Source organism: Rhodococcus sp. Leaf225, from assembly GCF_001426145.1.
In the GTDB taxonomy this organism is placed as follows: domain Bacteria; phylum Actinomycetota; class Actinomycetes; order Mycobacteriales; family Mycobacteriaceae; genus Rhodococcoides.
In genome coordinates, this window is the sequence record NZ_LMRN01000025.1 from 57,672 (window position 1) to 170,262 (window position 112,591).

Here is a 112,591-nt window from a genome sequence, read left to right on the forward strand (position 1 = left end):
GGGAACTCATCGCGGCGAACACTCGGCTCGTCGCGCTGACCGCGGCGTCGACGGTGGTGGGGTCGGCCCCCGACGTCCGTGTCGCCGCCGACCTCGTGCACGACGCCGGCGGGCTGCTGGTCGTCGACGCGGTGGGTGCGGCCCCTTACGCGGTGCTCGACATCGAGGAACTCCGGGCGGACGTCGTCGCCGTCAACGCCGCGGCCTGGGGTGGGCCTCGCGTCGGAGCGCTGGTGTTCCGGGACCCCGAGCTGCTCGACCGGTTGCCGTCGCAGGCGCTCGACACCGATGCGAAGGGTCCGGCGCGGCTCGAGGTCGCCGGTCTGCACTACTCACTGCTCGCGGGCATGACCGCGTCCATCGACTGTCTCGCCGCCCTCGACGAGAACGCGAGCGGGACACGTCGACAGCGTCTCGAGATGTCCATCGGCTCGCTGCAGGACTATCAGGATCGGCTCTTCGCGTACCTGCAGGAACGTGTGGCGGCACTGCCGCACGTCATGGCCATCGGTCAGGCGTCCAGCCGCATCCCGTGCCTGAGCATCAGCGTGGACGGCGTCGACTCCGACAAGGTGGCGGCGCGACTGGCGGACAACAGGATCGACGTGGTCGGTGGCCTGCACGGCGGCAGCCGCCTGCTCGAGTCGCTGGGTGTCGCCGATGCCGGTGGCGCGATCACAGTGGGGCTGGCCCCGTACACGACGCGGCACGAGATCGACCAGCTCGTCACGGTTCTCGAGACGCTGACCTGATCCGCGCCCGTCAGCGGACGCGCAGGATCACCTTGCCCACCGTGGCGTGGTCGTCCAGCATGCGATGAGCCTGCGGTGCGTCCGACACCGGCACCTCCGCGTGCACGACGGGCACGACCGCACCGTCGGCGATCATCGGCCACACGTGCTCGCGCACCTGGCGCACGATGTCGGCCTTGCCGCCCGGGCCGGTGAGGGGGCGCGCCCGCAACCCGGCGCAGTGCACACTGCCGCGCTTGGCCATCAGCGCGCCGAAGTCGAACTCGGCCACCCGGCCGCCCTGCATGCCGATCGTGACCAGGCGGCCGTCCATCGCGAGCGCGGAGATGTTGGGAGAGAGGTACTTCGCGCCCATGTTGTCGAGAATGACGTCGGCTCCGTGCCCGTCCGTCGCGGACCGTAACTCCTCGGTGAAGTCCGAGGTCTTGTAGTCGATGAGGATGTCCGCGCCGAACGATCGGCAGATCTCGAGCTTCTCCGCCGAGCCGGCGGTCACCGCGACGCGCGCGCCGAGGGCCTTCGCCACCTGGATGGCGTGCGTGCCGATGCCGCTGCCGCCGCCGTGGATCAACAACGTGTCCCCGGCGGACAAGCCGGCGTACATGACGACGTTGGACCACACCGTGCACGCGACCTCGGGCAGCGAGGCGGCCACGTGCAGGTCGAGCCCGTCGGGAACGCGCAGCACCTGGCCGGCCGGCACCACCACCTGCTCGGCGTAGCCGCCACCCGCGAGCAGCGCGCAGACCCGGTCGCCGACCTTCCACGAGGTGACGTCCGCACCGACGTCGGCGATCACACCGGAGCACTCGAGCCCGAGGATGTCGGTGGCGCCGGATGGCGGCGGATAGTTGCCCTGCCGTTGCTGCAGATCGGCGCGGTTGACGGCGGACGCGGACACCGAGATCAGGACCTCGCCCGGGCCGGGCACCGGATCGGGTACCTCGGTCCAGACCATGACCTCCGGGTCGCCGTACTCGGTCAGCGTGATGGCGTGCACGTCTCGATCGTATGCCGCCCTCAGATACGGGAGGGTTCCTCCCACAGGTTGATCCCGGCCTCGGTGGCGTGTTCGTCGATGCGGCTCAGTTCGTCGTCGTCGAAGCGGAGTCGCGCGAGTGCCCCCACGTTGTCGTCGAGCTGCTCGACGGACGAGGCGCCGATCAGCACCGTCGTGACCCGCGGGTCCCGCAGCGCCCACGCCAACGACATCTGGGCGAGCGACTGCCCCCGCGCCGCGGCGATGTCGTTCAGCGCGTTCAGATGCCCGCGCATGTCCTCGGTCAGCCACTCGGGATCGAACGACTTCCCCTGTGCCGCGCGCGACTCGTCGGGGATTCCGCCGAGGTACTTGTCGGTCAGCATGCCCTGCGCGAGAGGGGAGAACGCGATCACGCCGACTCCCAGCTCGTCGACGGCCGGCAGTAGATCGGACTCGATCCAGCGATTGAGCATCGAATAACTAGGCTGGTGGATCAGCAGTGGCACTCCCGCATCGGACAGCAGTGCCGCCATCTGGCGGGTGCGCGCCGCCGAGTACGAGCTGATGCCCACGTAACGCGCCTTGCCCTGCTCGACGGCACTGACCAGCGCGCCCGCGGTCTCCTCGACGGGTGTGTCCTTGTCGGGGCGGTGGCTGTAGAAGATGTCGACGCTGTCGAGCCCCATGCGCTCGAGTGAGCGGTCCAGTGAGCTCTGCAGGTACTTGCGCGACCCGCCGAAGCCGTACGGGCCCGGCCACATGTCCCACCCGGCCTTCGTCGAGATGACGAGCTCGTCGCGGTACGGCCCGAAGTCCTCCCGCAGGATGCGGCCGAAGTTGATCTCCGCGCTGCCGTACGGCGGCCCGTAGTTGTTGGCGAGATCGAAGTGGGTGATGCCGAGGTCGAACGCGCGACGGAGCACGGCCCGCTGCGTGGCGAGCGGTACGTCGTCACCGAAGTTGTGCCACAGCCCCAGCGAGATGGCGGGCAGCTTCAGTCCGCTCTCGCCGGTGCGGCGGTAGGGCATCGCTGTCGGGCGGTCTGTGTCGTAGCGGTCGGGGGAGGCGACATAGGGATCCGGCATGGCGTCATCCTGCCGGACATGTGACGCTCGCCAGCGTGAAATCGTGTTGCCGGGCGTGCGCGTTCGCTAGCGTTTGCGTGTGAGCACTTTCGGCAACTTCCAGAACGAGATCTACCTGACCGGGCTCGGCGGCACGACCCCCGACCTGCCGATGACGGCCGACGGTCTCGAGGAGCGGGCGCGCGAGACGCTGTCCGCGGCCGCGTTCGCGTACATCGCCGGGAGTGCGTCCACGGAACGCACGGCGCGTGGGAACGTCGACGCGTTCGGCTCCCGCAGGATCGTTCCCCGGATGTGGCGCGGGGCCAGCGCACCGGACGCCCGCGACCTGTCGGTGACCGTGCTGGGGACCACCCTCGCCGCACCGGTGCTCACCGCGCCCATCGGCGTCCTCGGCATGGTGCACCCCGCGGCGGAACCCGCCGTCGGGTCGGCCGCCGCCGAGCTGGGGATCGGCTCGGTGCTGTCCACCGCGTCGTCCACCCCACTCGAGGACGTCGCGGCGGAGTCCGGCGAGAACTGGTGGTACCAGCTGTACTGGCCGTCGGACGACGGCGTCGCGGAGTCACTGGTGCGTCGTGCCACCGCGGCGGGAGCGAAGGTCATCGTCGTCACGGCGGACACCCCCGGCATCGGGTGGCGTCCGCGCGATCTCACGCTCGGTCATCTGCCCTTCCTCCGCGCCGAGGGCATCGCGAACTACCTGTCCGATCCGGTCTTTCGCTCACGCCTGGCGTCGCCTCCCGAGGAGAGTGCCGAGGCGCTGCAGATCGCGGTGCTCACCTGGGTCGGCATGTTCGGCAACCACACGCTCCGCCCGTCCGACGTCGCGCGGGTGCGTGAGTGGACGCATCTGCCCGTCGTGGTCAAGGGGATACTGCACCCCGACGACGCCCGTGCCGTCGTCGACGCGGGTGCCGACGGCGTCGTCGTCTCCAATCACGGTGGGCGACAGGTGGACAACTCGATCGCCGCGCTCGACGCGCTCGAACCGGTCGCCGCGGCCGTCGGGGATCACGCGACCGTGCTGCTCGATTCCGGTGTCCGCTCCGGCGCCGACGTGGTGGTCGCGCTGGCCCTCGGCGCCGACGCGGTGTTCTACGGGCGGCCCTGGGTGTACGGCCTGGGACTCGCGGGCCGGGAGGGTGTCGTCCATGCGCTGCGGTGCCTGCTGGGCGACCTCGACATCACCATGGGACTGGCCGGGCTGTCGTCGGTCACCGAGGTGGACGGGTCGATTCTGTACCGGTCCTGAAGATGCGCAGGTCGGCACGCGCGGGGGTCACCTCGGTCTAGCCTTCCGTCATGGTCGTTCACAGTGCGCGTCCCGAGGAGTCACAGACCGCGGCCCCGCCGGTGGCCTGGTTGAACGAGGCGGAGGCCCGCGCGTGGCGCGCGTTCATCGATGCCGACTACCGCCTCATGGACACCCTGAACCGCGACCTGCACACGCGAGAAGGTCTGACCCTGGCCGAGTACCGCATCCTGGTGCGACTGAGCGAGGCTCCCGACGGTTCGCTGCGGATGAGTCTGCTCGCCGACGGCGTGCTCTCGTCGAGGAGCCGGCTCACGCACCAGATCCGCCGAATGCAGGAGCAGGGCTTGGTCGTTCGAGACACCTGCGACGAGGACGGGCGTGGTGTCCTGGCCGTCATCACGGACGACGGACGCGCCCGCCTGGCGGCAGCGGCACCGTCGCACGTCGCTGCGGTACGGCGATGCCTGATCGATCTGCTCACGGCCGACGAACTCGCGACGATGGCCGAGGTGTTCGAGAAGGTCGATCGACGACTGCTCGCGGGAGACCACTAGTATCGATCGCGGAAGCGTGGCAGAGCGGCCCAATGCACTCGCCTTGAAAGCGAGAGACGTGTGAAAGCGTCCGGGGGTTCAAATCCCTCCGCTTCCGCCAGTGCGATGTGATCGACGACGAACGCCCCCTCCGTCCGGAGGGGGCGTTCGTGTCGGTCGGTGCCGCGTTACTTCTGCTTCACGGCGGCGAGTCCGCGGGCCACGATGGCGGCCTGCAGGTAGCGCAGTCCCGAGGGCACGCTGGGATCGATGCCGGTGAGCTGGCCGATGCGCTTGAGGCGGTAGTCGACGGTGTTGGCGTGCACGAACAGGTGCCGCGCGGTGCGCTGGCGGTTGAGTTCGTGACCGATGTACGACGTCAGCGTGTCGAGCAGTTCGGGCGCGTCGTCGAGGGGCTTGAGAGCACGGAGCAGCTGCTCCCGGCCGCGGCCCGGACGGGTGAGCTGGTACTCGAGCACCAGGTCCTCGGTGCGGTACATCCCGGCCGGTCGGCCGAGTTGCCGTGTGAGCGAGAGCAGTTCGTAGACGTGCTCGGCAGCGCCAGGGATGTCCTCGCGCTCGGCCGACGTCATCGTGGCGGTGATCGGGATCTCGCCGGCGCGGGAGAGTCGCTCGACGAGGGTGTCCACCCACTCGCGTTCGCGCGGTGCGGGCAGGAGCACGGTGCCGCCGTCGGTGCTGAGCAGGGCCAGCGGCGACTTGCCGCACATGGTCGCGAGTTCCGCCTGGATGCGGCGCAGCTTGCGCCGTGCGGACACGGTGCGATCGACGACGGGGTTCGCCTCGTCGGGATGCTGCGGGAAGTGCAGCGCGATGACGAGGTACTCGTCGGCGAGGTCGATACCGCACTGCTGCGCGGTGGACAGGGCGTTCTGACCGCCGCTGAGCAACGTGGTCACCAGTGTGTGCGTGGCGGTGTGGTGCTCGGACGCGACGGAGCGGTACTCCTCCACGTACGCCATGGACACCTCGGTGGTGACGGCCTCGAGGAGGCTCACCAGGACGAGCGAGTTGTCGGTGACGTTCTCGATGTTCTGCGCCTTGGCGTCACGGCTGACGAGAGTGAGACCGAAGCGGAATCCGTCGTGATAGGCGCGCAGGATCGAGCGCAGCGGCACCCCCTCGCGAGCCCAGCGAGCGGCCGCGTCGTGGACGTTGGCGAGGTCCTTGTCCGACGGCGTCTTGCCCGATTCGAGCATGCGGACGGCGAGACCCAGGCACTTGACGGTGACCTCGGTGACGTCGCCGTGCAGGAGCTCGCCCGGGAGCGTTCCGCAGGGGGTGTTGGCCTGGAAGTGATCGACCAGATGACGCGCCACCCCTCGCAGATCGCTCATCGCCAGAGAGTTCGTGCGGGTGCCGGCGATCAGGCCCGCTTCCATGTGTCCGGGAAGCGGCTTCGGAGCTGTCTTCGGTGTGGTCATCGATCCCCCCATGACTGTGTAGTTCATGTCAGTCGTGCATGTTCTCGGGGTACCGTAACAATCATTAACGGGTCCCGAGATTGTTTCGAGATACCTATTCGAGAGCCACGGTATGCGCTCAGGCCCACTGCGGTGTCTGTTCCCGTTGTCAGGCCAACCGCTGTGACCTGCGATGACACCCCTGCATGACGCCTGTTGAGGCAAAACAAATCGCGTTTTCACCTAGTTCCATCTTGCTTTCACACAATTGACGGTGACCCACTTCATGAAATGTCACACACGTGGGTGATGCCTCGAAGTCCGGTTCGCGTGTCGTACACCGTCTCGCGGTACGCTTTCGGCACGGTTCCCGGTCTCGGTGTCCTCGTCGCCGGTTCTTGTGACCGCAGACAGGACGTCGGGCAGTCCTTTGGACCTGAAGGTGGCGTACCTACCGGCAAGTAAGTTGGTACGCGTTCCCCCGGGCGCGCGGGACGTTCCGCGCGTCGTGTCTCTCTGTTCACCGGTGGCTCCACGCGAGCCACATCGGACGAAAGGTCTGTCGATGCGACGTCCCGCTCTGCTCGCCGCGGGGTGCCTCACCGCGCTGACGCTTCTCGGCTCCGCGCCGGTGGCGGGTGCGCAGCCCGGCGTTCCGACGCCGGCCGTGGACGCGTCGTCACCCACTCGCGTCGTCTCGGTGACCATGGCGACCGATCGCCGGGCCGTCATGTCGGTGTTCTCCTCGTCGATGAACCGCGAGATCCAGGTGCAGGTGTTGCTGCCCGCCGATCGATCGGTACCGCGTCCGTCGCTGTACATGCTGGACGGGGTCAGTGCGGGCGAGGAGTCCGGCTACACGGAGAGCACGTGGACGCAGAAGACGGACGCGGTCTCGTTCTTCTCGGACAAGGCCGCCAACATCGTCCTTCCCGTCGGGGGGCGCGGTGCCTACTACGCCGACTGGGCCCAGCCCGATCCCGTGCTCGGAGTCAACAAGTGGGAGACGTTCCTGACGTCGGAACTGCCCCCGTTGATCGATGCCCGCTTCGACGGCAACGGCGTCAATGCGCTGATGGGTCTGTCGATGGGCGCACAGGGCGCGATGAACCTGCTGACCAAGCATCCCGATCTGTACACGGGCATCGCCGGATTCAGCGGTTGCTACGACAACCGCTCCAACGAGACGAAGAACGCGGTGCGTGCCACCGTCGGGTCCACCGGTGGCGACGCCACCAACATGTGGGGTACGAACGCGGATCCGCTGTGGGCCGAGAACGATCCGAGTACCCGCGTCGAGACGCTCCGCGGCAAGCAGGTTTACCTGTCGACGGGCAACGGATTCCCCGGACCGTACGAGGCGGGTGGCGGTTTCGGTGAGGAGATCATCGACGCGCTGACCGTCGGCGGCCCCCTCGAGGCCGCCGCGAACATCTGCACCACCGGCTTCGCCGACACGCTGCGCGCGGCGGGTGTCCCGGCGACCATCGTGTTCAAGCCGTACGGCACGCACTCCTGGCGCTACTGGCAGGACGAGATGCACAACTCGTGGCCCGTCGTGGCCAGGGCGCTCGGCCTGTAGCTGTCGGGGGCGTACGCAGTCTCCGGCGACCGCACACCCTCTCCCGCCGGCTGCTGAGGGTGTTCACTCACCGCCAGGGGTGTGCACACACTCCCTGGTGCGCCGCCGCGAACGTCTCGCGGCGCGGGCCCGAGTGGTGCGCGTCGACCCACCCGGCCGCCGGGGGTGTGCACACCCTCTGCGTCGACCGCACACCCTTTCCTGCCGGCTGCTGAGGGTGTTCACTCACCGCCAGGGGTGTGCACACACTCCTCAGTGCGCCGCCGCGAACGTCTCGGCGGCCGACGCGGCGAACGCGAGGAACGCGTCGTTCTCGTGCGGGTCGCCCACCGTCACGCGCACTCCGTCGTCTCCGTAGGCGCGGACGATGACACCGGCCTCGGTGGACGCTGCGGAGAAGTCGCCCGACTCCGCGCCCAGCGGGATCCAGACGAAGTTCGCCGACGACTCGGGTACGTGGAATCCCATGCTGCGCAACGAGTCCCGTAACCGCGACCGCTCGGCCGTCACGGTGGCCGTGCGTGCCAGCAGTTCGTCCGAGGCCGCGAGAGATGCGACGGCGCCACTCTGCGCGACACTGCTCACGCTGAACGCGGTGTGCACCTTCTTCATCGACGTGATGATCGACGGTGCTCCGACGGCGTACCCCACCCGTAGTCCGGCGAGGCCGTAGGCCTTCGAGAACGTCCGCAGCACCACGACGTTGGGTCGGGTTCGTCCGATCTCCACGCCGTCGATCGCGCGGTCGGTGTACTCGAAGTAGGCCTCGTCCAGCACCACGACGATGTGGTCGGGGATCGCGTCGAGGAACCGTTCGAGGTCGGCGGGGTCCACCACGGTGCCCGTCGGGTTGTTCGGGTTGCACACGAACATGAGACGGGTCTTGTCCGTCACTGCTGCGGCCATCGCGTCGAGGTCGTGCACGTCGTCGTGAGTGAGCGGCACACGCACGGCGGTGGCGCCGGCGACGAGCGTGACGATGGGGTAGGCCTCGAACGAGCGCCAGCCGAAGACGACCTCGTCCCCGGCGTTGCAGGTGACCTGGACCAACTCCTGGCACAGCGCGACCGATCCGCAGCCGACGGCGACGGTGGTGGCCGGGACGTCGAGGAAGTCCGCGAGCGCCTCGACCAGGACTGTCGACTGGTTGTCGGGATAGCGGTTCACTCCGGCCGCCGCCTCGGCGATGGCCTCGCGAACGCTGGGCAGCGGGCCGGCCGTGGTCTCGTTGCTGGCGAGTTTGATCGCGCCCGGGAACGAGCGGCCGGGCAGGTAACCGGGGATGGCATCGAGGTCGGGGCGCGTGCGTGGGGTCACGATCACCGATTATGCGCGGCGGTCGGACACAGTGTGGTCGCGGCTCTCGCTCGACCCTCGCTTTCGCCATTGTGTGCCATTACCGTGGAGCCATGTCGGGTCTCATCGAGGACACTGCGCCCATCCGCCCCCGCGACGAGGGTGCGGACACAGCCACGCTCGATCGCGTGCCGCTCACCGCGTTCGAGCCGGACAGCAGGGCTCGCGGCGGCATCGTGGTGTTGCACGAGGCGCGCGAGCTCCCGCAGGCCCTGCTCGAGTTCATGCGGTCCCTCGCCGCCGACGGCTGGTTGGTCGCGGCGCCGCACCTGTTCCACCGGGCGGCGGGCGACGACGAGGTGTTCGGCACGCCGTTGTTCGAGGACTTCGACGCCACCGTCGACTGGCTGCAGAGCCGAGGCGTCCCGACCGACTGCATCGGCGTCATCGGATTCGACGACGCCGGAACCGCAGCCGCCCTGGTGGCCACCGATCGAGCCATCGGTGCGGCGGTGAGTGTCGCGGCTCCCGGCATCGTCGAGGCGCTGACCACGGATGCGCTCGCTCTCGTCGACGCGGCGGCATCCCTCAAGGCGCCCTGGCTCGGTCTCTACGGACGCGACGACGTCCGCACTCCCGTGGAGCATGTGGAGCAGTTGCAGGAGGCCGTGTCGAAGGCGTCCGTCGCCACGCTCGTCGTCAGTTACGCCGGCGTCGAGCATCGTGCGGACGAGGAATCCGCCGTGTCGGAGGAGTCGGCCGGCGAGGAGGCGATCGTCGACGCCCAGCGTCGCATCTTCGACTGGTTCGACAGTCATCTCCGATAAGACCGCCCCACCAGCCGTTTTGCGTCTACTCCGGGGCGTGTGTAATCTTCCTTCTCGGCGGTTCGCAAGGACCGGTGCCCTCGAAAGAGGTCCAGGAGGCGTGCCAGAGCGGCCGAATGGGAGTCACTGCTAATGACTTGACCCTTCACCGGGTCCGGAGGTTCAAATCCTCTCGCCTCCGCCACTTTCGACTTCGGTCGGAGGACAACTGAACAGCACCACAGCATGCGCCCGTAGCTCAACGGATAGAGCACCTGACTACGGATCAGGAGGTTAGGGGTTCGAATCCCTTCGGGCGCACCACAGAGAGCCGGTACCAGGATCATCCTGGTGCCGGCTTTCTGCATGTACGGGTCCGGCACCTCTGTGTACTATGTGATGGAACATATAACCGGGTTCCGGCCCGCCACAGGGGGAGTGTGTCGTGACCGAGTTCCAGACGATCACCGTCGAACCGCGTGGGCACGTCCTGCACATCGGGCTGAACAGGCCGTCGAAGCGGAACTCCTTCACCACCGACATGATCCGCGAGCTGTCCACGGCGTACGGAATGTTGGAGGCGGACGACGACCTCCGTGCCGGACTCCTCTTCGCTCACGGTGAGCACTTCACCGCCGGTCTCGATCTCGTGGACGTCGCCCGGCATCTGACGGGCGATCGTCTGCCGTTCGCTGAGGGTGGGCGGGATCCGTGGCGCCTCGACGGAACGTGGACCACTCCGGTGGTGGCGGCGGTGCACGGATGGTGCATGACGCTCGGCATCGAACTGCTGCTGGCGTCCGACATCCGGGTCGCCGCAGCCGGAACGCGTTTCTCTCAGATGGAAGTTCAGCGCGGTATCTACCCGTTCGGCGGGGCGACCCTGCGGTTTCCTCGCGAGACCGGCTGGGGGAACGCCATGCGGTGGATGCTCACCGGAGACGAGTTCGATGCCGAGGAGGCTCGTCGCATCGGGCTCGTGCAGGAGGTCTGTGCGAATCCCGCCGCGGCGATCGAGCGCGCGATCGAGCTCGCACACCGCATCGCGGAGTCCGCTGCGCCGCTCGGTGTGCGGGCCACGCTGGAGTCCGCTCATCGCAGCCTGATCGAGGGGGACGCCGCCGCGGCGGCGCAGCTGCTCCCCGGCATCCGGGCACTGTTCTCGACGGCCGACGCGGCCGAGGGGATGCTGTCGTTCGTCGAGAGACGGCAGGCCACCTTCACCGGCAGGTGATACTCATCAGATTCACACCACGAACGGAGCATCGGTGACGACGTCGGACGAACGAAGACTCATGGCACTCGCGGCAGTGGCGGGTGTCGCGCAGAACGCGATCGCCCTGCCCTACGTCCGGAAGCACGGGACACGATCCGCCGCCGACTTCTTCGTCGGGAAGATCTGGTCCACCGTGCCCGGACGGTTCGCGATGGTGGATCTCATCCTCGTGGTGATCGCCTTCCACGTCTGGGCGTTGCCCGAGGCGCGGCGACTCGGCATCGTCCGGTGGTGGCTGGTCACGGTGCTCCTCACGTTCGGTGTGGGTATCGGCTCGGCGATCCCGTTCTTCCTCGCCGTGCGAGCTCGGACCGTCCGACTCGCGGGCTGAGAATCACCGGCGGCCCCGCTCCGGGGCGCTCATGTCCCCGGTGCCGGGTGTGCCGTCCGCCAGCGCGTACTGCAGGAACACGGTGCCGCCCGGGCTCGCCTGCGGTGGGGCAACGAGGGCGAGGCTCGTCGGCAGGGCGCCGGTGTCGAACACCGTCTTACCGACACCCAGCACGATGGGGTGCAGCCACAGGTCGAGGCGGTCGAACAACCGCTCCCGCACCAGTGTCTGCACCAGATCGAGACTCCCCACGACCTTGATGTCCTGATGCCGCTCTCGGATCTCGCGCACAGCGGTCGGTAGATCCGGGCCCAGTACCGAGGATCCGGCCCAGTCGAGCGTGCGCGGATCGCGCGAGGCGACGTACTTGGGAATCCCGTTGAAGAGACTCGCGATGCCGTCGTCCGGTCCGCCCTGCTGATGCGGCCAGTACGACGCGAAGATGTCGTACGTCCGTCGCCCGAGCAGGAGCGCATCGGTGCCGCGGTAGGCCGCATCGATCTGCGCGCCGGTGACGTCGTCGATCAGCGGCGCCTGCCAGCCGCCGAACGGGAACCCGTCCGGGTCCTCGTCAGGTCCGCCGGGAGCTTGCCCGACGAGGTCGAGCGTCGCGAACATCTCGATGGTGATCGTTCCCATGGCGTCACTCCTCGGTTGCGTGTGACGAGATGGACCACCGAGCGGTGCGGAAGTCATCGCGGAGGGCTGTCGAGGTTCACACGCTCCTCGCCGCCAGGCCACCGTCGACGGGGAGGCAGACCCCGTTGATGTAGGCCGCGTCGTCCGAGGCGAGAAAGACAGCCGCATTGGCCACGTCCTGTGGCGTGCCCATCCGTCCGGTCGGACTCGCGGCATGGCGGGCGGCCAGTGCGGTCTCGCGAGACGCGTCGTCCACCAGGGTGTGCGAGACCAGGGGTGTGTCGATCAGCCCCGGCAGGATCGCGTTGACCCGGACACCGAACGCGGCGTACTCCAGCGCCAATGCCACGGTCAGCTGATTCACTCCGGCCTTCCCGGCAGCGTAGGCGGGATAGGAGTACCCGGTGTACCGGATGCTCGCCAGCGAGGAGACGTTCACAATCGCGCCGCCCCCCTCCGAGAGCATCCACGGAATCGTGTACTTGCAGGTGAGGAACACCCCCGTGAGATTCAGCGACAGCGCGGCGTTCCACCGGTCGATGCTCAGGTCGGTGACCTGCCCGGTGGTCACCGACCCGACGTTGTTGTGCAGGATCGTGGGCGGCCCGACGGCGTGTGCGGCGGCGTCGACAGCGTCGCGAACGCCGTCCTCGTCCGTGATGTCCGCCGCGATCGCCATCGCTCGTCCTCCGTCGCTCACGATCTCCTTCGTCGTCAGCTCGGCCTCGGCGCGGTCCCGGTCGATCGCCACCACCGTCGCCCCGGCCCTGGCATAGGCGAGTGCGGCGGCGCGGCCGTTGCTCATGGCTGTTCCGCTCGACCCTGCGCCGAACACGAGCACGACACGGCCGGACAGTGACGGTGGCATGGCGGGCTCCGGATTCCGAGGGCGAATGTGACCTCTCGATGGTCGTCGACGGGTGGGGCCCAGAACCAGCGCGCCGCGTCGAGCGACAGCGCGAAACTTCCACCATCTGTAGGAAGAACTGGGATGGTGACATTCATGACGGGCACCCCGAGCGTCGATGCTCGCCTCTTGGAGCTGATCGATGCTCTGGCCGAACATCTCGGCCGGTCGGTCGTGGTCGACGACCCGGCAATCCGGTTGATCTGTGCGAGCAGGCATTTCGGTGACGAGGATGCCGTGCGCGTCCGCGCGGTGTTGCAACGCGACGCCGGTGCCGACGTCGGCCGGTACGTTCTGTCCCGAGGCGCCGGACGGTGGCACGGAGCGCACGTCCTCGAGGCGAGCCAGGACCTGGGGCTGACCGCGCGGCTGTGTGTGCCGCTGCACGGGCCGGGATGGTTACTCGGTTTCCTCATGGTCATCGATGCCGACGGTTCTCTCACTCCGGACGAGATCCGGCACATCGAGAAGGTGAGCCGGGACGTCGCATCCGTGATGCATGCAGGCGTCATCGCATCCGGCGGGGACTCCGTCGAACGGACGGCAGCGTTGCGCGATCTCCTCGGCGACGACGAGGCCGCCCGGCGCGCCGCCGAGGCGTGGTTCGTGAGGAACGGGGGGCCGACGGGGTCGGCGTACGTGACCGTGGTGTCGTTCGTCGTCACCACGCTGGGCACGCCGGACGCCTCGGTCGCGACGGCGCTGCAGGTGGCCGTCGACATGGCGGCGCGGACGCGCGGTGTCGCGGCGCAGCACCTCGTCGACCAGGACCGCGCGATCCTGTTACTCGCGTCGGAAGCGGTTCCGACGCGCGCGGGAACGCTCGAGCACGTTCGCCGGGTGACGGAGGGCCTCGATCGGGTGCTCGGCGCCGGCTCCTATCGCTGCGCCGTCGGCGTCGGCATCTCGACCGAGGGACGCGCAGGCGCGTGGCGTGCTCGCCACCGCGCGGACGTCGCGTCACGAGCACCGTCCGCCGGCGCCGTCTTCTGGGACGACCTCGGGGTGGACGCGGTGCTGCTCGAGCTTCCCGCGGAGGTGATGGTTCCGGAATCCGTCCCCGCACCGCTGCGCCGCCTCATGGAGAAGGACCCGTCGGGACGGCTGACGTCGACGCTGCGGTCGTTTCTCGACCACGGTGGTTCCGTCGCGAGGACGGCCGCCGAACTCCACATGCATCGGACGTCGCTCTACTACCGGTTGGACCGGATACGGGAGATCACGTCGCTCGATCTCGACTCGGGACGGGATCGGCTGCAGCTGCATCTGGGGCTGCACCTACATGACCTGACCTCGCAGTTCCGACATAACGAGGATCGTGGCACCGCGCATCCCGACGGACAGAGGTGGTGACACAGGTCACCATGGCGCGACACTCGTTCAGTCGGTGTCTCCGCCGGCACCGACCCGAGGAGCCGCAACCATGATGGTCATCACCAGCGACGGGTGTGCGCTCGACGTCAGAGACAGCGGTCCCGGATCAACCGGTGACACCCTGGTGTTGATGCACGGATGGTCGCAGTCACGGGCGATGTTCGACCGCGTGATCCCTCTGCTCGCACCCACGCATCGGGTGGTGTCTTTCGACCTCCGTGGTCACGGACTGTCGGGCAAGCCGGCGACGGGCGCGCGCGTCGCGCGGCTGGCAGCCGATCTGCACGAGGTTCTCGACGCCCTCGCGGTGGATCGAGCGTGCCTGGTCGGACACTCGTTGGGGGCCTCGGTCGCCTGGAGCTACCTGGACACTCACGGATCGTCCCGCGTCGACTCCCTCGTCGTCGTGGACCAGCCGAGCGCCTGCGCCGTCCTGCCGTGGATGACGGCCGAGGACGGCAGGGATGCGGGTGCGATCCTGGACGTCGCCGGTGCCGACGCTTTCGTGGCATCGCTGACGTCTCCCGAGAGCGACGCGATCCGCCACGCGTTCCTGGTGTCGATGCTCTCCCCGGACATCGGAGCCGACGACGTGGAGTGGCTCTACCGGGAGAACCTTCGGATGCCGGCCGCGTGGGGTGCGCGGCTCCTGTTCGATCACATCATGCAGGACTGGCGAGACGTGTTGCCCGGCATCGACGTTCCCACCCTCGTGATCGGCGGCGCGGTCAGCCACGTGTCGACCGCGTCTCAGGCCTGGACTGCCGACCGCATCCCCGGCGCCGAACTTCGCGTTTTCACCAGAGCCGAAGGGGGCAGCCACTTTCCGTTCTTCGAGAATGCCGCATGCTTCGCCCCCGTGCTCCTCGACTTCCTCGCCGCACACAGTGTTCCGTCGGGTGCTCAGCGCACCGCCGCAGCCGTCTGACCGAGCACCTCGATCAACCCCTCGAGATCGGGCTCGTCGTCGGTGGGGTGGGCGACGACCGTCGTGATGCCGAGGTGCCCCAGGCGGGCGACCTCGTCCGCCACCTCCGCCGCGCCGCCGGTGACCGCGAGCCCGCTCGTATCGGACTTGCCCCAGCGCGCGACCTCGTCGCGAATGCGGTCGTCCGCGCCGGCGCCCACCGCCACCAGTCGAGGCGCGATGACGCGGTGGTCGGCGGAGCGCCGCGCTGCGCTCACCTCGGCACACGAGGCGGCCAGCTCGTCGTCCGACATCGCGGCCGCGAACAAGGTGCCGTCCGAGTGGGATGCCGCGTAGCGCAGCGTCTTCGGACCGGTACCGCCGAGAAAGAACGGTTCGTCGGGCGCCGGCCACTGCAGCTGCACGGCATCGAGGGTGACGTACCGGCCGTCGACGGTGACCTCCTCCCCGCGCAGCAGCGCCTGCAGAGCGGTCGAGTACTCGTCCAGCAGCGTCATCGGAGACACGACGCGGGCGCCGACCTGCCCCATCCAGTGCTGCACGCCGTGTCCGGCACCGGCGAGGAACCGGCCGGGGAACAGTCGATGCAGCGACGCGACCTCCATGGCGCACAGGGCGACGTTGCGCAGCGGCGCGGGCATGAGTCCCAGGCCGACCTGGATGCGCTCGGTGCTCGCCAGCACTGTGGCCGCGGTCGTCAGCCCACCGTGGCTGAAACAGTCCTCCCACAGCCAGAACTCGTGGAGTCCCGCCTTCTCCGCGGCGCGTGCGGCCGTGATCAGCCGGGCAGGGTCGTGGGCGGGGGTGAACACGATGCCGAGTCTCGTCACGAGTCAGTCGTAGCAGATCGAGCGCCCGCCGGGGGCGCGTCGGTTCGTTCGGGGCCGAGACGTGCCGCGACCGTGGCCATCGCCGTCACGAGATCGGGCGGGGAGACGTCCTCGAGGTTCGCGTCGAACCGTGCGAGGGACGCGGCCACGGCGACCCACGACCACGAGCCGACCGTCACGCGGCACCGCTCTGCGTCGACGTGTTCCACGGACTCGTCCGACTCGGTGAGGAACGGCCGCAGCGCCTCGGCCGGCAGACGGACGACCGCCTCGCCGACGCAGGGCCAGGTACCCGTCTCCGATCCGCGGAGTCGCGCCTGGAGCAGGCGACCGGCGGATCCGCCCGGGACGGGCCGTGGTGTGAAGCGTCGGCCGGTCGGTGGGCGCAGCTCCATGCGATCGAGTCGGAAGATGCGCCAGTCGTCGCGCGCCAGATCCCATGCCACCAGGTACCACCGCGCCCGCGCGGTCACGACGCCGTAGGGCTCGACGTGTCGCGACGAGGGTTCGGACGAGGGGGACGTGTACGCGAACCGCAGTGCCTCGGTGCCGACCGCACCGGCGACCGCCAGCAGTGTTCGGCTGTCGACCAGGGGCGTGGACTCGGGCGGAGGCGTCGTCGCCACGCGGTCGAGTCTGTGGCGCAACCTGCTCGGGAGCACCTGACGCACGGTGGCGAGAGCTCGGGCGGCAGGCTCGGCCACGTCCACGCCGAGTGACGTGGCACCGCCGAGGGCGACGGCGAGTGCCACCGCCTGGTCGTCGTCGAAGAGCAGAGGCGGAAGGTCGGCGCCCGCGTCCAGGCGATAGCCCCCGTCGGGCCCCTTCACGGACGACACCGCGTACCCCAGCTCGCGGAGCCGGTCGACGTCCCTCCGGACGGTGCGCGGACTCACCTCGAGTCGCCGAGCCAGTTCCTCGCCCGGCCAGCCCCGTCGGTGCTGCAGCAACGACAGCAGCGTGAGCATGCGTGACGAGGGTGCGGGCATGCCGCCGATACTGCCCGAAGTAGCGGACAGAGACTGGCCGCTTCGACCGACACAGTGGGTCTGCAGGCGGTGATCGCCGCCCGCGAGAGACCACCCACGAGGAGAACCCCACGACCGTGACCAGCACCCTGCATCTGAACTTCGACGGCCACGCGCGCGCCGCGCTCGAGTACTACCACTCGGTGTTCGGCGGCGATCTCGTCGTGGTCCCGTACGGCGACACGAGCCCAGATCAGGCCGACCAGGTGGTGTGGGGCCAGGTCTCCTCGCCGGACGGCTTCCACGTGATGGCCTACGACGTGCAGCACGACCTCGTGCGGGACGCGGGCCGCAACGCCTTCTACTTCTCGTTGCGCAGCACCGACACCGACGCGATCACCGGCTACTGGACGGCGCTCGCCGCGGGGTCGACCGTCGAGGTGGAACTCGGTCCGTCGGTGTTCTCCCCGCTGTACGGCAAACTCACCGACCGCTTCGGTGTCGTCTGGATCATCGACGTCATGGTGCCGTACGGCGGCTGAACCGTGCCCAGTTGTCGTGCAGCACAGCGCGGGACCAGTCGTCACCGAGTCCGAGGCCGACCACGCTCTCGACCGCGTGCGCGTACGAGTAGGGGATGTTGGGGAAGTCGCTGCCGAACACGATCTTGTCCTGCAGGTCGCGCAGGCGCGGCAACGCCGATCGCGGGTAGGGCGAGAGCTGTTCGGTGAAATCGGTGAACACCATCGTGGTGTCGAGCCCGACGTTGTCGAACGTCTCGGCCAGGGTGAGGAAGTCCTCGTACTCGGGCATGCCCATGTGCGCGATCAGCAGGGTGAGTGTCGGAAAGCGGCGCAGTAGTGCGCGGATCGGGTCCGGTCCGGTGTGGCGACCGGGTTCGGGTCCCGATCCGCAGTGGATGACGACGGGTACGGCGGCGTCGTCGAGAACCGCCCACACGTCGTCCAGGTACGGATCGTGGACGTCGATGTCGCCCACCTGCACATGGCATTTCAGCACCCCGACCCCGTCCTCGACGGCGGTACGGACGTACCGAGCAGCGTCCGGTTCGGGGTGAAAGGTGGCGGTGCGTACACAGTCGGGTGTCCGGTCCGCGAACTCCGCGGCCCACCCGTTCAACCACTCCGCCATGCCGGGCTTGTGCGGGTACAGCAGGGACGTGAACGTCCCTACCCGGTACCTGCGCAGCAGGTCGGTGCGTTCGTCCTCGTCCACGCGGTACTCGATCGGCCACGCGGTACCGAGGCGGTCGTCCACGGAGTCGAAGTAGTTCCACACCTTGGCCAGAACGCTGTGCGGCATGAAATGCGTGTGCACGTCCACCAGTGACTCGAGGCGGAGGTCGTCGAGCACTCGGTGGACCCGGCGGATGTCGTCGTCACGGTTCTGCACGGGATCGATCCTCGCATCGCCGGGGCGGCCGCGACGGCACTCCGGACCCTTGACTTTGCGGACACTGCGTGTCTGTAATAAGACGATGACGGGATCACTGCACGGACGAGTCATCGCCATCACCGGTGGCGCACGGGGAATCGGCCTCGCGACGGCGCGCGCGCTCGTCGCCGCCGGCGCCAGGGTGGCGATCGGGGACGTGGACGCGGACGCCCTCGCCGCCGGGGCCGAGTCCGCGCGGGTGCACCTGCACGGAGCACTGGACGTCACGGACCCGGCGTCCTTCGACGCCTTCCTCGACCGCGTCGAGCGTGAGCTGGGCCCGGTCGACGTCCTGGTCAACAACGCCGGAATCATGCCGGTCGGGGCGCTGACGGACGAGCCGGACGCGGTGGCACGCCGGATCATGGACGTGAACGTGCACGGCGTCATCATCGGCACTAAGTCGGCGCTGCACCGCATGGTGCCGAGACGGCGCGGACACGTCGTCTCCATCGCCTCGATGGCGGGTGAGACGGTGGCGCCAGGCCTGGCCACCTACTGCGCCAGCAAGTCTGCGGTCATCGCGTTCACCGAGGCGGCGAGGGTGGAGTACCGATCCTCGGGCGTCGAGTTCTCCCTGGTCCTGCCGTGGTTCGTCAACACCGAACTCACGGCGGGAACGAGAGACGTGCCCTTCATGAAGAAGGCCGAACCCGAGGACATCGCGCAGGCGGTGGTCCGGCTCGTCGAGAAGCCGCGACCCAAGGTGCGCATCCCGGCCTCGGCCGGCGCGATCGTCGTCAGCCAGCGCTTCATGCCGCGCCGACTCGGTGAGTTCGTCAGTCGCCGTTTCGGATCCGAGCAGATCTTCCTCGGCGACGTGGACGCGGAACGGCGTCGCGCGTACGAGGACAGGGCGCGCGGGCAGTCGTCCGCTCCCGAGTCGACGCGCTAGCGGCGCACGCTCGCCAGCACCGCGTCGACCAGTCCGTCGATGTACGCGTCGTCCGCGGTGGCGGCGGACGGCGCCTCGGTCGCATCGTGTGCGAACAACACTCGGCTCAGAACGGCGCCCGTGAGCATCTCGAGCAGCAGTGTGGTCCGCACGTGTTCCGGTAACTCGCCGCGGGACACGGCGCGGCGGACGATGTCTCGGGTCGCGACGAATCTGCTCGTGCTGATGGTGGCGGTCAGCGCCTCGAGCAGATCGGGATACACGCGGGCGTCGAGGGCCACGCGCACGGCGATGAGCCCCGAGGAGTCTCGGTAGCCCCGCAGGAGTTGACGAGCCAGTTCCGTGAGATCGCCTGTCAGGGTGCCGGTGTCGATGGGGTCGACGAGGGGGAGCACGGTCTCCAGAGCCCCGGTGAGGAGTGCCTCCTTGGTGGGCCACCGACGGTAGATCGCCGCGCGGCCCACGCCACCGCTCTTGGCGACGGCATCGATGGTGAATCCCGCCCACCCGGTGCGCCAGTACACGTCCACGACGGCGTCGTACACCCGCGATTCCATGGCGGGGTCGCGTGGCCGCCCCCGTCGCGCCGTGCCGTCGGTCGACTCCATGCCATCAGATTACAGACAACTGGTGTCTGTAATAAGGTGATCCCATGTCACAGGAAGCAGACCGCATCCCGGTCGTCGTGGGCGTGGGCGATGTCGTGTCCGGCAGCGCCGGCGCTGCGGCCGACCCCGTGGAGCCGATGGAGCTCGTGCTGCGCGCGGTCCGTGCTGCGCTCGACGACAGCGGAACGTCGGCGCTCGGCGCCGCGGTGGACGCGATCCACGCCGTGCGCACGACGAGCTGGAACTACGACGATCTCCCGGCTCTGATCGCAGCACGGCTGGGGGCATCCGCGCCGACGCGGTCCACCAGCACCATCGGCGGTCACCACCCCGCGCGCCTGATGGACCGAGTGGGGCACGACATCGCCGCCGGTCGCAGCTCCGTGGCACTCGTCGTCGGCGGCGAGACGCAGGCATCCGTGCGAGCACTGACGAAAGCCGGAACGGATCCCGTCGAGCTCGGCTGGGCCGTCGCACCGGGCGGCCCGCCGACCTTCGCACCGGACGACCTCGGCAGCGCCGAGATGCAGCGAGCGGGCATCCTCGCCCCCGTCCAGATCTATCCGCTGTTCGACCGCGCTCGGGCCGACCGTCTCGGTCTGCGACCCAGCGAGTCATTGACGGCGTCGGCAGAGCTGTACTCGCGGTTCTCCGCTGTCGCGGCGCGACATCCGGTCGCGTGGAGTCCGGTCGAGCGGTCGCCCGACGACATCGCCGGCGTGGACGCGTCGAACCGCGCGGTGTCCGACTGCTATCCCCTCGCCATGAACGCCATGCCGTTCGTCGACCAGGCCGCTGCGGTGCTGGTGTGTTCGCTGGCGGCAGCGCGCGCGGCCGGGGTGGACGAGGACCGCATCGTGTACCTGTGGGGCGGCGCCGGTGCGTCCGATGCCCCGGACATCATGGCGCGCAGCACCTTCGATCATTCACCGGCGCTCCGAGCGGCGGTGCGCACCACCCTCGCCGCGGCGGGTGTCGCGGGTGCCGATCTCACCTTCGTCGATGCCTACAGCTGCTTTCCCGTCGTCCCTCTCCTGTTGATGGACGAGCTGGGACTGTCGTCGGATGCCACTCCCACGGTCCTGGGCGGCCACTCGTTCTTCGGTGGGCCGCTCAGCAGCTACTCGTTGCACGCGGTCGCGGAATCGACCCGGCTGCTGCGACAGTCCCGCGGCGGACGCGCTCCGGCGATCGCGATGGTGCATGCGAACGGCGGCTACCTCACCCACCAGCACACCATCCTGTTGTCGACCGATCCGCACGAGGCCGGATACGTCGGGAACCCCGATGCGGTGAGCGTGTCGGCGACAGCGGTACCCGTGACGCACGGCCACAGCGGTCGCGCGATCGTCGAGACGGCGACTGTCATGTTCGGGCGCGGCGGGGAACCGGAACAGGCGCTCGTCATCGCCCGCACACCCGAGGGTGACCGCATCGCCGGTCGTACCGGGGCGGACGCCGCGGCGGCGCTTCATCGAGTGGTCACCGACCGCGACGTCTCACCGGTCGGCCTCACGATCGACGTGGTGGACGAGGGCGGGAACCTGGACATCACCCTCGACTCGATCACGGCGAACGGCAGGGGAGTACGGGCATGAGCGATCAGGACGTGGTTCTCACGGAACGCCGCGGACACGTGCTGCTGGTGACGTTGAACCGCCCCGCCGCGGCCAACAGCGTGAACGCAGAGGTGCACACCCTGCTGGGCGAGGCGTGGGAACTGGCGGACGGCGACGAGTCGATCCGTGCCGTCGTCCTCACGGCGGCGGGCTCCGGCACCTTCTGCGGCGGAGCCGATCTGAAGGCACTCGGCACGCGGGGTCCCGACGGTGTGACCCCTCCGGAGACGGCGCACTGGGGCTTCGCCGGCGTCACCAGGCACCCGATCTCCACGCCGATCGTCGTCGCGGTCACCGGGAACGCACTCGGCGGTGGGACCGAGATCGCACTGTCCGGTGATGTCGTGATCGCCTCCACCACTGCACGATTCGGGCTTCCCGAGGTGCATCGCGGGCTGATCGCGGGAGCGGGCGGACTCTTCCGGCTGGTCGACGCGATCCCGCGAGCGATCGCGATGGAACTGATCCTCACCGGTGAGCCCATGAGTGCGGACGACGCGGCGCGGTGGGGACTCGTCAATCGTGTGGTGGAACCGGACGCCGTTCTCGACACGGCGCTTCGGTTGGCGGAGACCATCGCGGCGGGAGCGCCTCTCGCGATTCGCGCCAGCAAGGTCATCGCCCGGGGCATCGTCGACGGGCGCATCCCGTCCGAAGCGGCCGCATGGGAGGAGACCGACCGCGCGCTCACGCAGTTGTCCACGTCCTCCGACACGGTCGAGGGGATCATGGCGTTCATGGAGAAGCGCGAACCCCGGTGGACGGGGCGCTGATCGGCGCACGACGTCTCGTCGCGGCGGCCGCGCTCGGGTCCGCTGCGGGTGTGGCCCTCGTGGTTCTGTTCACCATCGTGCCGCCGCCGTGGGATGCGCTCGTGAACACGAGTGCGCTGTGGGGCTTGGTGCCGTTCGCGGTGGCGGCCCGGTCGCCGCACGGACGCGGTGTGGCAGTCGGAGTCGCGTCGATGCTCGCGCTCGTCCTGGTGTGGATCCTGCTGTCGCCGAACGTGATCACCGTGCGGGAAGTGCTGGTCTTCGTCCTCGTCCTCGTCCTCGTCGGACTCGGTGCGGGGGCGGTGTGCGGCGCAGCCGGTGCTGCTGTCGGGCGTGACCGCCGTGTGAGCGGGACGGTGGTCGTGGCGGGGATCGTGCTCGGTGAGGCCGTGTACGGGACCGTCGTGGTCGGCGGTCCGCACTGGTTCGTGGAAGCCGCGCTGGCGGGCATCCTCGTGCCGGCGTGTTGCCGCACCGCGGCGACACGAGTCCGTGCGGGACTCGGTGCCGCCGCGGTGGCGGGTGCGCTGTTCGGCGCCTACTGGGCCTACGACGCGGTGCTCACCACCTGAGGGGTGTCAGGCCTTCCACTCCGCGGTGCGTTCCGGGGTTGCCTGCGCCAGCGCATCGACCGTCGCGTCGACTCCGAAGTCCTTGCCGTACACGGGTGTACCCGGCTGCTGGCGCCAGGAGTCGGCCAACGATCCGGCGTCGACGACGTCGAAGCCGATCTCGTCGATGACGGCGGACACGATCTTCTTGGCGTCGGCATCGTCGCCGGCGATCGGCAGCGCGATGCGGCCCTCGGTGCCGGCCGGGACGCCCTTGTTCAGGAGGTGCTTCCACCAGATTCCGTTGAATGCCTTCACGACCGGCTCGCCCAGCAGTTCCGAGACCCACACGCTCTCCGGTGTGCCGTCCTCGATCGCGTCGATCTTGCCGTCCCGCTGCTGCGGGTAGTAGTTGTTCGTCTCGATCACCGGAGCACCGGGCTTGCGGGCCGAGAGGATGCCGGACGCGAGGTCCGGCGTGTTCTTCTGCGGGATGCTGACGATGACGAGATCCGCGTCGGTCGCGGCGTCCTTCGCCCAGACCGCGGTGGCGCCGGTCTCGGACGCCAGATCCGCGAGGGTCTCCGGATCCCGAGAGTTGGCGACGGCAACCTCGTGGCCCACGGCGCGCAGCCGTCGGGTCAGGGTTCCGCCGATGTCGCCTGCTCCGATGATGCCGATCTTCACGTGCTTCTCCTTCGGTCGTGCAACGAACGTCTCGTTCGGCCAACCCCGTCCGCGCGGGAAAGATTCCCCCGTGGCGGCGGATCCTCGGCGCACCGGCGGTCTCTCAGGGCGCGCCGAACCCGGCGTCGGCCAGCACCTTCCGTCCGTCGGGACCGGAGACGAAGTCGACGAAGGCGCTCGCGATGTCCGGTGCGCCGGAGTCGGCCAGTGCGGCGATGGGATAGGAGTTCACCGCGCCCGACGCCTCCGGGAACGGCACGGTGACGACGGCGTCACCGGCGCCGGCCGCGTCGGTGACGTAGACCAGGCCGGCATCGGCCTGACCGGACGTGACCTTGCCCAGAACGTCCGTCACGGACGATTCCTCGCTGGCAGGGGTGAGGCTCACCCCGGCGGTCGTCTCGATCTTCTCGGTGGCGGCACCGCACGGAACCTGCGGCGCGCACACGACGACCGTGGCCCCGGACGTCGCCAGGTCCGAGAACGAGCCGATCCCGGCGGGGTTGCCCGGCGGAGTGACGATCGTCAGAGTGTTGGTCGCGAACGTGACCGGGTCACCGTCGATCAACTCGGCGTCCCGTGCCTTGTCCATGGTGATCGTGTCCGCCGAGGCCAGAACGTCCCCGGGCGCACCCTGCGACAACTGGGACACCAGATCGGACGACCCCGCGAACGTGAACGTCACGGCGGTACCCGGGCGGGTCTGCTCGAACTGCTCACCCAGCTCGGTGAACGACGCCTTCAGCGACGCGGCAGCGAACACGGTGATGCCGTCTTCGGCCGGTCCGGGCGAGGAGCACCCCGTGAGCGACAGTGCCACCACCGCCGCGCACCCCAGCACTGCGATCCTCGTCGTCACCATGTCGGCTCCTTTCGCCGCAGATGCGGTTCGAAGGAGACCATATAGGAGCATGCGCGCCCGGAAGGGTCAGACGTCCTCGAATGCGGCGACCACGAGATGCTGAGTGCGTCTGCCGAGCGGAATCTCTGCGTCCGGGCGGCGAAGTGGGGCTGCATCGCCGTCGAACAGGGCGACGATGTCGTCGGTCGGTACCGAGGATCCGCTGTCGTCGAGAAACCTGAGGGCGACGATCGCGGTCGCGTGGACACGTCCGTCGACGTCGAAGATCTGTTCGAGATAGGCGTTCTTCGCGTCGACACCGAGGAAGCGGGTGGACACCGAGAACTTCGTCCACAGGGTGAGGGAGCGGACGTACGTGATGGTCTGTGACGCGACGACGGGATGCCACCCGCGTCCACGCAGGGCTCGCCACAGGCCACCGCGCACGAACATGTCGACTCGACCCGCGTCGAGGACGGACAGGTATCGACCGTTGTTCATGTGCATCAGCACGTCCAGATCGGACGGTGCGACGCGGAACCACGTACGGGTCGGGTCGACCCGTACCGGCCCGCGTCCCGTGCGCCACGGCGCCATCTGTCGGAGCAGGCGGAGCGACATCAGCATGGCGTCACTATGACGGTTCGGTCGCCCCGCGGAGTCGTCAGGGTTCGGTCGGCATGGACGTGAGGTGCGCGAGGAGCGGCGCGGCACGGGTGAGCAGAGCCGCATCCTCCGCTGACATGGCCGCGAGTCGGCGTCCGACGGCGTCGATCCACACGTCGTCGATCATCTCACCGTGTCGACGTGCCGTGGCGGTGGAATGCAGCCGACTCGACCGTCTGTCACCGGGATCGGTGTCCCGCGCGAGCAGCCCCTTGTCGATCAGACGTCGCACCGTCGTGCTGACGTTGCTGCTGTGCAGGCCCAGCATGCGGGCGACGTCCGAGACGGTGGTCCCTTCGTGGCTGACCACCACACGCAGAACCTCGAGTTCGGAATGGGGGAGGGCGGGCAGTCCGGACTGTCGTTCGCCGAATCGGCGCAGCGACCACACGAGAGCCCGCACCTCGCGGGCGATGTCGATCACATCGGACTCGCTCACTGGACTTCCAGACGCCATGGCTGACATTCTACTCATGTGAGTATGTATAAAGTTATATCCAATACGGAGGCCACCCGATGAGCGTCGACACTCGGTCCGGCGACACCGTCGACTCGACCGCCGCGCGGCCGGTGGCGTCCGGCGTGATCGCGATGCTGGCGCTCCTTGCCGCCGTCGCGCCCCTGTCCATCGACATGTATCTGCCGGCATTCCCCCGCATGGCCGAGGAGTTCGGTGTCAGCGCCACGGCGATCCAGCTGACCCTCACGACGTTTCTCGTCGGTCTCGCGATCGGCAACCTGGTGATCGGGCCGCTGTCCGACCGCTTCGGTCGACGCCCCTTGCTCCTCGTGGGCACTTTCGTGTCCATCATCGCGACCATCCTGTGCGCGTGGTCTCCGACCGTCGAGTGGCTCACCGTGTTCCGGTTCTTCCAGGGCTTCACCGGCGCCGCCGGCGTCGTTCTCTCCCGCGCCGTCATCAGTGACCGTGCACGCGGCGCGGCGGCCGCGAAACTGTTCAGCCTCCTCGTGCTGGTCAACGGAGTCGCTCCCGTCATCGCCCCGCTGCTCGGCGGTGCGGTCATCGGTCTGACAGGGTGGCGCGGCGTCTTCTGGGTGCTCGCCGGTGTGTCCGTCCTGATGTTCGTGGGTGTGCTCGCACTCCTGCCGGAGAGTCATCCCGCCGAGCTCCGCAGCACGGGCGGACTCTCCACTATGATCGCGGACGCACGGGAGGTGCTGTCCAACAAGCGATTCCTGGGCTATGCGGGCGCGTTCGCCTTCGGCTTCGGCGTCATGTTCGCCTACATCTCTGCATCGCCCTTCGTGCTGCAGGAGGTGCACGGGCTCTCGACCACGTGGTACTCCATCGCCTTCACGGCCAACGCACTCGGCATCGTCGTCACCAGTGGTGCCAACGCCAAGCTCGTCGACCGCGTCCGTCCGGAAGCGCTGTTGCGCATCGGTCTCGTCTCGATGGTCGCGTTCTCGGCACTGCTCGTCGTCGACGCGGTGGTCGGGCCCTACCTGTGGGCGACCCTGGTACTGCTGTGGTTCGCCGTCGCCAGCCTGGGTCTGGTGATCGCCAACGCGACGACTCTCGCACTGGGAGAGGCGCGCCGGGCCGCGGGCACGGGATCGGCCGTCATGGGCGCGGCCCAGTTCGGCCTCGCCGCGGTCATCTCGCCGCTGGTGGGACTCGGCGGCGAAGGCACCGCGGTGCCGATGGCCGTCACCATGCTCGTCAGCGCGATCATCGGCCTCGGCGGGGTGGTGCTCGGAACCCGTTCCCCCACAGAGCAGTCGGTCACCGAGGCACACTGAGGACGAAGGCGGTGCCGTCGTACACGACGTCGCCGCCGTGGGCCCGCGCGTAGGTTCGGGCGATGGTGAGGCCGAGTCCCGATCCCTCCGAGGTGCGAGCGCTGTCCAGCCGCACCATCCGGTCGAAGATCCGCTCACGATCCTGAGCGCCGATGCCCGGTCCTTCGTCGGACACCCGGATCGTCGCGGTGGTACCGGCGTCGCGCACGTCGACGGTGACGACGCCGTCCGGCGGTCCGTGGCGCAACGCGTTGTCGGTGAGGTTGGCCAGGATTCGAGCGAGTCGTGCGGCGTCGACCGGCGCAACCACGCTCTCGCCGGTCACCACGACGGTCGAGTCCGGTGCGAGCAGCCGCGCCCGGTCGGCGTCGGCACGGGCCAGAGCGAGAAGGTCGTGGTCATGCCGATCCAACTCCACGTCGTCGTCGGTGCGCGCCGACATCAGCAGATCGTCGATCAGCCGGGATGCGCGGCGTGATTCACGAATCATCGACGCCAGCAGTCGTTCCCGCACGTCGCGCTCGGTGTCGACGCCGCCCCGCAGCAGTGTCTCGGCGGCGGCGGAGATCCCGGCGACCGGCGTTCTCAGATCGTGAGCAGCATCGTCGACGAACTGCCGTGTGCGATCGGCGGTGGCACGCTCGCGCGCCTCGGCTCCTTCGAGCTCGTCGAGCATCTCGTCGAATGCCGTTGCGGTCTCACCCAGCTCGGTGTCCGACCGGGTGGGAGCGAGTCGATCACCGCGATTACCCCGGGTGATCGAGCGGGCCAGTGCCGTCATGCTGCGCAACGGTCGGAGCGATGCGCCGACGACCACCGCCATGAGCAGTGCCGCCACCGCCGACGCGACGAGCACCAACGGAATCAGCACCACGAGCAGCTGCCGCTGCACCGCGTCGATCGAGGACGTGTCGACGGCGACCGTGAGAACCGATCCGTCGGTCAGGGTCGTCGTCGAGACCCGCGTCGGCCTCGTCTCCTCCGGGCCCGGTGGGGGTCCCGGCGGGGGACCGTCTCCCGGCGTCGTCGGGGGGCGTAGTGCGGGCGGCGGTGTCGTCGCTCGGAGCGCGAGGTCGCCGACGATACGGCCGTCCGTCGTCACCAGTTGCGCCGCCACGTTCTCTCCCTGTGTGGCGGAGACGATCTCGGTGGGATCGGCACCGTTGTCCAGCAGTTGCTGCGCGGTGGCGGTGCGGCCGGCGAGGCTGTCTCCCGCCGAGGCCTCGAGCTGGCGTTGCAGCAACACCGTCGTCGCCACGACGATGCCGACGAGCAGGACGAGCACCACCGACATCACCGACACCAGCAATCGCAGGCGCAGAGATCCGGTGCGGAGACCGCGACGGGGTGGGGTCGTCATGCCGTCGGACTCACGGTGTCGGCGGCCAACACGTAGCCGATGCCGCGCCGGGTGTGGAGGATGCGGGGGCCGAACTCCTCGAGCTTGCGACGCAGCGCGCTGATGTGGACCTCGACGAGGTTCTCGTCGTATGCGTCGTACCCCCACACCTGCGTCAGGATCTGGGTCTTGGACACCGTTCGCCCGCGCTGAGCTGCGAGGTAGGACAACAGCTTCCACTCCGTGGCCGTCAGGTTGAGGGCGTTGCCGCCCCGACTGGCGTCGCCCGATTCGGTGTCCACCGACACGTCTCCGCACTCGATCGAGGTGGCGACCGCGCCGTGTCGTCGGAGCACCGCGGTGACGCGGGCGAGGAGCTCCGCCATCGCGAACGGTTTCACCAGATAGTCGTCTGCGCCGGCGGTGAGCCCGGTGACGCGGTCGGACACCGAGTCGCGCGCCGTGAGCATCAGCACCGCCGCGTCGCTGCTGCGGCGCGCGACCCGCAGGAGCTCGAGTCCGTCCCGGCCGGGAAGCATGATGTCCAGGACCACGAGGTGGGGTCGATGGTTCGCGAGCGCGGCCTCGAACGCGGAACCGTCCGCGTCGGACCGGACGTCGGCACCCAGGTCGGCGATCGCGGTGGACACGGACAGCCGCAACGTCTCGTTGTCCTCGATCACGAGGATTCTCGGGGTCGCTGCTGCTCGCCGTTCGGTCACGACACCACTATGCGGGTCCCGAGCTGAAGACTTGCTGAAGACGAGGCCCTGATCGCCGCGACTTCAGGCAGGCTTCAGGTCCACGATCGAGTGTCGACCTCACGAACGGCGCCGCCCGGTGCCGACGAGAGATGAGGACGACAATGTCGACAAGAGTCATGCGTGTCAGGACAGGCCGACTGATCGCCGGAGCAGTGCTCGCCGGTGGGCTGCTCCTCGGAGCGGTGGGAACCGCGTCCGCCGACGGCCCGGGCGAGGCGCCCCCGGTCTCCGAGAGCGCGGCGCCCGACGCCTCGGCGCCCGCACCCGACGCTGCGGCACCCGACGCCGGTGCGACGTGCGCGACGCCTCCGGCCCCGCCCGAGGGTGCACCGACTCCGCCCGAGGGTGCGCCAACCCCGCCCGAGGGTGCGCCAACCCCGCCCGAGGGTGCTCCGACCCCGCCCGAGGGTGCTCCGACCCCGCCTGCTGCGGGTGAGGATGCTCCGACTCCGCCCGAGGGTGCTCCCACTCCGCCTGCTGCGGGTGAGGATGCTCCGACTCCTCCCGAGGGCGCCCCGACCCCGCCTGAGGGCGCGCCGGCTCCGCCTGCGCCCGGTTGCGGTCCTGACAGTGGCCCGGCGGGCCCCGGCCATGGTGGTCCGGCCGGTCACGGGCCTGCAGGTAAGGGTCCGGGCGCAGCGCCGGGCGCTCCGGCGCCCGAGGGTGCTCCCGCACCGGCCGAGTGCGAGGCCCCCACACCCTGATCATCTCGCGTGGTGTCGGCACGCGTTGCCGGCACCACGCGCACAGGTTTCAGCGTCGTGCACCCCGTTCAACTGGCTGAAATGGGTGTTCACCTGCAGGAAGGGGTGCACATCCCCCGGTGCCCAACCCGTTCGCCCGAATCGTGGACTTCTGCCACCGCTCTGCGGGGGTGACCGTCCACGATCACCGCCGTCGTTCGACCCGCACGGGTTCCAGCGCCATGCGCCCCGTCCAACCGGCCGCAGTGGGTGTTCGCCTGCAGGAAGGTGTGCACATCGCAGGTGCCCGACCCATCCGCCCGAATCGTGGCCTCCCTCTCGGGGGCCGCGCGTCCGCTATCAGCGCCGCACCCGACCCGCACAGGCCCCAGCGCCGTGCACCCCGTTCAGTCGGCCGGAGTGGGTGTTCACCTGCAGTAAGGGGTGTGCATCGCCTACCGCATAGCCCACAGCGCCCACCCCCCGACCGACAGCACCCCGCCCAGCCAACCGTGAGCCATCGAACAGTACGCACTCTCACTATCAGCGTACGATGGAACCGTGACCACCACCGACCCCCTCGCGCTCGACCGTCAGGTGTGTTTCGCCCTGGCCGTCACCAACCGCGCGGTGCTCTCGGTCTACCGGCCGATTCTCGAACCGCTCGGACTGACGCACCCGCAGTACCTCGTCATGCTCGCCCTCTGGGAGCGGGCACCGATGTCGGCGGGGGAGATCGCGTCGGCTCTGCAACTCGAACCCGCCTCGCTGACGCCGCTGCTCAAGCGGCTCGACGCCGACGGTCTGCTGACCCGGCGCCGGAGCGACACCGACGAGCGCAGGCTGGTGATCGACCTGACCGACGAGGGGCGACAGTTGCGAGGTTCGGCGGAGTCCATACCGGGCGCCGTCATCGAATCTCTGGGTGTCGACGTGAGCGAGCTCGAACAACTTCACGCGGTGCTCACCCGGATCAACACCGCGGCCATCGCGGCCGGTGCACTGTCGACCGAGCGGAGGAGCACACGATGAGCAGGACTCGCCCGGGGCCGCTGCAGTGGATCGGTTATTCGTTCGGCCGCACGTTGCCCCTGTCCATGCAGGCCTGGGTGCGTGAGGACCTGATCGGTGATCGTGCGGTTGCGCGTCATCTGCTGCGCAGCATGGTGCCGTTTCTCCCCATCTTCGCGGCGTTCCTGCTGTTCCCCGGTGAGTTGTGGCTGCGCGGCGCGATGATCCTGCTGGCGGTACTGCTCGCGCTGTTCTACGCCGCCGCGTACATGGAACCCAACCGTCGCCGTCGTCTCAAAGCGCACGGGTTGTCGCCGGACCTGCAGAACCCGAAGAAGGTCGCGCGGGACGAGGCGGAACGCCGCGCCTACGAGCGCTGGCACCCCAACCGCTGACACCCGCTGTGGCCCTGCGGGCCGTCGCCGACGAGAGTGGGTGCCGTGCGACTGTGGCCGACCGGACTGCGCGACGGCAGTGACCCCGATCCGAGATTCACGCTCGCGAACGAGCGGACGTTCCTGGCGTGGATCAGGACGTCACTCGGCCTCGTGGCCACGGCCGCGGCACTCGAGGCGTTCGGTGGGGATCTGCTGCCTCCGTGGCTGAGAACCACCCTCGTGCTGGGGCTGCTCACTCTCGCGGCGGTTCTGGCCGTCGGGTCGTTCGTGCGCTGGATCCGTATCGAGACGGCCATGCGCCGGCGGGCGTCACTGCCTCTCCCCGCTGCGGCGGCGCTGCTCGCGGGGGGTCTGGTGATCGCCGTGGTGGCGTTCGCGGTGGGGCTGTACCTGTGACGGAGGCACCGGGCCTGCAGGCCGAGCGCACCACGCTCGCCCGCGTCCGGACGGCACTGACGATCGCGGTCACGGCTCTGATCGTGGCTCGTGCGGTGCGGGATCATCCACCGCTGGTGGCACTCGCAGGGCTGTGTGCCGTGCTCCCCGTGACGACCGTCGCCTTCTCGACGAGGACCCATTCCCGACTCGTCGACGGCATGGACCGGGACGTGCTTCCCGGTGCCGCAGGCCGGCTCGTCGTCCTGCCCGTCGTCGTCGTCCTGCTGGCAGTGGTCACCGCGCTGGGTCTGTGAGAGCAGGTCGTCGGATGACTCGACGACGCGGACGGGGGTACTCCCCGCCGGTGACGAGACGATCGAGATGCTGACCGCCGCCCTGTACGGCATCGGCACGGCGCTTCCCCTGGTGATCGGTGCGGCGATCGGGCTGCGGTGGACACTGCCGAAACGGGTGTTGGCCGGTCTCATGGCCTTCGGTGCCGGGACGATGATCGCCGCCGTGTCGTCGGAACTGTTCGAGCCGGCGTTCCGTCAGGCCGGCATCCTCGTCGCGGGCGCGGCGCTGTTCCTGGGCGCGGGTGTGTACGTCGTGGCCAGCCATCTGATCGAGAACAAGCTCGGGCCCGCAGCGATCGGGTGGGCACTGATGCTCGGCACGATCCTCGACGGAGTCCCGGAGAACACCGCGCTGGGTGTCTCCCTGACGTCCGGTGGCGGGCTGGTGCTGCTGGTGGCGGTCGCGGTGGGCAACGTTCCGGAGGCTGTCGGTGGTGCATCGTTGATGCGGGACCGACACGACTTCTCCGCGGCTCGGGCGATGACCCTGTGGACGGCCACGGCGGTCGTGCTCGTGGTGGTCACCGTACTGGGCCACCAGTTGTCCGACGCCGTCCCGGAGGTCGGCATCTCGACGGTCCAGGCGTTCGCGGGCGGTGCCACTCTCGCCGTGCTCGCGGACTCCCTGATGCCCGAGGCCTACAAGGACGGCGGCTGGTGGGTGGGCATGTCCACCGCGCTCGGCTTTCTCGTGGCGTTCGCACTCGGCGGGTAGCTGTGACCGGGATCACTCTGCATGGACGTGCGCTTTCCGCGCCGGGCCTCGACTCACCTTTCAGAACGCGATGGTCACCCGCCGTCGCTCCGAACGAAAGGTTTCATCATGGGAATCGTCGACAAGGCAAAGAACGCAGCAGAAGACGCCATCGGCAAGGCCAAGGAAGTTGTCGGTGACGCCACCAACAACAAGGACCTCGAGGCCGAGGGCAAGAAGGACCAGGGTTCGGCCGGCGTGAAGAAGGTCGGCGAGAACGTCAAGGACACCTTCAAGTAAGACTGCACCACTCCACACCCGGGCGGCGCCGGACCCTCAGCGGGTCCATCGCCGCCCGTGGTGTGTCCGGACACTGTCGGGTTCGACGCACACCTCGCTCGAACCGACCGAACGGACATGTTTCTTCCGCGGGTCCGCGGACCATCACTCCTTCGAGCATCCGCTCACTCGATCGCCGGCCAGGACCGGCGACATCGCGAAAGGCACCACCATGACCGACACCACCACCCACGCACACACCGGACGTCGCCGTGCCGGAGGCTTCGTCTCGAAGCTGTCTCTCCTGATCGCGCTGCTCCTCACGATCGCACTGGTGATCTTCATCCTGCAGAACACCGTGCACACGACCATCAACTTCATCGGGTGGAACTTCGATCTGGCACAGGGTGTCGCACTCCTCGGTGCCGCCGTCGTCGGTGCCGTCATCGCCTGGACCATCTCGGGCGCGGTCCGGGTCCGACGCGCCGTCAAGTAGCGCGTCACCGCGGCGATCGGACACCCTCTCGTAGGAGTTGTTCGATCGCCGCAGCGGGCATCGGGCGCGCCAGATGGAAGCCCTGTGCGAGGCGACCGCCGCATGCGCGATACGCCTCGGCCTGCTCGGCGGTCTCGATGCCTTCACCCACCACGTCCACTCCGAATGCAGTGCCCAACAACACGATCGCGGCCACGATGGCGTGTGGTCTCGCACCGGGTAGCGCGTTGACGTACGACCCGTCGATTTTGAGACAGTCGAAGATCGGATAACGGTCCAGATACGCGATGCTGCTGTGGCCGGTTCCCAGATCGTCGAGTGCGAACGACACCCCCATCGCGTGCAGCGCCTCGAGAGTGGTGGCCACGCGGGCGTTCTCCTTCACCCACACGGTCTCGGTGATCTCCAACCCGAGACGCGTCGCCGGCAGGCCGGTCGCGTCGAGAGTGCGTCGGACCGACTGCACGAAGTCCGGATCGTTGAGCTGGTGGGCGCTCACGTTCACGCGTACCGAGACGTCCTCGGGCCAGCGCACCGCATCCGTGCACGCGGTCTGCAGTGCCCACAGGCCGAGGTGTCCGACCACGCCGGTGCGCTCCGCCACCGCGACGAACTCACGAGGCGAGACGCTGCCGAGTGTCGGATGATCCCAGCGAGCCAAGGCCTCGGCGGCGACGACGGCGCCCGTCACGAGGTCGACGATCGGCTGGTAGACGAGCCGCAGTTCGCCGTCCACGAGAGATCGTCGGAGGTCTGCGGCGAGTCGGAACACGCGATCGGCCTCGTAGCGATCGCGCACGTCGTACACGTCCGTGGTCCCGGGAGCCGTGCCCTTGGCGCGGTACATGGCCAGATCCGCGCGGCGCACCATCTCCTGCGCGGAGGGCACATCGTCACCGGCCACGGCGATTCCGATGCTCGCACTGAACGGGATGGGCTGATCGCTCTGCGGATCGACGGTGGCCAGCGCTGTCGAGATGCGCACCGCCCGGCTCCGCGCGTCGGCCTCGTCCACCACGTGGTCGCACACGACGAGAAATTCGTCGCCGCCCAGCCTCGCCACCGTGTCGCCGACCGCCACCGTGCGCTCGAGCTTGCGCGCCAAGGTGATCAGCGCCGCGTCTCCACTCACGTGTCCGAGGCTGTCGTTGACGGTCTTGAAGTCGTCCAGGTCGGCCAGCAGGACCGCGACGGTGGTCTCGCTGTCCGCGGCGCGAGCCACGGCCTCGTCGATACGTCGGTACGCGAGCGCTCGATTGGCCAGACCGGTGAGCGGATCGTGGAGTGATCGGTACCGCAGTTCGTTCTCGAGCTCGATACGCCGGATCGCCGCGACCAGGATGTCCGTGGCCGTCCGCAGGAACGTCACGTCCCGATCCGTGTACTCCCGCGGAGCCGCGCTGTGCACGGCCAGCACCCCGGGCCGAGGCGTGGAGTCGAACGGGACGCAGACGGTGCTGAGCAGTCCGCGCGAGCGCATCGTCGTGGTGTCGAATCGCGACTCGGTCCGCGCGTCGGAACAGATGACCACCGTGCCGGAGGAGAGGGCGAGGCCCGCAGCCGAGCCGGTACCGGTTCCGAACACCTCGGGCCGCTCGCTCACCCCGCTGTAGGCGACGACGCGCAACGCGGTGCGGGTGTCGTCGAGGCGTGCGATCGACGCGCACTCCGTACCCATCAACGACGAGGCGGCGCTGGTCGTCGCGTCCAGAATCGTCGTCAGATCACCGTCGACCGCGAGCCGCCCCAACAGGCCGACAGCACTCTGCTCGCGAGCCCGGTGGGCGGCCGATTCCAGGACGTCGGTGAGGGCGCTCTCGTGACTGGTCCGCAGCCGTCGATCACGCATGATCGACGCGATCACCGGCTCGTCGCGCTCACCCGCGGGAACCAGGAACGTCGAGATGGAGACCGGTACGGGTTCTCCGGTGTCGAGCCGCCGGAGTTCGCCGACACCCTGCCAGTGGCCGGTGGTGTGCAGCGATCGTTCCACGTCGGGCGCGGCGAGCAGACCGACGTCGGAGAAGAAGTTCGCCGTGGTCAGGCGGAGCACGGCGTCGAGTGACGGTGCGCCGACGAGCGCGAGGCCCGCCGGGTTCAGGTGGAGGATGCGGCCGTCCCGTGCGGACAGGGACACCAGCTCGGGCCCGTTCTCGAACACACCCGTCAGAAGGGCGGGGTCCAGGCCGTCGAGCGCCACGAACGACCTCCGAAATGGGAAACGACCGGCGTCTCCGGCCCGATTCACTCGGGTATCCAGAGAACGCCGGTCGAAACCACTCGTTCGTCAGATCAGTGCTGCCGTCACCGGCAGCGCGTCGTCACTCCCCGCGCGGAGGAAGCTTCGCCTCGACGCCGCCACCGTTGTGCTCGGGGCCCGAGTCGGGGTGACCCGCCGGCACGCGGTTGCGGAAACGAGCCGCCTCGCTGGGCTTCGACGAGGAACCGCCGACGCGCTCGCCGCGGTACGGTCCGGGCTTCGGGGCCATCTTGCCGCCGGGGAAGGCGAGCCGAATGATGGTGCGCTGCACCGATCCCCACTGCTTCATCAAGGGGCCCGAGTTGTACGGAAGCTGGTAGCGCTCGCAGATGTCCTTGATCTTCGGCGCGACTTCCTTGTACCGGGTGCTGGGCATGTCCGGGTACAGGTGGTGCTCGACCTGGTAGCTGAGGTTGCCACTCATCAGGTGGAACAGCGACGAGCCCTCGATGTTGGCCGCTCCGACGAGCTGGCGGACGTACCAGCCGCCGCGGGTCTCGTTCTCGGTCTCTTCCTTGCTGAACGTGTACGCCTGGTCCGGGAAGTGACCGCAGAAGATGATTCCGTGCGACCACAGGTTGCGGATGATGTTGGCGACGAAGTCCGCCGTCACCGTGGCGACGAAGGTGCGTTCGATGCCGGCACCGTGCTTGTCCAGAACCTTGGCCACGGAGTTGGTCGCCTTCGACGAGCTCAGCGAGCGCAACCGCGCACCCAGCTTCGACTTGCCGGCGCCCGAGACGCGTCCACCCGACACGACCTGTACCGCGCCGTAGGCGAGAGCGCTGACCGCGGGCCAGCCGATGTAGTCCTTGACGATCTGACGGCGCGCCTTGGTCCCGATGCCGCGCAGATCGGTGAGCAGGTCCTTCATGGGCTTCTCGCCCTTGCGGATGGCCTCGATGTCGAGGTCGTGGAGCGCGACGCCCCACTCGAAGAAGGCCATCAGCAGCAGGTTGTAGAACGGCTGCGCGAGGTACACGGGCGACCACGGCTGGTTCGGGTCGATCCGCATGATCTCGTAGCCGAGATCCTTGTCCTTGCCGCGGATGTTGGTGTACGTGTGGTGCACGTAGTTGTGCGAGTGCTTCCAGGCCTCGGCGGTGGACGCGGTGTCCCAGTCCCACACCGACGAGTGGATGTCCGGATCGTTCATCCAGTCCCACTGGCCGTGCATGACGTTGTGGCCGATCTCCATGTTCTCGAGGATCTTGGCCACACCCAGGCAGGCCGTTCCGGCCACCCAGGCGGTGCGGCTCTTGGAGCCGAAGAGGATCACGCGCCCCGCGACAGCGAGCTGGCGCTGCGCCGCGATGACCGTGGTGATGTAGTTGCGATCGCGCTCACCGAGGTCGGCGTAGACCTCGTCGTGAATGGCGTCGAATTCCTTGGCAAGCTGTTCGATGGTCTCTTCGCTGAGATGTGCGAGCGGACTCTCGATGGACACTTCGGTCTTTTTCCCGGTGTCGATGCTCATGACGAACCCTCCCTGTTACTGCATGTCAATCGGTCTCGTCAGAGATCGATTTCGATATCTCCCTCGGCGGTGTTCACGCAGATGCGTACCGCCTGCCCCGTAGGCTCGGAGACTTCCCCATTACGTAGATCTCTCAAACGTCCCTTTTTCAGGGTTCCGGTGCAGGTGTGGCAGATGCCGATCCTGCAACCGAACTTGAGATCCAGCCCCGCTTCCTCCCCGGCCGCGAGAATGGGTGTGCCTCCGTCGCATTCGACGTCGGTGTCGCTACGGATGAAGCGGACAGTGCCGCCCTCTCCTTCTTCGTCACCGCCACCGATGACGGGTTGGAAACTTTCGTAGTGGAATTTCTCCGGGTCACCCTCGGATTTCCAGTAGTCGCGCAGATCGTCCAACAGGTCGCCGGGACCGGAGCAGAATGCCTCGCGCTCACGCCAGTCGGGGCACAACTCGTCCAGATCGGTGGCTTTCATCCGACCTCGCTCCTCGGTCACCCGAAGGTCGAGACGCAGCGACGAGTGCTTGCGATCGAGGCGCTCGAGGGTCTCGGAGAACATCGTCTGGTCGCGACTGTGCACGGAGTGGATGACCACGACGTCGTGCATGGCGTCGAGGTGGTCGAGTTCGCGCAACATGCTCATGATCGGCGTGATGCCACTGCCCGCGCTGATGTAGAGCAGTTTGGCGGGCACGGGATCGGGGAGGGTGAAGACTCCCTCGATCTCGCTCAGTCGCACGATGTCGCCCGGCTTGATCCCTTGCACCAGGAACGGGGACACCGTGCCCTCGGGGACCAGCTTGGGGCTGACGGAGATCAGGCCGTGGTCGCCGTGCGGGTCGGAGGTGATCGAGTAGGCGCGCCAGTGATAGCGGCCGTCGATGACCACGCCCAGTCGGAGGTACTGGCCGGGCTGGTGCCCACCCCAGTCGTACCCGGGCCTGATGAACACCGACACCGCGTCGGTGCCTTCCCTCTCGACCCGGTCGACCTTCCCGCGGAGCTCCTGGGTGGTCCACAACGGATTGATCATCTCGAAGTAGTCGTCCGGCCTCAGCGGGTTCGACAGATGTTTGAATGCCTTGAGCATGGTTCGGCGGAGTACCGAAACCTGGGGTCGTGCGCCGCGTTCTGCCACAGGTCACACGCTATCGCCACGGCGCGGATCCGCGTCCGTAAACGGACGATTGTGGACAGAAACGAGTCCGTTTCGCTTCCGTCGTCGCGGTGGACGAAGATTCGTGTCCGAGGTTTCGATGCAAGCGTCCTGGTAGCCGCCCGACGGGCGGCGGACGTGCGACGACGAGGGGTGAACTGTGCCGATCGTGGACAACGCCGTGTACGTGCACGGGGCGCGTACCGACGAGCCGGAGAGTCTGGATCGCACGTACGAGCTCCTGCGGGCGTGCGGCGGCATGGCGTGGATCGGGCTGTATCGTCCCGACAAGACCGAGATCGACTCGGTGGCAACCGAATTCGGGCTGCACCGATTGGCGGTCGAGGATGCCGTCCAAGCGCACCAGCGGCCCAAGCTCGAACGCTACGGCGATCAGTTGTTCGTCGTCCTGCACCCCGCGCGCTACATCGACGAGACCGAGAAGGTGGAGTTCGGCGAGCTCCACGTGTTCTGCGGTCCCGATTTCGTCGTCACCATCCGCCATGCCGAGTCACCCGACCTGGGCGTGGTCCGTAAACGGCTCGAAGGTGCGCCGAAGCTGCTCGAACTGGGAACCGAGGCCGTGCTGTACGCGATCCTCGACCAGGTGGTCGACGAGTACGAACCGGTCGTCGCCGGTCTGGAGAACGACATCGACGAGATCGACGACCAGCTGTTCACCGGCGATCCCGACGTCTCCCGTCGCATCTACGAGCTCTCCCGCGAGGTGATCGAGTTCCAGCGCGCGACCCACCCGCTGGTGTCGATGATCGAGGCCCTCGGCCGCGGATCGGAGAAGTACAACGTGGACATCGAGCTGCGGCGCAACCTGCGCGACGTGCTCGACCACGCGATCCGCATCACCGAGCGCGTCGACTCGTTCCGCGCCAATCTGCAGAACGCCCTGTCGGTGCACACCACCCTGGTGGGACAGCGGCAGAACGACGAGATGCGTGCGATGACCCAGGTGAGTCTGGAACAGAACGAGCAGGTCAAGCGGATCTCGTCCTGGGGCGCCATCCTCTTCGCGCCGACTCTCATCGCCGGCATCTACGGCATGAACTTCGAGCACATGCCGGAGCTGAGCTGGACGTTCGGCTATCCGGCGGCTGTCAGCGCGATGCTGGCCGCGTCGTGCGTGCTGTACATCGTGTTCCGGAGACAGAAGTGGCTCTAGCCCCGTGCGGCTCAGCGCAGCCGGCCCGGCGCCAGGTCCTCCGCGGTGACGCCCCGGTCGGTCACATCGGCCGGTAGCGGCTCGCCGCGGACCAGCGCCGCACCGACGCGCGCCAGTGCCGCGCACGTCTGGATGCCGTACCCACCCTGACCCGCGCACCAGAAGAAGCCCTCCACGCTCGGGTCGAACCCCACCACCGGTGTGCGATCGGCGACGAAGGAGCGCAGACCGGCCCACGACGACCGGACACGGCGGCTCGTCACCACGGTCGCTTCCGTGATCTCGTCCAGGGCGCGGGCGATCTCGAGATCGTCGGGCTTAGCGTCACCGGGCGGGCACGGTGTCTCGTCGGCAGGGGAACAGAGCAGACGGACACCCTCCGGCTTGATGTAGAACGATTCGTCCATGTCGCTGATCAGCGGGTGGTGGGTGTCGGCGATCTCGGGCGGCGCGTCCATCACGGCGATGGTGCGTCGTCGCGGCTGCAGGCCGATCCTCGGTACGCCTGCGAGGTCGGCCAGGTCGTCCGCCCAGGCACCCGCCGCGTTCACCACCACCGTGGCGACGAGAGTGTCGCCGGTCGAGAGATCGACCCGCCACTGCTCGCCGACGCGGTCGATCGCGACGACCCGCGCCCCGGTACGAACGGTGCATCCGCGTCGGCGTGCTCCGCGCAGGAAGCCCTGGTGCAGCGCGTCGACGTCCATGTCGAGTGCGCCCGGTTCGACGACGGCCGCCTCGACTGCCGCAGGCCGCAGGAGGGGCGCCCGGTCCACCGCCTCGGCGGTCTCGAGCAGGCGGGCATCGGGAGACAGCGTCCGCAGAGTCGTGAACATCTCCGCGAGAGCGTCGCCCCGGCCCGGACGTGCGAACTGCACGAAGGGGCGTGGAGTCATGACCGTTCCGCGCACCATGTCCGGGGGGTCCACGAGGAAGGCTCTGCTCGCCGTCGTCAGGCCACGGATGACGTGGTTGCCGTAGGTCTCGAGGAACATGGCGGCCGACCGTCCGGTCGAGTGCATCGCCAGGGTCGACTCCCCTTCGAGGAGACACACGGTCCGATCGGACGAGAGTTCCCAGGCGAGCGAGGCACCCGCGATTCCGCCGCCGATCACCAGTACGTCGAGGGCTCGAGAGGCGGCATCGGTGGTCATGGCGGTCGAGGGTAGGCGGCCCGTGTGGAAATCGGGCGCCAGGGGTACCCCGTCCCGCGCGCAACCGTGCGCGCACTCGAACATCGGGAGCCGTCATGAACACAGCTGTCTGGATCGTCATCGCGGTCGTGGTGGTGTTGCTGCTCGTCGCCGTCGGCGTCGCACTGTCGAAGAAGGCGAAGCAGAAGCGCGTCGAGCAGGCCGGTGAGATCCGGGAGCGGGCCGCCGAGCGCAGCGCGGAGGTGGAGCGGTCGGAGGCGCTGGCGCAGAAGTCGGAGGCCGACGCCCGTCGTGCGCAGGCCGAGGCGGACGCCGCGGCAGCGGAGGCCCGCATCGCGCAGCAGCGCGCGCAGGAGCACCAGGGCACTGCCGCCACCGGGCGTGACGAACTGGACCGTGAGTGGGAGCGGGCGAACAAGCTGGACCCGACCGTCCACGACGACGGCACCCCGCGTCGACAGGACGCGAACGCGGCACAGCAGAACCAGAATCCCGCAGACCGGAACGTCACGGACCGGAACGTCACGGACCGCACCACCGGTCTCGGACACGCCGATGCGCCTGTCGTCGGCCCGCACGACACTCCGGGACGCCACGAGCGCTGACGTCAGTCGCCGGGGCGCACTGCCTCGGTGACCCGCTCCGCTGCCACGGCTGGATCCTCGTGCTCCCAGATGCGCACGACGGTCCAGCCGGCCTCGTCCAGTCGACGATCCGTGTCGCGGTCCCGAGCGACGTTGGCAGCCAACTTGTCCGCCCACCACTGGGCGTTGTTGCGCGGGTGGGTGGCGTGCTCCGGGCAGCTGTGCCAGAAGCATCCGTCGACGTACACCGCGACTCGGCGACGCGGGAACACCACGTCGGCCCGTCGTCGCATGCCCTTCAGTGGGGCCTTGTCGACGAAGTACCGCAGTCCCGCTCGGTGCAGTTCCTTCCGCAGGGCCACCTCGGGCTTGGTGTCACGCCGCTTCTGTTTCTTGAACCGGGCACTGGTCGCGGCGTCCGTCGGCGGCGTCGCCCGAGCGTCGGGCGTCATTCGTCGTCGTCGATCTCGGACCAGCTGGGGGCGAACCTGTTGCGCCGCTCCACTTCCGAGTGCACCACCTCGACGAACTCCTCGAACGAGAGTGTGGTGCGGTCCGACGGACGGCCGTTGCGCGGCGGCGCGTCGTCGACGTCGAAGAAGCGCACCTCACCCCGGTACGGACCGTCCGGCTCGTAGAGACCGATGAACACCTTCTCGAACAGGTCGTAGCGCGTGTCCTCGGCCCCGAGGTCGACCCACGCTCGGCCCGGCATGCCGACGACGGGGCGCTTGCCGCGGCCCGACCGCTTGGACAGCGTCGTGACGTGGTGCGCGAACGAACTCTTGCCGATGTCGCTGCTCTTCGCGGGATCGCCGTCCTCGCACGTCGACCAGGGCTCGAACATCACGGCGACGAGCACGCTGTACGGCTGGCGCTGGTGCAGCACCATCGCCTCACCCCGCAGTTCGTGGTCGTTGCGCACGATGTTCTTGGTCCAGCGGCCGAGCCGACCGGACGTGGGGCTGTAGTCCTGGAAGCTGTAGGTCTTCACGGACACGCAGAGGATGAGGCCGAGCGTCGGATCGAGTGCCTTGACGTCGAGCCGCTTGCGTCCCTTCGCGACGTCCACCTGCGCTTCCTGGCCCAGGCCGTGCGCGTCGGGCGTGATGGACGGATACCGAGGCCTCAACGCATCGGCGACCACCTGCGCGAGGTTGTTGGACAGGCGCTGCGCGTAGTTCTTCTTCTCCCCGCGGTCGGCATCGGGCGCGGGACGGTCGCCGGCGAAGTCGAGTGCGAACGTCAACGGGAACATCAGGCCACGCGAACGGGTTCGGGGACGACGGGATCATCGGTCATCCGGTGCAGGTGCGACTCGACCGTGTCGAGGAAGCCGGGGGCGAAGCGCAGCCGACCCGAGCGTGCGCGCTTGAGGAACCCGGCAGTGGCCCTGGCGGACAACAACTTCGACTCCTCCAGGAATCCGCTCAGATCCTCGTAGGGGTGCTGGACCGGCCAGGTGCTCGCGGGTACCCCGAACGCGCGACGGTCACGGCCCCACGCGGCCGACGGCCAGCTCTGGCCGGGTACGAGCTCGGTGTCGGACCCCTCGTCGTATGGAGTGCGGGTGGCCAGCTGCTCACCGACCCACGTCGCCATGCGCACGCTCACGGCGTTGCCGACGAGCTTCCACCGGTGCCCGGCCCGGACACCCGGGGACTCGACGGCGGGGGCCGTCCACCCGGCGTCGAAACCCTGCAGCCGTTCGGCGTCCGAGATGCCCGGGGTGACCAGCTCGCCGGACGGGAGCCGGACGGCCGGGGGACTGGCGATGCCGAGAGTCGATCCGCCCTTGAGCGTGGGCACCGCGTTGATCGCCCAGCCCAGGCCACGCACCCCCTCGGTCCAGTAGAAGCCGCACGGGAGGACGTCGGCGTCGCCGGCCTCGGGGATGCCCGCGTCGGGTCCGAAGAGCACCTCACGCGGGTCGTCCGTACGTGAGGCGAGCATGACGACGCGCTGACGCCGCTGGGGCAGGCCGAACGAGCGAGCGTCGACGACGCGATACGCCCACATGTAACCGAGATCCTCGAGCGCATGCGTGATGTGCCGCATCGCCGCGCCGCGGCCGAGCTGCAACATGAAGGGCACGTTCTCGATCAGCAGCCACCGGGGACCACGTTTGCGGGCGACGAGTCGGAAGACCTCGTCGACCAGACCCGATCGCGCGCCCGTGATGCCCGCCGTGCGACCGGCCTGTGAGAGGTCCTGGCACGGGAAACCGGCTGCGACCAGCTCTGTTCCGGCGGGGAGCGCCCGCAGCGTCGCGACGTCGGTGTGCAGCGGCACGTCGGGGAAGCGCGAGCGCAGCACCGCCCCCGCGCCGGCGTCGATCTCGCAGAGCTGAGTGGTGGACCATCCGCTGCGCGCCAGGCCCAGCTCCAGACCGCCGATGCCGGCGAACAGGCCGACCATGGCACCCTGGCTGGACACGCGTACCCCCGCTCACCGTCGTGTGCGACGGCGGCTCCGGCCACCGACGTCGATCTCGAGTGAGGCTACTCGAGAACACCGACACGGCGTCCGACCGAGAGGGCGACACCGCTGTGAGCAGCGCCCGCAGACGGGGGCGTGGTGCGCCGACTCACGCCCACCGTCGATGAAAACCCTGCTCGTGACCGTTTCATCTCGCGAGAACGGGGCACTCGGTCGCTAACGGGGACGGGGATTCACAGGCAATTCGCCCGGCTCCGGTACTTGTCGTGCTCGTGTGATCTACCGTGAACGCGTGACCACACCCATCGCCGATTCCCTGTCGTCCGCCGACGTGACGGGCTCGTCGTGGCCGGCCATCCTGACGTGGCGCGCGCACAGCGCCCCGCGTATGGAGTCGGTGCGCGTCCAGCTCAACGGCAAGCGGATCAAGGCCGCCGGCCGGATCATCGGCGGCGAGTGCGACGAACACCCGGCGTTCTCCGCGTCGTACGACCTGGTCACGGACGAATCGGGAGTGACCAAGCGGTTGTCCGTGCGCGCGGCCGTCGCGTCGGGGGAGAAGCAGGTCTCCATCAGTCGCGACTCCGAGGGCTATTGGCTCGTCGACGACGGGTCACCGACCCGCAGCTCGTTCGGCGGTGCACTCGACGTCGAACTGGTGTGGAGCCCCTTCTTCAACACGCTCGCCATCCGTCGTCTCGGCCTGCAGACGAACCCGGCCGATCATCAGGTGCCCGTCGTGTACGTCGGTCTGCCGGTCCTCACCGCCCGCGCGGAGACACTGTCCTACAGCCGCGGGCCGCACGAGTTCGCGGTGGTCTCGCCCGTCGGGACGTCGGCCGTGAGCGTCGACTCGGACGGGTTCGTCGCCGACTACCGGGGACTCGCCGAGCGCATCTGACGGGCCGACCGTCACGCCCGCCGGGGCAGCCGCTGCACCACACCGCCGCGGCGACCGGCGTCGACGAGGTCGCCCTGCCAGGCCGGCGAGCCGACGACGACGTCGGTGATCTCCCACCACTGCAACTGCTCGTCGTAGCGCGACCGCGCCGCATGGCCTGCGGACACCAGTGTCTCGGTCGACGCGTCGGCGACGAGAGCGTCCCTGGCGCTGTGCAATGCGGCGAGCGCCTCGTCGAGCGCGTCGACCAGGGCGGGCGCGTTGGCATCACACATCGCGCTGACCAGTGCCGGAGCTGTTCCTGCCACACGGGTGCCGTCGCGGAACGAGCCGGCTGCCAGCCGCAACGTGAGCTCCCCGCCCTGCGCGCCCACCGCGGCGAGTGCTTCCGCCAGCAGATGCGGGAGATGGGACACGCGGGCGACGGCGCGATCGTGGTCGTCGGCTCGGGCCGGGACGACGACGGATCCGGAGGACAGTGCGAGATCGGCGACCGCGAGCCAGGCGTCGGGGTCGGTGTCGTCGTCCACGGTGACGACCCAGACCGCGTTGCGGAAGAGATCGACGTCGGCCGCGAGCCACCCCGAGGCGGATGTGCCGGCCATGGGATGTCCGCCGACGAACCGAGCGCCGAGTCCGGCACGCGCGACCGCGGCCGCCATCTCCGCCTTCACACTGACGACGTCGGTGAGCACGCAGTGCGGCGCGTGCGCGGCCACCGATTCCAGGACGGTGTCGACTGCCGGCATGGGTACCGCGACGACGACGAGAGCGTCCTCCTCGGCGGCGCGCTGGAGGGCGGAGGCGATGTCCGCCGTGACGTCGTACCCGTCGGCGCGAGCGGCGTCCACGGCACCGGTCGATCGGTTCCAACCCCATGCCGGGCGACCCGAGTCGACCACGGCGCGCAGTAACGAGCCCCCGATGAGGCCGAGGCCCAGGACGCAGACGGGACGGTCGGGTGTGTTCACCGGAGGAAGATTTCCACATCGGCACCGTCCGCCGGGTGCACGACACCGAAATCTCCCGCTGTTTCCCCTGAACAGGGAGGTCTGCACGCCGGGGCGACGGTGTGGGACTACGGTTGCGCGCATGGCTGCACAGCGCGGAGGCAGTACCTCGTCCCAGGGTCGAGGTGACAACCGCTCCGACGACTACGACGATCTCGAGGGGTTCGCCATCGCGGTCGTCCGCGAGGAGGGCACGTGGACGTGCCGGCCGTTGTCCGCGGACGCCCTGACGAGTCTCAGTGCCGCCGAGACCGAACTTCGTGAACTCCGCAGTGCCGGTGCGGTGTTCGGGCTCCTCGATGTCGACGACGAGTTCTTCGTCGTGCTGCGTCCGGCGCCGTCGGGCACGCGGGTCCTGCTGTCGGACGCCACCGCGGCGATCGACTACGACATCGCGGCCGACGTCCTGGACCGACTGAACGTCGATGTGCCCGATCTGGATCCGGACGAGCTCGACGACGTCGAGCCCTGGGACGAGGGCGATCTGGATCTGCTGAGCGACATGGGTCTTCCCGAGCCGGTCCTCGGCGTCATCCTGGCCGAGTCCGACCTCTATCCCGACGAGCAGCTCGGCATGATCGCCGCGCGACTGGGATTCGCCGCGGAGTTCGCCGCGGTGCTCGACAAGCTGCCCCGCTGACCGTGGTGCCTTTCCACCTGCGTGACGTCTGGATGCGTCGCGCCCTGGAGGTCGCCCGCACCACGCCGGCGGGCGACGTTCCCGTGGGTGCCGTCGTCGTGAACGCCGACGGTGACGAGATCGCGTCCGCGGTCAACGAACGCGAACGCCGCGGGGACCCGACCGCCCACGCGGAGGTGCTCGCGCTCCGCGCCGCCGCCGAGCGGCACGGGGACGGCTGGCGACTCACCGGCTGCACTCTCGTCGTCACGCTCGAACCCTGCACGATGTGTGCGGGCGCGGCGGTGCTCTCGCGAGTCGACGGACTGCTGTTCGGGGCCTGGGAACCGAAGACGGGCGCCGTCGGCTCGCTGTGGGACGTGGTGCGGGATCGACGTCTGACGCATCGACCGGAGGTGGTCGGCGGAGTCCTCGAGAGCGACGCGGCCGGTCTGGTTCGGGACTTCTTTCGAACCGCGAACGACGTTTGACGCGATCCGTCGACGGGGTATTACTGCCCGGTAGGACACCAGACGCAGCGTTGCGTCGCCCGCCTCGCCGAAACGGAGGGGTGGATGTCATGTTCTTCCGCTTCGAAGGAGCACCACATGGGACTCGACGACAAGATCGGCAACAAGGCAGAAGACCTCAAGGGCAAGGGCAAGGAAGCCGCGGGCGACGCCACCGGCGACCAGGACCTGAAGGCCGAGGGCCAGGGCGATCAGACCTCCGCCGCCGTCAAGGACGGCGTGGAGAAGGTCAAGGACGCCGCGTCCAACATCAAGGACAAGCTCACCGGCCACTGAGCTACCCCGAGCGTGACTCCTGACGTCGCGATTTCGGATCCGCGCCACCCATCCGGTAACGTATCCGCCGGTGGCGTGTCCGAGCGGCCTAAGGAGCACGCCTCGAAAGCGTGTGACGGGTAACCCCCGTCCGAGGGTTCAAATCCCTCCGCCACCGCCATGAGCCCCCCACCTGCCTCGGCAGCTGGGGGGCCTTTGTCGTTCACCAACTTCGGGTACACCGACGAGATGAGAAACATGAACGCGATGGAGAACCGCACCCTGGGACGCACCGGCCGGCAGGTGTCGTGCGTCGGACTCGGCACCTGGCAGTTGGGAGCCGACTGGGGCGACGTGTCCGAGGAGGACGCCGTGGCGGTGCTCGACGCCGCCGTGGACAGCGGCATCACCTTCTTCGACACGGCCGATGTGTACGGCGACGGGCGCAGTGAGCGGGTGATCGGCGGATTCCTGGCCGATCGCGGCCTGCGGGACACCGTCACCGTGGCGACCAAGATGGGTCGACGCGTCGACCAGGTGCCGGAGAACTACACGCTCGCGAACTTCCGCACGTGGGTGGACCGGTCGCGCGGCAACCTCGGTGTCGACACCCTGGAACTGGTGCAGCTGCACTGCCCGCCCTCTGCCGTGTACGGCGACGACCAGGTGTTCGATGCCCTCGACACCCTCGTCGAGGAGCAGGCGATCGCGCACTACGGCGTCAGCGTGGAGACGGTCGCGGAGGCGCTCGAGGCGATCCGCCGACCGAACGTGGCCACCGTGCAGATCATCGTCAACGCCTTCCGGCTCAAGCCCGTCGACGAGGTGCTGTCCGTCGCCGCCGATGCCGGAGTCGGCATCATCGCGCGGGTGCCGCTTGCCTCGGGCCTGCTCTCGGGGAAGTACGACGAGTCGACGACGTTCCCCGAGAACGATCACCGCAACTTCAACCGCAACGGTGAGGCCTTCGACGTCGGCGAGACGTTCTCGGGCGTTCCGTTCGACACGGGCCTTGCGGCGGCTCGTGACTTCTCCGCCCTGGTCGCGGACGCGGCTCCGGAGGGTACGACGCCCGCCGCCGCCGCCATCGCCTGGTTGTGGCAGCACCCGCAGATCTCGACGGTCATCCCGGGAGCCCGCAACGTGGACCAGGCTCGTGCCAATGCCGAGGCGGGGCGCGTCGCGCTTCTCGGCGCCGAGTTCGATGCCGGCGTGCAGAGCATCTACGACCGCTACCTCCGGGACGTCGTTCACTCGACGTGGTGACGGACGCTTTCACAGGGGATTCCCAGGCCACAGCGGTGGCCGCACGTTGAAGCGACAACTAAAGTTCGTCCCATGAAGAAGAAATGGTGGATCACCGGAGCCGTGGTCGTCGTCCTGGCGATCGTGGCGCTCGTCGTCGGACCGCGCATCTACTCGTCGATCGAGAGCAGCGATCCGGCGGCGTCGGTTTCCACCTCCGGTGCCGAGGCGGCGACGGGCGATCTGGACGGTGAGTGGACCGTCACGCCCGGTGACGCAGCGAACCCGACGTCGGCCGGGTACACCGTCGCCGAGGTGCTCAACGGCACCGACGTCACAGTCGTCGGCACCACGCCGGACGTCTCGGGAAGCGCCACGATCGCGAACCAGGAGCTCACCGCCGGTGAGATCGTGGTGCGCACCGAGACCATCACCACCGACAGCGATCGGCGCGACAACCAGTTCCGCGGCAACATCTTCGATGTCGCGAACAACCCCACCGCCACGTTCACGGTGACGTCGCCGGTGGACCTGTCCACCGTGCCCACCGACGGCACCACGGCGACCGTCACCCTCGACGGCACGCTGACCCTCAAGGGCCAGACGCGCGACGTGAGCGTCGAGACGCAGGTGCTCCGGTCGGGCGAGACCATCGTCGCCTCGGGCAACATTCCCGCGACGTGGACCGACTACGGCATCGAGCCGCCGTCGCTGGGCTTCGTGACCGTGGATCCGACCGGGTCCGTCGATTTCCTGGTGACGCTCGGGAAGGCCTGACCCTCGGGCGTCCAGCCGGGTGGTCCGAAGACGTAGCCGAGTTTTTGACGCAGAGTCGCCGCCGTCCGCACGTCCCGTGCGATGGCGGCGTACTCGTGTGTCTGGAGCTTCAGGATGTCGAACGTCTGCACCGGAGTCGTCAGCCCGTAGTGCGGTCGGAACGTCTCGTCGGCGTAGGTCCCGAACAGGCGGTCCCACACGATGAGGATGCCGGCGTAGTTCTTGTCCAGGTACTCTTTGTCGCGGCCGTGATGCACGCGGTGGTGCGACGGCGTGTTGAAGACGAACTCGAACCAGCGCGGCATCCGGTCGATGCGCTCGGTGTGCACCCAGAACTGGTAGACCAGGTTGATCGCGAACCCGGTGAACACCATCCAGGGCGGGACGCCGAGCAGGGGCAGCGGCAACCACATCAGGATCTCGCCGCTGTTGTTCCACTTCTGCCGTAGTGCGGTGCTGAAATTGAAGTACTCGCTCGAGTGGTGCGCCTGATGCGTGGCCCACACGATGCGCGTGCGGTGCGCGATGCGGTGATACCAGTAGAAGAGGACGTCGACGCCGAGCAGCAGGATCACCCACGTGTACCACTGGTCCGAGGGCAGCTGCCACGGTGCGACATACGCGAAGATCAGCGAATAGCCCAGCAGCGCCAGGGTTTTCCATGCGGTGGTGGTGGCGATGGACACCAGCCCCATCGCGATGCTGGCCCGGGCGTCGGCGCGGAGGTAGCTTCCACGGGCCGGTCGGCCGGGTTCGTCCTCGGTCTCGTCGCCGTGGCTCTCGAGGACGATCGCTGCGGTCCACTCGAGCGCGAGCAGAACGAGGAATGCCGGCACCGCGAGGGCGACCGGGTCGCGGAGCGCGGTCGGCAGACTGTTCCAGAGATCGGCGATCACCCGCCGCAGTCTACGTGACCGCGGTCACACCGAGTTCAGGCGCGGTACTCGCGTACCAGCGGGCAGTCGAAGGGGTTGCGCTTCGACAGTCCCACCTGGTTGAGGTAGCGGACGACGATGCCGTAGGACTTCACGAGCGACGTCTCGGTGTAGGTCACCCCGTGCTTGGCGCAGTGCTCGCGCACCATGGGCCGCACCTTCTTGAGGTTCGGCCGCGGCATGCTGGGGAACAGGTGATGCTCGATCTGATAGTTGAGGCCGCCCATCATGAAGTCGGTGACGGGGCCGCCGTCGACGTTGCGCGACATGAGGACCTGGCGGCGGAGGAAGTCGATCTTCGCATTGGCCGGAACCAGCGGCATCCCCTTGTGGTTGGGCGCGAACGAGCCGCCCAGCAGAACGCCGAAGACGGCGAAGTGCACGAGGATGAAGCCGACCGCGAGCCCCGCCGGCATCGCGAGGAACGGCAGTGCGAACCCGATGGTGAGCCTCAGCGCGATGAGCGACAGCTCCAGCTTGCGGTGCTTGATCTCCTTGGAGTCGATCAGCGTGCGCACGCTGGCGACGTGGAGTGCGGCGCCTTCGAGGGTGAGCAGCGGGAAGAAGAGCCAGCCCTGGCGGCGGGTGAACGCGCCGTAGAAGCCGGTGCGCTGCGCGACGTACTCGGGGACGAAGGCGATGGGCCCGTTCCCGATGTCGGGATCCTTGCCGATCTGGTTCGGCGCGTTGTGGTGCTTGCTGTGCTTGCCCTGCCACCAGTGCAGCGAGAGTCCTGCGAAGGTGCCGGACAGGATGCGGGCCGTCCACTCGTTCCACTTCGCCGAGTCGAACATCTGGCGGTGGGCGCCGTCGTGACCGAGGAAGCCGAACTGCGTGCTCACGACGGCGAGGGCGACGGCGAGCGCGAGCTGCCACCACGAGTCGCCCAGGAGGAACGCACCGACCCAGACGGCGACGAAGGCCGCCACGGTGCCGATGATGCGGGACCAGTAGAAACCGCGGCGGCGGGACATCAGCCCCGAGGCGCGCACGGCGACGGACAGCTCGGTGTACGAACTGACGAATCGATCTCTGGGGCGTTCGGCGGTGACGGACACTGGTGCCTCTGTTCTGTGGACGGTCTGGCCACGGTGGCTGTCGGTCGTTCTGGCAGTCGATGCAGTGGTGAGAACCGCGGAGAGGGCGGGAAGTGCTCAGGTCACGCCTCTGTCACAAGTGTGACACAGGCAGGGCACGGCGTCGACAGTCCGAGAGTGTCGGTCGTCTTCTCTCAGTGCATCCACAGACGACGGTCGACGTGGCCGGGCGTGGTCGTACCGCGCCAGGTCGGCGCCGTGGCGTAGTGTTCGGATCACGAGCACGCCGCGGTTCTCACCGGCGCCTCGTTCTCCCCCTCGTGACGGACGACTCGTTCTCCTCACCACCGAACTACTGATGAAGGGGTTTCCATGGAACCCGAACTGATCTTTCTCGCACCCGTCACCGCCGACGCGGAGCCCGTCGAGGCTCCCGCGACGTCCGCTGCCAGGGACGTCGTCAACGCGGCGCCGCCCGTCTACACCCAGCTGTTCTCCGAGAAGAACTGACTCCTCTCGATCGCCTGACATGACTGAACCCCGGGACGACCGGTCCACGTCCACGAGTACCGCGGTCACGACCTCGGTGGCGCGGCGCATCACGCCCGGCCGTGAGCAGGACTTCGTGGCCTGGACCGATGCCGGAATCAGTGTGCTGCGCACGTTCGACGGGTTCCTGGGCGGCGGGTGGCTGCGCTCCTCGACCGATCCGTACGAGTACTACGTGCTCTACCGATTCGATTCGGACGCTCATCTGCAGGAGTGGCTCTCGTCGCCCTTCCGGCGTGCCTGGGTCGCGCGTGGTGTGGGTGTGGCGGACGACCATGTGACGCATCGCCTCACCGGGGTCGAAGGGTGGTTCGAGCCACAGTCGACGCTCACCGACGCGGTCCGCGTCGTGGGCGCTCCGCCGCCTCGGTGGAAGCAGGCCATCGTCATCTGGTCGGCGTTCTTCCCCCTGTCTCTTCTGCTCAACACCCTTGTCTCCGAGTACCTCTCGCTGGGTCTTGTACTCCGGACCCTGCTCGTCACCCTCGTGAGCACACCCCTCATGGTGTACGTCCTGCTGCCGTTCATCACCGCCCGTGTGAAGCGCTGGCTCACTCCCTGACGGTTCGAAACACCGCGCGAGCGTGGTGAGCGTCACAAAAGTGCACACCACTGCAAACTTGCCGAGCCGTGCAAGTTCCGTACTGTGGGATTCGTGAGTTCCGGACTACGCGACCGCAAGAAGGCGGAGACCCGTGCAGCGCTCAGTGCTGCCGCGATCCGTCTCGGGCGGCAACAGGGTTTCGACACCGTGACCGCCGAGGCGATCGCCCGCGATGCGGGGGTGTCGACGCGCACGTTCCACAACTACTTCTCCAGCAAGGAAGAAGCGGCGCTGTACTACCTCGAGCAGGCAGCGTTCGAGTGGGTGGACCTGATCGAACACCGTCCGCAGGACGAGGACTTCTGGGACACGGTGCGCGCCATCGTCTTCGAGATCGTCGACGATCCCGAGCGCGAGTTGACCGAGACTGTCGCGGTCGCGCGGTTCGTCGAGGAGTCGCCGGCTCTGCTGGCGAAGAAGCTCGAGTTCGACCGCTCGCTCTCCGCGGCGTTCAAGAAGGCCGTGGCCCGGCGCACCGGGCTCGATCCCGATCGGGACCTGTACCCCTCGTTGGTCCAGGCCGCGGTGGGCGCCACCGTCAGCGCCGCACTCGGATTCTTCGCCGAGGCATCCGAGAAGGGCTCCACCACAGCAGAATCCGCCGGCGAGGTGGTCCGCCTCGCCATGCAACAACTCGAACGGGGCTTCCGAGCGCCGCTCACCGGTTCCACCCCGCTCCCGCCCGACTGATCGCGCGTCCGTCCGTCACCCGCAGCACGACACCCCCCGAACGAGGAGAACTCTCATGGCCACCTTCCTGTATCGCATAGGACGGTTCTCGTACCGTCGGAAAGGCATCGTGCTGCCGATCTGGCTCGCCATCCTGGTGTTGGCCGGTATCGGCGCGGCCACGTTGTCCGGCCCGACGAGCACGTCGTTCTCCATCCCGGGAACCCCCGCCCAGGCTGCGCTGGATCTGCAGAAGGAGCGCTTCGGAGGCGGCGAGGATCCGCTCACGTCGGCGTCCGCGCAGTACGTGTTCCAGGCACCCGCGGGCACCACGCTCGACTCGCCCGAGAACACGGCGGCCATCGACGGCGTCATCGCGAACATTCGCGGCATCGCCGCCGTGAAGGACACGGCCAAGGCCGATCCCGCGGCCGGACCGGTGCCCGAGGGTGCCATGCCGCTCCTCGATCCGATCGCCGGCAACCAGGCGATCGTCGATCAGTACGCGGAGGCCGGTCTCGCGCCGGACGTCGCGGCCGCGAACGCCGCGGCCGTGTCGCCGCTTTCACCGGACAAGACCATCGGCATCCTCGACGTGCCCATCACCGGCACCGTCACCGATGTCACGGCCGAGATCCGCACCGAGCTGACCGACGCCGCCCAGCCCGCCCGTGACGCAGGGCTCACCGTCGAGATCGGTGGCAGCGCCATGCAGGCCGCCGAGCCGCCCGGCGGCACCGCCGAGCTGATCGGCCTGGCCGTCGCCGCCGTCGTCCTCGTCGTCATGTTCGGATCGCTCGTCGCCGCCGGACTGCCGCTCATCACGGCCATCGTCGGCATCGGCGTCACCAGTCTGACCATCACCACCGCGTCGGGCTTCGCCGAGCTCACCCAGTTCACGCCGATTCTCGCCATCATGATCGGCCTGGCCGTCGCCATCGACTACTCGCTGTTCATCGTCGCCCGGTTCCGTAACGAGCTGAGCGAGACGGACGACCGTGAGGAAGCCGCGGCACGCGCCGTGGGAACCGCCGGCAGCGCCGTCGTCTTCGCCGGCACCACGGTGCTCATCGCGCTCGTGGCACTGCGCGTCGTCGGCATCCCGTTCCTGTCCCAGATGGGTCTGGCCGCCGGCTTCGGTGTCTTCGTCGCCGTCCTCGTCGCGCTGACCATGCTGCCCGCCGTCCTCGGACTCTTCGGCGCGAAGGCGTTCGCCGGCAAGATCCGCACCGTCCCGGACCCGGAGCACGACGACAAGCCGACCAACGGCCTGCGGTGGGTGCGCATGGTGATCAAGCGTCCCGCACTGGTCCTCATCGTCGGTGTCGTGATCCTCGGTGTCATCGCCGGTCCCATGACGTCGCTGCGTCTGGCGCTTCCGTCGGTGGCCACCGCTGAACCCGGTACCCCCGCTCGTGAGGCGTACGACCTGGTCGACCAGGGCTTCGGCCCGGGACGCAACGGTCAGCTGCTGATGGTCGTGGACGCGAGCAACGTCCCCGAGGCCGATCGGACGGCGGCCTTCCAGGCCGTCGTCGACAAGGCGGCGGCGGAACCCGACGTGACCAACGCACAGCAGGCCGGGCTCAACCCGGCGGGCGACACCGCCCTGGTGTCGGTGACTCCCAAGAGCTCACCGATCAGCGAGGACACGCAGAACCTGGTGACCGCGCTGCGCGACGCCCGGGGTGGTCTGGAATCCGAGTACGGCGTCACCTACGGCGTCACCGGCCAGACGGCGCTCGAGATCGACGTGTCGGATCGGCTCCAGAAGGCACTGATCCCGTACCTCGCTGTCGTCGTCGGCCTGGCGTTCCTGCTGCTGATGGTCGTCTTCCGATCCATCCTCGTCCCGCTGACCGCGACCCTGGGCTTCCTGCTCAGCGTGCTGGCCACATTCGGTGCGACGGTGTTCATCTTCCAGGAGGGCGGACTGGGCCTGATCTCCAATCCGCAGCCGATCGTCAGCTTCATGCCGATCTTCCTGATCGGTGTGGTGTTCGGTCTGGCGATGGACTACCAGGTGTTCCTGGTGTCCCGCATGCGGGAGGCGTACGTCCACGGGGCGACCGCGAGCGATGCCATCGTCACGGGCTTCAAGTACGGCGCCCGCGTCGTCGCTGCCGCGGCGGTCATCATGATCTCGGTGTTCGCGGCGTTCATGCTGGAACCGGACTCGTTCATCAAGTCCATCGGTTTCGCTCTCGCGGCCGCCGTGTTCTTCGACGCCTTCATCGTCCGCATGATCCTGATCCCCGCGGTCATGGCGCTGCTCGGCGACAAGGCCTGGTACCTGCCGAAGTGGCTGGACAAGATTCTGCCGAACGTGGACATCGAAGGTGAGAAACTCGTCCGCAGGACGGACGAGACCGCACCGGCGACCCAGCAGCCGGCGAACCGGAGCTGAGTCGATGAACTGCACCCACCACGCCTGTCGTCCGACGGGTCCTGTCGAGAAGGAAGGATGCACGACGTGTTGATCTCACTTCTCCGCCGGTATCTGGCGCCGTACCGCGGCGCGCTGACAGGCGTGGTGGTGCTGCAGTTCGTGGCCACCGTGGCCTCGCTGTACCTGCCCAGCCTCAACGCCGACATCATCGACAACGGCGTGACGACCGGCGACACCGGCTACATCCTGTCGACCGGCTCGATCATGCTGGCCGTCTCCGCCGTGCAGATCGCGTGCTCGATCGGCGGCGTCTACTTCGGAGCACGCGCCGCCATGGCGGCCGGCCGCGACATCCGCGGGGCGCTCCTCGACCGCGTCGGCACTTTCTCGGCGCGCGAGGTCGGGACGTTCGGCGCTCCGTCGCTCATCACCCGCAACACGAACGATGTTCAGCAGGTGCAGATGGTGGTTCTGATGGGCTGCACCATCCTGGTGATGGCGCCCATCATGTGCGTCGGCGGCATCGTCATGGCTCTGCGCGAGGACTTCGGCTTGTCGTGGCTCCTCGGTATCGCCGTTCCTGCGCTGGCGCTGAGCATGGGCTTCGTCGTGGTCCGCATGGTTCCGGCGTTCAAGGTCATGCAGAAGCGCATCGACACGGTCAACCGCGTTCTGCGCGAGCAGATCACGGGCATCCGCGTGGTGCGCGCCTTCGTGCGCGAGCCGTACGAGGTGGAGCGTTTCGACGACGCGAACACCGCCCTCACCGCCACCGCACTGCAGGTCGGTCGTCTGATGGCGCTCATGTTCCCGGTGGTCATGCTCATCAGCAACGTCACCAGCGTCGCGGTGATCTGGTTCGGCGGTCACGCCGTCGACGAGGGACGCATGGAGATCGGATCGCTGACGGCCCTGCTGAGCTACATCATGCAGATCCTGATGTCGGTGATCATGGCGTCGTTCATCGCGATGATGATCCCGCGCGCCAGCGTGTGTGCCGAGCGCATCACCGAGGTGCTCGACACGAATTCGTCCGTCGTGCCCTCCGCGAAGCCCGTCGTCTTCGCCTCGGCGCCGTCGACGGTGGAATTCGACAAGGCCGCCTTCGCGTATCCCGCGGCCGATCACCCGGTGCTCTGCGACGTGTCGTTCCGGGCGACGGCCGGAACCACCACGGCCGTGATCGGCAGCACCGGCTCGGGCAAGACGACGCTGATCAACCTGATCCCGCGTCTCATCGACACGACCGACGGAGTGGTGCGCGTGGGCGGAACCGATGTGCGAGAACTCGATCCGGAGGCGCTGCGAGCGGAGATCGGACTGATCCCCCAGCGGCCCTTCCTGTTCTCCGGCACCATCGCCTCCAATCTTCGCTACGGCAAGGAGGACGCCACGGAGGCCGAGATGTGGGACGCACTCGAGGTGGCGCAGGCCGCCGACTTCGTCCGCGAGATGCCCGAGGGTCTCGAGACCCCCGTCGCCCAGGGCGGCACCACCGTCTCCGGTGGGCAGCGTCAGCGACTGGCCATCGCCCGCGCCATCATCCGGCGGCCGAGCATCTACGTCTTCGACGACGCGTTCTCCGCTCTCGACCTGACGACGGACGCGAATCTCCGAGCGGCCCTGCGCCCCATCACACGTGACGCCTGCGTCATCGTCGTCGCGCAGCGGGTGTCCACCATCCGCGACGCGGACAGCATCGTGGTGCTCGACGACGGCAGGATGGTCGGCCTCGGTACGCACGACGAGCTGCTCGAGACGTGTCCCACCTATGCCGAGATCGTCGACTCGCAGCGCACCGCAGCAGGTGTCGCATGACGCGGCCCGGCGGTCCTCCCGGTCCCGGTGCTCCCGGCACCAAGGCGATGAGCTTCGGACCGTCCGTCAGGCGGCTGCTGCGCCGGCTCCTTCCGCAGCGCATGCTGCTCTCGGTGGTACTCGTGTTCGCCGTCGCCAGCGTCGTTCTCACCGTTCTCGCCCCGAACATCCTGGGCCGAGCCACCAACCTCATCTTCGACGGCATCGTCGGCCGTTCGCTCGACCCCTCGCTGACCAAGGAGCAGGTCGTCGACGGTCTCCGCGCCTCGGGTGAGGGCACGCGCGCCGACATGGTGTCGAGCATGGACGTCGTCCCCGGCCGGGGAGTCGACTTCGACGCCGTCGGCAAGGTGCTGGTCCTCGTCCTCATCCTCTACATCGGGTCCGCACTGCTGTCCTGGGTGCAGGGCTACATCCTCAACATCGCGCTGCAACGCGTCATCAAGCGTCTGCGTACCGACGTCGAGAACAAGATCCACCGGTTGCCGTTGCGCTACTTCGACTCCCACAAGCGCGGCGACGTGCTCTCGCGAGTCACCAACGACATCGACAACGTCTCGCAGAGCCTGCAGCAGACACTCAGCCAGCTCGTGGTCTCGGTGCTCACGGTCTTCGGCATCCTGGGCATGATGCTGTGGATCTCGCCGCTGCTCGCACTGGTCGCGATCCTGACGGTGCCGTTGTCGATCGTGGTGACGGCGATGATCGCCAAGCGCTCGCAGCCGCACTTCATCGCGCAGTGGAAGCAGACCGGCGCGCTCAACGCACAGGTCGAGGAGGCCTACACCGGGCACGAGCTGGTCAAGGCCTACGGCCGCCAGCACGAGACGGCGCGGGTGTTCCACGAGAGCAACGAGGAGCTGTACCAGGCGAGCTTCCGGGCACAGTTCATCTCCGGAATCGTCATGCCCGCCATCATGTTCCTGGGCAACCTCAACTACGTCGCCATCGCCGTGGTGGGCGGACTGCGCGTCGCGTCCGGCACGCTGAGCCTGGGCGAGGTGCAGGCCTTCATCCAGTACTCCCGCCAGTTCACACAGCCGCTCACGCAGATCGGCTCGATGGTCAACCTGCTCCAGTCGGGTGTCGCCTCGGCGGAGCGCATCTTCGAGATCCTCGACGCCGAGGAGGAGGGCGCCGATCCGTCGGCACCCGTCACCCCCACCACGCGCAGTGGACGCGTCGAGTTCCGGGACGTGTCGTTCCGCTACGAACCGGAGCGTCCGCTCATCGACGGGCTGTCCTTCGTGGCGGAACCCGGCCAGATGGTTGCGATCGTCGGCCCCACCGGCGCCGGCAAGACGACGCTCGTGAACCTCGTGATGCGGTTCTACGACATCGATTCCGGCTCGATCACGCTCGACGGTGTGGACACGCGTGACATGACGCGGGCGACGCTGCGATCGCGCACCGGCATGGTGCTGCAGGACACCTGGCTGTTCGGCGGCAGCATCCGCGACAACATCGCGTACGGCAACAGTGGCGCCACCGAGGAGTCGATCATGGAGGCGGCGCGGGTGAGTTACGTCGACCGTTTCGTGCACTCGCTGCCCGACGGGTACGACACCGTCATCGACGAGGAGGGCAGCAACGTCAGTGCGGGCGAGAAGCAGTTGATCACCATCGCGCGCGCGTTCCTCGCCGACCCGGCCGTGCTGATCCTCGACGAGGCCACCAGCTCCGTCGACACCCGTACCGAGCTGCTGGTGCAGAAGGCCACCGCGGCCCTGCGCAGCGATCGCACGAGTTTCGTGATCGCGCACCGCCTCTCCACGATCCGCGACGCCGATCTGATCCTGGTGATGGAGAACGGGTCCATCGTGGAGAAGGGCACGCACGACGAGCTCATCGCGGCGCGTGGCGCCTACCACCGTCTCAGTGCGTCCGGCCTGCAGGAGCAGCAGTTGGCGTCTGGTTCGATGGGGGCATGACCGACCTCTTCACAGTCGAGACCCGTATCGAGGACCATCTCGGTCGAACCGGCACCCTGCGGACGCCGCACGGCGACATCGAGACCCCCGCGTTCATCGCCGTCGGCACCAAGGCCACCGTGAAGGCGGTGCTGCCGGAGTCGATGAAAGAGCTGGGCGCACAGGCGGTCCTGGCGAACGCCTACCACCTGTACCTGCAGCCGGGGCCCGACATCGTGGACGAGGCCGGGGGACTCGGCACGTTCATGAACTGGGACGGCCCGACGTTCACCGACAGCGGCGGGTTCCAGGTGATGTCGCTCGGCGTCGGGTTCAAGAAGGTCATCTCGATGGACGCCACTCGGGTGGAGTCTGACGACGTCATCGCCGAGGGCAAGGAGCGCCTCGCGCACGTCGACGACGACGGCGTGACGTTCAAGTCCCACCTCGACGGATCGCGGCACCGCTTCACTCCCGAGGTGTCGATGCAGATCCAGCACCAGCTCGGCGCGGACATCATGTTCGCGTTCGACGAGCTGACCACGTTGATGAACACCCGTGCGTACCAGGAACAGTCGCTGGACCGCACGCAGGCGTGGGCGGTGCGGTGCATCGCCGAGCACGAGCGCCTCACGGCCGAGCGCGCCGACAAGCCGTACCAGGCGCTGTTCGGTGTGGTGCAGGGTGCGCAGTACGAGGACCTTCGTCGGAAGGCGGCACACGATCTCGAGACCATCGTCGGCGAGACCGGGCGCGGATTCGACGGCTACGGCATCGGCGGCGCTCTGGAGAAGCAGAACCTCGGCACCATCGTTCGCTGGGTGAACGAGGAACTGCCCGAACACAAACCGCGCCACATGCTCGGGATCAGCGAGCCGGACGACTTCTTCGTCGCCATCGAGAACGGTGCCGACACGTTCGACTGCGTGAATCCGTCACGCGTGGCCCGGAACGCGGCGATCTACACACCGGACGGGCGCTTCAACATCAACACCGCGCGGTTCCGTCGGGACTTCACGCCGATCGACGAGGAGTGCGACTGCTACACCTGCGCGCACTACACGCGGGCGTACATGCATCACCTGTTCAAGGCCAAGGAGATGCTGGCCTCGACCCTCGCCACCATTCACAACGAGCGGTTCACCGTGCGGCTGGTGGACGACATCCGCGCCTCCATCCGCGACGGGCGGTTCCAGGAGTTCAAGAAGGAGACCCTGGCGCGCTTTTATTCCTGAGCCGCAACTCCCCGCGAGTACGCCCATAGTGTCGTGAAGTCGTGCTCGACAACGACAGTATCGACGTACTCGCGAGGCAGGGGTGGGGTCAGTCCGGGGAGTAGGTCGGCTCGCGCTTCTTGATGTACGCGATGACGGCGTAGGTGATCGGGAGCACGAGCACCTCGACGAGGGTCTTCCACAGGAAGCCGACGATGACGTAGTTCACGAAGTCGGCGCCCGTCGTGATGCCGATGACGCCGGCCGCGATGCTGCAGAAGATCAGGGTGTCGAAGAACTCGCCGACCACCGTCGACCCGATGAGGCGGGCCCACAGGTGCTTCTCCTTGGTGCGTTCCTTGATCTTCACCAGCACGATGGAGTTCAACAGCTGTCCGACGGTGTAACCGGCGAGACCGGCGAGGACCAGGCGCGGCACGACGCCGACGACGGTCTCGAGTGCGGCCTGGTTCTCGTAGAACGACGCGGCGGGGAGTTCGATGGCGATCCAGAAGCAGACCGATGTGAGCAGGAGAGAGCCGAAGCCCAGGTAGATGGCGCGGCGCGTCGCCTTGAGCCCGTACACCTCGCTGAGGACATCGCCGAGGATGTACGCGAGGGGGAAGAGGAAGAACGCGCCGTCGGTGTTGATGGGGAGAATCTGGAAGGGCCCGAGCGAGACGTCGGACGCGGCGAAGAAGGCGACACCCTTGCTGGCGGCCACGTTCGAGATCAGCAGTGTCGCGACGAAGAGCGCGACGATGGCGGGGTAGAAGCCACGGCTGATGTGGGCGAACGAGGCCTGTCCAGACGGAGTGTCGCCGTCGGTGGCGGTGGAGTTGGTTGCAGTCACCGGTCGATCCAAGCACCGAGACGACGACGGGCGCGAATCCCCGAAGGGACCCGCGCCCGATGTCGGTGTGTGCGGAGGCTACTTCTTGACCACCTGGGTGCCACCGGCGAACTGATCGTGCTTGCCCTGCTTGGTGGGGCTCGAGTTGACCGTGACGGCGATGACGATCACGGCGATGAACGCGAGCAGGCTACCGAGGAACGGGATGATGTTGAGCAGCGTGAACGCGTTGCGGATCGCGGACTGCTGCAGCGTCGGCCGCGGCGTGCCGGCGGGACCGTGCACCTGGAGTCCGAGGATCTTCTTGCCGAGAGTCGCGCCCTGGCTGACCTCGAGGCCGACGAAGTACGCGAACGTCAGGACGCCGGAGAAGAGCCCGGTGACGAGGATGTTGTCGGTCGCACCGAAGATCGCGGCGAGGATCAGCGCGACGATGCCGACGATGATCCCGTCGATGATGCGCGCGCCCAGTCGAATGCCGAGCCCACCGGGCTGACCGCCGCCGGGCACTCCACCGAAGTTCGAGCCACCGTAGTTGGTGGTGTTGTCGAACTGCGGGGGCGTCGGGTAGCCACCCTGCTGGGGGTAGCCGCCCTGCTGGGGGTAGCCACCCTGCTGCGGCGGGACGTTGCCCTGCGGCGGCGGGTAGTTGCCCTGCGAGGGCGGGGGGTAACTGCCCTGCGAGGGCGGCGGGTAGGACCCCTGCGACGGGGGCGGGTAGGAACCCTGCTGCGGCGGCGGGTAGCTGCCGGGGTTCTGCGGATCCTTGCTCGGGTCGAAACCGCCTGTGGTCATGATGTCCTTCTCGTACGGGTTGACGTGTCGGAGTCTTCTCGCGGCCACCTTACGTCCGATACGCCCCGACCGGTGTGCGATGTTCCGTTGCAACGGGGTCTCGATCAGTGACCGAGCACGAACCACGGCTCCCTCGGGAGCAGGTCCAGGGACCAGTGCGAGGCCAGGTCGGACAGCGATTCGTGCGTGCGCTCGGACGGAACCCCGATCGACGACGCGATCTCGGCGCGGACGTCGGACACGGTCTGCCCGGCGGCGAGTCGGTCGCGCAGGGTGACGGCGCCGTCCCGCTTGGCGAGGCGCTTGCCCGTCGGTCCGAGAGCGAGCGGGACGTGCACGTACTCCGGGATCTGCACGCCGAGCAGACCGGCGAGGTAGGCCTGACGCGGCGCCGACGCGAGCAGGTCGTCCGCGCGAACCACCTGGTCGACGCTCTGGAACCCGTCGTCGACGACGACGGCGAGGTTGTAGGCGGGAACGCCGTCCGTGCGCTGGAGGACGAGGTCGTCGACCACGCCCGTGAACTCGCCGACGAGGGCGTCGGTCACGGTGAACGACCGCGTGTCCGAACGCAACCGCAGCGCGGCGCGTCGGCCCTCGGCGCGGCGGGACGCGCGTTGCGCCTCGGTGAGGTTCCGGCAGGTTCCGGGGTACGCACCCTCGGGAGCGTGCGGTGCGGACGCGGCCTGCTGGATCTCGCGGCGGGTGCAGAAACACTCGTAGACACGGCCGTCGGCGGCGAGGGAGGCGATGGCCGCGGCATAGGACTCTCGGCGATCCGATTGCCGCAGCACCGGCCCGTCGACGGTGATGCCGACGGCGGCGAGATCGTCGAGCTGACGGTGTTCGGCTCCCGGTCGCACGCGATCGAGGTCCTCGACGCGCAGGACGAATCCGCGTCCGGTTCCGCGGGCGAGGAGCCACGCGAGCACAGCCGTGCGGAGGTTCCCGATGTGGAGGTCGCCGGAGGGGCTCGGTGCGAAGCGGCCGTTCACTCGCCGCGACCCATGAGCTCGTCCCGTCGGGACGCGACCTCCGTCCGCAGCGCGTCGACCACCACCCCGACCTCGGGGCGGCGCAGCGTCTCGCCGCGCACGACCAGCCAGTAGGCCAGGGTGACCGACACCTCCGAGCGCAGGATGCGCACGAGATCGCGGTGCCGGTCGGCCATGAAGCACGGCAGCAGGCCGATACCGGCGCCCGCCCGCGTGGCCTCGACGTGCACGAAGACGTTGGTCGAGCTCACCGAACTCCGCATCACCGGGACGTCCGACGACGGGGGAGCGTCGCCGACGGCGACCGAGCGCGCGAGATCCAGGTCGTCGACGTGGAGCATCGACTCGACGAAGTAGACGAGGGGATGGCCGGCGAGGTCGCGTCGGGTGGTGATGGTGTCGTGGTGCTCGAGGTACTCCGGAGTGGCGTACAGACCGAGGCAGTACTCGCCGAGGTGCACGGCCTCGGCGCGGTGCACCTGAGGCGTGCCGACGACGATCTCGATGTCCATTCCCGACCGTTGTTGCGAGGCGCGTCGCGTCGCGGCGACCAGTTCCAGGGACACCTCGGGGTGCCGTTCCTGCACACTGACGGCGGCCGGCGCCGCGATGTAGGCGCTGAATCCGTCGGTCGCGGAGATGCGGACGACACCGCGCAGCGACGCACCGCCCGGGTTCACCAGGCCGCGCACCACGCTGTCGACCGTCTCGGCCGCGGCGAGTGCGTGTCGGCCCAGGTCGGTGAGTTCCCAGCCGCCCGAGGTGCGGACGAGTACCCGACCACCGAGTGATTTCTCCAGTGAGGCGATGCGGCGAGACACCGTCGTGTGATTGACACCGAGGCTGTCCGCGGCGGCGGTGAAGCGGCCGCTGCGCCCGACGGCGAGGAGGACGAGAAGATCGTCCGCGCTGGGCGGCGTGTGCGCCGAGGAGCGTCCGGACGAGGTCATGTGTGCATCTTTGCAGTTCGGTCGTGCGCGCGCGGCCATTGTGCGGCGCGGTGATCTGCGTCGATACTCGACTCGGCGTGTGCCGTGGATCACTGTCCCGGCACCGGAGACTTAGCAAGGAGAATGTCATGTCGGTTGTCGACAGGGTGGATCGCGACGAGGAACCGTCGGGTCTGCGGAAGGTGGTCGCCGCATCCATGGCGGGCACCGTGGTCGAGTGGTACGAGTTCTTCCTCTACGGCACGGCGGCGACGCTCGTGTTCAGCAAGATCATGTTCGCGGAGGGAACCAGCGAACTCGACGCCATCCTGGCGGCCTTCGTCACGTACGCGGTCGGCTTCGTCGCACGACCGCTCGGTGGCATCGTCTTCGGTCACTTCGGTGACAAGTATGGACGTAAGAAGCTCCTGCAGTTCTCGCTGGTGCTGGTCGGCGCCGCCACCTTCCTCATGGGCTGCCTGCCGACGTTCAACCAGATCGGGTACTGGGCGCCGGCACTTCTGGTGACGCTGCGCTTCATCCAGGGCTTCGCGGTGGGCGGTGAGTGGGGCGGCGCCGTGCTTCTTGTCGCCGAGCACAGCCCCAACAAGAGCCGCGGCTTCTGGGCCAGTTGGCCGCAGGCCGGTGTCCCCGGCGGCAACCTGCTCGCGACGGTCGTCCTGTTGGTGCTCACCACCGTGCTCTCGGAGGACGCGTTCCTCAGCTGGGGCTGGCGTGTCGCGTTCTGGCTGTCCGCCGTCATCGTCTTCGTCGGCTACTACGTCCGCACCAAGGTCACCGACGCACCCATCTTCGTCGAGGCGCAGAAGCAGGCCGAGGTCATCAAGGCCGCGTCGTACGGCGTCTTCGAGGTCGTGAAGCGTTACCCGCGTGGCGTGTTCACCGCGATGGGCCTGCGCTTCGGCGAGAACGTCATGTACTACCTGGTGGTCACCTTCTCCATCACCTACCTCAAGGTCGAGGTGGGAACCGACACCAGCACCATCCTGTGGTGGATGCTCATCGCGCACGCCGTGCACTTCGCGGTGATCCCGTTGGTCGGTCGCCTGGCGGACACCGTCGGACGCCGTCCGGTGTACCTCGTCGGTGCGGTCACCGCCGGCACGTGGGGCTTCTTCGCCTTCCCCATGATGAACAGCGGCCACAACGTCGTCATCATGCTGGCGATCATCATCGGACTGGTGTTCCACGCCTTCATGTACGCCACCCAGCCGGCGATCATGTCCGAGATGTTCCCCACGCGTATGCGGTATTCCGGTGTGTCCCTGGGCTATCAGGTGACGTCGATCGTCGCCGGGTCGCTCGCGCCGATCATCGCGGTGAAGCTGCTGGACGTCTACGGCTCGTCCGTGCCGATCGCCTGGTACCTCGCAGCCTCCGCGCTCATCACGCTGATCGCCGTCGTGGTGGCTCGTGAGACCAAGGGCATCGCGCTCGAGAGCATCGACATCGCCGACGCGAAGAACCTGGCCACCGAGGCCGAGCTCGCGAAGGCCGGTATCCCGACGAAGTAGGCACGCACACAGAATCGCGCCCTCTCCCGCATGACGGGAGAGGGCGCGTTCGTGTGTGTGTCAGGCCTCGGCGACGAGGTGCGGACGCGAGGCACCGGCCTCGCAGTCACGCATGAACTCGGTGAAGATGCGGTCGAAGCGGTCGGGATTGTCGAGATGCGGGAAATGCCCTGCCCTCTCGAAGATCTCGACGCGGCCGTGCGGCAACTCGGCCCGAGCGTTCTCGGTGTGCGAGTTGGGGATGATGCTGTCGCGCGCACCCCAGACCAGCATCGCCTGGATGTTGGGGAAGTTGGCGAAGTGCGGTGTCGCACTGATGGTCTGACCGCGGAAGCTGATGACGGAGCGGGCGGTCGCGAGGAACGCGCGGCGGGTGCCGGCGTCCTGGACCGACCCGAAGCTGCGCCACGCCTCGGAGGAACTGGCGCTCATCAGGGGGAGTCCCAGCTTGTCGAGCCGATCGATCGCGAGATCGGTGAGGCCCCGCACGGTGCGGTTCGCCATCAGCGGGAGAACGAATTCGCTGCCCGGCAGGGTGGCCGCACGCAGGAGGGGGCTCACCTCGGGGCCGAGGCCGCCGCTGGCGATGAGCACCATGCGCTCGACCAACTCGGGGAACAGGTACAGCGTCTGCATTGCGATGCCACCGCCGAGCGAGTGGCCCACGAACGTCGCCGACGTGATGTCCAGGCTGTGCAGCAGGTCGCGCACCGTCGCGGCGTGGGAACTGATGGAGTAGTCCCCGGCGGGCTTGTCCGATTCACCGTGGCCGAACAGGTCCGGCACGATGACGCGGTACCGCTGCGACAGGGTGTCGATCTGCGGTTCCCAGTTGTGATGGGAGCCCAGCAGTCCGTGGATCAGGATGACCGCGGGGCCGTGTCCGATGTCCAGGTACTTCAGTTCGTTGCCGTGCAGACTGAGTGTCTGCATGTCCGGCTGTGCGGTATCGAGTGCCGCCATGGGAGATCCCTCCGTTGTACTACCGCTCCAGTGTGCACGCTGGTGGGCGGCGGGGAGCCGTTCCGCGAGCATGTGATCCCAGACATTCACTGCCCGGCGGCGGTGTCGGTCACAAGAGGTTTCGGTGGCGAACGACGCGATCAGTGCGTCAGATACACCTTCACCGCCACGACGATCGCGGCCAGCGCTGCGGTGGCGATACCGGCCAGGACCAGGCGAAACGACAGTCCGCGGCCGCGCAGACGCTCGGCGACGACCGGGATCGACGCGATACGCAACGTCACCAGACCACCCGCGAGCCCCTGCGCGAGTGCGCCGGGCAGAATATCGAGCCACGCCAGCGCCAGCAGCAACGACGGCGCGACGCCCGAGGAGGCGATCGGCATCGAGTCCCGCAACTCCTCGCGCCAGTCGACGGTGTCGTCGTCGACGGTGCCGGCCGCGACGGCGTCCGCGAAGATGTGGGCGAGGAAGGTGGTGAGCGTGGTGCCGATCACCAACAACGCCGCCGTACCGTTCGCGATGGACGACGGACTGGCGGCGACCACCACGGTCATCACCAGGACGTTTCCGTAGACGTAGGCCGAGAGACGTCGGGTGGCGCGGTGCGGAGGCAGCACGCCGGCCTTGCGCGTCGTCACTCGGCGGTAGAGGGATCCGACGGGTCCGGGTGTGCTCATCCCGGGAATGCTGCCAGGTGGAGAGGAGTCGCGATGGCCCTGGTCGTGCGCGGTGTCGGGTGGCCACGCGGGGAGCCGCTGCTCGGAGTCACCGACACGGACACCGGCGAGGTGACGTCCCGGCCGGTGCTGTCGTCCGCACTGCGATACCGCGCGCTCGACGCGCCGGGTGTGATGTGGTGCATCGGTCGCCGCGCCGAGGACGGCCGTCCTGTGGCCTGCCCGAACGGTGCGCGCGCCACCTCCGGGGTGCACTGCGACGCCTGTGTCGCGGCGGATCCGTACCGGTTCGTCCACATCGTCCACCGGCAGGACTTCCTGTCGAAGGGGCTCGAGAGCGTCGTGATGCAACCGCACTGGCTCTACGTCGCGACCTTCGCCGACGGGACGGACAAGGTGGGAACGGCGGCGGATCCTCGGAAATGGGGACGGCTCACCGAGCAGGGCGCCGTGGTCGGACGCTACGTCGCACGGGCGGTCGACGGACGCGTGGTGCGGCACCTCGAGGACGCGATGACCGACACTGCCGGTCTGCGCCAGGCCGTGCGCGCCGCAGCCAAGGCGGCGGGGTTGACCCGCCCGATCGACCTCGCCCGCCTCGACCGATCGAACGCAGACGCGGCGACACTGGCGCGCGAGGTGCTCGCCGACCTCGGTCCCGACTTCTCCGACGACGACTTCCGTGTCGTCGACGAGCAGTGGGAGCCGCCCGCGGGCCGAGAGGCGGCCTTCACGGGTCGGCGCACGGCCTATCCGCTGGACACTGCCGTCGGTGCGCACGGCCTGACCGTCCAGTGGTGCATCGGTTCCGCCGTCGGCGCGACGGTGGCGGAGGATCCGGATGCCGTCTACGTCGCCGACCTGGCCCGACTGCGGGGCCGCCGCATCGAGTGGGGCGAGTTCGATACCGCGCTGCCCGCCATGCAGGAAGCACTGTTCTGAGTTTGTCCCCGGCCGCCACGTGGCATTCGTGAGCCATGCCGACCTATCGAGTGAGAGACACCAGCGACGACTCCATCCTGGCCACGGCCGAGCACGAGGACGTGTCGACGGCCGAGGCGTGGGCCGCGGTGGTCGTGGAAGGGCTCGACCCGGCTCCGGTGACCTGGGTGCTGGACAGAGAGTGAGAACGAAGAAGACCCCCGTGCAGCGCACGGGGGTCTTTCTCTGCGGAGGATAGGGGATTTGAACCCCTGAGGGCGTTAACCCAACCCGCGTTCCAGGCGAGCGCCATAGGCCACTAGGCGAATCCTCCGTCGGCTACCTTACCGGCGACACCCCCGTTGAGACGAATCGGGTCGGTTCGGTGGTGCGCGGGGGATGTGGCTAGACTCGTCCACGGATCCCGCGCGGCGCGCATCCTGTGAACTCCCCCAGGGCCGGAAGGCAGCAAGGGTCAACGGGCTCTGCCGGGTGCGCGGGGTCCCCTTAACTTCCCGCCACGCGCAGTCGCCTCGAAAGGCCCTCCTCGCCATGACCGGCCAAGCTCAACTCGGACTGATGAACCCCGACGAGCTGGCCGCGGAGCACGAGAAGCGCACCGCCGAGTACGAGGCACTGGTCGCACGCGGACTCTCGCTGGACCTCACCCGCGGCAAGCCGTCACCCGAGCAGCTCGATCTCGCGGCCGGCCTGCTCACCCTGCCCGGTGAGGACTACCGGGACGGCAAGGGCACCGACTGCCGCAACTACGGCGGACTGCAGGGTCTGCCCGAGCTGCGCGCCATCTTCGGTGAGCTACTGAACATCCCGGCCGCGAACCTGATCGCGGGAAACAACGCGAGCCTCGAGATCATGCACGACCTCGTGGTGTGGGGGCTGCTGCACGGCACCGTCGACTCGGTGCGTCCGTGGTCGGCCGAACCCGTCGTCCGCTTCCTGTGCCCGAGCCCCGGTTACGACCGGCACTTCGCCATCACCGAGAGCTACGGCATCGAGATGATCCCGGTGACGATGAACGAGGACGGCCCCGACGTCGCCGAGGTCGAGCGGCTGGTCTCGGGCGATCCGCAGATCAAGGGCATGTGGTGTGTGCCGAACTACGCCAACCCCACGGGTGCGGTGTACTCGGAGGAGGTCACCCGCGCTCTCGCGACGATGCCCACCGCGGCCGCCGACTATCGGCTGTTCTGGGACAACGCCTACGCGGTACATCCGCTGGCAGACGAGTTCCCGCCCGCGTACGACGTGCTGAGCCTGGCAGCGGATGCCGGTCACCCGAACCGTCCGTACGTCTTCGCGTCCACGTCGAAGATCACCTACGCCGGTGCCGGCGTCAGCTTCCTCGGTTCGTCGTCGGCGAACCTCGACTGGTACCTGGGCCACTACGGCAAGAAGAGCATCGGCCCCGACAAGCTCAATCAGCTCCGCCACCTGCGCTTCTTCGGTGATGCCGACGGTGTGCGGTCGCACATGGCCAAGCACCGCGAGATCCTCGCGCCCAAGTTCGCGATGGTCCAGGAAATCCTCGACGACAGGCTCGGTGCCTCGAAGGTCGCATCGTGGACCGAGCCCGACGGTGGCTACTTCGTCAGCCTGGACGTGCTCGACGGCACCGCTGCGCGCACCATCTCCCTGGCGAAGGACGCCGGCATCGCCCTCACCGGCGCTGGCTCCGCCTTCCCGTACAAGCGCGATCCCGACGACCGGAACATCCGCCTCGCCCCCAGCTTCCCGTCCACCGACGAGTTGTCCGCGGCGATGGACGGCGTGGCCACCTGCGTGCTGCTGGCCGCGACGGAGAAGCTGCTCGGGTCGTAGTTCGGTCGGGTTCTCACACCGATTCCGGCAGGTTTCACCGGCTGCAACCCCTGTGAGTTGCGGAAACCGGTGACGGTTCGACGCCTGTGGATGGCCATGAGCAGCATTCCTGGATCTCGGCCACGATCGTCACATGAGCGACGAGGGCGAAGCCGCAGAACTGATCCGGCGCGCGGATCTTCTCGGCCGAGGTGTGTCCGACACCGAGATCCGCAGTGCACGCAGGTCCGGGTCCATAGTGGCCGTGCGGCGGGGGTGTTTCGTCGACAAGCGGCGTTTCACCGACTCCGCGCCGGAGGCTCGACACCTTCTCGCAGCCCGGGCAGCCCTGGCCGCAGGCGGACCGGGTCTCACGCTCAGCCACGAGTCGGCCGCGCTGGCGTGGGGCATGTCGTTGTGGCAGGGGCCGCCACCGCTGGTGCACCTGACGGTCGACAGGCCGACCGGCGGACGTGTCGACGCGGTACGGCACCTTCACACGCATCCACTCGCCGATGTGGACGTGGTGATGCGTGACGGTGCGAGAGTGACCTCCGCGGCGCGGACCGTGGCGGATCTTGCGTGCGCCTTGAGCTTCGAAGCCGCTGTGTGCGTTGGTGATTCGGCGCTGGCATGCACTCCGACATCGATCGACGACATCACCGAGGCCATCCGCGGGTGTGGCCGTCGGCGCGGCGTCGCGGGCGCTCGACGTGCCGCCGCATTCTTGGACGGTCGTAGCGAGAGCGTCGGCGAATCGCGCAGTCGGGTGTACCTCGATCGGCACGGGCTCCCCGCGCCCGAGCTGCAGATCGAGATCGTGATCGACGGGCGCACGTATCGGCCGGACTTCCTGTGGGAGGACCAGCGCGTGCTCGGCGAATTCGACGGACTGGCGAAGTACACACGCAACGGCGAGTCCGCGAACGCAGTCGTGATCCGCGAGAAGTTACGGGAGGACGCTCTGCGTGCCGCCGGGTGGATCGTCGTGCGGTGGACGTGGGCGGACCTCGTCGACGGTCGGCTGGCGCAGCGCATTCGTGCTGCGCTGTCCGCGTGAAAGAATGACGCCATGGCCACGACGCTGCACTTGGTGGGGGATCCCGACGCCGACGCCCTGCTCGCCTCCGACCCGCTCGCGCTGCTGATCGGGATGTTGCTCGATCAGCAGGTACCGATGGAGTCGGCGTTCGCCGGTCCGAAGAAGCTGGTGGATCGCATCGGGTCGCTCGACGTCCGCGCGATCGCCGAGATGCCGGAGGACGACTTCCTCGCGATCTGCTCCACTCCACCCGCGGTGCACCGGTTCCCCGGGTCGATGGGCAAGCGGATCCAGTCGATGTGCTCGTACATCGTCGACGAGTGGGACGGCCGCGCCGACGCCATCTGGACGGACGGCGACCCGGACGGCAGAGAAGTGCTGGAGCGATTGAAGGCGCTGCCCGGGTACGGCGATCAGAAGGCGCGCATCTTCCTGGCTCTGCTGGGCAAGCAGATGGGTGTGGAGCCGGCCGGGTGGCGCGACGCCGCCGGATCGTACGGCGACGACGGCTCCCGACGATCCATCGCCGACGTGGTCGACGCGACCAGTCTGGGCGAGGTGCGCGAGTTCAAGAAGGCGGCCAAGCGGGCCGCCAAGGAGAGCGCAGGATCGTAGGTTCCCGCCGACCGTTCTGTCGGTCGACGTCGGTACTCTCTCTCGCGTGGCCCTGTACCGGAAGTACCGTCCAGCGACGTTCGCGGAAGTGGTCGGGCAGGAGCATGTCACCGAGCCTCTGTCCGTCGCACTGGACTCGAAGCGCATCAATCACGCCTACCTCTTCTCCGGCCCTCGCGGGTGTGGCAAGACGTCGTCCGCACGCATCCTGGCGCGGTCGCTCAACTGCGTCCAGGGTCCGACGTCGACGCCGTGCGGAGTGTGCGGCTCGTGTGTCGCGCTCGCTCCCGGTGGCCCGGGCAACCTCGACGTCATCGAGCTCGACGCGGCCAGCCACGGCGGCGTGGACGACACCCGTGAGCTGCGTGACCGCGCGTTCTACGCGCCTGCGGAATCGCGCTACCGCGTCTTCATCGTGGACGAGGCCCACATGGTCACGACGGCGGGCTTCAATGCGCTGCTCAAGATCGTGGAGGAGCCGCCCGAGCACCTGATCTTCGTGTTCGCGACCACGGAGCCGGAGAAGGTGCTGCCGACCATCCGCAGCCGCACCCATCACTACCCCTTCCGGTTGCTGCCTCCGCTCGCCATGCGCGGCCTGATGGAGCGCATCTGTGCGGAGGAGAAGGTCACCGTGCAGGATGCGGTGTACCCGTTGGTCATTCGTGCCGGTGGTGGCTCCCCGCGCGACACCCTCAGCGTGCTGGACCAGCTGCTCGCCGGTGCAGGCGACGAGGGTGTGCAGTACACCCGCGCACTCACTCTGCTCGGCGTCACCGACGTCGCGCTGATCGACGAGGCCGTCGACGCACTGGCCGCCCGGGACGGTGCCGCTCTGTTCGGCACCGTCGAGAAGGTCATGGACGCGGGCCACGATCCCCGCCGGTTCGCGGTGGACCTGCTCGATCGACTCCGCGACCTCATCCTCATGCGCGCGGTCCCCGATGCGGGGGAGCGCGGACTCGTCGACGCCCCCGCCGACATGCTCGATCGGATGCGCGACGAGGCGGAGCGCATCGGCCCGGCCACGCTGGCCCGATTCGCGGAGACGGTGCACGCCGGACTCGGTGAGATGCGCGGCGCCACAGCTCCCCGGCTGTTGCTGGAGGTCATGTGTGCGCGGATGCTGCTGCCGGCGGCGTCCGATGCGGAAAGTGCTGTGCTGCAACGGTTGGAGCGCCTCGAACGGCGCCTCGACGTGACCCTGCCCGCAGGCGAGGCCGCTGCGGTCGAGGCCGAACATCAGCACGACCGCCTCGAGGCGGCGGCGCAGCAGCAGACGTACCGCCGTCCGTCCGAGCGGGCGGCCGAGCCGGCCCCCGCTCCCGCGCCCGTCGTCGACGCCCCCGCAGCCAGAGTCGCTGCACCGGAACCGGTCACACCCAGACCTGCGCGCCCCGAACCGGCCGCAGCGCAGCCGGCCACCCCTGAGCCCGAGCCGACCCCCGAAACCGAGCCGACCTCTGAACCCGAGCCGACCCCGGAGCCCACTCCCGTAGCCGTGGAAACCCCGGCCGCCGAATCGACGACACCCGAGCCCGCCGAGTCGGCACTCGAGCAGACAGAGACGGCAGCAGAGACAGCACCCGAGCCCGCCGTGCCGAGTCCCGCCGCGGCGGAGGGTCCGGATGCCGCGGACGTGCGCGCCGTCTGGTCCGAGGTGCGGACGAAGGTGCGCGAGCGCAGCCGCACCGTCGAGGTGATGCTCTCGGGCGCCACCGTGAAGTCCGTCGGGGACGGGGCGATCGTGTTGGCTCACGACTCGGTACCGCTGGCCAAGAGGCTGGTCGAGCCCCGCAACGCCGAGGTCATCAAGGACGCGCTGCGTGACGTCTTCGGCGTCGAGTGGACCGTGGTCTGCGAGGCGGGCGACGGCACCGCCCGGTCGGCGGCACCGGCGCCGGCATCCGCCCCGGCCGAGCGCCCGGCGTCCACCGGCCCTCGGTTCTCGCGCCCGAGCAGGTCGGCGCCCACCCCGGAGCCGGCACGGCCGGCGCAGTCCGGCAGCGCCCCGGCGCGGTCGACGCCCTCGCGCCCGTCCGACGACGACATCCCCCCGCCGCCCGAGGAGCCCGACTATCCGGACGACCCGGGTCCCTCGCCGTACGACGGTCCACCTCCCCCGGAGAGCCCGGAGGAGCAGGAAGAGCTCATGAAGCAGGCGAAGGAGCCGGTCGATCCGTCGACGCGTCGCGATCCGGACGAGGTCGCGCTCGAGCTGCTGCAGTCCGAGCTGGGTGCCACCCCGCTGAAAGACGTCTGACCTGCTGCTGACGGTGTGAAACACCGGCAGGAGTGTCACAGTGCGCGCTCGTTTCGGTCCTTTCGGCAGCGCGGCTCCATGCCTAGGGTGAATGGCGTCGAGGTCTGTCCTCGTGGGCGCCGGTGTCACCAGTGCACCGTGCTGCCCGAGTCTCACGTCGGAAGGAACTGTGTTCAGTGACCACAGAGGCATACATCTACGAAGCCATCAGAACACCGCGAGGTAAGGGCAAGAACGGGTCGCTGCACTCGGTCAAGCCGATCTCGCTGGTCACCGGGTTGATCGACGAGCTCCGCCGTCGTTTCCCCGACATGGACGAGGATCGCATCTCCGATCTGATCCTGGGCGTCGTCTCGCCCGTGGGAGATCAGGGTGCCGACATCGCCCGTACCGCGGTGCTCGCCGCGAAGATGCCCGACACGGTCGGCGGCTTCCAGCTCAACCGTTTCTGCGCGTCCGGCCTCGAAGCCGTCAACCTCGCCGCGCAGAAGGTGCGGTCGGGCTGGGACGAGCTCGTCATCGCCGGTGGCGTGGAGTCGATGTCCCGCGTTCCCATGGGATCGGACGGCGGCGCGTGGGCCATGGACCCGCAGACCAACTACGACACCTACTTCGCCCCCCAGGGCATCGGCGCCGACCTCATCGCGACGATCGAGGGCTTCACCCGTGAAGACGTCGACGCGTACGCCGCGCAGTCCCAGGAGCGCGCTGCAGCCGCATGGTCGGGTGGCTACTTCACCAAGTCCGTCGTGCCGGTCACGGACCAGAACGGTCTGCTGATCCTCGACAGTGACGAGCACATGCGCCCCGGCACCACCGTCGAGTCGCTCGGCAAGCTCAAGCCGGCCTTCGAGGGCATCGCCGCGATGGGCGGGTTCGACGACGTCGCGCTGCAGAAGTACCACTGGATCGAGAAGATCGATCACGTCCACACCGGCGGTAACTCGTCGGGCATCGTCGACGGTGCGGCCCTGGTCGTCGTCGGCAGCGAGGACGCCGGCAAGTCGATGGGCATGACGCCGCGCGCTCGCGTCGTCGCGACCGCCACCAGCGGCGCCGACACCACCATCATGCTGACCGGGCCGACGCCCGCGTCGAAGAAGGTGCTGGCCGCGGCCGGCCTGACGGTCGACGACATCGACCTGTTCGAGCTGAACGAGGCATTCGCCTCCGTGGTCCTGCGCTTCCAGCGCGACCTGAAGATCCCGGGCGAGAAGCTCAACGTCAACGGTGGCGCCATCGCGATGGGCCACCCCCTCGGTGCCACGGGCGCCATGATCACCGGCACCGTGCTCGACGAGCTCGAGCGTCGGAACGGCCGCTACGCACTGATCACCCTGTGCATCGGCGGCGGCATGGGCGTGGCCACCATCATCGAGCGAGTCTGAGGAACAGCATGAGTGACAACATGATTCAGTGGGACCAGGATGCCGACGGCATCGTCACCCTGACGATGGACGACCCGAACCAGGGCGCCAACACGATGAACGAGCTCTACAAGACCTCGATGGGCGCCACGGTCGACCGCCTCGAGGCCGAGAAGGACTCCATCACCGGTGTCGTCGTCACCTCGGCGAAGAAGACCTTCTTCGCCGGTGGCGATCTCAAGAACATGATCAAGGCCGGCCCCGCCGACGCCCAGCAGATCTTCGACGAGGTGCAGACGGTCAAGTCGCAGCTGCGTCGGCTCGAGACGCTCGGCAAGCCTGTCGTGTCCGCGATCAACGGCGCCGCACTCGGTGGCGGCCTGGAGATCACGCTGGCGACGCACCACCGCATCGTCGCGGACGTTCCCGGTGTCCAGCTCGGCTTGCCCGAGGTGTCGCTGGGCCTGCTGCCCGGCGGCGGCGGCGTCACCCGCATCACCCGCATGATGGGTATCCAGAACGGCTTCATGTCGGTGCTGTCCCAGGGCACGCGATTCCGCCCGGCCAAGGCGCTCGAGCTCGGTCTGGTGCATGAGGTCGTCGGCAGCGTCGAGGAACTCGTTCCCGCTGCGAAGGCATGGATCAAGGCCAACCCCGAGGGCGGCGTCGCCCCGTGGGACGTCAAGGGCTACAAGATCCCCGGCGGCACGCCTTCCAATCCCAAGCTCGCGCAGATCCTTCCGGCGTTCCCGTCGAACCTGCGCAAGCAGATCAAGGGCGCGCCGATGCCGGCACCGCTCGCGATCCTGTCCGCCGCGGTGGAGGGTGCGCAGGTCGACTTCGACAACGCGTCCACCATCGAGTCGCGCTACTTCACGTCGCTCGTCACCGGCCAGGTGTCGAAGAACATGATCCAGGCATTCTTCTTCGACCTGCAGGCGATCAATGCCGGCAAGTCCCGCCCGGACGGCTACGAGAAGACGCAGTTCACCAAGGTCGCCGTGCTCGGCGCCGGCATGATGGGCGCGGGCATCGCCTACGTCTGTGCCAAGGCCGGAATCGACGTGGTGCTCAAGGACGTCGAGCAGGCGTCCGCGGACAAGGGCAAGGCGTACTCCGAGGCCATCGAGGCCAAGGCGCTCTCACGCGGCAAGACCACGCAGGAGAAGTCGGACGCGCTGCTGGCGCGTATCCACCCGACGGCCGATCCGAAGGACGTCGAGGGTGCAGACCTCGTCATCGAGGCGGTCTTCGAGTCGCAGGACCTCAAGCACAAGGTCTTCCAGGAGATCGAGGACCTCGTCGCTCCCGATTCGCTGCTCGGCTCGAACACCTCGACGCTTCCCATCACCGGTCTCGCGACGGGTGTGAAGCGCCAGGAAGACTTCATCGGTATTCACTTCTTCTCGCCCGTCGACAAGATGCCGCTGGTCGAGATCATCCGCGGTGACAAGACCTCGGATGCCGCTCTGGCCAAGGCATTCGACCTCGTACAGGCCATCAAGAAGACTCCGATCGTCGTCAACGACAGCCGTGGCTTCTTCACCTCCCGCGTGATCGGCACCTTCATCAACGAGGCCATCGCCATGCTGGGCGAGGGCGTCGAGCCCGCGACCATCGAGCAGGCCGGTCTGCAGGCGGGCTACCCGGCGCCGCCGTTGCAGCTCTCCGACGAGCTGACGCTGACGCTGATGCAGAAGATCCGCAAGGAGACCTACGACGCGATCGTCGCAGCCGGCGGAACTCCTCCCGAGGATGCCGCGGGCGCGGTCATCGACAAGATGGTCGACGAGTTCGAGCGTCCGTCGAAGGCCAAGGGTGCCGGCTTCTACGAGTACGTCGACGGCAAGCGCACCGGCCTCTGGTCGGGTCTGCGTGACGCCTTCAAGTCGGGTACCTCGGAGTCGTCGTTCGAGGACCTCAAGGAGCGCATGCTCTTCATCGAGGCGATCGAGACGCAGAAGTGCTTCGACGAGGGCGTGCTGAACACGACGGCCGACGCCAACATCGGCTCGATCTTCGGTATCGGCTTCCCGGCGTGGACCGGTGGCGTGCACCAGTACGTCGTCGGCTACGAGGCCGCGGACGGCTCGATCGGCAAGGAGGCGTTCGTCGCCCGTGCCGAGGAGCTGGCCAAGCAGTACGGCGAGCGGTTCACTCCGCCTGCGTCTCTGCGCTAGTCACGAGTACACGACAGCCCCGCACCTCCTGGTGTGGGGCTGTCGTCGTCTCAGCTCAGGACGCGCGCGGCGAAGTCGAGTGATGCGGGCATGGAGGCCATCAGGGTGCCGATGTGATCGGGCGTCGGAAAGGTGACCAGCTGGAAGTCCGTACCGGCAGCGGTCATCCGGGCCGTGTGGACGAACGTGAGCGGAGCCGGAACTGTCTGATCGGAGAGGCTCTGAGTCACGAGGAGCGGCCGGTCGTAGCCACTGACGGGGACGGCCTGCATCTGCTCGAGCACGGGGGCCAGCGGCGTCAACGGGCGCGTGAGAAGCTCCCCGAACTGGGCCGGGTGCGCCGACCGATAATCGCGGAATTCGTTGCCGCACAGCGTGGTCGCAGCGTCGAGATACTCGACGCCCTTCGGCGTCAGGTACTGCCGGACGTCGAGTTCCGGACGCTGGTCCGCCAGTCCGGCGAGGGTGTAGAAGACGTAGCCGAGAAAGCCGCTGGGGACGACCGGCGGGAGAATCGGACCGACCAGCGGGAGCACGGTGTCGAGCCCCGTCGGGCCGGCCACGGACACGGCGCCGCGGAAGTCGAGGTCCGGTGCGCGGGTGGATGCCGCTGCGGCGGTGAAGAAGGACGTGTTGCCGCCCTGGGACAGGCCGGTGGTGATCCATTCCGGCGAGAGCCGATCGCCGAGCATCGTGTGTGCTGCGCGGACGATGTCGATCGCGTTGGCACCGGCGGCGGGTCCGTCCAGATAGGCGTGCACACCCGGAGTCCCCATGCCCGCATAGTCGGTGGCCACCACGGCGTGTCCGGCGGCCAGCCACGCCTCGATCGCCGGACGCTCGTACTGCGCGGTGCCCGTCGCCGACGGTGCACACGAGTCGGCGACACCGGTGGTGCCGTGGGCGTAGGACACGACCGGCCATCCGTCGGCGGGAGCATCGCCTGTCGGCACGAACACCGTGCCCGTCGACTCCCCGGCCTGCTCGGCCGTCCGCAGCGTGGAGTAGCGCACCACATAGCTCTCCGCGGCGCCGGCGGGTGCCAGCGCGGGATCGAGCGCGGTGCTGGAGAGCACCGTGCCCGCGGCCGTCTCGGCGGACGCGGGAGCGGGGACGAGAAGGACGGACGACGCGAGTGCGACGCACGCGACGAGGACCGGTGGACAGAATCGTCGGGGAAGAGAAGTCACGGACAGCAGTCCATCATGTCGAGCGGCGTCCGTGGTGTGTCCCGTCGCGACGATGTGTCTCGTCACGAGAACGGGCCCGACGCGGCATCAGGGGACTAGGTTCGACAGGTGAAGACTCCCGTTGTCACCGTCATCGGTGCCGTGATCGCCGTCATGGGCCTGCTGTTCAGCCTCCAGGGATTCGGGGTGATCGGTGGCAGTGCGATGAGCAACACGACCACCTGGTCGATCCTCGGCCCCGTCATCCTGATCGTCGGAGTGGCGATCGTGGTGGTGAGCAGGCGCCGAGGGGTCTAGTCGGAGAAACGCCTGCGCAGGTCGACCTTCACTACCTTGCCGCCGGCGTTGCGGGGGAGCGCCTCCACCAGCACCAGGTGGCGCGGGTGCTTGTAGTGCGCGAGGCGTCCGTCCAGCCAGCCGACGAGGTCGGGAAGCGTGAGGTCCGGCTCGTCGGTGCCGCGCTGCGCGACGACGGCGACGGGCACCTCACCCCAGCGGTCGTCCGGGCGGCCTATCACTGCTGCCTCGAGGATTCGGGGGTGGGAGAACAGCACGTTCTCGACCTCGGCGCAGTAGATGTTCTCGCCGCCGGAGATGATCATGTCCTTCTTGCGGTCGACGACGAAGACGAAGCCCTCCTCGTCCTGACGCACCAGGTCGCCGGAATGGAACCAGCCGCCGTGGAACGCGTCCGACGTGGCGGCAGGGTTCTCCCAGTACCCGTGCATCAGCGTCGGCCCGCGATAGACGATCTCGCCGATGTCACCTCGCGGGACGTCGACCATGTCGTCGTCGACGACCCGAGCCTCCACCGTGGCGACGACGCGTCCCACGGATCCGAGTTTGCGCAGTGCGTCGCCGCCGTCGAGGACGCAGGTGATCGGCGACATCTCGGTCTGACCGAAGACGGCCACGGTGAGGGCGTCGGGGAAGGTCTGCGACATCGCCCGCAGGACGGTGTCCGACGCCGGCGCCGCACCCCACGAGATCACTCGCAGCGACAACGTCCTGGGGCGGCGCGCCTGTTCCGCGCAGACCGCCTGCCACTGCACCGGCACGAGGAACAGGGTGGTCACCGCCTCGGCCTCGAGGACGTCGAGCAACGCGGCCGGATCGAACGCGCCGACGGGGTGGACGACGGTCGGGATGCCGAGCTTGAGGCTGGGGGCGATGCTGCCCAGGGCGGCGATGTGGAACATCGGTGACGCACAGAAGTTGATCTCGTCGACTCCGTACATCTGCAGGGCGCGAATGCAGGTCAGCGCCTGAGCCTGCATGTTGGAATGAGACAGCACAGCACCTTTGGGGCGGCCGGTCGTTCCCGAGGTGTACATGATCAGAGCCGGTGCGTCGTCCGGGACGTCGGTGTCCGGCGCGGGCGCGCCCTCGCGGATCAGAGCCTCGTAGGTGTCCCCGTCTCCGCCCACCACGATCGTGTCCGCGACGCCCACCGCCGCGGCGAGCGGCGCCAGAGCGTCCTCCACGACGATGAGGCCGGCGCCGCTGTTCTGCGCGAGGTAGGTGATCTCCGGGGCGCTCATCCGAAAGTTGACGGGCACGGCGATCGCACCGACGGCAGTGATCGCGAGCACCGATTCGATGTACTCAGGCCGGTTGAGCATGAGGATCAGCACCCGGTCCCCGGCCGTCACGCCACGGTGGGCCAACCCGCCGGCGAGTGCGTCGACACGATCGCAGAGGCCGCGCCAGGTGTGCGTCGTCCCACCGAAGCGCAGCGCCACGCCCGCGGGATTCATCAGTGCGTGTCGTCGTACCTGGTTGTTCCAGTTGTCCCGCCGTGCACGTCCGGGCTGCGACTGATCCGCCATCTCGGGTGTCCTCTCGTGGAGTCGCACCCACTCGGGTGTCGACAGTCCCCGTGATTCGACACCCGAGACGGCGTCCGTGTCAGTGGATCAGCCGATCCACCAGGGCCGCAACGGAAGACCCGCGTCGTTGTTCTCGTCGAGCTTGACGGCGAGCACCTGGTGCAGCTGGACCACGTTGCGCTCGAAGCCCAGGCGTGAGCCCGCCATGTAGAGGCCCCACACGCGCGCGGTGCCCTCACCGACCTCCGCGACGCAGGCGTCCCAGTTGTCGACGAGGTTGCGGCACCAGTCCCGGAGCGTCATCGCGTAGTGCTCGCGCAGGTTCTCCTCGTGACGCACCTCGAGGCCCACGTCCTGCATCTCGGTGATGATGCGGCCGGATCCCGTCAGCTCGCCGTCGGGGAAGACGTAGCGGTCGATGAAGCCGCCGGCCCGCGCCGACGAGCGGTTGTCCGGGCGGGTGATGCAGTGGTTCAGGACGCGGCCGCCCGGGCGCAGCTTTCCCTTGATGAACTCGAAGTACGCCGGGTAGTTCGAGACGCCGATGTGCTCGGTGAGGCCGATCGACGACACGGCGTCGAAGTCGCCCTCGACGATGTCGCGGTAGTCGCTGTGACGCACCTCCGCGAGATCGCCCAGACCGTCGGCGGCGATGGCGTTCTGCGCCCACTCTGCCTGCTCGCGCGAGAGCGTGGCGCCGATGACGTGGACGCCGCGACGGGCCGCGTAGCGCACCATCGAGCCCCAGCCACAACCGATGTCGAGCAGTCGGTCGCCCGCCTTCAGGTTCAGCTTCTCGAACACCAGGCGGTACTTGTTCTCCTGCGCCTCCTCGAGCGACGCCTCGAGAGTCGGGTAGGCGGCGCAGGTGTAGGTCATCGACGGGCCGAGCACGTACTCGTAGAACGTGTTCGACACGTCGTAGTGGTGGTGGATGCTCTCGGCGTCCCGAGTCTTGCTGTGCCGCAACCCCTCGGCGATACGACGCCAGCGTGGGAGGGACTCCTGGGGCGGGGGAGCGATGGGACGCAGCAACTCCCATCCGAGAGACCGGGTGACGGCCGCCAGTGCGCGCGCGGACGGACGTTTGAAGTGCAGGTCGTCGCCCAGCATCCGGAGCACGTCGTACGGGTCACCCGGGTGGGCGCCCTCGATCTCCAGATCGCCAGAGACGTAGGCGCGAGCCATGCCCAGGTCGCCGGGGGCGGTCGCGAGGTAGGTGGTGCCGCGGGGTGAGGTGAGCCTGAGCCCGTACTCGGAATCCTCGGCACCGGCTGTACTGCCGTCGTACGCCGAGAATCGAACGGGCAGATCACCTTCGGTGAACTGCTCGAGAATCTCGGCGATGGAGAGTTTGGGGGAACCGCCGGACAGGCCGGGGTTCCGTTGATCCTTGAATGTCGTCATCGACGATGCACCGCCTTCGAATACAGATCCAACAACCGCGAATCGGGGTCGTACTTCTCTTTGAGTCGGCGGTAACCGTCACCGCCGTAGAGGGCATCGAACTCGGCCCTGTCGTAGAACGAGTCCGAGTAGAGGGACTTGTGACCGTCGAACTCGGTCACCTTCTTCTCGATCCGACGGTTGGCTGCCCCGTCGGGTTCACCGGGGACCACGGGCACCGACGACCAGAAGCCGACGTTGACGTAGGTGCGGTGAGGTTCGAGCGGATAGAGGGGCCACCCGCGTACTCCGGCGTCGGAGTCCTGCGCGTCGGCGTACCCGTCGGGTTCGCGAAGTCGCAAGGGACACAGCCACAACGGCTCGATCGGGATCTCGTCGAGGAACCACGAGACGAACGCGGCCGTGTTCTCGATCGGCACCTCGATGTCCTGCACGACGCGCTCGCGGATCGGGTTGCCCTTGCGCTTCTCGAGACGGTCGGCGATGTCGTACTTCTGGTCGAGCGCGATCAGCTTCCAGTAGAAGCTGCTGCGCAGGTACTTCTTCGGCCAGAGACGTCGGACGCGCGGGTTCTGCGCACCGAAGGCGCGCGAGCACCAGAACCAGTCGGTGTCCCACCGCCACAGGTAGTCGCGCACCGTCAGGCGGTCCGTTCGCGGTGCGGTGCCGTCGTGCTGGATGGACCGGTAGAAGATCGCCGAGTCGGTGTAGTCGCTCACCGGTCCCGGCTCGTCGGTCTGCCGGCCCAGGGTCAGATAGGCCTCGGTCCCGGAGAACACCACCCCGTCGAGGTAGTCGACGCGGTCACCCTCGTACTCCCGCTCCGCGACGATGCGCGCCATGACCGTCTGCACCGACTCGAGGTCGTGGAACCGGACGTGGCGCAGGGCGACGTAGGGAAGGACGGGCTCGAGTTCGATGCGCAACCGTGTCGAGTAGCCGAGGGTGCCGTAGGAGTTGGGGAACCCTCGGAAGAGGTCGCCGTACTCGTTGTCGGGAGTGGCCGTGACGACGTCACCCGATCCGGCGAGAATGTCGATCTCGAGGACGGACTCGTGCGGAAGGCCGCTGCGGAACGACGTCGACTCGATGCCGAGGCCGGTGACCGCGCCGCCGAGCGTGATGGTCTTGAGCTGCGGCACCACCAGAGGAGCGAGCCCGTACGCCAGGGTGGCGTCGACGAGGTCCTCGTAGGTGCACATTCCCTGCACGTCGGCGGTCATGGCGTCGGGGTCGACCGAGATGACGCCTCCCAACCCGGAGACGTCGAGTCCGGGGGCGGAGTTCTTCGGCCTGGCCCGGAAGAGGTTGGAGGTCTTCTTCGCCAGGCGGACGGTCGCGTCCCGAGGAATGGCACGGTAACTGGCCAGAAGCCGTTCCACACCCGCCCGATGTCCCGCTTGTCCGATCTCGTGCGGACGGTTGCCGCCCCCGCCGGGTTCCCGCGCTCCCCCGAGCGCCGCATCGACTGTCTGAGCCACGCGAGAACGCTATACGGAGGTTGTTCGCAACGCTATGGAAGGTGCCTCCCGACGAGGAAACTTCACACGATCGTTGCGCTCGATTCGCCCGGGCGTGGACGTGAAACAATGAATGTCACCGTCCGTCCCACCCCGACATCAGGAGTTCTCCCCGTCATGGCCAAGGTCAGCGCGAGCAGTTCCCTCACCATCAGTGCGGCTCCCGACAAGGTCCTCGCGGCACTGTCCGACTACGAGACGGTGCGTCCGCGCATCCTGCCCGAGCAGTACCGCGACTTCGCGGTCGTCGAGGGTGGCCAGGGTGACGGCACCGTCGCTCGCTGGGTCCTGCAGGCGACCGAGAAGCGCTCGCGGAACGTGCTCGCGACCGTGTCGGTGTCCGGCGCGACCGTCACGGAGAAGGACGCCAACTCGTCGATGGTGACCACGTACCTCGTCGCCCCGAGCGGTAGCGGGTCGTCGGTCACCACCACCACGGAGTGGACGGGCGCCGGCGGTGTCGGCGGCTTCTTCGAGAAGACGTTCGCGCCCCTCGGACTGAAGAAGATTCAGGCGCAGCTCCTGCAGAACCTCTCGCGCCAGGTGGAGTGAGGCACGCGGCTACGCTCGACCGACACGATCTCGTCACCACTTCGGAAGGACACCCGCCGTGCAACCCGGTGAACAGCCCGACATGTCCCAGCTGCTGCAGCAGGCCCAGCAGATGCAGCAGCAGTTGATGGCAGCCCAGGCGGAGATCGCCGCGACGGAGGTCACCGGCCGCGCCGGCAACGGTCTCGTCGTGGCGACGGTGAAGGGCGGCGGCGAGGTGGTCGGTCTGACCATCGACCCCAAGGTCGTGGATCCCGACGACGTCGAGACCCTGCAGGACCTGATCATCGGTGCGATCGCCGACGCGTCCCGCGCCGCGGGTGAGGTCGCGTCGCAGAAGCTCGGTCCCCTCGCCGGCCTGGGCGGCGGCGGACTCCCCGGCCTGCCCGGCTTCTAGAACCGGGTCGAGAAGCGTGTACGAAGGTCCGGTCCAGGATCTGATCGACGAGCTGGGCAAACTTCCCGGTGTCGGACCGAAGAGCGCGCAGCGCATCGCCTTTCATCTGTTGGGGGTCGAGGCGCCCGAGATCGACCGCCTGCAGAAGGCATTGCAGCGCGTCCGCGACGGGGTGCAGTTCTGCATCGTCTGCGGCACCGTCTCCGACAAGGAACTGTGCCGCATCTGTGCGGACCCGCGCCGCGATCGGACGAAGATCTGCGTCGTCGAGGAACCCAAGGACGTGCAGGCCGTCGAACGCACCCGCGAGTTCAAGGGCAGATACCACGTGCTGGGCGGCGCGCTGGATCCGCTGAGCGGGGTCGGTCCCGATCAGCTGCGCATCCGGGAGTTGCTCACCCGTATCGGCAATCAGGAGGACGGCGTCGACGTCTCCGAGGTGATCATCGCGACCGACCCCAACACCGAGGGGGAGGCGACGGCCACCTACCTGCTGCGCATGATGCGTGATTTCCCCGGCCTGTCCGTCACCCGGCTGGCCTCCGGACTGCCCATGGGCGGCGACCTCGAGTTCGCGGACGAGCTCACGTTGGGCCGTGCGCTGTCCGGCCGCAACGTGATGAATTAGCGCTCGAGCCGATAGAGGCGCTCGGGTCGCCCCACGTTGCCGTAGTCGAGCGAGACGGTCACCCGGTCGACGTCGCTGAGGTACTCCAGGTAGCGGCGAGCGCTCGACCGCGACATCCCGGTCCTCTCGGCCATCGTGCTCGCCGAGGTCTCGCCGGGATTCTCCCGCAGTTGGTGCTCGACCATGGCCAGCGTCTCGGCGCTCAGGCCCTTGGGGAGCCGTGTCGCGGTCCCGCGCACTCCGAACGCCTTGTCGACGGCGTCCTGCTCCGCCTCGTCGATCGCGGCCAGCGACTCCCGTGTGCGGCGGTAGTGCTCGAGGCGCTCCTGCAGTGCCTGGAACTTGAACGGCTTGATCAAGTAGTGCACGGCGCCCGCGCGCAGTGCCTTGCGCACCGATTCGGCCTCGCGCTCGCTGGTGATCACCAGGACGTCGAGGTCGGGGATGATCTCCCGGAACGGGCCGATGAGATCGAGCCCGGTGACGCCGGGCAGATGGACGTCCAGCAGCACCAGATCGGGACGGGTGGACTCCACTTTCTCCAGCGCTTCCTGCGCCGTGTGCGCCACCCCGCACACCTCGAATCCGGCCACCTTGGTGACGAAACCGGTGTGCACCCGCGCGACCATGAAGTCGTCGTCCACCACCAGCACCCTGAGTGTCATCGCGTCCTCCCCCCGGATCCGGTGACGGCCCGGAAGACCGTCCACCGCGTACCGTCCTCGACTCTGTCACTCACGCCGACCTCACCGCCGCGTCGGCGGCACACGACACGTACGAGGGCGAGGCCGAAACCGTGCCCGTCGAGCGACGTCCCCTTGGTGCTCCACCCCTGCTCGAACACGCGATCCGCATCCTCCGTGCCGATTCCGGGGCCGTTGTCGGCCACCTCGACCTCGATCGCGTCCGCGTCCGCGACGATCCGGACGCGCACCACCGCGTCCACCGACTGCCCCTCGAGGACCGCGTCCACTGCCTGATTCTCGAGGACTGCGTCCACAGCGTTGTCGACGAGGTTGCCGACGACGGTGCAGAGGTCTCGGGAGGCATCGTCGTCGAGTCGCGGGAGGTGTGAGGCGTCGTCGAGTGCCACGGTCACCGAGCAGGCCGCGGCGGCGCCGATCTTGGCGATGAGCAGCGCCGCGACCCCGAGATCGTCGATGCGGTCGGTCACGGTGGACGTGAGGCGCTCACGATGCTCGGTGATGCCGTCGACGTACCGCTCCACCTCGTCGTACTCACCGAGCTGGACCAGTCCCGAGATGGTGTGCAGCTGGTTGTCGAACTCGTGGATGTGCTCCCGCAGTGCCGTCGAGCTGGTGCGGCTGATGTCGAGTTTGCTCTGGACCTCGCTCAGTTCGGTGCGGTCACGGAACGTGGTCACCGTGGCCACCTTTCGTCCGGACGCCTCGATCGGCACCGTGTTGAAGACGAGGATGCGATCTCCGGTGAGGACGAGCTGGTCGCCGTCGTCGCTCGGGTGACGCAGGACGTCGAGGACCCGGTCGTCGAGTCCGAGCTCCTCCACCCGCCGGCCCACACCGTCCTCGTCGAGGCCGAGCATGTCGTGTGCGCTGCGACTCAGCAGGACCACCCGACCCGACGGATCCAGCGCCACCACGGCCTCCTTGAGGCCCTCGAGCATCGCCTGCCGCTGGCGCACCAGGTCGACGATCTCCCCGGCCTCCATTCCCATGGTCTGCCGCTTGACGCGTCGGGCCAGCAGGATCGACCCGACGGCGCCCAGAACGGAGGCCACGGCAAGGTAGATGACGAGGTCCGGGGTCGCCTGCGCGAGGCGCTCCCACACCGACGGGTACTCGCGGCCGACGATCGCCACACCGACGATGCGGCCGTCGGCATCGAGCACCGGGACCTGTGACTGCACGGACGCGTCGGGGGACACCGCGGTGTTGGCGCTCGTCTCGGCGAGACCGGTCCAGGATCGGCCCGTCCGCGCGCCCGCTCCCTCGGCCGCCGATTCCTGTCCCACCCGCGACGGGTCGGTCGCGACGACGATGATGCCGTCGGGGTCGGTCAGTTGCGCGTAGTCCAGACCCGAGACGGCCCGCACCGACTCGACTGCACCCTGCAGCGCCGTACGAATGCGGGGCTGGGCGGAGGCGAGCAGTTGTCGCACGGTGGGACTCGCGGCGAGGTTCTCGGCAGCCGACTGGACGCGCAGACCCTGTTCGCGCTGGAAGGTCGCCGACGCCTGGGCCAGCGACAACCCGCTGATGACGACGAGCACCGCGACGATGATGAGAAGCTGCAGTGCGAGCAGTTGCGACGAGAGGGTGCGGCGTGTTCCGAAGATGCGCAGTCGCCGCCCGATCACGAGGTGAACCGTACCGCCGGGCGAGCGCGGAATTCGTGCATCTGCGTGCGCTACGGACGCTCACAATGAACACAATCCCGTTTGTGCACCAAAGGGTGACCACAGTCACAGGATCCGACACAGTGAGACCGTGCCCATGAACCGACGCCTCCGCATCAGCGCTCTCGCAGCGTTGCTCGCGGTGCTCTGCACGGCGACCGCGTGCAGTGCGGGGGTGTCGGCCATGGTGACCGGGGCGGAGGAGCCGGGACTTCGTGTCATCGCTCCGTCGGTCGCCGGTGGCGGTTACGACCTGACCGCTCGCAGTCTGGCCCGAGGTTGGGCCGCGGAGGGCGTCGTGGTGGACGACGTCCTCGTACTACCCGGATCGGGTGGTGTCGTGGGACTCAATCGTCTCGCTCTCGAACAGGGCAACGATCGACTCCTGCTGGTGATGGGGCTGGGTCTGGTGGGCGCACTGTCCACCACCCCGTCCGATCACGAGATCGCGGACGTCACCCCGATCGCCCGACTCGTCACCGAACCCGAGGTCGTCCTGGTGCCGGCAGCATCCCCGCTGCGGACTCTGGCCGATCTCACGAACGCCTGGCAACAGGATCCCGCGGCTCTGCAGTTCGCCGGCGGCTCCGCGGAGGGTGGGCCGGACGGGTTGTTCCGGACCCAGCTCGCCCGCACCGTCGGTGTCGACCCGCGAGCATCCGAGTACCGCGTCTTCGACGGCGGCGGCGAGTTGCTGCCGGCCCTACTGACCGGCGAGGTCGACGTCGCTACCACGGGCGTCAGCGAATATCTGGACCAGATCGCGTCCGGTACGGTCCGGGCGCTCGCCGTCTCGAGCTCCGAGCGCGTCGACGGCATCGACGCGCCCACTCTGCGGGAGCAGGGAGTCGACCTCGACTTCGACAACTGGCGCGGCATCCTCGCCCCGCCGGGACTGCCACCGGAGCGCGTCGACCGCCTGATCGCCGACGTCACAGCCCTGGTCGGATCGCCGCTCTGGCAGGAGATCCTGGCGCAGAACGGGTGGCGGGACGCGCTGCTCACCGGAGACGACTTCGCGTCGTTCCTCCGCGAGCAGGCCGACCTGGTCCGCTCGACCATCGATCCACCCACCGACGGCTGACGCCGCACACCTCCGTACTGCGCCACACCTGTGCCCGCAGCCTGCCTCGACACACCCTGCACTATTCGAACAACGAGGAGTAGTAACCATGTTGGTGATACTCGGCTTCCTCATGGTTGCCGCTTTCATGTTCTTGATCCTGACCAAACGAGCGACCCCGGTGGTCGCCCTGATCCTGGTCCCGGTCATCTTCGGCCTGTTCGCCGGCGCCGGGCTCGGCATCGGCGACATGATCACGGACGGCATCAAGTCGCTCGCCCCCACGGCAGCGCTGCTGTTCTTCGCGATCATCTTCTTCGGCATCATGATCGACGTGGGTCTGTTCGACCCGCTGGTGCGCGGCATCCTCCGCCTGGTGCGCAACGATCCGATGAAGCTGGTCGTCGGCACCGCGGTGCTCGCCATGGTCGTGTCCCTCGACGGTGACGGCTCCACCACGTTCATCATCGTGACGTCCGCGCTGCTGCCGCTCTACCTGAAACTCGGTGTCTCACCGGTCATCCTGACGGTCGTCGCCGGCCTCGCCAACGGCACCATGAACATCATCCCGTGGGGTGGCCCGACCGTTCGCGCCGCGTCCGCACTGGGCATCTCGCCCTCCGACGTCTTCATCCCGATGGTCCCGTCGATGATCGCCGGCCTGATCATCGTGCTGCTCTTCTCGATCCACCTCGGCCTCATGGAGCGTCGCCGCCTCGGCTCGCTGATCTACGACACGGAGCTGGTGGGCGCCGGCGTCGGCACCGACGGCACCGGAACCGGAAACGGCAAGACCCGTCGCAGTACCGGAAGCGCCGACATCACCACCGGCGACGACGAGAACGACGGCAAGGCCGGCCAGTTCATCGACGGCCTGGACCCCAACCGCGACACTCTGCGTCCGAAGCTGCTGTGGTTCAACGCGATCCTGACCGTCACGCTGCTCGTGATCCTGGTCATGGACATCCTCCCCATCCCGGTGCTGTTCATGATCGCCGCCTCCATCGCGCTCACGTTCAACTTCCCGAAGGTCAAGGAGCAGGGCGAGGCCATCGCACGCCACTCCGCCTCGATCGTCTCCGTCGTCGCCATGGTGCTCGCAGCTGCCGTCCTCACCGGCGTGTTCTCCGGTACCGGAATGGTCGAGGCCATGGCCGAGTGGCTCCTCGGCGTCATCCCCGACGCGATGGGTCCGTTCCTGGCCGTCATCACCGGAATCCTGTCGATCCCGTTGACGTTCTTCATGACCAACGACGCCTTCTACTTCGGCATCCTTCCGGTCCTCACCGAGACCGCCGCCCAGTACGGCATCGAGCCGGTCGAGATGGCCCGCGCCTCCATCACCGGACAGCCGGTGCACCTGCAGAGTCCGCTGGTTCCCGCCATCCTGCTGCTGGTCACCCTGGCCGGCGTCTCGCTCGCCGACCATCACCGCAAGGTTCTGTGGCGCGCGACCGTCGTGTCCCTCACCATGCTCGCCGTGGGTGTTCTCCTCGGCCAGATCCCCTTCGGCTGATCAGCATCCACGAGAGAGAGGAGTCACCGACATGAGTGTCGCCGTCGTGCACAACAGTTCCGAGGAAGGCCGCAAGGCACTCGGATCGGCAGTCCAGCAGGCCCGGTCCGCAGGAACCGAACTGGTCGTCCTCCACGCCTTCTCCGGATCTGCGGATCCCTCCTCGGAGGCGAAGGAGACCACCGCGGTCGAGGACTCGATCCGCGCGTCGCTCGCCGCGCTCGGAGAGTCCGAGGCGCAGTGGACTCTCGCTGCGGCCCAGCCCGATCCGGACGCGACCACCACACTGCTCGCGCTCATCGACAAGGCGGACGCCGAGTTGCTGGTCGTCGGGTCGCGGCATCGGTCGGCCGTCGGCAAGTTCCTGATGGGACAGGCCGTCCAGCGCCTGCTTCTCGAAACACCGGTACCGGTGCTGCTCGTCAAGTCGTGAGCGGAGTTCGTACCGTCGCTGTGAGCGCCACCCGCTGGGTGGCGCTCACAGCCGTGTCCGTGGCCGGATGGTTCGCGCTCGACGCCGTCGGCCTGACGGCGCCGTCGTTGTTCGCGGCACTGGTGGTGGCGGTGGTCTTCGCCCTGACCGGACTGGGGCCGCGCGCCGTCCCGCGCGCGGGATCCATGGCGGCGCAGGGAACGTTGGCCGTCACCATCGGTCTCATGGTGGATGTCGAGACGCTGAGTGCGCTGGGGGACAACTGGTTTCCTGCGGTCGCCATCGGGATCGCGACGCTCGTCGTCAGCGCCGGCTGCGGTGCACTGCTCGCATTGAACAAGGACGTCACCGCGGCCACCGGGATGCTGGCGCTGATCGCGGGCGGGGCCACCGGTCTCGTCGCGACAGCGAGAGAGCTCGGCGGCGACGAACGTGTGGTCGCGGTGGTGCAGTATCTGCGGGTGGCACTGGTGGTGGTGACCATGCCTCTGGTGGTCACGTTCGTGTTCCACGCCGACACCCACTCGGTCGCGGCGGCCGCACCCGACGAGAATGCGCTGCCGTGGTGGGTGGGTCTGCTGTTCCTGCTCGGCGCTGTTCTCGTCGGCATCGCGGTGGGGCGGCTCGCGCGGCTTCCCGCACCGGCCACGCTGGGTCCGCTGATGGTGTCCGGCGCCTGCGCGCTGCTGGGCTGGCCCGTGGGCATCGAGGTTCCCATGATCGTGCTGCCACTCGCGTTCCTGGTCATCGGATGGCAAGCGGGACTGGCGTTCACGATGTCGAGCCTGCGCCTGATCGGCCGACTCTTCCCCTACGCGTTCGCGCTGGTGCTCGGCATCGGCGTGATCTGTGCCCTGCTCGGATGGGCGCTGTCCGCGTGGACCGGGACCAGCCTGCTCACCGGCTACCTGGCGACGACCCCCGGCGGGTTGGCGGCAGTGCTCGCGGTGTCCGCGTCCACCGGGTCCGACGTCACGTTCGTGGCGTGCGTGCAGCTCATCCGGCTGGTCTCGATGCTCGTGGCGGCACCGCTCATCGCCCAGCTCCTGATGCGCCGGGCGGCGCGGAGGCCGGCCGAGGATCCGGTCTCGGTCTAGCGGCGCAGACGCTCGGTGCGCAGCTGCTCGACGTCGGCCAGGTGCAGCGGCTCGAGGGAGTGACCCAGAGCTGTCTCGAGCAGATGGTCCGCCAGTTCGGGATTGCGGGCCAGCGCCGGTCCGTGCATGTAGGTGCCGATCACCGAGCCCTGCACGACGCCCTCGTTGCCGTCGCCGACACCGTTGCCGATGCCGTGCTCCACTCGGGCGAACGGTGCGGCATCGGGACCGAGAGTCGTACCGCCGCGGTGGTTCTCGAAGCCGGTCAGCGTCTGGGTCAAGCGGTCGGACACCGGGCGGGTGATGACCTCGCCGATGGACCGAGTCGCCTGCGGCGCCGTGGTGACGTTCAGCATCGACACACCGTCGACGCGTTCGCCGGAGCTCGTCTCGTACCACTCGCCCAGCACCTGGATCGCCGCGCAGATGGCGAGCACCGGTGCACCGCGCTCGGCGGCGCGCTGCAGTCCGGGGTAGCGCGCGAGGTGCTTCGTCGCGAGTCGCTGCGCCGAGTCCTCCGCTCCGCCGAGCACGTAGACGTCGAGGGACTCGGGCACCGGATCGGCGAGGGTGATCGACACGATCTCGGCGTCGAGTCCGCGCATCAGCATGCGCTGGCGCAGGACGAGCGCGTTGCCGCTGTCGCCGTACGTGCCCATGACGTCGGGCAGGACGAGCCCGATACGGAAATCAGACACCGGGTGCCTCCTTCGCGGTCTCGCGCGCCAGTGCCCGGCCGAGGTCACGGAAGGCCGTGTAGTTCGCCAGGACCTCCACGCGCCCGGGTGGGCAGGAGGCGATGGCCCGCAACGGGTTCGGCACCACGGTGTGGTCGGCTCCGGCGTACGTCAGGCGAACTCCCAGGTCGGTCGCACGTTCACCGGCCGCCACCACCGTGGTGTTCTCGAAGTGCTCGAACCGCACGTCCCACAGCCACGACAGGTCCTCGCCGTCGGGCACCTGGCCGTTGACGGCGATCACCAGACCGTCGGCGGCCGGGTCGATCATCGACAGTGCTTCCTGCCATCCGGCGGGGTTCTTGGCCAGCAGCATGCGCACGGTGTGGGATCCGTACTGGATCGAGCTGTAGCGGCCCGCCACCTCGTCGACCGCGGACACCGCGGCGACGGCCTGCGCGGGGTCGGCGCCCATCGTGACCGCGGCAGCGACGGCCTGCGCCGCGTTTCCGCGGTTGGCCCGGCCGGGCAGCGTCAAACTCATGGGGAGCACGAGACCGTCCGGGCCGTACAGGTTCTCGTCGTCGAGCCACCACTGCGGCTCCGGCCGCGAGAACTCCCGCCCGCCCTCCAGCAGGCCTGTGCTGCGCCAGTGCGTGCCGTTCCACTCGATGGGTTCCCCGGTGCGGGGGCAGCTGACCGAGTCGCCGACCCACCCGCCGCCGGCGGCCACCCACACGGTCCGCGGAGCGTCGTACGCCGCGGACGTCATCAGCACGTCGTCGCAGTTGGCGACGACGACGGTGTCGGGATGGGCGACGATTCCCGCGCGGAGCTTGCGCTCGATCATGTTGATCTCGCCGACGCGGTCGAGCTGATCACGGCTGAGGTTCAGCAACACCAGGACCTCGGGGTTCACGGCGTCGCACACGTGCGGGACGTGCAGCTCGTCGACCTCGAGGGCCGCCAGCGGCGCGGTGCGCCGTGAGTTCAGCGCGGCGACGATGCCCGCGTCCATGTTGGCGCCGTCGGCCTGCGTCGCCACCTCGCCCAGTGTCGCGAGCGCCGCCGCGGTCATCCGGGTGGTGGTCGACTTGCCGTTGGTACCGGTGATGACGGCCGTGCGTCGATTCGCGCCCAGGCGCGACATGAGGGCCGGGTCGATCTTCAGCGCGACGAGACCGCCGATCATCGATCCCTTGCCGCGACCGGCCTTCTGCGAGGCCCACGCGGCCGCGGAGGCCGCCGACAGTGCCAGGCGTCCGCGGGCTCCGAGGTGCCGTCTGCTGCTGTCGATCATGGTGTCCGATCCTCCCACACGGGAAGGAACTCAGGACGCCCCGAGGATCCGTTCGATGTCGTCGAGCACGGCCTGTCCGCCGCGAGGTCCCACGCCGGTGATCCAGTACGACTGGTCGACGAGGTGCGGATTCGGGAACGCCGTCGTGTTCGACGTGACGGACGTGGGCATCGACGCCGGATCGTCCGGTGTCGCCGACGTCACGACCACGAGATCGGCGCGGGCCTCCGTCGCCAGTTCGGGGGAGACGTCGACACTGATCTCGTTCGACCACTCCGGGCGGGGCGGCGTGGTGAACCCGGCGCACTCGAGGGTGCTGCCCGCGAAGGACAGCGGTCCGTAGAGCGTGAGCTCCTCGTTGCGTGGCCGGATGAGCTGCGCCGTCGACCCGGCGGTGTCGAACCTGTCGGCGATCTCGTCGCACCGCGCGTCGTACTCGCCCAGCAACGGCTCCGCGTCATGTCCGAGGGCGCGCCCGACGAGGCGGACGTTGTCCTGCCACGGGTCGCTCTGCGACGCCATGAACACCGTCGGAGCGATCGCGGACAACCGCTCGTACAGCTCCGAGTGGCGCGTCTCCGTTCCCAGGATCAGGTCCGGCTGCAGAGCCGCGATGGCCTCGACGCGAGGCTCCGCGACGGTGCCGACGGTCTCGATGCGCGACGCCTCGTCGCCCAGATACGGGGGCACCCCCGTCGCCTCGCTCAGCACCGACGTGCCCACCGGAACGACGCCGAGCGCGACACTCGTGTCGAGCTGGACGGGTTCGAGAGTGACGACTCGCAACGGCGACGAGGGCACCTCCGTGTCCCCGCGCGCATGGGTCACGGTCCGGGTGCTGTCCGCGGCGTCCTCGGCTGTCGCATCGGTCGAACACGCCGAGGCCACGAGGGCCGTCGCGGCGAGCAGGGTCGCCAGGACAGTACTTCTTCTTCCGAACACGCTTGCCGAGCCTCCGTCACAGTGATGGTGAGGGGACCCTAACCGACGGTGGCTCCGGACGGGGGAGTCACGATCCGGGGCTCGGTCGGTGTGGTCGTCGCGGATCGCGGCGAGCGGCTCAGACCCCACGTGCAGCCGCCGATCACGACGGCCGCACCGACGAGGGAGAGGACGCTCGGCGTCTCGTCGAGCACGAGCCAGGACGCACCGATGCCGACGACCGGGACCAGCAACGAGAACGGCGCGACGACGCCGGCGGGGTAGCGGCTGATCAGGACGGTCCACAGTCCCGAGCCGGCGATCGTGCCGATGAGCACGATGTAGGCGAGCCCGATCAACCCGGAGAACTGCCCGGCCGACACCACGTCGCCGATGGCGGTCCATCCCGTGGTCGGACCCTCGACGACGGCCGACAACGCGAACATCGGCAGCGGGGGAACCACCGTCATCCACAGCATGAGTCGCATCGGCTCGACGGGAACGCCGGAGGCCGGTCGAGATGCTCGTGTCGCCAGTCGGTTTCCGAGATTGCCGAAGGCCCAGCTGAGGCCTGCCAACAGCGTCAGCAGCACGGGCAGGAGGGTGGCGTTGTGGGCGCGATCCCACCCGATCAGAATCATGCCCCCGACGGCGATGCCGATCCCGATCCACTGGCGCGGCCCGACCTTCTCCCGCAGCAGCAGCGCGCCGAGAACGACGGTGAACGGCGCCGACGACTGGAGTACCAGCGAGGCCAGGCCGGTGGGCATGCCGGCGTTCATCGCGGCGAAGAGGAACGCGAACTGCAGCAGGCCGAAACCCGTGCCGTACAGCAGGAGCCAGCGCACCGGCACGGTCGGTCGGCGGACGAAGAGGATGACCGGAACGGCAATCACCGCGAACCGCAGCGCAGCGAAGAAGAACGGCGGGAACTGGTCGAGCCCGGCGCGGATGGCGAGGAAGTTCAGTCCCCAGACCACCACGACGATCAGTCCGAGCAGGCGGTCGCGAGTGGTCATGACCTCGAGTGTTCCGGGTGCGACTGCTAAGAACAATCGAATTGTGGTGACCGGTAGCTGTAGCGTTGCTACATGAATGTCGACCGGTTGCGCGTCCTGCGGGCGCTGGCGGATCGCGGCACGGTCGCCGCGGCCGCCGACGCGCTGTCGATGACACCGTCCGCAGTGTCGCAGCAGCTCAAGGTGTTGGCGAGGGAGGCGGGAGTCGCCCTGCTCGAACCCGACGGGCGCCGCGTGCGGCTCACCGCGGCGGGACGCGCGCTGCTTCCTCACGCCGACGACGTGCTCGCCGCCCTCGACCGGGCGTCGGAGGAGATGGCGTCGTACCGCGGCAGCGCACGCGGAACCGTTCGACTGGCGCTCTTCCCCTCGGGCGCCGCACTGTTGCTGCCGGGGGTTCTGGACCGGCTCACCGAGGCGGGTGTGGATGTCGACGCCCGGGACGAGGACGTGCCTGCGTCGGCCGTGCCGGCGTTGCTCGCGGACTACGACGTGGTGCTGACGCATCGGGACGAGCGCGCACCGAGCATCGCGTCCGAGCGGGTGGAGGTGCGTTCACTGATGCGCGAGCCCATCGACCTGGTGCTGCCGCCGGGGCACCCGCTGGCGGAGCGTGATGCCGTCGACATCGAGGATCTGGCGGACGAGCGGTGGATCAGTGTCCGCGGAGGGTTCCCGGTGGACGACGTGCTGCTCTCCATCGCGACGGTCACCGGGGTGGCGCCGCGAGTCGATCTGCGGATCAACGACTTCCGGCTCATGGAGGAGCTGGTGGCCCACGGCCACGGGATCGCGCTGATGCCGCGCCACGCCTCGACGCACCCGGGTGTCACGCAACGCCGGTTGGCCGGGGTGCGCGCGGCCCGCATCTACGACCTGGCGACACGACCCCGCGCCGCGGAGCGTCCGGCCGTGCGGGCCGTGGTGGACGCGTTCGCGGCGCGGGTCGCGGAGGTCACTGCGTGACCCGTGCGCCTTTTGCGTATCCCTGGATGCGCAGAAGGCGCACGAGGGCTACGCCCCGGATCGTGCCGCCCGGTTCACGGCCGAGACCACGGCGCGCAGTGATGCCGTGGTGATGGAGGTGGCGATACCGACACCCCACACGATGGTCTCGCCGCCGCCGGGCAGCCGCACGGCCGCCTCGACGTAGGCCGCGGCCTGGGCGTCGTCGCCGGCGGACATGGCGTGCTCGGAGTAGTCGAGGACGCTGACGTCGTACCCGATGGAGCCCAGCGCGTCGACGAAGGCGGCGAGTGGACCGTTGCCGTCGCCCGTGATCTCCTGCTCGGCGCCGTCGACCTTGACGATCGCGGAGATCGAGTCGATTCCGCCGTCCTCCTCGGCCGCGGTGACGCGCTGCCGGATGCGCTCGAGAGGAACGATCGGGGCCAGGTACTCCTCGGAGAACACGTCCCACATGGCCTTGGGCGACACCTCGCCGCCCTCGCCGTCGGTGACGCGCTGCACGGCCGAGGAGAACTCGATCTGCAGTCGACGCGGCAGCACCAGACCGTGGTCCGACTTCATGATGTAAGCGACGCCGCCCTTGCCGGACTGCGAGTTGACGCGGATCACGGCCTCGTACGTGCGGCCGACGTCCTTGGGGTCGACGGGCAGGTACGGAACCTGCCACAGCACGTCGTCGACGTCCTGATCCTGTTCGTCCGCAGACACTTTCATCGCGTCGAGGCCCTTGTTCACGGCGTCCTGGTGGCTGCCGGAGAACGCGGTGTAGACCAGGTCGCCGCCGTACGGGTGGCGCTCGTGGACGGGCAGCTGGTTGCAGTACTCGACGGTGCGCCGGATCTCGTCGATGTTGGAGAAGTCGATCTGCGGGTCGACTCCGCGAGTGAAGAGATTCAGGCCCAGCGTGACCAGGCAGACGTTGCCGGTGCGCTCACCGTTGCCGAAGAGGCAACCCTCGATGCGGTCGGCGCCGGCCTGGTAGCCCAGTTCGGCTGCGGCGACGCCGGTCCCGCGGTCGTTGTGCGGGTGCAGGCTCAGCACGATCGAGTCGCGACGTTCGAGATTGCGGTGCATCCACTCGATGGAGTCGGCGTAGACGTTGGGGGTCGCCATCTCGACGGTCGCGGGCAGGTTCAGGATCATCGGGTTCTCCGGTGTGGGAGCGATGATCTCGGTGACCGCGTCACAGACCTTCTTGGCGTACTCGAGCTCCGTGCCGGTGTAGGACTCGGGCGAGTACTCGTAGCGCCAGTGCGTGTCGGGGAACTTCGTCGCCTCCTCGAGCACCTTGCGGGCACCGTCGGTCGCGATCTTCTCGATGGCGTCGCGGTCCGCGCGGAAGACCACGCGGCGCTGCAGGATCGACGTGGAGTTGTAGAAGTGGACGATGACGCTGCGGGCGCCCTCGCACGCGACGAACGTGCGCTCGATCAGTTCCGGCCGGCACTGGGTGAGCACCTGGATTGTGACGTCGTCGGGAATCGCACCGTCCTCGATGATCTCGCGGACGAAGTCGAAGTCGGTCTGGCTCGCGGACGGGAAACCGACCTCGATCTCCTTGTAGCCCATACGAACCAGCAGTTCGAACATGCGGCGCTTGCGCGCGGGGCTCATCGGGTCGATGAGTGCCTGGTTGCCGTCACGCAGGTCCACGGCGCACCACTGGGGTGCGCGATCGATGACCTTGTCCGGCCAGGTGCGGTCGGGGAGGGTGAGCGGTTCGACCTCCTCGGCGAACGACCGGTACCGGAACGTCGGCATCGACGAGTTCTTCTGGGTGTTCCACGAGGGCTGATCGGCGGGCGCAGGCTTGGTGGGGGTGGTGACCGTGCGTGAGCCGGATACGAAAGCGTCGGCGGGTGACATCGATGATCTCCGTTGTGAGGAAGGGGACGACCGGCGCCGAAAAGACCCGCGACAGGGAGCCGGTCTGTGAATCAGACCCCGTCGCGGCGACGAAGGAGGAGGGCGAACCCGGCGCCGAACATGCGGGTCACCCTACTCCGTCGCCCGCGCGGACGACACCGGCACGTCTCACGGGCGCGGTGCCACGTCCTTCCACCGCTCCGGTTCCGCCAGCATGGCGCCGTCCGCGGTGCGCCAGCAGGCGGACAGGAGGTCGTACCCGGCCGCGTCGACTCGCAGGTGCGACTCCCACCTCGCCGACGTCCACTCCCGGTCGTCGCTGACGGCGTGCTCGGCGGCGAAGGCGGCCCCGACGAGCTCGAACTGCACGTCTCGCCGCGCGGTCATGGCGTCCGGATGGGTGGGTGTCACGGTGCGCAGCAGATCCGCCGTCCGGCGACAGGCGTCGAGAACGCGCCCGTCGCACCAGAGCAGGCACCGCCGATGAGCGTGACGAGCGACCACCCACATCGACGCCAGCGCGCACAGCACACCGATGCTCGTCTCGACGAGACGCTCGGTCGCGAGCGGCCACGCCTGCGCACCCGGATGGGACGCGCCGCCGATGAGCAGCGCCAGGGGCGTGATGAACATGACGGCGATGCCGTAGTTCCGAGCGATGACCAGTTCGATGAGGAACTGCAGTGCCATCAGCAGCAGGACCAGCACGAACCCGCTCGGTGACAGTGAGAAGACGACGGCGAAGAGCACCACTCCGACGGCCGTGCCCACCAGGCGGTGCAGGGCGCGGACGGTACCTCGTGGTCGGTCGAGGCCCTGTTGCAGCACGAGGACCGCGCCGATGACAGCCCAGTCGGGCCGCCCGAGCCCGGCGACGACGGCGATCGCGCCCGAGGCCGCGGATGCGCAGAAGACGCGGAGCGCCGTGGTGGTGGCGTGGGAATCGACGTGCAGGGCCCGGAGCAGCCGGAACCTGATCGTCGGGCGCGACATCGGGACGGAGGGCGTGTGATCCGGAGTGACGTGCACGGTGTCCGACGCGTGCTCGGGATCGAGCGGTGCGTCGCCGATGATGCGCGCGAAGTCGAGGTGGACTCTCCGTAGTCGCAGGACCAGCGGATCGTCGGTCCGGCGAGCCGGGATCCCGGCGTCGTGCAGTGCGGCCCAGGCGCGATCGACCGCGACGGCGGCGCGGTGCCGGGCACCGACCGCGGGATCGCCCGCGGTGCGCGCCTCACCGAAGACGGTCACGCTCCGCTCGGCGGCCGCCACGGCGTCACGTTCCGGTTTCGACGCGTCGCGCAGCGCCGGTGCCATCGACACGACCAGGGCCCACAGCGCTCCGAGCGCGACGCAGGCGGAGTTGACCCACGCCGTCACCCCGCTCTGCGGGACGATGGTGGCGATCGCGCAGGTCAGGACGAAGAAGAAGGCACCGGGCGGTCCGAGACGGAGCGCATCCACCACGAAGGTCGCGACGGTGCCCAGGACGGTGAGCACCACGACGACGAGGACGGCGCCCACCACGGAGTTCCGCGGGTCGGCGTACTGGCCCACGAGGCCGCCGACAGTGGCGGACAGCACGAGTGCGAGACCGGCCCACAGGACGACCGACCAGCGGGACCGGAACGGCCGGCCCTCGCCGTAGACGACGGCGAATCCGCCTGCCGCGGTCAGCAGGGCCTCGGTGGGAAAACCGAGCGCGAGCAGCGCGAGTGCCGGAACACCGAACGCGAGCGCGGCGCGGAGGCCGCCGGGCCAGCGCGGCCCCACCGACGGCACCGCGACGAAGAGTCGTCGGCGCCGAGGACGAGGCGGTAGAGCGGACGGGTCCGGGGCTGTCACCACCTGATGGTAGGCACGCGATTCCCCCCGGACCCCCGCAGGTCGGTAGGCTGCTGACCGTTCCGGCGGCACCCGTCGCACCAGTGGATGTCCAGCGGGACGTTCTCGACTCGGGAGGTAGCACCAGCGTGGCACTCGTCGTTCAGAAGTACGGAGGATCCTCGGTGGCGACCGCCGAGCGGATCCGGCGCGTCGCTGAACGGATCGTCGAGACCAAGCGCAAGGGCCACGACGTGGTCGTGGTCGTCTCCGCGATGGGAGACACCACCGACGAACTGCTCGACCTCGCGCAGCAGGTGTGCCCCGCGCCGCCCGCGCGCGAGATGGACATGCTGCTCACGTCGGGCGAACGCATCTCCAACGCGCTCGTCGCCATGGCCATCCACTCCCTCGGCGCCGAGGCCCGATCCTTCACGGGATCGCAGGCCGGCGTCGTCACCACCAGCGTGCACGGCAACGCCAAGATCATCGACGTGACGCCCGGGCGCGTCCGCGACGCACTCGACGAGGGCTCGATCGTCCTCGTCGCCGGTTTCCAGGGCGTCAGCCAGGACAGCAAGGACGTGACGACGCTCGGGCGCGGTGGGTCGGACACCACCGCCGTCGCGCTCGCCGCCGCGCTGAACGCCGACGTCTGCGAGATCTACACCGACGTCGACGGCATCTTCACCGCCGACCCACGGATCGTTCCCGACGCCCGTCACCTCGAGAAGGTCTCGTTCGAGGAGATGCTCGAGATGGCGGCGTGCGGCGCCAAGGTCCTGATGCTGCGGTGCGTGGAATACGCCCGCCGCTACAACGTTCCCGTCCACGTCCGCTCGTCGTACACCACCAAGCCAGGGACCATCGTGTCCGGATCCATGGAGGACATTCCAGTGGAAGAAGCCATTCTGACCGGTGTCGCGCACGACCGGAGCGAAGCGAAGGTCACGGTCGTCGGCCTGTCCGATCAGCCGGGCTTCGCCGCCAAGGTCTTCCGGGCCGTCGCGGACGCCGAGATCAACATCGACATGGTGCTGCAGAACGTCTCGCGCATCGACACCGGCAAGACCGACATCACGTTCACGTGCCCCAAGGCCGACGGACCCACCGCGGTGGAGAAGCTGACCAAGCTGCAGGGCGAGATCGGCTTCACCAAGGTGCTCTACGACGACCACATCGGCAAGGTCTCGCTCATCGGCGCCGGCATGAAGTCGCACCCCGGCGTCACCGCGACGTTCTGTGAAGCGCTCGCCGACGCGGGCATCAACATCGACCTCATCAGCACCTCGGAGATCCGTATCTCCGTGCTGACCAAGGACTCCGAGCTCGACGAGGCCGTGCGCGTGCTGCACGCCGCCTTCGGCCTCGGCGGCGACGAGATCGCCGTCGTGCACGGCGGAACCGGAAGGTAGGAGCATCATGACCACGAATTCCACCGGCCTCCACATCGGAGTCGTCGGCGCGACCGGCCAGGTCGGCGCCGTCATGCGAACCCTGTTGGCGGAGCGTAAGTTTCCCGTCGCCTCGATCCGTTTCTTCGCGTCCGCCCGGTCCGCCGGCAAGACCCTGCCGTGGGGCGACGGCGAGATCACCGTGGAGGACGCGTCCACCGCGGATCCCACCGGGCTCGACATCGCGCTGTTCTCGGCCGGCGCCACCATGTCCCGCGAGCAGGCGCCGCGCTTCGCCGCCGCCGGCGTCACCGTCATCGACAACTCCTCCGCGTGGCGCAAGGATCCCGACGTCCCGCTCGTGGTCAGCGAGGTGAACCCCGAGGCGACGAAGAATCTCGTCAAGGGCATCATCGCGAACCCCAACTGCACCACCATGGCGGCGATGCCGGTGCTCAAGGTGCTGCACGACGAGGCCGGGCTGCAGCGGCTCATCGTCTCGAGCTATCAGGCCGTGTCCGGCAGCGGTCTCGCCGGTGTCGAGGAACTGGCGAAGCAGGCGCGTGCCGTGGTGGCCGACGCCGAGAAGCTGGTGCACGACGGCAGCGCCGTCGCGTACCCCGATCCGACGGTCTACACCGCGCCGATCGCGTTCAACGTCCTGCCGCTCGCGGGCTCTCTCGTCGACGACGGAAGTGGCGAGACGGACGAGGACCAGAAGCTGCGCAACGAGTCCCGCAAGATCCTGGGTCTGCCGGACCTGCTGGTGAGCGGCACGTGCGTCCGCGTTCCCGTGTTCACCGGCCACTCGCTGTCGATCAACGCGGAGTTCGCGAACCCGCTGTCCGTGGAACGGGCGACGGAACTGTTGTCGTCGGCTCCCGGCGTGCGCGTGGTGGCCGTGCCGACGCCTCTGCAGGCGGCCGGCGCCGACGAGTCGCTCGTCGGACGCATCCGGCAGGATCCCGGTGTGCCGGACGGTCGCGGACTCGCGCTGTTCGTGTCCGGCGACAACCTGCGCAAGGGTGCTGCCCTCAACACGATCCAGATCGCCGAACTCTTCGTTCGGTAGTGCGGGAAGGCCGGAGGCCGGTCGGGTTCGGCGGGAAGGCTGGAGGCCGGTCGGATTCGATCCCGCGCGCTCAGCTCTCGAGGGCGCGCAGGGTGCGGTGCGTGTCGCGTGACGGCACGTACCCACCCAGGATCGAACTCCAGGTCCACAGGCGTCCGTCGAGTCGGTAGCGCCCGTGGGGGAGACCGGCGTCGAGCGCTGTCGCCTCGCCGCTGACCACGGCCGAGAGCATCACGCTCTCGTCGACGACACCGACCACCATCGCATCGACCGTGGACACCGGCTCGTCGGCATCGCGGCCCGACGAGTCGACCAGCGGCTCCATGACCGCCTCGGTGCCCTCGGGAGCGTGGAGGAAGCCGGAGTCGTGCGAGCACCCGTCGGCCTGACACTGTTCGAATCCGGCGATCACCTCGAGCCGCTCGATCAGTGGCCACAGGTCCTGCGAATGCCAGCGGGACAGTCCGCTCTCGCCGCCGTAGGCCTCGCTCCAGGACGCGAACACGGCGGTGAACTCCTCGACCACCGGTCCGTGCCGGTACCAGCAGCGGGGGATGCGCTCGGTCAGCTCGTACCGGTCACGCAGCCACCACACCCAGTCGGTCACCTCGTCCCACAGGCGGGCGGCGTCGTCGGTGTCGAGATAGCGCCACGTGTAGCGACCGCGGGCGCGATCGGGACCGGGGAGAGTGCCCGGACGAGGTCGAGCGCCGCGGCCCGAAGGATCACCGTGGTGCGGGAAACCGCCGTGGTAAGACATCGTGTCCTTGCCGGCCGCGCGCCAGGGTGGTGGCGAACAGCCTGCTCGAGAGTGGCCGTGTGGTGCCGGGCGCCCCGGGGCTCGAACGCCTCGCACTTCGACGTGAGCGCACGGTGGACGAGGTGACGACACCGCACGTGCGACGAATCGACTTCGACAGTAGGTGCAGGTCAGTCGTGCCGCAAGTAGACCCTGTCCAACCGTTGGTCAAAGATGTTGTCGGTGATCGGAATACGAACCCGCCACGGGAACGGCGCCCGATGTGCACTCACTCTCGAACTGATCGAACGATCAGTAGGACGACTTGGGGATCGCGATCCACAGGACCAGGTAGATCACGAACTGCGGTCCCGGAAGGATGCACGAGAGGACGAACAGGAGGCGCACGAGTCCTGCGCTCAGACCGAAGCGCTCGGCGAGACCGCCGCACACTCCGGCAATGAGCTTGCTCTGACGTGAACGGGTGAGCCTGCGGGCCGGGCTGGTCATCGTGGGACCTCTTCTTCGTCGGTGACGTGTCGTCGCGGGTCGGACACCACGGCAACGTGCGGCGCCGGTGCCGGGTTCCCGTGCCGCCGTCGTGCGACGACGGTGAATGCTCGACGTGAGTGTTCGTGCGACGTTCTCGGCGCGGTCCTCGTCCGTACACGGCTCACCTCGACACTGGGCCGCATGCGCATCGTGCAGGTGGCCAACTTCTACGGACCTCGTTCGGGCGGTCTGCGGACGGCCGTGGACCAACTCGGAGCCGGCTATGTCGCTCGCGGCCACGAGGTGACGGTCATCGTGCCCGGCGACGTCCACTCCGAGACGATGTCTGCCACCGGGGTGCATCGCATCACCGTCCCGTCCACCCGGCTCCCGATGACCGGTGGCTACCGGGTGGCGAGGCCGTCCGTGACGGCCGATGTCGCGGCGAGTCTGCGACCGGACGTGCTCGAGATCTCGGACCGTCTGACCCTGCGTGGCCTCGGAACGTGGGCGCGCCACAGAGGGATTCGCAGCGTGATGATCTCCCACGAGAGGCTGGACCGACTGCTCGGACAGGTGTTGCCCGTCCCGGTGGCGCGCGCGGCGGCGGACGTCGCCAACCGGCGGTCCGTCCTCGGTCACGACGCGGTGGTGTGCACCACCGCGTTCGCGCAGGAGGAGTTCGACCGGATCGGCGCAGACACGCACCGCATCGCACTCGGGGTGGACCTCGAGTTGTTCCACCCGTCGCGTCGCCATCGCAACGAGGGACGGATGATCCGGCTCGTGCACTGTGGACGGCTGTCGGTGGAGAAGCACGCCGAGCGGAGCGTCGACGCCCTGGCACACCTGCGCCGCGAGGGCATCGACGCACGCCTGGTGGTGGTGGGCGACGGTCCGCGGCGGTCCGCGCTCGAGCGGCGCGCCGAGGGTCTGCCCGTGCACTTCGCCGGGTTCGTCTCCGACCGCGAGCGCGTCGCACGGTTGCTCGCCGAGGCGGACGTGGCGGTCGCTCCCGGACCGCACGAGACGTTCGGGCTGGCGGCCCTGGAGGCACTGGCGTCGGGCACACCCGCGGTGGTGTCGGGAACGTCCGCGCTGGCCGAGATCGTCACCCCGGACTGCGGCGCAGCAGTGGCCAATCGCTCTCGCGACTTCGCCGAGGGCATCGCCGCGACCCTGGCGCTCCCCTCGGGCGGACGGCCCACGGCCAGGGCGAGGGCGGAGCAGTACGGCTGGCCGACGGCGGTGGAATCGATGCTCGAGGTCCTGTCCGGGCGGTGACGGTCGGCCCGCCCTGAACTCCGGCGAACTCACTTACATTCAGTCTGGACTGTTTGTAAGAAAGCCGATATGGTCGCAGATGTGACCGAGACCACCGCCGTGACCGAGCCGGCTGCCCAGCCCGCCCGCCGGACGCAGGCCGAGCGCACCGCCGGCACGCGGGCCAAGCTTCTCGACGCCGCCATCGACACGTTGGTGGACGTCGGGTACTCCCGCGCCAGCACCCAGGAGATCGCACGTCGGGCCGGTGTGTCCCGCGGTGCTCAGCTCCACCACTTCCCGACGAAGGAAGCGCTCGTCGTGGCGGCCGTCGAGCGGCTCGTCGAGCGACGCCTCGACGAGCTGGTCGGGGTCCACCGCGGTGGGCCCGTCGGCCCGGCGCTCCTGCTCGACGCCTTCTCCGGCCCGTTGTTCCACGCGGCGCTCGAACTGTGGGTCGCCGCCCGCACGGATGCGGCACTGCACGCCGCGGTGGAACCACTCGAGCGTCGAGTGACCGAGGTGTTGCAGGAAGGCGGCCGAGAGCTCTACGGGGACAGCATGTCTCCCGCTGCCTTCGACCTGAGTATCGAACTCGCACGAGGGATGGCCGTGTCGGCCATCTTCCGAACCCCCGAGGAGGAACACGCGATGCGTGCACGATTGTTGCCGGAGTGGGAGCGGGCGGTGACGGAGCTGTGACGACCACACTGCCCGCGCACGTCGATGTTCTCGTCGTCGGATCGGGATTCGCCGGTATGGGTGTGACGGCGCGGGTGCTCCGCGAGGACCCGTCCGCCGACGTGCTCGTGATCGAGCGTGCCGACGACGTCGGTGGGACCTGGCGCGACAACACGTATCCCGGTGTCGCGTGCGATGTTCCGACGTCGCTGTACTCGTTCTCCTTCGCCCCGCACTCCGATTGGAGCCACACCTTCGCTCGTGGACCGGAGATTCATCGGTACCTGCGCGGGGTGGCCGACGACTTCGGGATCCGAGACCGTCTCGTCACGGGTTGCGCGCTGCTCGGGGCGCAGTGGGACGAGGAACGCTGCGTCTGGGACGTCACCACGGAGAAGGGTGATCTGACCTGCCGAGTGTTGGTCGCGGCCACGGGAACGCTCTCGACGCCGAAGCTGCCCGCTGTGCCGGGCCTCGACACATTCGCCGGCCACACCTTCCACTCCGCGACGTGGGACCACGACTACGACCTGCGCGGCAAGCGTGTCGCCGTCGTGGGCACCGGTGCGTCGGCCATCCAGTTCGTTCCCGAGATCGCCCCGGTCACGTCGCAACTGCACGTCTTCCAGCGCACCCCGGCATGGGTGATCCCGCGCATGGACCGCACGCGCGGTCCGATCGAGCGATGGTTCTACCGCCGCGCGCCGTGGACACTCGAGGCGCAGCGCGGTGCGATCTACGCCTACCGCGAGATGTACGTCGAGATGATGGCCAAGCGGCCCAAGCTTCTGTCGATCGCGCACACGATAGCCACGGGTTTCCTCCGACTGAAGGTGCGCGACGGCGGACTCCGGAAGCGCCTCACGCCGGGCTACACCATCGGCTGCAAGCGCATGCTGTTGTCCAACGACTGGTACGACACGTTGCAGCGACCGGACGTCGAACTGGTGGACAGCGGTCTGGCCTCGATCACGCCGACAGGTGTGGTGGACGCCGCGGGACGCGAGCGCGAGGTCGACGCCATCGTCTTCGGTACCGGCTTCACCCCCACCGAGCCGCCCGTCGCACATCTGTTGCGCGGCAGCGACGGTCGAACTCTCGCCGAGCGGTGGGGCGGCAGCCCGCGCGCCTACCGAGGTACGACGATGGCCGGCTTCCCGAATCTCTTCCTCATGTACGGGCCGAACACCAACCTGGGACACAGCTCGATCGTCTACATGCTCGAGTCCCAGTCGGCGTACGTCGAATCCGCTCTGCGCGAGATGACGCGTCGCAGCGTCGATGCCGTCGACGTGAGTCCGTCCGCGGTCGACGAGTGGAACGCGTCTCTCGACGCCGACCTGGCCGGCACGGTGTGGAACACCGGTGGGTGTTCGAGTTGGTACCTGGACGCGAGTGGACGGAACTCGGCCATGTGGCCGACCTTCACGTGGAAGTTCCGCAAGGCGACCGCCGCGTTCGACATCGAGAACTACCGCACGATGCGGGCGCGCGGAGGGCCGGACGTCGGCCGAACTGTGGGAAGTACACCGTCGGAGAAGGCAGCAATATGAAGAACACCTACGACGTCATCGTCGTCGGATCGGGTTTCGGCGGCAGCGTCTCCGCCCTGCGTCTGACCGAGAAGGGATACCGAGTCGGTGTCCTGGAATCCGGTCGTCGTTTCGAGGACGACGAGCTGCCCAAGACGAGCTGGCGACTGCGGAAGTATCTGTGGGCGCCCATGATCGGGTGCTACGGACTGCAGCGGATCCACCTGCTCCCCAATGTCCTGGTGATGGCCGGAGCCGGTGTCGGCGGCGGATCGCTGAACTACGCGAACACTCTGTACCAGCCCCCGAGCCGCTTCTTCGAGGATCCGCAGTGGGGTGACATCACCGACTGGGAAGCGGAGATGACGCCATACTACAAGCAGGCGCGTCGGATGCTGGGCGTCGAGGACAACCCGACCATCACCCCCGCGGACAAGGTCATGCGCGACATCGCCGAGGAGATGGGCGTCGGTGACACGTTCAGCACCACACCGGTCGGCGTGTTCTTCGGTCAGCCGGGGCAGAAGGGTCGCGACGTCCCGGACCCGTTCTTCGGTGGCGTCGGACCCACCCGGACAGGCTGCACCGAGTGCGGTGCGTGCATGACGGGCTGCCGTGTCGGCGCCAAGAACACCCTGGTGAAGAACTACCTCTACCTCGCCGAGAAAGCCGGTGCCATGGTGCATCCGCTGACCACGGTCACCTCGGTGCGTCCCCGCGAGGGCGGTGGATACGAGGTGCGGACGCGTCGCACCGGTGCGAAGCTGCGGCGCAAGGAGACCGTGATGACGGCCGACCACGTCGTCTTCGCCGCCGGCACCTACGGGACCCAGAAGTTGATGCTGGCGATGAAGGAGACCGGAAATCTGCCCCACCTGTCGGACAAGCTCGGGTCCGTGGTGCGTACCAACTCCGAAGCGGTGCTGGCCGCGACGGCGCGTGACCGGCAGATCGACTACACGGAGGGCGTGGCGATCACCTCGTCGTTCCACCCCAACGATCACACGCACATCGAGCCGGTGCGATACGGCAAGGGCAGCAACGCCATCGGACTGTTGCAGACCGTTCTCAGTGACGGCGGCGGCAGGCTGCCGCGACCGCTGAAGACGCTGGGCGTCGCGCTGCGCCATCCGGCCGCCACCGTGCGCAGCCTGTCGGTGAAGAACTGGTCGGAACGCACCGTCATCGCGCTCGTCATGCAGACCGACGACAACTCGCTGGAACTCGGTTCCAGGAAAGGTCGATTCGGTCGGCGTCTGACCTCCCGCCCGGGAGGTGGCAGCCCGCCGCCGAAGTGGATCCCGGAGGGGCACATCGCGATCAGGAAGGCCGCGGACAAGATCGGCGGCGACCCGGGTGGCTCGTTCGCGGACGTGTTCGACATTCCCATGACCGCGCACTTCCTCGGTGGTTGTGTCATCGGTGCGACGCCGGAACGGGGCGTCATCGACGCGTACCACCGGGTGTTCGGGCACGAGGGTCTGCACGTCGTCGACGGATCGGCCGTGAGCGCGAACCTCGGCGTCAATCCGTCGCTCACCATCACCGCCCAGGCTGAGCGGGCGATGGCCCTGTGGCCGAACAAGGGAGAAAACGATGAGCGTCCGCCGGTCGGCACAGGGTACGAACCCCTCGCCCCGGTCCGCCCCGTCGCTCCCGTGGTTCCCGCCGAAGCACCCGGCGCACTGCGACTCCCGCTCACCGTGGTGGGTCGGAACCGCTGACTCGCGCGGGCTCGACCCCGAGACGACACAGGCCCCGACCTCCTCGCGGAGATCGGGGCCTGTCCCGTTCGGTCACTTGCCGGAGATGGGTCCCAGCAGCGAGGTGGTCCAGATCGCCGAGTTGGCGGACCCTGCCGGGTCACCGGCCGGCACCAGTCCGTTGATGGTCACCTGTCCGCCGGCCAGTCCGCGTGCGGGGTTCGGCGGGAGGGTGAGGCCGCAACTCTGCTGCACGTCGGCGATGCCGGGCAGCGAGTTCTGGCGGCACTGACCGCGTCCCTCGACCGTCAGCGGGCCACCGGGCAGGTTGTCGTACGTGACGGTCAGGGCAGCACCGAATTCGGGCTGCGCCGTCGGGGAGTAGCAGACACGCGCCGTCGCGGCCGTGATCTCGCTGGGCGAGGTCGAGGCCGCGCCCGTGGCCGGATCCACACTCGCCGCGTGCAGTTCGGTGGTGCGCTCGCCTCCCGCACAGGACGGCGACGATCCCACCGATCGGGAGTTCACCTCGCGTGTCACGTTGTAGGCGATCGGGCCCGTCGGCTGCGGGATTCCGGCGGGCGGAGCCGAATCGACGGGCGCGGTGCCCTCGCCGAGCGAGTACAGCGTCCACACCGATCCGGTGCGTCCACCGGGCAGACGCAACGGGTTGGCCACCGAGTTGCTGGTGGCGACACCGGCGCTCACACCGGACGCGTTGGGCTGGATGCGGAGAACGCAGTCGACGGCGCCGCGTCCGGGCGATCCGGGGTAGAGCTCGAAGCCGCACGGTCCGCGCATGTCGAGACGGCCGAGGCCGGGAGCGTCGAGAGTGCCCCACTGGTCGAGGATCTGGGTTCCGTCGAGCCCCAGCCCGTCGCACACGTAGATAGGTCCGACGTTGCGCGCCGTCTCGGCGGTCAGCACGCCGGACGCGGGGTCCGACTGGAACGTGTACATACGGGCGTCGAGACGTTCGACGAGGAGGTACTGGGCCGGAACGCCGTACTGGGCGTTGCACCGCGCGGTGTCCTCGGCAGTCGGCCGATTGCCGCTGTCCACCGTGCGGAAGACGTGGAACTGGCCGGGGCCGTCGCTGATCGATCCGAGAAGGGTCGACGGTGCCACCGGTCCCGGGTCGGCCGAGGCGGTGCCCGTGAAGGAGGCGACCGCGGTGACGGCCGCAGCGGCGACGAGTCCCGCCCGCCGCAGAAGACCGGATCTGCTCGAACGACTGTGCATTGTTGTATTCCCCCCAGAACTGCTGCCATCTCGACGACCGAAGAGTGCCACACGAATCCCCCATCTCCGACATGTGTGTGACCTGGCACAATGCCCGCTACGCGGCCCTGGACGAGTGGACACGAGGGGACGGTCGGACTGACCGTAGTGTCCACCGGAGCAGCACAGTGCTGCGCAATTCGTGCCGGGGGGCTCCTGACGTGTCGACGTTCTCTCTGACCAGAGTCATGGTCACCGTGGTGGCAGTGGCCGCCATGACAGTGTTCGGGAGTGCCACGGGGAGTGCGGATCCCGCCGTACCACCGTCGCCGGCGCCCGGTGGCGCACGAACGTTCTCCGAGCTTCCGCTGCCCGGACAGCCGGAGGGCATCGCCGTCGATCCGTCCGACGGCAGCGTGTGGACGGGATCGAATCGGCCCCGATCGACGGGAACGGTCTGGCATCACGACGGATCCGGTGCACTGATCGGCACCTACGATCTCGTGGGGCATTCCCCGGACGCCGAGCACGGGGTCAACGGCATCGCGCTGGACGGTGCGGGCCGGGTGTACGCGCTCGACTGGTCGGGTGCGCGTGCGGTACGACTCGATCCTGCATCGGGAGCCCAGTCGGTCTACGCGACGTTCCCCGATCTGCCGTCCTGTGGTCGGGGGATCGTCCCGTGCGAGCCGAGCCCTGTCGATCGACCCGCGTGGCCCAACTACCCGGTGTTCGACGCGGCGGGCAATCTGTACGTGAGCGATCTGAACCAGGCCACCATCTGGAAGGTGCCGGCCGGCGGCGGTGAGGCTCGGATCTGGTACCAGAGTCCAGATTTCGTGTCGCTGTACAGCGTCAACGGCATGCAGTTCGACGCGCAGGGCCGCCTCGTCTTCGTGGTCACGATCTCCCTGACAGCGGACCCGTCGATCTTCCGCGGGAAGCTGTTCCGCCTCGGCGTCGACGGGAACGGTGGTCCGGGTACTCGCGAGGAGATCGCCACGACGTCACAGGGTGACGGCATCGCCATCGGGGAGTCGGGCCGCGTCTACGTGGCGGTCGCGAACCCGATCATCAACGACGTCGAGATCGTGGAGCCCGGACGTGGCGTCGTCGGCGCGCTCCCGTCCCCCGAAGCGAGGGCAGCGCTGGCGGTGCCTCTCGTCACTCCCGCATCGTTGGCCTTCCGCGGCACGTCGGTGTTGGCGACCAACCATTCCCAGTACGCGATCGACCCCCGCGAGTGGTCGATCCAGGAGTTGGGCGTGGGGGAGCGGGGACTGCCCCTCCTGTACCCGTCGCCCTGACACCACGAACGTAACTGGACTGATTCCAGAAAAGGGGTCATACTGGAACGGATCGACATTCTGCGTGTGCGCGAGTCGATGCCCGGGTATGCGGGTACGACGGACGTTCTGCGTCACACCGCGACGCTTCGCGTCTGCCACGAACAGGAGGCACTGGACTCATGACACAGCCGAGGCCCACGACCAACAACGCCGGTATCCCGGTTCCCAGCGACGAGCACTCCCTCACTGCGGGTGCGCAGGGACCGATCCTGCTGCACGATCACTACCTCATCGAGAAGATGGCGCAGTTCAACCGTGAGCGGGTCCCGGAGCGTGTGGTGCACGCCAAGGGTGCAGGCGCCTTCGGCACGTTCGAGGTCACCGGTGACATCTCGCAGTACACGCGGGCGGCGGTGTTCCAGCCCGGCGCGAAGACCGAGATGCTGGCGCGCTTCTCCACCGTCGCGGGCGAGCAGGGCAGCCCCGATACGTGGCGCGACCCCCGCGGTTTCGCGCTGAAGTTCTACACCACCGAAGGCAACTGGGACATGGTCGGCAACAACACGCCGGTGTTCTTCGTGCGCGATCCGTTGAAGTTCCAGGACTTCATCCGCAGCCAGAAGCGCATGCCCGACTCCGGTCTCCGAGACAACAACATGCAGTGGGACTTCTGGACCCTGTCGCCCGAGTCGGCGCACCAGGTGACCTGGCTGATGGGTGACCGCGGAATCCCGAAGTCGTTCCGCCACATGGACGGTTTCGGTTCGCACACGTACCAGTTCATCGCTGCCGACGGCACCAAGTCGTGGGTCAAGTTCCACTTCAAGACGGATCAGGGCATCGACTACCTGACACAGGACAAGGCCGACGAGCTGGCGGGCACGTCGCCCGATCATCATCGTCAGGACCTGTTCGGATCGATCCGCAACGGCGACTTCCCGAGCTGGACCGTCAAGGTGCAGATCATGCCGTACGACGATGCCGAGACGTACAGGTACAACCCGTTCGATCTGACCAAGGTCTGGTCGCAGAAGGACTACCCGTTGATCGAGGTCGGCACGATGACCTTGAACAAGAACCCGGAGAACTTCCACGCCCAGATCGAGCAGAGCTCGTTCGAGCCGTCCAACCTCGTTCCGGGCATCGGTGCGAGCCCGGACAAGATGTTGCTCGGACGCATCTTCAGCTACGCGGACGCGCACCGGTACCGCATCGGCACCAATTACGCGCAGCTGCCGGTCAATCGGGCGAAGGCGGAGATCAACTCCTACTCCAAGGAGGGTGCGATGAACATCCACTACAACTCTGCGGAGACGCCCGTGTACGCCCCGAACTCGTACGGTGGTCCCGCCGCCGACATGAACGCGTACGGCGACGACGGTGCCTGGGACTTCGAGCCCCGATTCGTGCGCACCGGGTACGTGCAGCATCCCGAGGACGGCGACTTCGTCCAGGCCGGCATTCTCGTGCGCGAGATCATGGACGACGACGCCCGCGAGCGTCTCGTGGGCAACATCGTCGGCCACGCGCTCAACGGTGTCACCGAGCCTGTGCTGCAGCGGGTGTTCCAGTACTGGAGCAACGTCGACCCCGAGATCGGCAAGAAGGTCGAGGAGGGTGTGCGCTCCGGACAGGGCGAGACCGCCCCCACGACCGGCGCCGGCGCGGTGGATGACCCGGCCGACGAGGCCGCGAAGGTCTGATCCGCTCCGATTCTCGACGCCGCCCG

At 68.4% G+C, this 112,591-nt stretch carries 111 protein-coding genes, 5 tRNA genes and 1 other RNA gene (1 of these 117 running past the window's edge); 69 read left to right on the forward strand and 48 right to left on the reverse strand.

Going from position 1 to position 112,591, the window contains the following annotated elements; genetic code table 11:
• Positions 1 to 752, forward strand: the 3' portion of a protein-coding gene (locus tag ASG69_RS18510) for a cysteine desulfurase-like protein (protein ID WP_056443153.1). The gene continues 451 nt to the left of window position 1, outside the view; only the last 752 of its 1,203 coding nucleotides appear in the window; the start codon falls outside the window, past its left edge; its stop codon occupies positions 750 to 752.
• Positions 753 to 762: 10 nt separating this feature from the next.
• On the opposite strand, the gene ASG69_RS18515 is transcribed toward ASG69_RS18510, so the two are convergent.
• A complete protein-coding gene (locus ASG69_RS18515; RefSeq protein ID WP_056443155.1) occupies positions 763 to 1,752 on the reverse strand; it encodes an NAD(P)H-quinone oxidoreductase in 990 nt (329 codons plus the stop codon).
• A 20-nt stretch (positions 1,753 to 1,772) separates the two neighbouring features.
• Complete coding sequence (mgrA, locus tag ASG69_RS18520; protein ID WP_056443157.1) at positions 1,773 to 2,819, reverse strand: L-glyceraldehyde 3-phosphate reductase; 1,047 nt, start codon at positions 2,817 to 2,819, stop codon at positions 1,773 to 1,775.
• A 79-nt stretch (positions 2,820 to 2,898) separates the two neighbouring features.
• Between mgrA and ASG69_RS18525 the strand changes: the two genes are divergently transcribed.
• The 3 genes from ASG69_RS18525 (at position 2,899) to ASG69_RS18535 (ending at position 4,731) form a co-directional block, all read left to right on the forward strand.
• Positions 2,899 to 4,074, forward strand: a complete 1,176-nt coding sequence (locus ASG69_RS18525; protein ID WP_056443159.1) for an alpha-hydroxy-acid oxidizing protein — start codon at positions 2,899 to 2,901, stop codon at positions 4,072 to 4,074.
• 50 nt (positions 4,075 to 4,124) lie between these two features.
• Positions 4,125 to 4,631 (forward strand): MarR family winged helix-turn-helix transcriptional regulator, encoded by a 507-nt coding sequence (locus ASG69_RS18530; protein WP_051613546.1) that lies wholly within the window; start codon positions 4,125 to 4,127, stop codon positions 4,629 to 4,631.
• 10 nt (positions 4,632 to 4,641) lie between these two features.
• Positions 4,642 to 4,731: transfer RNA gene (locus ASG69_RS18535), tRNA-Ser, on the forward strand.
• 67 nt (positions 4,732 to 4,798) lie between these two features.
• Here ASG69_RS18535 and ASG69_RS18540 read toward each other — a convergent pair.
• Positions 4,799 to 6,055, reverse strand: coding sequence for a PucR family transcriptional regulator (locus ASG69_RS18540; RefSeq protein WP_235579008.1), 1,257 nt, complete (start codon positions 6,053 to 6,055; stop codon positions 4,799 to 4,801).
• Between the two features lie 544 nt (positions 6,056 to 6,599).
• Here ASG69_RS18540 and ASG69_RS18545 point away from each other — a divergent pair.
• On the forward strand, positions 6,600 to 7,616 hold the full coding sequence (locus ASG69_RS18545; protein WP_056443162.1) for an alpha/beta hydrolase: 1,017 nt from the start codon (positions 6,600 to 6,602) through the stop codon (positions 7,614 to 7,616).
• A gap of 252 nt (positions 7,617 to 7,868) precedes the next feature.
• On the opposite strand, the gene hisC is transcribed toward ASG69_RS18545, so the two are convergent.
• A complete protein-coding gene (gene hisC, locus ASG69_RS18550; protein ID WP_056444223.1) occupies positions 7,869 to 8,933 on the reverse strand; it encodes a histidinol-phosphate transaminase in 1,065 nt (354 codons plus the stop codon).
• 92 nt (positions 8,934 to 9,025) lie between these two features.
• On the opposite strand from hisC, the gene ASG69_RS18555 reads away from it, so the two are divergent.
• From ASG69_RS18555 to ASG69_RS18575, 5 genes are all read left to right on the forward strand, one after another.
• Entirely contained in the window at positions 9,026 to 9,739 is a 714-nt protein-coding gene (locus ASG69_RS18555; protein ID WP_027506573.1) for a dienelactone hydrolase family protein, read from the forward strand.
• A gap of 94 nt (positions 9,740 to 9,833) precedes the next feature.
• Positions 9,834 to 9,923 (forward strand) — tRNA-Ser (locus ASG69_RS18560).
• A 43-nt stretch (positions 9,924 to 9,966) separates the two neighbouring features.
• Positions 9,967 to 10,042 (forward strand) — tRNA-Arg (locus ASG69_RS18565).
• Between the two features lie 121 nt (positions 10,043 to 10,163).
• Positions 10,164 to 10,952, forward strand: coding sequence for a crotonase/enoyl-CoA hydratase family protein (locus tag ASG69_RS18570; RefSeq protein WP_056443165.1), 789 nt, complete (start codon positions 10,164 to 10,166; stop codon positions 10,950 to 10,952).
• A 61-nt stretch (positions 10,953 to 11,013) separates the two neighbouring features.
• Entirely contained in the window at positions 11,014 to 11,325 is a 312-nt protein-coding gene (locus ASG69_RS18575; RefSeq protein ID WP_051613569.1) for a DUF2834 domain-containing protein, read from the forward strand.
• Between the two features lie 3 nt (positions 11,326 to 11,328).
• Here the strand turns inward: ASG69_RS18575 and ASG69_RS18580 are convergent, their stop codons facing one another.
• Together ASG69_RS18580 and ASG69_RS18585 are read right to left on the reverse strand one after the other, a co-directional pair.
• A complete protein-coding gene (locus ASG69_RS18580; RefSeq protein WP_056443168.1) occupies positions 11,329 to 11,964 on the reverse strand; it encodes a dihydrofolate reductase family protein in 636 nt (211 codons plus the stop codon).
• Positions 11,965 to 12,040: 76 nt separating this feature from the next.
• On the reverse strand, positions 12,041 to 12,832 hold the full coding sequence (locus ASG69_RS18585) for an SDR family NAD(P)-dependent oxidoreductase (protein WP_056443169.1): 792 nt from the start codon (positions 12,830 to 12,832) through the stop codon (positions 12,041 to 12,043).
• A gap of 135 nt (positions 12,833 to 12,967) precedes the next feature.
• On the opposite strand from ASG69_RS18585, the gene ASG69_RS18590 reads away from it, so the two are divergent.
• Complete coding sequence (locus tag ASG69_RS18590) at positions 12,968 to 14,224, forward strand: PucR family transcriptional regulator (protein WP_156380582.1); 1,257 nt, start codon at positions 12,968 to 12,970, stop codon at positions 14,222 to 14,224.
• Positions 14,225 to 14,294: 70 nt separating this feature from the next.
• Positions 14,295 to 15,173, forward strand: coding sequence for an alpha/beta fold hydrolase (locus ASG69_RS18595; protein WP_056443175.1), 879 nt, complete (start codon positions 14,295 to 14,297; stop codon positions 15,171 to 15,173).
• Here the strand turns inward: ASG69_RS18595 and ASG69_RS18600 are convergent.
• Both ASG69_RS18600 and ASG69_RS18605 read right to left on the reverse strand, forming a co-directional pair.
• Positions 15,149 to 16,003 (reverse strand): LLM class flavin-dependent oxidoreductase, encoded by an 855-nt coding sequence (locus ASG69_RS18600; RefSeq protein WP_056443177.1) that lies wholly within the window; start codon positions 16,001 to 16,003, stop codon positions 15,149 to 15,151. The genes ASG69_RS18595 and ASG69_RS18600 overlap by 25 nt on opposite strands.
• Positions 16,000 to 16,992: a helix-turn-helix transcriptional regulator gene (locus tag ASG69_RS18605; protein ID WP_056443180.1), complete on the reverse strand. Its 993-nt coding sequence runs from the start codon at positions 16,990 to 16,992 to the stop codon at positions 16,000 to 16,002. Before ASG69_RS18605 ends, ASG69_RS18600 begins: the two co-directional genes overlap by 4 nt.
• 116 nt (positions 16,993 to 17,108) lie before the next feature.
• Here ASG69_RS18605 and ASG69_RS18610 point away from each other — a divergent pair, with 116 nt between their 5' ends.
• Positions 17,109 to 17,513, forward strand: coding sequence for a glyoxalase/bleomycin resistance/extradiol dioxygenase family protein (locus ASG69_RS18610; protein WP_056443183.1), 405 nt, complete (start codon positions 17,109 to 17,111; stop codon positions 17,511 to 17,513).
• Here the strand turns inward: ASG69_RS18610 and ASG69_RS18615 are convergent.
• A complete protein-coding gene (locus ASG69_RS18615; RefSeq protein WP_268788596.1) occupies positions 17,491 to 18,384 on the reverse strand; it encodes an amidohydrolase family protein in 894 nt (297 codons plus the stop codon). The genes ASG69_RS18610 and ASG69_RS18615 overlap by 23 nt on opposite strands.
• An 85-nt stretch (positions 18,385 to 18,469) precedes the next feature.
• Here ASG69_RS18615 and ASG69_RS18620 point away from each other — a divergent pair, with 85 nt between their 5' ends.
• Positions 18,470 to 19,321 carry an SDR family oxidoreductase gene (locus tag ASG69_RS18620; protein ID WP_056443186.1) on the forward strand — a complete coding sequence of 284 codons (852 nt, stop codon included), beginning with the start codon at positions 18,470 to 18,472 and terminating at the stop codon, positions 19,319 to 19,321.
• Here the strand turns inward: ASG69_RS18620 and ASG69_RS18625 are convergent.
• On the reverse strand, positions 19,318 to 19,929 hold the full coding sequence (locus ASG69_RS18625) for a TetR/AcrR family transcriptional regulator (protein WP_056443188.1): 612 nt from the start codon (positions 19,927 to 19,929) through the stop codon (positions 19,318 to 19,320). The two genes, ASG69_RS18620 and ASG69_RS18625, sit on opposite strands and share 4 nt — an antisense overlap.
• 44 nt (positions 19,930 to 19,973) lie before the next feature.
• On the opposite strand from ASG69_RS18625, the gene ASG69_RS18630 reads away from it, so the two are divergent.
• The 3 genes from ASG69_RS18630 to ASG69_RS22580 are packed head-to-tail and all read left to right on the forward strand — an operon-like array spanning position 19,974 to position 22,893.
• Positions 19,974 to 21,527, forward strand: coding sequence for a thiolase C-terminal domain-containing protein (locus ASG69_RS18630; protein ID WP_056443191.1), 1,554 nt, complete (start codon positions 19,974 to 19,976; stop codon positions 21,525 to 21,527).
• Positions 21,524 to 22,321, forward strand: coding sequence for an enoyl-CoA hydratase-related protein (locus ASG69_RS18635; protein WP_056443195.1), 798 nt, complete (start codon positions 21,524 to 21,526; stop codon positions 22,319 to 22,321). The genes ASG69_RS18630 and ASG69_RS18635 overlap by 4 nt, the downstream gene beginning before the upstream one ends.
• Entirely contained in the window at positions 22,306 to 22,893 is a 588-nt protein-coding gene (locus ASG69_RS22580) for a DUF6518 family protein (protein WP_056443198.1), read from the forward strand. Before ASG69_RS18635 ends, ASG69_RS22580 begins: the two co-directional genes overlap by 16 nt.
• 6 nt (positions 22,894 to 22,899) lie before the next feature.
• Here ASG69_RS22580 and ASG69_RS18645 read toward each other — a convergent pair whose 3' ends face one another.
• From ASG69_RS18645 to ASG69_RS18660, 4 genes are all read right to left on the reverse strand, one after another.
• Positions 22,900 to 23,652, reverse strand: coding sequence for an NADPH-dependent F420 reductase (locus tag ASG69_RS18645; RefSeq protein WP_081821384.1), 753 nt, complete (start codon positions 23,650 to 23,652; stop codon positions 22,900 to 22,902).
• 10 nt (positions 23,653 to 23,662) lie between these two features.
• Positions 23,663 to 24,421, reverse strand: a complete 759-nt coding sequence (gene modA, locus ASG69_RS18650) for a molybdate ABC transporter substrate-binding protein (RefSeq protein ID WP_056443201.1) — start codon at positions 24,419 to 24,421, stop codon at positions 23,663 to 23,665.
• A 66-nt stretch (positions 24,422 to 24,487) separates the two neighbouring features.
• Positions 24,488 to 25,027 (reverse strand): thioesterase family protein, encoded by a 540-nt coding sequence (locus ASG69_RS18655; protein ID WP_051613550.1) that lies wholly within the window; start codon positions 25,025 to 25,027, stop codon positions 24,488 to 24,490.
• 37 nt (positions 25,028 to 25,064) lie between these two features.
• Complete coding sequence (locus ASG69_RS18660) at positions 25,065 to 25,505, reverse strand: MarR family winged helix-turn-helix transcriptional regulator (protein ID WP_027506590.1); 441 nt, start codon at positions 25,503 to 25,505, stop codon at positions 25,065 to 25,067.
• A gap of 77 nt (positions 25,506 to 25,582) precedes the next feature.
• Between ASG69_RS18660 and ASG69_RS18665 the strand changes: the two genes are divergently transcribed.
• The gene (locus tag ASG69_RS18665; protein WP_082544391.1) at positions 25,583 to 26,830 is read left to right on the forward strand and encodes a multidrug effflux MFS transporter; all 1,248 of its coding nucleotides are present in this window, start codon (positions 25,583 to 25,585) and stop codon (positions 26,828 to 26,830) included.
• Here ASG69_RS18665 and ASG69_RS18670 read toward each other — a convergent pair.
• Together ASG69_RS18670 and ASG69_RS18675 are read right to left on the reverse strand one after the other, a co-directional pair.
• The gene (locus ASG69_RS18670) at positions 26,814 to 28,190 is read right to left on the reverse strand and encodes a HAMP domain-containing sensor histidine kinase (protein WP_027506591.1); all 1,377 of its coding nucleotides are present in this window, start codon (positions 28,188 to 28,190) and stop codon (positions 26,814 to 26,816) included. The genes ASG69_RS18665 and ASG69_RS18670 overlap by 17 nt on opposite strands.
• Positions 28,187 to 28,891, reverse strand: coding sequence for a response regulator transcription factor (locus ASG69_RS18675; protein WP_056443205.1), 705 nt, complete (start codon positions 28,889 to 28,891; stop codon positions 28,187 to 28,189). The genes ASG69_RS18670 and ASG69_RS18675 overlap by 4 nt, the downstream gene beginning before the upstream one ends.
• A 158-nt stretch (positions 28,892 to 29,049) precedes the next feature.
• Between ASG69_RS18675 and ASG69_RS22585 the strand changes: the two genes are divergently transcribed.
• The 8 genes from ASG69_RS22585 to ASG69_RS18710 all read left to right on the forward strand — a co-directional run bounded on the left by ASG69_RS22585 (position 29,050) and on the right by ASG69_RS18710 (position 33,228).
• Positions 29,050 to 29,637 carry a hypothetical protein gene (locus ASG69_RS22585; protein ID WP_156380583.1) on the forward strand — a complete coding sequence of 196 codons (588 nt, stop codon included), beginning with the start codon at positions 29,050 to 29,052 and terminating at the stop codon, positions 29,635 to 29,637.
• Positions 29,638 to 30,177: 540 nt separating this feature from the next.
• The gene (locus ASG69_RS18680; RefSeq protein ID WP_056443208.1) at positions 30,178 to 30,648 is read left to right on the forward strand and encodes a MarR family winged helix-turn-helix transcriptional regulator; all 471 of its coding nucleotides are present in this window, start codon (positions 30,178 to 30,180) and stop codon (positions 30,646 to 30,648) included.
• Complete coding sequence (locus ASG69_RS18685) at positions 30,645 to 31,022, forward strand: DUF5313 family protein (RefSeq protein ID WP_027506594.1); 378 nt, start codon at positions 30,645 to 30,647, stop codon at positions 31,020 to 31,022. The genes ASG69_RS18680 and ASG69_RS18685 overlap by 4 nt, the downstream gene beginning before the upstream one ends.
• A 45-nt stretch (positions 31,023 to 31,067) precedes the next feature.
• On the forward strand, positions 31,068 to 31,421 hold the full coding sequence (locus ASG69_RS18690) for a YidH family protein (RefSeq protein WP_231476430.1): 354 nt from the start codon (positions 31,068 to 31,070) through the stop codon (positions 31,419 to 31,421).
• Positions 31,418 to 31,717 (forward strand): DUF202 domain-containing protein, encoded by a 300-nt coding sequence (locus tag ASG69_RS22790; protein WP_056443211.1) that lies wholly within the window; start codon positions 31,418 to 31,420, stop codon positions 31,715 to 31,717. The genes ASG69_RS18690 and ASG69_RS22790 overlap by 4 nt, the downstream gene beginning before the upstream one ends.
• 67 nt (positions 31,718 to 31,784) lie before the next feature.
• Positions 31,785 to 32,474, forward strand: coding sequence for a ZIP family metal transporter (locus ASG69_RS18700; protein ID WP_027506597.1), 690 nt, complete (start codon positions 31,785 to 31,787; stop codon positions 32,472 to 32,474).
• A gap of 108 nt (positions 32,475 to 32,582) precedes the next feature.
• Positions 32,583 to 32,753 (forward strand): CsbD family protein, encoded by a 171-nt coding sequence (locus ASG69_RS18705; RefSeq protein ID WP_027506598.1) that lies wholly within the window; start codon positions 32,583 to 32,585, stop codon positions 32,751 to 32,753.
• 211 nt (positions 32,754 to 32,964) lie between these two features.
• A complete protein-coding gene (locus tag ASG69_RS18710; protein ID WP_056443214.1) occupies positions 32,965 to 33,228 on the forward strand; it encodes a lipopolysaccharide assembly protein LapA domain-containing protein in 264 nt (87 codons plus the stop codon).
• A 4-nt stretch (positions 33,229 to 33,232) separates the two neighbouring features.
• On the opposite strand, the gene ASG69_RS22285 is transcribed toward ASG69_RS18710, so the two are convergent.
• The 3 genes from ASG69_RS22285 to ASG69_RS18725 form a co-directional block, all read right to left on the reverse strand.
• A complete protein-coding gene (locus ASG69_RS22285; protein WP_082544392.1) occupies positions 33,233 to 35,428 on the reverse strand; it encodes a putative bifunctional diguanylate cyclase/phosphodiesterase in 2,196 nt (731 codons plus the stop codon).
• A 121-nt stretch (positions 35,429 to 35,549) separates the two neighbouring features.
• Entirely contained in the window at positions 35,550 to 36,965 is a 1,416-nt protein-coding gene (locus tag ASG69_RS18720; RefSeq protein WP_037186465.1) for a fatty acid desaturase family protein, read from the reverse strand.
• Between the two features lie 38 nt (positions 36,966 to 37,003).
• A complete protein-coding gene (locus tag ASG69_RS18725) occupies positions 37,004 to 38,101 on the reverse strand; it encodes a ferredoxin reductase (protein ID WP_082544393.1) in 1,098 nt (365 codons plus the stop codon).
• Positions 38,102 to 38,279: 178 nt separating this feature from the next.
• On the opposite strand from ASG69_RS18725, the gene corA reads away from it, so the two are divergent.
• Positions 38,280 to 39,296 (forward strand): magnesium/cobalt transporter CorA, encoded by a 1,017-nt coding sequence (gene corA, locus ASG69_RS18730; protein ID WP_056443220.1) that lies wholly within the window; start codon positions 38,280 to 38,282, stop codon positions 39,294 to 39,296.
• Positions 39,297 to 39,307: 11 nt separating this feature from the next.
• Here the strand turns inward: corA and ASG69_RS18735 are convergent, their stop codons facing one another.
• Positions 39,308 to 40,450 (reverse strand): NAD(P)/FAD-dependent oxidoreductase, encoded by a 1,143-nt coding sequence (locus ASG69_RS18735; protein WP_056443223.1) that lies wholly within the window; start codon positions 40,448 to 40,450, stop codon positions 39,308 to 39,310.
• Positions 40,451 to 40,545: 95 nt separating this feature from the next.
• On the opposite strand from ASG69_RS18735, the gene ASG69_RS18740 reads away from it, so the two are divergent.
• Positions 40,546 to 41,055 carry a hypothetical protein gene (locus tag ASG69_RS18740; RefSeq protein WP_051613553.1) on the forward strand — a complete coding sequence of 170 codons (510 nt, stop codon included), beginning with the start codon at positions 40,546 to 40,548 and terminating at the stop codon, positions 41,053 to 41,055.
• Positions 41,056 to 41,057: 2 nt separating this feature from the next.
• Here the strand turns inward: ASG69_RS18740 and ASG69_RS18745 are convergent, their stop codons facing one another.
• Genes ASG69_RS18745 through ASG69_RS18755 form a run of 3 tightly spaced genes read right to left on the reverse strand, consistent with a single transcriptional unit; the run spans position 41,058 to position 43,452 of the window.
• Positions 41,058 to 41,486: a very short patch repair endonuclease gene (locus ASG69_RS18745; protein ID WP_027506605.1), complete on the reverse strand. Its 429-nt coding sequence runs from the start codon at positions 41,484 to 41,486 to the stop codon at positions 41,058 to 41,060.
• Positions 41,483 to 42,292, reverse strand: a complete 810-nt coding sequence (locus ASG69_RS18750) for a hypothetical protein (RefSeq protein ID WP_056443224.1) — start codon at positions 42,290 to 42,292, stop codon at positions 41,483 to 41,485. Before ASG69_RS18750 ends, ASG69_RS18745 begins: the two co-directional genes overlap by 4 nt.
• The gene (locus tag ASG69_RS18755) at positions 42,292 to 43,452 is read right to left on the reverse strand and encodes a DNA cytosine methyltransferase (protein ID WP_051613573.1); all 1,161 of its coding nucleotides are present in this window, start codon (positions 43,450 to 43,452) and stop codon (positions 42,292 to 42,294) included. Before ASG69_RS18755 ends, ASG69_RS18750 begins: the two co-directional genes overlap by 1 nt.
• Positions 43,453 to 43,765: 313 nt before the next feature.
• On the opposite strand from ASG69_RS18755, the gene ASG69_RS18760 reads away from it, so the two are divergent.
• Positions 43,766 to 44,374, forward strand: a complete 609-nt coding sequence (locus ASG69_RS18760; protein ID WP_268788598.1) for a putative glycolipid-binding domain-containing protein — start codon at positions 43,766 to 43,768, stop codon at positions 44,372 to 44,374.
• Positions 44,375 to 44,385: 11 nt separating this feature from the next.
• On the opposite strand, the gene ASG69_RS18765 is transcribed toward ASG69_RS18760, so the two are convergent.
• Positions 44,386 to 45,345: a prephenate dehydrogenase gene (locus ASG69_RS18765; RefSeq protein ID WP_056443225.1), complete on the reverse strand. Its 960-nt coding sequence runs from the start codon at positions 45,343 to 45,345 to the stop codon at positions 44,386 to 44,388.
• A 121-nt stretch (positions 45,346 to 45,466) separates the two neighbouring features.
• Between ASG69_RS18765 and ASG69_RS18770 the strand changes: the two genes are divergently transcribed.
• The 6 genes from ASG69_RS18770 (at position 45,467) to ASG69_RS18795 (ending at position 48,810) form a co-directional block, all read left to right on the forward strand.
• Positions 45,467 to 46,024 carry a tRNA adenosine deaminase-associated protein gene (locus tag ASG69_RS18770; protein WP_027506608.1) on the forward strand — a complete coding sequence of 186 codons (558 nt, stop codon included), beginning with the start codon at positions 45,467 to 45,469 and terminating at the stop codon, positions 46,022 to 46,024.
• 32 nt (positions 46,025 to 46,056) lie between these two features.
• Positions 46,057 to 46,494, forward strand: coding sequence for a nucleoside deaminase (locus tag ASG69_RS18775; RefSeq protein ID WP_027506609.1), 438 nt, complete (start codon positions 46,057 to 46,059; stop codon positions 46,492 to 46,494).
• A gap of 117 nt (positions 46,495 to 46,611) precedes the next feature.
• Positions 46,612 to 46,809 carry a CsbD family protein gene (locus ASG69_RS18780; protein ID WP_027506610.1) on the forward strand — a complete coding sequence of 66 codons (198 nt, stop codon included), beginning with the start codon at positions 46,612 to 46,614 and terminating at the stop codon, positions 46,807 to 46,809.
• 69 nt (positions 46,810 to 46,878) lie between these two features.
• A tRNA-Ser gene (locus ASG69_RS18785) sits at positions 46,879 to 46,969 on the forward strand.
• Between the two features lie 68 nt (positions 46,970 to 47,037).
• The gene (locus ASG69_RS18790) at positions 47,038 to 48,054 is read left to right on the forward strand and encodes an aldo/keto reductase (RefSeq protein WP_235579009.1); all 1,017 of its coding nucleotides are present in this window, start codon (positions 47,038 to 47,040) and stop codon (positions 48,052 to 48,054) included.
• A 72-nt stretch (positions 48,055 to 48,126) separates the two neighbouring features.
• Positions 48,127 to 48,810, forward strand: coding sequence for a YceI family protein (locus tag ASG69_RS18795; RefSeq protein WP_027506612.1), 684 nt, complete (start codon positions 48,127 to 48,129; stop codon positions 48,808 to 48,810).
• Here ASG69_RS18795 and ASG69_RS18800 read toward each other — a convergent pair.
• Together ASG69_RS18800 and ASG69_RS18805 are read right to left on the reverse strand one after the other, a co-directional pair.
• Complete coding sequence (locus ASG69_RS18800) at positions 48,723 to 49,706, reverse strand: sterol desaturase family protein (RefSeq protein ID WP_156380585.1); 984 nt, start codon at positions 49,704 to 49,706, stop codon at positions 48,723 to 48,725. The two genes, ASG69_RS18795 and ASG69_RS18800, sit on opposite strands and share 88 nt — an antisense overlap.
• A 35-nt stretch (positions 49,707 to 49,741) precedes the next feature.
• Complete coding sequence (locus ASG69_RS18805) at positions 49,742 to 50,803, reverse strand: fatty acid desaturase family protein (RefSeq protein WP_056443228.1); 1,062 nt, start codon at positions 50,801 to 50,803, stop codon at positions 49,742 to 49,744.
• Positions 50,804 to 51,154: 351 nt separating this feature from the next.
• On the opposite strand from ASG69_RS18805, the gene ASG69_RS22595 reads away from it, so the two are divergent.
• The 7 genes from ASG69_RS22595 (at position 51,155) to tgt (ending at position 59,956) form a co-directional block, all read left to right on the forward strand.
• On the forward strand, positions 51,155 to 51,292 hold the full coding sequence (locus tag ASG69_RS22595; RefSeq protein ID WP_155957101.1) for a hypothetical protein: 138 nt from the start codon (positions 51,155 to 51,157) through the stop codon (positions 51,290 to 51,292).
• Positions 51,293 to 51,311: 19 nt separating this feature from the next.
• Positions 51,312 to 51,893 carry an antibiotic biosynthesis monooxygenase gene (locus ASG69_RS18810; protein ID WP_027506614.1) on the forward strand — a complete coding sequence of 194 codons (582 nt, stop codon included), beginning with the start codon at positions 51,312 to 51,314 and terminating at the stop codon, positions 51,891 to 51,893.
• Between the two features lie 93 nt (positions 51,894 to 51,986).
• Positions 51,987 to 52,625 (forward strand): TetR/AcrR family transcriptional regulator, encoded by a 639-nt coding sequence (locus tag ASG69_RS18815; RefSeq protein WP_051613574.1) that lies wholly within the window; start codon positions 51,987 to 51,989, stop codon positions 52,623 to 52,625.
• 55 nt (positions 52,626 to 52,680) lie between these two features.
• Positions 52,681 to 55,011, forward strand: a complete 2,331-nt coding sequence (locus ASG69_RS18820; RefSeq protein WP_056443232.1) for an MMPL family transporter — start codon at positions 52,681 to 52,683, stop codon at positions 55,009 to 55,011.
• A 66-nt stretch (positions 55,012 to 55,077) separates the two neighbouring features.
• Positions 55,078 to 56,811: an ABC transporter ATP-binding protein gene (locus ASG69_RS18825; RefSeq protein WP_056444236.1), complete on the forward strand. Its 1,734-nt coding sequence runs from the start codon at positions 55,078 to 55,080 to the stop codon at positions 56,809 to 56,811.
• Positions 56,808 to 58,742 carry an ABC transporter ATP-binding protein gene (locus tag ASG69_RS18830; protein WP_056443234.1) on the forward strand — a complete coding sequence of 645 codons (1,935 nt, stop codon included), beginning with the start codon at positions 56,808 to 56,810 and terminating at the stop codon, positions 58,740 to 58,742. The genes ASG69_RS18825 and ASG69_RS18830 overlap by 4 nt, the downstream gene beginning before the upstream one ends.
• The gene (gene tgt / locus ASG69_RS18835; protein WP_056443237.1) at positions 58,739 to 59,956 is read left to right on the forward strand and encodes a tRNA guanosine(34) transglycosylase Tgt; all 1,218 of its coding nucleotides are present in this window, start codon (positions 58,739 to 58,741) and stop codon (positions 59,954 to 59,956) included. The genes ASG69_RS18830 and tgt overlap by 4 nt, the downstream gene beginning before the upstream one ends.
• A gap of 88 nt (positions 59,957 to 60,044) precedes the next feature.
• On the opposite strand, the gene ASG69_RS18840 is transcribed toward tgt, so the two are convergent.
• From ASG69_RS18840 to ASG69_RS22605, 4 genes are all read right to left on the reverse strand, one after another.
• Complete coding sequence (locus ASG69_RS18840; protein WP_027506618.1) at positions 60,045 to 60,788, reverse strand: queuosine precursor transporter; 744 nt, start codon at positions 60,786 to 60,788, stop codon at positions 60,045 to 60,047.
• 78 nt (positions 60,789 to 60,866) lie between these two features.
• On the reverse strand, positions 60,867 to 61,583 hold the full coding sequence (locus tag ASG69_RS23350) for an RDD family protein (RefSeq protein ID WP_027506619.1): 717 nt from the start codon (positions 61,581 to 61,583) through the stop codon (positions 60,867 to 60,869).
• Between the two features lie 104 nt (positions 61,584 to 61,687).
• Entirely contained in the window at positions 61,688 to 62,578 is an 891-nt protein-coding gene (gene gluQRS, locus ASG69_RS22600; RefSeq protein ID WP_056443240.1) for a tRNA glutamyl-Q(34) synthetase GluQRS, read from the reverse strand.
• Entirely contained in the window at positions 62,575 to 63,528 is a 954-nt protein-coding gene (locus ASG69_RS22605) for a LysR family transcriptional regulator (RefSeq protein WP_056443243.1), read from the reverse strand. The genes gluQRS and ASG69_RS22605 overlap by 4 nt, the downstream gene beginning before the upstream one ends.
• Before the next feature lie 128 nt (positions 63,529 to 63,656).
• On the opposite strand from ASG69_RS22605, the gene ASG69_RS18860 reads away from it, so the two are divergent.
• Complete coding sequence (locus ASG69_RS18860) at positions 63,657 to 65,042, forward strand: MFS transporter (protein ID WP_027506622.1); 1,386 nt, start codon at positions 63,657 to 63,659, stop codon at positions 65,040 to 65,042.
• A 60-nt stretch (positions 65,043 to 65,102) separates the two neighbouring features.
• Here ASG69_RS18860 and ASG69_RS18865 read toward each other — a convergent pair whose 3' ends face one another.
• A complete protein-coding gene (locus ASG69_RS18865; protein ID WP_027506623.1) occupies positions 65,103 to 66,005 on the reverse strand; it encodes an alpha/beta fold hydrolase in 903 nt (300 codons plus the stop codon).
• Positions 66,006 to 66,145: 140 nt separating this feature from the next.
• The gene (locus ASG69_RS18870; protein WP_056443246.1) at positions 66,146 to 66,685 is read right to left on the reverse strand and encodes a hypothetical protein; all 540 of its coding nucleotides are present in this window, start codon (positions 66,683 to 66,685) and stop codon (positions 66,146 to 66,148) included.
• A 33-nt stretch (positions 66,686 to 66,718) separates the two neighbouring features.
• Here ASG69_RS18870 and ASG69_RS18875 point away from each other — a divergent pair, with 33 nt between their 5' ends.
• Positions 66,719 to 67,627: a DUF2797 domain-containing protein gene (locus ASG69_RS18875; protein WP_235579010.1), complete on the forward strand. Its 909-nt coding sequence runs from the start codon at positions 66,719 to 66,721 to the stop codon at positions 67,625 to 67,627.
• 50 nt (positions 67,628 to 67,677) lie between these two features.
• Positions 67,678 to 67,812, forward strand: coding sequence for a hypothetical protein (locus ASG69_RS23295; RefSeq protein ID WP_268788599.1), 135 nt, complete (start codon positions 67,678 to 67,680; stop codon positions 67,810 to 67,812).
• A gap of 43 nt (positions 67,813 to 67,855) precedes the next feature.
• Here the strand turns inward: ASG69_RS23295 and ASG69_RS18880 are convergent.
• Positions 67,856 to 67,940, reverse strand: a tRNA-Ser gene (locus ASG69_RS18880).
• 82 nt (positions 67,941 to 68,022) lie between these two features.
• Between ASG69_RS18880 and ffs the strand changes: the two genes are divergently transcribed.
• The 7 genes from ffs (at position 68,023) to ASG69_RS18910 (ending at position 76,891) form a co-directional block, all read left to right on the forward strand.
• An RNA gene (ffs, locus tag ASG69_RS22295) (signal recognition particle sRNA small type) lies at positions 68,023 to 68,117 on the forward strand.
• Positions 68,118 to 68,158: 41 nt separating this feature from the next.
• Complete coding sequence (locus ASG69_RS18885; RefSeq protein ID WP_056443249.1) at positions 68,159 to 69,445, forward strand: aminotransferase class I/II-fold pyridoxal phosphate-dependent enzyme; 1,287 nt, start codon at positions 68,159 to 68,161, stop codon at positions 69,443 to 69,445.
• A gap of 133 nt (positions 69,446 to 69,578) precedes the next feature.
• Positions 69,579 to 70,484 carry a type IV toxin-antitoxin system AbiEi family antitoxin domain-containing protein gene (locus ASG69_RS18890; RefSeq protein WP_056443254.1) on the forward strand — a complete coding sequence of 302 codons (906 nt, stop codon included), beginning with the start codon at positions 69,579 to 69,581 and terminating at the stop codon, positions 70,482 to 70,484.
• A gap of 12 nt (positions 70,485 to 70,496) precedes the next feature.
• On the forward strand, positions 70,497 to 71,081 hold the full coding sequence (locus ASG69_RS18895; protein ID WP_056443257.1) for an HhH-GPD-type base excision DNA repair protein: 585 nt from the start codon (positions 70,497 to 70,499) through the stop codon (positions 71,079 to 71,081).
• Positions 71,082 to 71,127: 46 nt separating this feature from the next.
• Positions 71,128 to 73,344, forward strand: coding sequence for a DNA polymerase III subunit gamma and tau (locus ASG69_RS18900; RefSeq protein ID WP_056443260.1), 2,217 nt, complete (start codon positions 71,128 to 71,130; stop codon positions 73,342 to 73,344).
• A gap of 176 nt (positions 73,345 to 73,520) precedes the next feature.
• On the forward strand, positions 73,521 to 74,732 hold the full coding sequence (locus ASG69_RS18905; protein ID WP_027506628.1) for an acetyl-CoA C-acetyltransferase: 1,212 nt from the start codon (positions 73,521 to 73,523) through the stop codon (positions 74,730 to 74,732).
• Between the two features lie 8 nt (positions 74,733 to 74,740).
• Entirely contained in the window at positions 74,741 to 76,891 is a 2,151-nt protein-coding gene (locus tag ASG69_RS18910) for a 3-hydroxyacyl-CoA dehydrogenase NAD-binding domain-containing protein (RefSeq protein WP_027506629.1), read from the forward strand.
• A gap of 50 nt (positions 76,892 to 76,941) precedes the next feature.
• Here ASG69_RS18910 and ASG69_RS18915 read toward each other — a convergent pair whose 3' ends face one another.
• Complete coding sequence (locus ASG69_RS18915) at positions 76,942 to 78,081, reverse strand: lipase family protein (RefSeq protein ID WP_056444242.1); 1,140 nt, start codon at positions 78,079 to 78,081, stop codon at positions 76,942 to 76,944.
• Positions 78,082 to 78,189: 108 nt separating this feature from the next.
• On the opposite strand from ASG69_RS18915, the gene ASG69_RS18920 reads away from it, so the two are divergent.
• Positions 78,190 to 78,378 (forward strand): hypothetical protein, encoded by a 189-nt coding sequence (locus tag ASG69_RS18920; protein WP_027506631.1) that lies wholly within the window; start codon positions 78,190 to 78,192, stop codon positions 78,376 to 78,378.
• Here ASG69_RS18920 and fadD5 read toward each other — a convergent pair.
• From fadD5 to ASG69_RS18935, 3 genes are all read right to left on the reverse strand, one after another.
• Positions 78,375 to 79,910 carry a fatty-acid--CoA ligase FadD5 gene (fadD5, locus tag ASG69_RS18925; RefSeq protein ID WP_056444246.1) on the reverse strand — a complete coding sequence of 512 codons (1,536 nt, stop codon included), beginning with the start codon at positions 79,908 to 79,910 and terminating at the stop codon, positions 78,375 to 78,377. The two genes, ASG69_RS18920 and fadD5, sit on opposite strands and share 4 nt — an antisense overlap.
• A gap of 87 nt (positions 79,911 to 79,997) precedes the next feature.
• Positions 79,998 to 81,317, reverse strand: a complete 1,320-nt coding sequence (locus tag ASG69_RS18930; RefSeq protein ID WP_056443263.1) for a class I SAM-dependent methyltransferase — start codon at positions 81,315 to 81,317, stop codon at positions 79,998 to 80,000.
• Positions 81,314 to 82,726: an FAD-binding oxidoreductase gene (locus tag ASG69_RS18935; protein WP_056444248.1), complete on the reverse strand. Its 1,413-nt coding sequence runs from the start codon at positions 82,724 to 82,726 to the stop codon at positions 81,314 to 81,316. Before ASG69_RS18935 ends, ASG69_RS18930 begins: the two co-directional genes overlap by 4 nt.
• A 228-nt stretch (positions 82,727 to 82,954) precedes the next feature.
• On the opposite strand from ASG69_RS18935, the gene ASG69_RS18940 reads away from it, so the two are divergent.
• The 3 genes from ASG69_RS18940 to recR are packed head-to-tail and all read left to right on the forward strand — an operon-like array spanning position 82,955 to position 84,414.
• Positions 82,955 to 83,389 carry an SRPBCC family protein gene (locus ASG69_RS18940; protein WP_027506635.1) on the forward strand — a complete coding sequence of 145 codons (435 nt, stop codon included), beginning with the start codon at positions 82,955 to 82,957 and terminating at the stop codon, positions 83,387 to 83,389.
• Between the two features lie 58 nt (positions 83,390 to 83,447).
• The gene (locus ASG69_RS18945; RefSeq protein ID WP_056443266.1) at positions 83,448 to 83,786 is read left to right on the forward strand and encodes a YbaB/EbfC family nucleoid-associated protein; all 339 of its coding nucleotides are present in this window, start codon (positions 83,448 to 83,450) and stop codon (positions 83,784 to 83,786) included.
• 16 nt (positions 83,787 to 83,802) lie between these two features.
• The gene (gene recR / locus ASG69_RS18950) at positions 83,803 to 84,414 is read left to right on the forward strand and encodes a recombination mediator RecR (protein ID WP_027506637.1); all 612 of its coding nucleotides are present in this window, start codon (positions 83,803 to 83,805) and stop codon (positions 84,412 to 84,414) included.
• Here the strand turns inward: recR and ASG69_RS18955 are convergent.
• Positions 84,411 to 85,079, reverse strand: coding sequence for a response regulator (locus ASG69_RS18955; protein ID WP_056444251.1), 669 nt, complete (start codon positions 85,077 to 85,079; stop codon positions 84,411 to 84,413). The two genes, recR and ASG69_RS18955, sit on opposite strands and share 4 nt — an antisense overlap.
• Positions 85,076 to 86,752 carry a sensor histidine kinase gene (locus ASG69_RS18960; RefSeq protein ID WP_235579011.1) on the reverse strand — a complete coding sequence of 559 codons (1,677 nt, stop codon included), beginning with the start codon at positions 86,750 to 86,752 and terminating at the stop codon, positions 85,076 to 85,078. Before ASG69_RS18960 ends, ASG69_RS18955 begins: the two co-directional genes overlap by 4 nt.
• Positions 86,753 to 86,888: 136 nt before the next feature.
• On the opposite strand from ASG69_RS18960, the gene ASG69_RS18965 reads away from it, so the two are divergent.
• From ASG69_RS18965 to ASG69_RS18980, 4 genes are all read left to right on the forward strand, one after another.
• Positions 86,889 to 87,875, forward strand: a complete 987-nt coding sequence (locus ASG69_RS18965) for a Bug family tripartite tricarboxylate transporter substrate binding protein (protein ID WP_027506640.1) — start codon at positions 86,889 to 86,891, stop codon at positions 87,873 to 87,875.
• Between the two features lie 88 nt (positions 87,876 to 87,963).
• Complete coding sequence (locus tag ASG69_RS18970; RefSeq protein ID WP_027506641.1) at positions 87,964 to 89,370, forward strand: CitMHS family transporter; 1,407 nt, start codon at positions 87,964 to 87,966, stop codon at positions 89,368 to 89,370.
• Positions 89,371 to 89,401: 31 nt separating this feature from the next.
• The gene (locus ASG69_RS18975; RefSeq protein WP_056443269.1) at positions 89,402 to 89,803 is read left to right on the forward strand and encodes a universal stress protein; all 402 of its coding nucleotides are present in this window, start codon (positions 89,402 to 89,404) and stop codon (positions 89,801 to 89,803) included.
• A gap of 20 nt (positions 89,804 to 89,823) precedes the next feature.
• Positions 89,824 to 90,900 (forward strand): AbrB family transcriptional regulator, encoded by a 1,077-nt coding sequence (locus ASG69_RS18980; RefSeq protein ID WP_027506643.1) that lies wholly within the window; start codon positions 89,824 to 89,826, stop codon positions 90,898 to 90,900.
• Here ASG69_RS18980 and ASG69_RS18985 read toward each other — a convergent pair.
• From ASG69_RS18985 to ASG69_RS19000, 4 genes are read right to left on the reverse strand one after another with little or no spacing between them, the layout of a single operon-like run.
• Positions 90,897 to 91,598: a type 1 glutamine amidotransferase gene (locus ASG69_RS18985; protein WP_082544396.1), complete on the reverse strand. Its 702-nt coding sequence runs from the start codon at positions 91,596 to 91,598 to the stop codon at positions 90,897 to 90,899. The two genes, ASG69_RS18980 and ASG69_RS18985, sit on opposite strands and share 4 nt — an antisense overlap.
• On the reverse strand, positions 91,591 to 92,877 hold the full coding sequence (locus ASG69_RS18990; protein WP_027506645.1) for a Mur ligase family protein: 1,287 nt from the start codon (positions 92,875 to 92,877) through the stop codon (positions 91,591 to 91,593). The genes ASG69_RS18985 and ASG69_RS18990 overlap by 8 nt, the downstream gene beginning before the upstream one ends.
• Positions 92,878 to 92,907: 30 nt before the next feature.
• Positions 92,908 to 93,819, reverse strand: coding sequence for an ABC transporter substrate-binding protein (locus tag ASG69_RS18995; RefSeq protein ID WP_056443277.1), 912 nt, complete (start codon positions 93,817 to 93,819; stop codon positions 92,908 to 92,910).
• Positions 93,820 to 93,857: 38 nt separating this feature from the next.
• Positions 93,858 to 94,817 carry an EamA family transporter gene (locus tag ASG69_RS19000; protein WP_056443280.1) on the reverse strand — a complete coding sequence of 320 codons (960 nt, stop codon included), beginning with the start codon at positions 94,815 to 94,817 and terminating at the stop codon, positions 93,858 to 93,860.
• Between the two features lie 72 nt (positions 94,818 to 94,889).
• Here ASG69_RS19000 and ASG69_RS19005 point away from each other — a divergent pair, with 72 nt between their 5' ends.
• The gene (locus tag ASG69_RS19005; RefSeq protein ID WP_027506648.1) at positions 94,890 to 95,783 is read left to right on the forward strand and encodes a LysR family transcriptional regulator; all 894 of its coding nucleotides are present in this window, start codon (positions 94,890 to 94,892) and stop codon (positions 95,781 to 95,783) included.
• Positions 95,784 to 95,831: 48 nt separating this feature from the next.
• Here ASG69_RS19005 and leuA read toward each other — a convergent pair whose 3' ends face one another.
• Together leuA and ASG69_RS19015 are read right to left on the reverse strand one after the other, a co-directional pair.
• Positions 95,832 to 97,652, reverse strand: a complete 1,821-nt coding sequence (gene leuA / locus ASG69_RS19010; protein WP_027506649.1) for a 2-isopropylmalate synthase — start codon at positions 97,650 to 97,652, stop codon at positions 95,832 to 95,834.
• 168 nt (positions 97,653 to 97,820) lie between these two features.
• Positions 97,821 to 99,497, reverse strand: a complete 1,677-nt coding sequence (locus tag ASG69_RS19015) for an FUSC family protein (RefSeq protein WP_156380586.1) — start codon at positions 99,495 to 99,497, stop codon at positions 97,821 to 97,823.
• Between the two features lie 128 nt (positions 99,498 to 99,625).
• On the opposite strand from ASG69_RS19015, the gene ASG69_RS19020 reads away from it, so the two are divergent.
• On the forward strand, positions 99,626 to 100,891 hold the full coding sequence (locus tag ASG69_RS19020) for an aspartate kinase (RefSeq protein ID WP_027506651.1): 1,266 nt from the start codon (positions 99,626 to 99,628) through the stop codon (positions 100,889 to 100,891).
• A 7-nt stretch (positions 100,892 to 100,898) separates the two neighbouring features.
• Positions 100,899 to 101,942, forward strand: coding sequence for an aspartate-semialdehyde dehydrogenase (locus tag ASG69_RS19025; protein WP_056443287.1), 1,044 nt, complete (start codon positions 100,899 to 100,901; stop codon positions 101,940 to 101,942).
• Between the two features lie 70 nt (positions 101,943 to 102,012).
• Here the strand turns inward: ASG69_RS19025 and ASG69_RS19030 are convergent, their stop codons facing one another.
• Complete coding sequence (locus ASG69_RS19030; protein WP_056443289.1) at positions 102,013 to 102,702, reverse strand: hypothetical protein; 690 nt, start codon at positions 102,700 to 102,702, stop codon at positions 102,013 to 102,015.
• A 291-nt stretch (positions 102,703 to 102,993) separates the two neighbouring features.
• Positions 102,994 to 103,191, reverse strand: a complete 198-nt coding sequence (locus ASG69_RS19035; protein WP_027506653.1) for a PspC domain-containing protein — start codon at positions 103,189 to 103,191, stop codon at positions 102,994 to 102,996.
• 183 nt (positions 103,192 to 103,374) lie between these two features.
• Here ASG69_RS19035 and ASG69_RS19040 point away from each other — a divergent pair, with 183 nt between their 5' ends.
• The 4 genes from ASG69_RS19040 (at position 103,375) to ASG69_RS19055 (ending at position 108,373) form a co-directional block, all read left to right on the forward strand.
• The gene (locus tag ASG69_RS19040; RefSeq protein WP_056443293.1) at positions 103,375 to 104,457 is read left to right on the forward strand and encodes a glycosyltransferase; all 1,083 of its coding nucleotides are present in this window, start codon (positions 103,375 to 103,377) and stop codon (positions 104,455 to 104,457) included.
• Between the two features lie 69 nt (positions 104,458 to 104,526).
• Positions 104,527 to 105,138: a TetR/AcrR family transcriptional regulator gene (locus tag ASG69_RS19045; protein WP_056443296.1), complete on the forward strand. Its 612-nt coding sequence runs from the start codon at positions 104,527 to 104,529 to the stop codon at positions 105,136 to 105,138.
• 56 nt (positions 105,139 to 105,194) lie between these two features.
• A complete protein-coding gene (locus ASG69_RS19050) occupies positions 105,195 to 106,670 on the forward strand; it encodes a flavin-containing monooxygenase (protein WP_051613577.1) in 1,476 nt (491 codons plus the stop codon).
• Complete coding sequence (locus tag ASG69_RS19055) at positions 106,667 to 108,373, forward strand: GMC oxidoreductase (protein ID WP_056443299.1); 1,707 nt, start codon at positions 106,667 to 106,669, stop codon at positions 108,371 to 108,373. Before ASG69_RS19050 ends, ASG69_RS19055 begins: the two co-directional genes overlap by 4 nt.
• Before the next feature lie 72 nt (positions 108,374 to 108,445).
• Here the strand turns inward: ASG69_RS19055 and ASG69_RS19060 are convergent, their stop codons facing one another.
• Positions 108,446 to 109,594 carry a hypothetical protein gene (locus ASG69_RS19060; protein ID WP_027506657.1) on the reverse strand — a complete coding sequence of 383 codons (1,149 nt, stop codon included), beginning with the start codon at positions 109,592 to 109,594 and terminating at the stop codon, positions 108,446 to 108,448.
• Positions 109,595 to 109,794: 200 nt separating this feature from the next.
• Here ASG69_RS19060 and ASG69_RS19065 point away from each other — a divergent pair, with 200 nt between their 5' ends.
• Entirely contained in the window at positions 109,795 to 110,880 is a 1,086-nt protein-coding gene (locus ASG69_RS19065) for an SMP-30/gluconolactonase/LRE family protein (protein WP_156380587.1), read from the forward strand.
• Between the two features lie 161 nt (positions 110,881 to 111,041).
• Complete coding sequence (locus tag ASG69_RS19070) at positions 111,042 to 112,565, forward strand: catalase (protein ID WP_056443305.1); 1,524 nt, start codon at positions 111,042 to 111,044, stop codon at positions 112,563 to 112,565.
• The last annotated feature ends 26 nt before the right edge of the window (positions 112,566 to 112,591 follow it).

Bases quoted from the DNA above. Each gene is read 5' to 3' on its own strand.
- ASG69_RS19055 (WP_056443299.1), top strand. From the start codon at position 106,667: ATGAAGAACACCTACGACGTCATCGTCGTCGGATCGGGTTTCGGCGGC.
- ASG69_RS19045 (WP_056443296.1), top strand. From the start codon at position 104,527: ATGGTCGCAGATGTGACCGAGACCACCGCCGTGACCGAGCCGGCTGCC.
- ASG69_RS18755 (WP_051613573.1), bottom strand. From the start codon at position 43,452: ATGGTCGGCCTGTTCGCCGGCATCGGCGGTCTGGAGCTGGGCCTGGCG.
- ASG69_RS18705 (WP_027506598.1), top strand. From the start codon at position 32,583: ATGGGAATCGTCGACAAGGCAAAGAACGCAGCAGAAGACGCCATCGGC.
- ASG69_RS18595 (WP_056443175.1), top strand. From the start codon at position 14,295: ATGATGGTCATCACCAGCGACGGGTGTGCGCTCGACGTCAGAGACAGC.
- ASG69_RS18910 (WP_027506629.1), top strand. From the start codon at position 74,741: ATGAGTGACAACATGATTCAGTGGGACCAGGATGCCGACGGCATCGTC.
- ASG69_RS19035 (WP_027506653.1), bottom strand. From the start codon at position 103,191: ATGACCAGCCCGGCCCGCAGGCTCACCCGTTCACGTCAGAGCAAGCTC.
- ASG69_RS18555 (WP_027506573.1), top strand. From the start codon at position 9,026: ATGTCGGGTCTCATCGAGGACACTGCGCCCATCCGCCCCCGCGACGAG.
- fadD5 (WP_056444246.1), bottom strand. From the start codon at position 79,910: ATGGCGGATCAGTCGCAGCCCGGACGTGCACGGCGGGACAACTGGAAC.
- ASG69_RS18870 (WP_056443246.1), bottom strand. From the start codon at position 66,685: ATGAGCACACCCGGACCCGTCGGATCCCTCTACCGCCGAGTGACGACG.
- ASG69_RS18590 (WP_156380582.1), top strand. From the start codon at position 12,968: ATGACGGGCACCCCGAGCGTCGATGCTCGCCTCTTGGAGCTGATCGAT.
- ASG69_RS18770 (WP_027506608.1), top strand. From the start codon at position 45,467: ATGGCTGCACAGCGCGGAGGCAGTACCTCGTCCCAGGGTCGAGGTGAC.
- ASG69_RS18630 (WP_056443191.1), top strand. From the start codon at position 19,974: ATGTCACAGGAAGCAGACCGCATCCCGGTCGTCGTGGGCGTGGGCGAT.
- ASG69_RS18530 (WP_051613546.1), top strand. From the start codon at position 4,125: ATGGTCGTTCACAGTGCGCGTCCCGAGGAGTCACAGACCGCGGCCCCG.
- ASG69_RS18885 (WP_056443249.1), top strand. From the start codon at position 68,159: ATGACCGGCCAAGCTCAACTCGGACTGATGAACCCCGACGAGCTGGCC.
- ASG69_RS19060 (WP_027506657.1), bottom strand. From the start codon at position 109,594: ATGCACAGTCGTTCGAGCAGATCCGGTCTTCTGCGGCGGGCGGGACTC.
- ASG69_RS19025 (WP_056443287.1), top strand. From the start codon at position 100,899: ATGACCACGAATTCCACCGGCCTCCACATCGGAGTCGTCGGCGCGACC.
- ASG69_RS18710 (WP_056443214.1), top strand. From the start codon at position 32,965: ATGACCGACACCACCACCCACGCACACACCGGACGTCGCCGTGCCGGA.
- ASG69_RS18775 (WP_027506609.1), top strand. From the start codon at position 46,057: ATGCGTCGCGCCCTGGAGGTCGCCCGCACCACGCCGGCGGGCGACGTT.
- ASG69_RS18540 (WP_235579008.1), bottom strand. From the start codon at position 6,055: ATGACCACACCGAAGACAGCTCCGAAGCCGCTTCCCGGACACATGGAA.
- mgrA (WP_056443157.1), bottom strand. From the start codon at position 2,819: ATGCCGGATCCCTATGTCGCCTCCCCCGACCGCTACGACACAGACCGC.
- ASG69_RS18810 (WP_027506614.1), top strand. From the start codon at position 51,312: ATGACTGAACCCCGGGACGACCGGTCCACGTCCACGAGTACCGCGGTC.
- ASG69_RS18685 (WP_027506594.1), top strand. From the start codon at position 30,645: ATGAGCAGGACTCGCCCGGGGCCGCTGCAGTGGATCGGTTATTCGTTC.
- ASG69_RS19050 (WP_051613577.1), top strand. From the start codon at position 105,195: ATGGGTGTGACGGCGCGGGTGCTCCGCGAGGACCCGTCCGCCGACGTG.
- ASG69_RS19030 (WP_056443289.1), bottom strand. From the start codon at position 102,702: ATGTCTTACCACGGCGGTTTCCCGCACCACGGTGATCCTTCGGGCCGC.
- ASG69_RS18665 (WP_082544391.1), top strand. From the start codon at position 25,583: ATGAGCGTCGACACTCGGTCCGGCGACACCGTCGACTCGACCGCCGCG.
- ASG69_RS18635 (WP_056443195.1), top strand. From the start codon at position 21,524: ATGAGCGATCAGGACGTGGTTCTCACGGAACGCCGCGGACACGTGCTG.
- ASG69_RS18955 (WP_056444251.1), bottom strand. From the start codon at position 85,079: ATGACACTCAGGGTGCTGGTGGTGGACGACGACTTCATGGTCGCGCGG.
- ASG69_RS18655 (WP_051613550.1), bottom strand. From the start codon at position 25,027: ATGCTGATGTCGCTCCGCCTGCTCCGACAGATGGCGCCGTGGCGCACG.
- ASG69_RS18790 (WP_235579009.1), top strand. From the start codon at position 47,038: ATGAGAAACATGAACGCGATGGAGAACCGCACCCTGGGACGCACCGGC.
- ASG69_RS22605 (WP_056443243.1), bottom strand. From the start codon at position 63,528: ATGACCTCGTCCGGACGCTCCTCGGCGCACACGCCGCCCAGCGCGGAC.
- ASG69_RS18580 (WP_056443168.1), bottom strand. From the start codon at position 11,964: ATGGGAACGATCACCATCGAGATGTTCGCGACGCTCGACCTCGTCGGG.
- ASG69_RS18670 (WP_027506591.1), bottom strand. From the start codon at position 28,190: ATGACGACCCCACCCCGTCGCGGTCTCCGCACCGGATCTCTGCGCCTG.
- ASG69_RS18860 (WP_027506622.1), top strand. From the start codon at position 63,657: ATGTCGGTTGTCGACAGGGTGGATCGCGACGAGGAACCGTCGGGTCTG.
- ASG69_RS22585 (WP_156380583.1), top strand. From the start codon at position 29,050: ATGCGTGTCAGGACAGGCCGACTGATCGCCGGAGCAGTGCTCGCCGGT.
- ASG69_RS18745 (WP_027506605.1), bottom strand. From the start codon at position 41,486: ATGACGCCCGACGCTCGGGCGACGCCGCCGACGGACGCCGCGACCAGT.
- ASG69_RS19040 (WP_056443293.1), top strand. From the start codon at position 103,375: ATGCGCATCGTGCAGGTGGCCAACTTCTACGGACCTCGTTCGGGCGGT.
- ASG69_RS18575 (WP_051613569.1), top strand. From the start codon at position 11,014: ATGGCACTCGCGGCAGTGGCGGGTGTCGCGCAGAACGCGATCGCCCTG.
- ASG69_RS18605 (WP_056443180.1), bottom strand. From the start codon at position 16,992: ATGCCCGCACCCTCGTCACGCATGCTCACGCTGCTGTCGTTGCTGCAG.
- ASG69_RS19005 (WP_027506648.1), top strand. From the start codon at position 94,890: ATGAATGTCGACCGGTTGCGCGTCCTGCGGGCGCTGGCGGATCGCGGC.
- ASG69_RS18865 (WP_027506623.1), bottom strand. From the start codon at position 66,005: ATGGCGGCACTCGATACCGCACAGCCGGACATGCAGACACTCAGTCTG.
- ASG69_RS18545 (WP_056443162.1), top strand. From the start codon at position 6,600: ATGCGACGTCCCGCTCTGCTCGCCGCGGGGTGCCTCACCGCGCTGACG.
- tgt (WP_056443237.1), top strand. From the start codon at position 58,739: ATGACCGACCTCTTCACAGTCGAGACCCGTATCGAGGACCATCTCGGT.
- ASG69_RS18965 (WP_027506640.1), top strand. From the start codon at position 86,889: ATGAACCGACGCCTCCGCATCAGCGCTCTCGCAGCGTTGCTCGCGGTG.
- ASG69_RS18975 (WP_056443269.1), top strand. From the start codon at position 89,402: ATGAGTGTCGCCGTCGTGCACAACAGTTCCGAGGAAGGCCGCAAGGCA.
- ASG69_RS18750 (WP_056443224.1), bottom strand. From the start codon at position 42,292: ATGTTCCCGTTGACGTTCGCACTCGACTTCGCCGGCGACCGTCCCGCG.
- ASG69_RS19070 (WP_056443305.1), top strand. From the start codon at position 111,042: ATGACACAGCCGAGGCCCACGACCAACAACGCCGGTATCCCGGTTCCC.
- ASG69_RS18875 (WP_235579010.1), top strand. From the start codon at position 66,719: ATGGCCCTGGTCGTGCGCGGTGTCGGGTGGCCACGCGGGGAGCCGCTG.
- ASG69_RS19000 (WP_056443280.1), bottom strand. From the start codon at position 94,817: ATGACCACTCGCGACCGCCTGCTCGGACTGATCGTCGTGGTGGTCTGG.
- ASG69_RS18830 (WP_056443234.1), top strand. From the start codon at position 56,808: ATGACGCGGCCCGGCGGTCCTCCCGGTCCCGGTGCTCCCGGCACCAAG.
- ASG69_RS18740 (WP_051613553.1), top strand. From the start codon at position 40,546: ATGAACACAGCTGTCTGGATCGTCATCGCGGTCGTGGTGGTGTTGCTG.
- ASG69_RS18890 (WP_056443254.1), top strand. From the start codon at position 69,579: ATGAGCGACGAGGGCGAAGCCGCAGAACTGATCCGGCGCGCGGATCTT.
- ASG69_RS18700 (WP_027506597.1), top strand. From the start codon at position 31,785: ATGCTGACCGCCGCCCTGTACGGCATCGGCACGGCGCTTCCCCTGGTG.
- modA (WP_056443201.1), bottom strand. From the start codon at position 24,421: ATGGTGACGACGAGGATCGCAGTGCTGGGGTGCGCGGCGGTGGTGGCA.
- ASG69_RS18820 (WP_056443232.1), top strand. From the start codon at position 52,681: ATGGCCACCTTCCTGTATCGCATAGGACGGTTCTCGTACCGTCGGAAA.
- leuA (WP_027506649.1), bottom strand. From the start codon at position 97,652: ATGTCACCCGCCGACGCTTTCGTATCCGGCTCACGCACGGTCACCACC.
- ASG69_RS18930 (WP_056443263.1), bottom strand. From the start codon at position 81,317: ATGACGACATTCAAGGATCAACGGAACCCCGGCCTGTCCGGCGGTTCC.
- ASG69_RS22595 (WP_155957101.1), top strand. From the start codon at position 51,155: ATGGAACCCGAACTGATCTTTCTCGCACCCGTCACCGCCGACGCGGAG.
- ASG69_RS18625 (WP_056443188.1), bottom strand. From the start codon at position 19,929: ATGGAGTCGACCGACGGCACGGCGCGACGGGGGCGGCCACGCGACCCC.
- ASG69_RS18735 (WP_056443223.1), bottom strand. From the start codon at position 40,450: ATGACCACCGATGCCGCCTCTCGAGCCCTCGACGTACTGGTGATCGGC.
- ASG69_RS18970 (WP_027506641.1), top strand. From the start codon at position 87,964: ATGTTGGTGATACTCGGCTTCCTCATGGTTGCCGCTTTCATGTTCTTG.
- ASG69_RS18720 (WP_037186465.1), bottom strand. From the start codon at position 36,965: ATGAGCATCGACACCGGGAAAAAGACCGAAGTGTCCATCGAGAGTCCG.
- ASG69_RS23350 (WP_027506619.1), bottom strand. From the start codon at position 61,583: ATGACCACAGGCGGTTTCGACCCGAGCAAGGATCCGCAGAACCCCGGC.
- ASG69_RS18795 (WP_027506612.1), top strand. From the start codon at position 48,127: ATGAAGAAGAAATGGTGGATCACCGGAGCCGTGGTCGTCGTCCTGGCG.
- ASG69_RS18940 (WP_027506635.1), top strand. From the start codon at position 82,955: ATGGCCAAGGTCAGCGCGAGCAGTTCCCTCACCATCAGTGCGGCTCCC.
- ASG69_RS18895 (WP_056443257.1), top strand. From the start codon at position 70,497: ATGGCCACGACGCTGCACTTGGTGGGGGATCCCGACGCCGACGCCCTG.
- ASG69_RS18585 (WP_056443169.1), bottom strand. From the start codon at position 12,832: ATGCCACCGTCACTGTCCGGCCGTGTCGTGCTCGTGTTCGGCGCAGGG.
- ASG69_RS18780 (WP_027506610.1), top strand. From the start codon at position 46,612: ATGGGACTCGACGACAAGATCGGCAACAAGGCAGAAGACCTCAAGGGC.
- ASG69_RS18990 (WP_027506645.1), bottom strand. From the start codon at position 92,877: ATGATCGACAGCAGCAGACGGCACCTCGGAGCCCGCGGACGCCTGGCA.
- ASG69_RS18620 (WP_056443186.1), top strand. From the start codon at position 18,470: ATGACGGGATCACTGCACGGACGAGTCATCGCCATCACCGGTGGCGCA.